Annotated in this window: 86 protein-coding genes, 2 tRNA genes and 1 pseudogene (2 of these 89 running past the window's edge); 63 read left to right on the forward strand and 26 right to left on the reverse strand. The window is 48.8% G+C overall.

All coding sequences use genetic code 11. The annotated features are described in order from the left end of the window. The 3 genes from J0A67_RS01705 to J0A67_RS01715 all read left to right on the forward strand — a co-directional run. Window positions 1-64, forward strand: the end of a protein-coding gene (locus tag J0A67_RS01705; protein ID WP_206567543.1) for a tetratricopeptide repeat-containing sensor histidine kinase. The gene continues 2,003 nt to the left of window position 1, outside the view; 64 of the gene's 2,067 nt are visible here — the last part of the coding sequence; its start codon lies off the left edge, out of view; the stop codon is at window positions 62-64. Further along, complete coding sequence (locus tag J0A67_RS01710) at window positions 61-810, forward strand: LytR/AlgR family response regulator transcription factor (protein WP_206567544.1); 750 nt, start codon at window positions 61-63, stop codon at window positions 808-810. The genes J0A67_RS01705 and J0A67_RS01710 overlap by 4 nt, the downstream gene beginning before the upstream one ends. A gap of 177 nt (window positions 811-987) precedes the next feature. Further along, window positions 988-2,133: a PepSY-associated TM helix domain-containing protein gene (locus tag J0A67_RS01715; protein WP_241265034.1), complete on the forward strand. Its 1,146-nt coding sequence runs from the start codon at window positions 988-990 to the stop codon at window positions 2,131-2,133. 185 nt (window positions 2,134-2,318) lie between these two features. Here the strand turns inward: J0A67_RS01715 and J0A67_RS01720 are convergent, their stop codons facing one another. Continuing rightward, window positions 2,319-3,794, reverse strand: a complete 1,476-nt coding sequence (locus J0A67_RS01720) for a sulfatase family protein (RefSeq protein WP_206567546.1) — start codon at window positions 3,792-3,794, stop codon at window positions 2,319-2,321. 216 nt (window positions 3,795-4,010) lie between these two features. Here J0A67_RS01720 and J0A67_RS01725 point away from each other — a divergent pair, with 216 nt between their 5' ends. Together J0A67_RS01725 and J0A67_RS01730 are read left to right on the forward strand one after the other, a co-directional pair. Beyond that, a complete protein-coding gene (locus J0A67_RS01725; RefSeq protein ID WP_241265092.1) occupies window positions 4,011-5,654 on the forward strand; it encodes a sulfatase family protein in 1,644 nt (547 codons plus the stop codon). A gap of 410 nt (window positions 5,655-6,064) precedes the next feature. Next, the gene (locus tag J0A67_RS01730; RefSeq protein WP_206567548.1) at window positions 6,065-6,394 is read left to right on the forward strand and encodes a DUF6686 family protein; all 330 of its coding nucleotides are present in this window, start codon (window positions 6,065-6,067) and stop codon (window positions 6,392-6,394) included. A gap of 39 nt (window positions 6,395-6,433) precedes the next feature. Here J0A67_RS01730 and J0A67_RS01735 read toward each other — a convergent pair whose 3' ends face one another. Next, window positions 6,434-7,306, reverse strand: a complete 873-nt coding sequence (locus tag J0A67_RS01735; RefSeq protein ID WP_206567549.1) for a PIG-L deacetylase family protein — start codon at window positions 7,304-7,306, stop codon at window positions 6,434-6,436. 193 nt (window positions 7,307-7,499) lie between these two features. On the opposite strand from J0A67_RS01735, the gene J0A67_RS01740 reads away from it, so the two are divergent. The 5 genes from J0A67_RS01740 (at window position 7,500) to can (ending at window position 14,579) form a co-directional block, all read left to right on the forward strand. Continuing rightward, complete coding sequence (locus tag J0A67_RS01740; RefSeq protein WP_206567550.1) at window positions 7,500-8,369, forward strand: alpha/beta hydrolase; 870 nt, start codon at window positions 7,500-7,502, stop codon at window positions 8,367-8,369. 64 nt (window positions 8,370-8,433) lie between these two features. After that, a complete protein-coding gene (locus tag J0A67_RS01745) occupies window positions 8,434-11,706 on the forward strand; it encodes a glycosyl hydrolase (RefSeq protein WP_206567551.1) in 3,273 nt (1,090 codons plus the stop codon). A 272-nt stretch (window positions 11,707-11,978) separates the two neighbouring features. Continuing rightward, on the forward strand, window positions 11,979-12,275 hold the full coding sequence (locus J0A67_RS01750) for a hypothetical protein (RefSeq protein ID WP_206567552.1): 297 nt from the start codon (window positions 11,979-11,981) through the stop codon (window positions 12,273-12,275). A 54-nt stretch (window positions 12,276-12,329) separates the two neighbouring features. After that, complete coding sequence (locus J0A67_RS01755) at window positions 12,330-13,925, forward strand: SulP family inorganic anion transporter (protein ID WP_206567553.1); 1,596 nt, start codon at window positions 12,330-12,332, stop codon at window positions 13,923-13,925. Between the two features lie 12 nt (window positions 13,926-13,937). Continuing rightward, window positions 13,938-14,579 (forward strand): carbonate dehydratase, encoded by a 642-nt coding sequence (gene can / locus J0A67_RS01760; protein ID WP_206567554.1) that lies wholly within the window; start codon window positions 13,938-13,940, stop codon window positions 14,577-14,579. 87 nt (window positions 14,580-14,666) lie between these two features. On the opposite strand, the gene J0A67_RS01765 is transcribed toward can, so the two are convergent. Next, a complete protein-coding gene (locus J0A67_RS01765) occupies window positions 14,667-15,584 on the reverse strand; it encodes an AraC family transcriptional regulator (RefSeq protein WP_206567555.1) in 918 nt (305 codons plus the stop codon). A gap of 168 nt (window positions 15,585-15,752) precedes the next feature. Here J0A67_RS01765 and J0A67_RS01770 point away from each other — a divergent pair, with 168 nt between their 5' ends. The 4 genes from J0A67_RS01770 to J0A67_RS01785 all read left to right on the forward strand — a co-directional run bounded on the left by J0A67_RS01770 (window position 15,753) and on the right by J0A67_RS01785 (window position 22,794). Further along, a complete protein-coding gene (locus tag J0A67_RS01770; RefSeq protein ID WP_241265035.1) occupies window positions 15,753-17,354 on the forward strand; it encodes a fucose isomerase in 1,602 nt (533 codons plus the stop codon). A 211-nt stretch (window positions 17,355-17,565) separates the two neighbouring features. Beyond that, window positions 17,566-19,527 carry an FG-GAP repeat domain-containing protein gene (locus J0A67_RS01775; RefSeq protein ID WP_206567557.1) on the forward strand — a complete coding sequence of 654 codons (1,962 nt, stop codon included), beginning with the start codon at window positions 17,566-17,568 and terminating at the stop codon, window positions 19,525-19,527. 38 nt (window positions 19,528-19,565) lie between these two features. Further along, window positions 19,566-21,086 (forward strand): DUF3748 domain-containing protein, encoded by a 1,521-nt coding sequence (locus tag J0A67_RS01780; RefSeq protein ID WP_206567558.1) that lies wholly within the window; start codon window positions 19,566-19,568, stop codon window positions 21,084-21,086. Window positions 21,087-21,117: 31 nt separating this feature from the next. Then, entirely contained in the window at window positions 21,118-22,794 is a 1,677-nt protein-coding gene (locus J0A67_RS01785) for a ribulokinase (protein ID WP_206567559.1), read from the forward strand. Window positions 22,795-22,926: 132 nt separating this feature from the next. Here J0A67_RS01785 and J0A67_RS01790 read toward each other — a convergent pair whose 3' ends face one another. From J0A67_RS01790 to J0A67_RS01800, 3 genes are all read right to left on the reverse strand, one after another. Further along, window positions 22,927-23,145, reverse strand: coding sequence for a hypothetical protein (locus J0A67_RS01790; RefSeq protein WP_206567560.1), 219 nt, complete (start codon window positions 23,143-23,145; stop codon window positions 22,927-22,929). A 40-nt stretch (window positions 23,146-23,185) separates the two neighbouring features. Further along, a complete protein-coding gene (locus tag J0A67_RS01795; RefSeq protein WP_206567561.1) occupies window positions 23,186-23,533 on the reverse strand; it encodes a hypothetical protein in 348 nt (115 codons plus the stop codon). A 443-nt stretch (window positions 23,534-23,976) separates the two neighbouring features. Beyond that, complete coding sequence (locus J0A67_RS01800; RefSeq protein ID WP_206567562.1) at window positions 23,977-25,320, reverse strand: Gfo/Idh/MocA family protein; 1,344 nt, start codon at window positions 25,318-25,320, stop codon at window positions 23,977-23,979. A 524-nt stretch (window positions 25,321-25,844) separates the two neighbouring features. Between J0A67_RS01800 and J0A67_RS01805 the strand changes: the two genes are divergently transcribed. Continuing rightward, window positions 25,845-26,309, forward strand: a complete 465-nt coding sequence (locus J0A67_RS01805; RefSeq protein WP_206567563.1) for a GNAT family N-acetyltransferase — start codon at window positions 25,845-25,847, stop codon at window positions 26,307-26,309. A gap of 311 nt (window positions 26,310-26,620) precedes the next feature. Here the strand turns inward: J0A67_RS01805 and nagB are convergent, their stop codons facing one another. Continuing rightward, window positions 26,621-27,451 (reverse strand): glucosamine-6-phosphate deaminase, encoded by an 831-nt coding sequence (gene nagB, locus J0A67_RS01810; protein WP_206567564.1) that lies wholly within the window; start codon window positions 27,449-27,451, stop codon window positions 26,621-26,623. Window positions 27,452-27,708: 257 nt separating this feature from the next. Here nagB and J0A67_RS01815 point away from each other — a divergent pair, with 257 nt between their 5' ends. Continuing rightward, complete coding sequence (locus J0A67_RS01815) at window positions 27,709-30,984, forward strand: amidohydrolase family protein (RefSeq protein ID WP_206567565.1); 3,276 nt, start codon at window positions 27,709-27,711, stop codon at window positions 30,982-30,984. Between the two features lie 123 nt (window positions 30,985-31,107). Here the strand turns inward: J0A67_RS01815 and J0A67_RS01820 are convergent, their stop codons facing one another. Next, window positions 31,108-32,445, reverse strand: coding sequence for an ammonium transporter (locus J0A67_RS01820; protein WP_206567566.1), 1,338 nt, complete (start codon window positions 32,443-32,445; stop codon window positions 31,108-31,110). A 225-nt stretch (window positions 32,446-32,670) separates the two neighbouring features. On the opposite strand from J0A67_RS01820, the gene J0A67_RS01825 reads away from it, so the two are divergent. From J0A67_RS01825 to J0A67_RS01855, 7 genes are all read left to right on the forward strand, one after another. After that, window positions 32,671-33,543, forward strand: a complete 873-nt coding sequence (locus J0A67_RS01825; RefSeq protein ID WP_206567567.1) for a hypothetical protein — start codon at window positions 32,671-32,673, stop codon at window positions 33,541-33,543. 45 nt (window positions 33,544-33,588) lie between these two features. Next, complete coding sequence (locus J0A67_RS01830) at window positions 33,589-33,951, forward strand: hypothetical protein (RefSeq protein ID WP_206567568.1); 363 nt, start codon at window positions 33,589-33,591, stop codon at window positions 33,949-33,951. Between the two features lie 410 nt (window positions 33,952-34,361). After that, window positions 34,362-36,875: a metallophosphoesterase family protein gene (locus tag J0A67_RS01835; protein ID WP_206567569.1), complete on the forward strand. Its 2,514-nt coding sequence runs from the start codon at window positions 34,362-34,364 to the stop codon at window positions 36,873-36,875. A gap of 80 nt (window positions 36,876-36,955) precedes the next feature. Beyond that, window positions 36,956-40,519: a DUF6603 domain-containing protein gene (locus tag J0A67_RS01840; RefSeq protein ID WP_206567570.1), complete on the forward strand. Its 3,564-nt coding sequence runs from the start codon at window positions 36,956-36,958 to the stop codon at window positions 40,517-40,519. A gap of 19 nt (window positions 40,520-40,538) precedes the next feature. Next, window positions 40,539-43,694 (forward strand): hypothetical protein, encoded by a 3,156-nt coding sequence (locus J0A67_RS01845; protein ID WP_206567571.1) that lies wholly within the window; start codon window positions 40,539-40,541, stop codon window positions 43,692-43,694. Window positions 43,695-43,723: 29 nt separating this feature from the next. Further along, window positions 43,724-48,592: a hypothetical protein gene (locus tag J0A67_RS01850; RefSeq protein WP_206567572.1), complete on the forward strand. Its 4,869-nt coding sequence runs from the start codon at window positions 43,724-43,726 to the stop codon at window positions 48,590-48,592. Between the two features lie 6 nt (window positions 48,593-48,598). After that, complete coding sequence (locus J0A67_RS01855) at window positions 48,599-50,368, forward strand: hypothetical protein (RefSeq protein WP_206567573.1); 1,770 nt, start codon at window positions 48,599-48,601, stop codon at window positions 50,366-50,368. A 9-nt stretch (window positions 50,369-50,377) separates the two neighbouring features. Here J0A67_RS01855 and J0A67_RS01860 read toward each other — a convergent pair whose 3' ends face one another. The 3 genes from J0A67_RS01860 to J0A67_RS01870 all read right to left on the reverse strand — a co-directional run bounded on the left by J0A67_RS01860 (window position 50,378) and on the right by J0A67_RS01870 (window position 51,760). After that, complete coding sequence (locus J0A67_RS01860; protein WP_206567574.1) at window positions 50,378-50,800, reverse strand: hypothetical protein; 423 nt, start codon at window positions 50,798-50,800, stop codon at window positions 50,378-50,380. Beyond that, the gene (locus J0A67_RS01865) at window positions 50,797-51,351 is read right to left on the reverse strand and encodes a hypothetical protein (RefSeq protein ID WP_206567575.1); all 555 of its coding nucleotides are present in this window, start codon (window positions 51,349-51,351) and stop codon (window positions 50,797-50,799) included. The genes J0A67_RS01860 and J0A67_RS01865 overlap by 4 nt, the downstream gene beginning before the upstream one ends. 335 nt (window positions 51,352-51,686) lie before the next feature. Then, window positions 51,687-51,760, reverse strand: a tRNA-Asn gene (locus J0A67_RS01870). 487 nt (window positions 51,761-52,247) lie between these two features. On the opposite strand from J0A67_RS01870, the gene J0A67_RS01875 reads away from it, so the two are divergent. From J0A67_RS01875 to J0A67_RS01895, 5 genes are all read left to right on the forward strand, one after another. Continuing rightward, window positions 52,248-52,706 carry a (2Fe-2S)-binding protein gene (locus J0A67_RS01875; RefSeq protein WP_206567576.1) on the forward strand — a complete coding sequence of 153 codons (459 nt, stop codon included), beginning with the start codon at window positions 52,248-52,250 and terminating at the stop codon, window positions 52,704-52,706. Window positions 52,707-52,726: 20 nt separating this feature from the next. Further along, entirely contained in the window at window positions 52,727-55,003 is a 2,277-nt protein-coding gene (locus J0A67_RS01880; protein WP_206567577.1) for a xanthine dehydrogenase family protein molybdopterin-binding subunit, read from the forward strand. A gap of 105 nt (window positions 55,004-55,108) precedes the next feature. Next, window positions 55,109-55,993: a hypothetical protein gene (locus J0A67_RS01885; protein ID WP_206567578.1), complete on the forward strand. Its 885-nt coding sequence runs from the start codon at window positions 55,109-55,111 to the stop codon at window positions 55,991-55,993. 3 nt (window positions 55,994-55,996) lie between these two features. Further along, window positions 55,997-56,929 (forward strand): citrulline utilization hydrolase CtlX, encoded by a 933-nt coding sequence (gene ctlX / locus J0A67_RS01890; protein ID WP_241265036.1) that lies wholly within the window; start codon window positions 55,997-55,999, stop codon window positions 56,927-56,929. A 240-nt stretch (window positions 56,930-57,169) separates the two neighbouring features. Continuing rightward, window positions 57,170-57,697 (forward strand): transposase, encoded by a 528-nt coding sequence (locus J0A67_RS01895; RefSeq protein WP_206567579.1) that lies wholly within the window; start codon window positions 57,170-57,172, stop codon window positions 57,695-57,697. 415 nt (window positions 57,698-58,112) lie between these two features. Here the strand turns inward: J0A67_RS01895 and purB are convergent, their stop codons facing one another. Then, window positions 58,113-59,456, reverse strand: a complete 1,344-nt coding sequence (gene purB / locus J0A67_RS01900; protein WP_206567580.1) for an adenylosuccinate lyase — start codon at window positions 59,454-59,456, stop codon at window positions 58,113-58,115. 215 nt (window positions 59,457-59,671) lie between these two features. On the opposite strand from purB, the gene J0A67_RS01905 reads away from it, so the two are divergent. Both J0A67_RS01905 and J0A67_RS01910 read left to right on the forward strand, forming a co-directional pair. After that, a complete protein-coding gene (locus J0A67_RS01905; protein ID WP_206567581.1) occupies window positions 59,672-60,775 on the forward strand; it encodes a ferredoxin--NADP reductase in 1,104 nt (367 codons plus the stop codon). 11 nt (window positions 60,776-60,786) lie between these two features. Next, complete coding sequence (locus J0A67_RS01910; protein ID WP_206567582.1) at window positions 60,787-61,275, forward strand: hypothetical protein; 489 nt, start codon at window positions 60,787-60,789, stop codon at window positions 61,273-61,275. Window positions 61,276-61,337: 62 nt separating this feature from the next. Here the strand turns inward: J0A67_RS01910 and J0A67_RS01915 are convergent, their stop codons facing one another. The 7 genes from J0A67_RS01915 to polX form a co-directional block, all read right to left on the reverse strand. Then, window positions 61,338-62,264 carry a DUF4097 family beta strand repeat-containing protein gene (locus J0A67_RS01915; RefSeq protein WP_206567583.1) on the reverse strand — a complete coding sequence of 309 codons (927 nt, stop codon included), beginning with the start codon at window positions 62,262-62,264 and terminating at the stop codon, window positions 61,338-61,340. 21 nt (window positions 62,265-62,285) lie between these two features. Then, entirely contained in the window at window positions 62,286-63,104 is an 819-nt protein-coding gene (locus tag J0A67_RS01920; RefSeq protein WP_206567584.1) for an outer membrane beta-barrel protein, read from the reverse strand. Window positions 63,105-63,159: 55 nt separating this feature from the next. Further along, window positions 63,160-64,206 carry an outer membrane beta-barrel protein gene (locus tag J0A67_RS01925; protein WP_206567585.1) on the reverse strand — a complete coding sequence of 349 codons (1,047 nt, stop codon included), beginning with the start codon at window positions 64,204-64,206 and terminating at the stop codon, window positions 63,160-63,162. Window positions 64,207-64,247: 41 nt separating this feature from the next. Beyond that, window positions 64,248-65,057 carry a hypothetical protein gene (locus tag J0A67_RS01930; RefSeq protein WP_206567586.1) on the reverse strand — a complete coding sequence of 270 codons (810 nt, stop codon included), beginning with the start codon at window positions 65,055-65,057 and terminating at the stop codon, window positions 64,248-64,250. After that, window positions 65,050-65,619, reverse strand: coding sequence for an RNA polymerase sigma factor (locus J0A67_RS01935; RefSeq protein WP_206567587.1), 570 nt, complete (start codon window positions 65,617-65,619; stop codon window positions 65,050-65,052). Before J0A67_RS01935 ends, J0A67_RS01930 begins: the two co-directional genes overlap by 8 nt. A 339-nt stretch (window positions 65,620-65,958) precedes the next feature. Next, entirely contained in the window at window positions 65,959-66,246 is a 288-nt protein-coding gene (locus J0A67_RS01940) for a hypothetical protein (RefSeq protein WP_206567588.1), read from the reverse strand. 101 nt (window positions 66,247-66,347) lie between these two features. Further along, window positions 66,348-68,063, reverse strand: a complete 1,716-nt coding sequence (polX, locus tag J0A67_RS01945; RefSeq protein ID WP_206567589.1) for a DNA polymerase/3'-5' exonuclease PolX — start codon at window positions 68,061-68,063, stop codon at window positions 66,348-66,350. A 180-nt stretch (window positions 68,064-68,243) separates the two neighbouring features. Here polX and J0A67_RS01950 point away from each other — a divergent pair, with 180 nt between their 5' ends. From J0A67_RS01950 to J0A67_RS01985, 8 genes are all read left to right on the forward strand, one after another. After that, the gene (locus J0A67_RS01950) at window positions 68,244-68,642 is read left to right on the forward strand and encodes an EVE domain-containing protein (RefSeq protein ID WP_206567590.1); all 399 of its coding nucleotides are present in this window, start codon (window positions 68,244-68,246) and stop codon (window positions 68,640-68,642) included. Then, a complete protein-coding gene (locus tag J0A67_RS01955; protein ID WP_206567591.1) occupies window positions 68,639-70,261 on the forward strand; it encodes a transcriptional regulator in 1,623 nt (540 codons plus the stop codon). Before J0A67_RS01950 ends, J0A67_RS01955 begins: the two co-directional genes overlap by 4 nt. 34 nt (window positions 70,262-70,295) lie before the next feature. Then, window positions 70,296-70,844: a bifunctional pyr operon transcriptional regulator/uracil phosphoribosyltransferase PyrR gene (gene pyrR / locus J0A67_RS01960; RefSeq protein WP_206567592.1), complete on the forward strand. Its 549-nt coding sequence runs from the start codon at window positions 70,296-70,298 to the stop codon at window positions 70,842-70,844. A gap of 2 nt (window positions 70,845-70,846) precedes the next feature. Then, a complete protein-coding gene (locus tag J0A67_RS01965; RefSeq protein ID WP_206567593.1) occupies window positions 70,847-71,773 on the forward strand; it encodes an aspartate carbamoyltransferase catalytic subunit in 927 nt (308 codons plus the stop codon). Window positions 71,774-72,266: 493 nt separating this feature from the next. Beyond that, window positions 72,267-72,983 carry an ABC transporter ATP-binding protein gene (locus J0A67_RS01970; RefSeq protein WP_206567594.1) on the forward strand — a complete coding sequence of 239 codons (717 nt, stop codon included), beginning with the start codon at window positions 72,267-72,269 and terminating at the stop codon, window positions 72,981-72,983. After that, window positions 72,976-74,613 carry a putative ABC exporter domain-containing protein gene (locus tag J0A67_RS01975; RefSeq protein ID WP_206567595.1) on the forward strand — a complete coding sequence of 546 codons (1,638 nt, stop codon included), beginning with the start codon at window positions 72,976-72,978 and terminating at the stop codon, window positions 74,611-74,613. The genes J0A67_RS01970 and J0A67_RS01975 overlap by 8 nt, the downstream gene beginning before the upstream one ends. A 410-nt stretch (window positions 74,614-75,023) precedes the next feature. Then, window positions 75,024-76,391, forward strand: coding sequence for a cystathionine beta-synthase (locus tag J0A67_RS01980; RefSeq protein ID WP_206567596.1), 1,368 nt, complete (start codon window positions 75,024-75,026; stop codon window positions 76,389-76,391). Window positions 76,392-76,617: 226 nt separating this feature from the next. Next, complete coding sequence (locus J0A67_RS01985; RefSeq protein WP_206567597.1) at window positions 76,618-77,274, forward strand: DUF2189 domain-containing protein; 657 nt, start codon at window positions 76,618-76,620, stop codon at window positions 77,272-77,274. Here the strand turns inward: J0A67_RS01985 and J0A67_RS01990 are convergent. Further along, window positions 77,252-77,980 (reverse strand): lysophospholipid acyltransferase family protein, encoded by a 729-nt coding sequence (locus J0A67_RS01990; RefSeq protein WP_241265037.1) that lies wholly within the window; start codon window positions 77,978-77,980, stop codon window positions 77,252-77,254. The two genes, J0A67_RS01985 and J0A67_RS01990, sit on opposite strands and share 23 nt — an antisense overlap. A gap of 121 nt (window positions 77,981-78,101) precedes the next feature. Further along, entirely contained in the window at window positions 78,102-79,898 is a 1,797-nt protein-coding gene (locus J0A67_RS01995; protein ID WP_206567598.1) for a family 43 glycosylhydrolase, read from the reverse strand. A gap of 364 nt (window positions 79,899-80,262) precedes the next feature. Here J0A67_RS01995 and rpsA point away from each other — a divergent pair, with 364 nt between their 5' ends. The 3 genes from rpsA to J0A67_RS02010 all read left to right on the forward strand — a co-directional run bounded on the left by rpsA (window position 80,263) and on the right by J0A67_RS02010 (window position 83,441). Continuing rightward, the gene (gene rpsA / locus J0A67_RS02000; RefSeq protein ID WP_206567599.1) at window positions 80,263-82,038 is read left to right on the forward strand and encodes a 30S ribosomal protein S1; all 1,776 of its coding nucleotides are present in this window, start codon (window positions 80,263-80,265) and stop codon (window positions 82,036-82,038) included. Window positions 82,039-82,380: 342 nt separating this feature from the next. Then, window positions 82,381-82,971 (forward strand): hypothetical protein, encoded by a 591-nt coding sequence (locus J0A67_RS02005; protein ID WP_206567600.1) that lies wholly within the window; start codon window positions 82,381-82,383, stop codon window positions 82,969-82,971. A 68-nt stretch (window positions 82,972-83,039) separates the two neighbouring features. Beyond that, window positions 83,040-83,441 carry a hypothetical protein gene (locus tag J0A67_RS02010; protein WP_206567601.1) on the forward strand — a complete coding sequence of 134 codons (402 nt, stop codon included), beginning with the start codon at window positions 83,040-83,042 and terminating at the stop codon, window positions 83,439-83,441. A 10-nt stretch (window positions 83,442-83,451) separates the two neighbouring features. On the opposite strand, the gene J0A67_RS02015 is transcribed toward J0A67_RS02010, so the two are convergent. The 3 genes from J0A67_RS02015 to J0A67_RS02025 all read right to left on the reverse strand — a co-directional run bounded on the left by J0A67_RS02015 (window position 83,452) and on the right by J0A67_RS02025 (window position 86,394). Further along, window positions 83,452-85,692 (reverse strand): xanthine dehydrogenase family protein molybdopterin-binding subunit, encoded by a 2,241-nt coding sequence (locus J0A67_RS02015; protein ID WP_206567602.1) that lies wholly within the window; start codon window positions 85,690-85,692, stop codon window positions 83,452-83,454. Further along, window positions 85,689-86,165, reverse strand: coding sequence for a (2Fe-2S)-binding protein (locus tag J0A67_RS02020; RefSeq protein WP_206567603.1), 477 nt, complete (start codon window positions 86,163-86,165; stop codon window positions 85,689-85,691). The genes J0A67_RS02015 and J0A67_RS02020 overlap by 4 nt, the downstream gene beginning before the upstream one ends. Before the next feature lie 155 nt (window positions 86,166-86,320). Next, window positions 86,321-86,394, reverse strand: a tRNA-Cys gene (locus J0A67_RS02025). Between the two features lie 367 nt (window positions 86,395-86,761). Here J0A67_RS02025 and J0A67_RS02030 point away from each other — a divergent pair. The 20 genes from J0A67_RS02030 (at window position 86,762) to ispG (ending at window position 113,369) form a co-directional block, all read left to right on the forward strand. Then, complete coding sequence (locus J0A67_RS02030) at window positions 86,762-88,021, forward strand: c-type cytochrome (protein WP_206567604.1); 1,260 nt, start codon at window positions 86,762-86,764, stop codon at window positions 88,019-88,021. A 39-nt stretch (window positions 88,022-88,060) separates the two neighbouring features. Then, window positions 88,061-91,144 carry a TAT-variant-translocated molybdopterin oxidoreductase gene (locus tag J0A67_RS02035; RefSeq protein ID WP_206567605.1) on the forward strand — a complete coding sequence of 1,028 codons (3,084 nt, stop codon included), beginning with the start codon at window positions 88,061-88,063 and terminating at the stop codon, window positions 91,142-91,144. Window positions 91,145-91,161: 17 nt separating this feature from the next. After that, window positions 91,162-92,526: an NrfD/PsrC family molybdoenzyme membrane anchor subunit gene (nrfD, locus tag J0A67_RS02040; RefSeq protein ID WP_206567606.1), complete on the forward strand. Its 1,365-nt coding sequence runs from the start codon at window positions 91,162-91,164 to the stop codon at window positions 92,524-92,526. A 2-nt stretch (window positions 92,527-92,528) separates the two neighbouring features. Then, window positions 92,529-93,059 carry a DUF3341 domain-containing protein gene (locus J0A67_RS02045; protein WP_206567607.1) on the forward strand — a complete coding sequence of 177 codons (531 nt, stop codon included), beginning with the start codon at window positions 92,529-92,531 and terminating at the stop codon, window positions 93,057-93,059. Window positions 93,060-93,072: 13 nt separating this feature from the next. After that, the gene (locus J0A67_RS02050) at window positions 93,073-93,765 is read left to right on the forward strand and encodes a c-type cytochrome (protein WP_206567608.1); all 693 of its coding nucleotides are present in this window, start codon (window positions 93,073-93,075) and stop codon (window positions 93,763-93,765) included. A 2-nt stretch (window positions 93,766-93,767) separates the two neighbouring features. Next, a complete protein-coding gene (locus tag J0A67_RS02055; RefSeq protein ID WP_206567609.1) occupies window positions 93,768-95,066 on the forward strand; it encodes a quinol:cytochrome C oxidoreductase in 1,299 nt (432 codons plus the stop codon). A gap of 24 nt (window positions 95,067-95,090) precedes the next feature. Continuing rightward, window positions 95,091-96,128 carry a cytochrome c oxidase subunit II gene (locus J0A67_RS02060; RefSeq protein ID WP_206567610.1) on the forward strand — a complete coding sequence of 346 codons (1,038 nt, stop codon included), beginning with the start codon at window positions 95,091-95,093 and terminating at the stop codon, window positions 96,126-96,128. An 11-nt stretch (window positions 96,129-96,139) separates the two neighbouring features. Beyond that, complete coding sequence (locus tag J0A67_RS02065) at window positions 96,140-98,023, forward strand: cytochrome c oxidase subunit I (RefSeq protein ID WP_206567611.1); 1,884 nt, start codon at window positions 96,140-96,142, stop codon at window positions 98,021-98,023. After that, window positions 98,007-99,083 carry a COX15/CtaA family protein gene (locus J0A67_RS02070; RefSeq protein WP_206567612.1) on the forward strand — a complete coding sequence of 359 codons (1,077 nt, stop codon included), beginning with the start codon at window positions 98,007-98,009 and terminating at the stop codon, window positions 99,081-99,083. Before J0A67_RS02065 ends, J0A67_RS02070 begins: the two co-directional genes overlap by 17 nt. 2 nt (window positions 99,084-99,085) lie before the next feature. After that, window positions 99,086-99,991, forward strand: a complete 906-nt coding sequence (gene cyoE, locus J0A67_RS02075) for a heme o synthase (protein WP_206567613.1) — start codon at window positions 99,086-99,088, stop codon at window positions 99,989-99,991. A 3-nt stretch (window positions 99,992-99,994) separates the two neighbouring features. Further along, a complete protein-coding gene (locus J0A67_RS02080; protein ID WP_206567614.1) occupies window positions 99,995-100,576 on the forward strand; it encodes a cytochrome c oxidase subunit 3 in 582 nt (193 codons plus the stop codon). Window positions 100,577-100,604: 28 nt separating this feature from the next. Then, window positions 100,605-101,381: a cytochrome c oxidase subunit 3 gene (locus J0A67_RS02085; protein WP_206567615.1), complete on the forward strand. Its 777-nt coding sequence runs from the start codon at window positions 100,605-100,607 to the stop codon at window positions 101,379-101,381. A 20-nt stretch (window positions 101,382-101,401) separates the two neighbouring features. Beyond that, window positions 101,402-101,731 carry a cytochrome C oxidase subunit IV family protein gene (locus J0A67_RS02090; RefSeq protein ID WP_206567616.1) on the forward strand — a complete coding sequence of 110 codons (330 nt, stop codon included), beginning with the start codon at window positions 101,402-101,404 and terminating at the stop codon, window positions 101,729-101,731. 69 nt (window positions 101,732-101,800) lie between these two features. Beyond that, entirely contained in the window at window positions 101,801-102,469 is a 669-nt protein-coding gene (locus tag J0A67_RS02095; RefSeq protein ID WP_206567617.1) for an SCO family protein, read from the forward strand. Next, window positions 102,456-103,010 carry a DUF420 domain-containing protein gene (locus J0A67_RS02100; protein WP_206567618.1) on the forward strand — a complete coding sequence of 185 codons (555 nt, stop codon included), beginning with the start codon at window positions 102,456-102,458 and terminating at the stop codon, window positions 103,008-103,010. Before J0A67_RS02095 ends, J0A67_RS02100 begins: the two co-directional genes overlap by 14 nt. Window positions 103,011-103,080: 70 nt before the next feature. Then, window positions 103,081-103,326 (forward strand): hypothetical protein, encoded by a 246-nt coding sequence (locus J0A67_RS02105; RefSeq protein WP_206567619.1) that lies wholly within the window; start codon window positions 103,081-103,083, stop codon window positions 103,324-103,326. A 55-nt stretch (window positions 103,327-103,381) separates the two neighbouring features. Then, the gene (locus tag J0A67_RS02110; protein ID WP_206567620.1) at window positions 103,382-107,086 is read left to right on the forward strand and encodes an ATP-binding protein; all 3,705 of its coding nucleotides are present in this window, start codon (window positions 103,382-103,384) and stop codon (window positions 107,084-107,086) included. 43 nt (window positions 107,087-107,129) lie between these two features. Continuing rightward, window positions 107,130-110,594, forward strand: coding sequence for a DUF8818 domain-containing protein (locus J0A67_RS02115; RefSeq protein ID WP_206567621.1), 3,465 nt, complete (start codon window positions 107,130-107,132; stop codon window positions 110,592-110,594). Between the two features lie 63 nt (window positions 110,595-110,657). Continuing rightward, window positions 110,658-111,362: an SDR family NAD(P)-dependent oxidoreductase gene (locus J0A67_RS02120; protein ID WP_206567622.1), complete on the forward strand. Its 705-nt coding sequence runs from the start codon at window positions 110,658-110,660 to the stop codon at window positions 111,360-111,362. Between the two features lie 3 nt (window positions 111,363-111,365). Further along, entirely contained in the window at window positions 111,366-113,369 is a 2,004-nt protein-coding gene (gene ispG, locus J0A67_RS02125) for a (E)-4-hydroxy-3-methylbut-2-enyl-diphosphate synthase (protein ID WP_206567623.1), read from the forward strand. 41 nt (window positions 113,370-113,410) lie between these two features. On the opposite strand, the pseudogene J0A67_RS02130 reads toward ispG, so the two are convergent. Beyond that, a pseudogene (locus tag J0A67_RS02130) lies at window positions 113,411-113,773 on the reverse strand (hotdog family protein); the annotation flags it as partial. 241 nt (window positions 113,774-114,014) lie between these two features. Here J0A67_RS02130 and J0A67_RS02135 point away from each other — a divergent pair. Then, window positions 114,015-114,209 carry a DUF6728 family protein gene (locus J0A67_RS02135; protein WP_206567624.1) on the forward strand — a complete coding sequence of 65 codons (195 nt, stop codon included), beginning with the start codon at window positions 114,015-114,017 and terminating at the stop codon, window positions 114,207-114,209. A 32-nt stretch (window positions 114,210-114,241) separates the two neighbouring features. On the opposite strand, the gene J0A67_RS02140 is transcribed toward J0A67_RS02135, so the two are convergent. Beyond that, window positions 114,242-115,147 carry a sterol desaturase family protein gene (locus tag J0A67_RS02140; RefSeq protein ID WP_206568605.1) on the reverse strand — a complete coding sequence of 302 codons (906 nt, stop codon included), beginning with the start codon at window positions 115,145-115,147 and terminating at the stop codon, window positions 114,242-114,244. Window positions 115,148-115,197: 50 nt separating this feature from the next. Between J0A67_RS02140 and J0A67_RS02145 the strand changes: the two genes are divergently transcribed. Then, on the forward strand, window positions 115,198-115,343 hold the beginning of the coding sequence (locus tag J0A67_RS02145; protein ID WP_206567625.1) for an amidohydrolase family protein. Its footprint extends 940 nt past the window's final position; 146 of the gene's 1,086 nt are visible here — the first part of the coding sequence; its start codon is at window positions 115,198-115,200; its stop codon lies beyond the right edge, outside the window.

Below are 115,343 nucleotides of genomic sequence, written 5' to 3' on the forward strand. Positions count from 1 at the left end.
TTTGGCATCCGGATTTGAAGTTAGACTGACCTTCACACCCCGAGAAAAACTAAGCACGATATGATTCAAAGCGTCATCATTGAAGATGAGCCCACAAGCGCGGAGCGCTTGCGTCTGCTATTGGAAAAATATCATCGGGATGAAATTCGTGTCTTACGATGGATTCAGACCGGGGAAGCTGCTGAAGAATTCCTCGCTCACAATCCCGTCGATCTGGTCTTTTTTGACGTGGAAATCGGCAAGATGACGGCTTTCGAGATTTTGGCCAAACTTTCCAAGCCGGCTTTTTCCATCATTTTCACGACGGCCCACGAAGAATATGCCCTACAGGCGATCAAGCATTCTGCGCTGGACTATCTGCTAAAGCCAGTCGATGCAGATGAGTTGGATCTGGCAATTTCCAAAGTCAAAAATCCCGGCCGACAGGTTCCCTCCGAGCAGCTTCGCCAGTTGTTGGACTATGTCAATTCCGCCCGTAGGCATCACCGGATTCCCATTCCGATGCAGGCAGGGATCGAATACCTGGAAATCGCAGAAATCATCCGCTGTCAGGCCGACGTGAACTATACCCACCTTTTTTTAAAAGGCGGAAGGAAGATAACCGTGGCCAAGACACTCAAGGATTTTGAGGAGATGTTGGCTGGATCGGGATTTTTTCGTATTCACAATTCGCATTTGGTGAATCTCGGTGAGGTCAGGATGTATCATCGGGGAAAAGGTGGATATCTTATACTCCGCGACGGATCCGAGATAGAGGTAGCTTCCAGAAGGAAAGAAGAATTGATCAAAGCGCTCGACAGATTTAACTAGTGCCCAATTTGGAACTGATCTTTTTTAAAATAATTTGTTTAGAATTAGTCTAAGTAATAATTTCGCGTCATCAGGAAAGGTTTCTAAGTCTTCATGTCCTTAGCATAGGACGGCTTGCTTAGAGACTTCAGATGTTTAACTCATTGACGCCGGCTGCTTGTGAATCTTAAGAAATTTTTGGGAAAACTTCATTTATGGCTTGGGCTCAGTTCTGGGCTGGTGGTATTTATTGTGGCAGTCACGGGTTGTATCTATGCATTTCAGGCTGAAATACAGGATTTGACGCAGTCTCATCGCTTTGTTGAGCCAAAGGCGCAAGCGATTTTACCCCCAAGCAAAATCAGTGAGATAGCACACCAGGTATTTCCGGAGGGGCATCTCCATGCGGTGCTTTATCCGAAGCCAGACCGATCGGCGCAGGCTATTTTCTTCAGCTATGGCGAGGGACATGACCACTACAAAATAGCCTATGTCAATCCCTACTCCGGGGAGGTGCTGAAGGTGAAGGACGAAAACAAGGGATTTTTCCCCTTTATCTTGGACGGTCACTTTTACCTTTGGCTGCCGGATGCCATCGGTCAAAAGGTCGTCGGTATATTCACGCTGATTTTTCTTTTTATGATTATCTCCGGCTTGGTGCTATGGTGGCCAAAGGGCAAAAACCTGAAGCAAAGCCTTACTGTCAAATGGAACGCCCGCTGGAGAAGGAAAAACTACGATCTCCACCAGGTGTTGGGCTTTTACGTGATGGTGTTCGCTTTGGTCTTTGTGGTCACGGGCTTGGTCTGGAGCTTTTTCTGGTTTAGAGATGGATACTATTCACTTTTGACGGGAAAAGAACAGTTTGTAGAATATTACGATCCGATCTCGGATTCCACGCAGATTTGGACGGAAGCGACTCCGGCCTTGGACAAGGTCTGGCTGAAGATGCGTGAAGAATACCCCAACGCGGACTACATCGAAGTCCATCCTCCGGAGCTGCCCCATGCCGCCATCGCGGCCAATGCTAATCCGGATGGGGATACCTATTGGCAGATCGACTACCGTTACTTTGACCAGTACACACTCGAAGAGCTGCCAGTTGAGCACATGTGGGGAAGAATAGACGAGGCCTCGACGGGTGAAAAACTCTTCCGAATGAACTACGATATCCACGTCGGTGCTATCGGAGGGTTTCCAGGCAAGCTTTTGGCCTTCTTCCTCAGCGCAATCATCGCCTCTCTTCCAGTCACGGGATTTTTGGTTTGGTGGGGGAGAAGGAACAAAGTGAAAAAGAATTTGCCAAAAAAAGAGGTTACCAGTTCGGAATTGGCGAGGATTTAAGCTAAGGACCAGCGCTGGACTCGGACCGATTTCCAGCTAGGCTGGAATTTGCAGTAGCCTGACGTCAATCAAAAACCTTGAATAAAGTTAGTAGGATATTAGAGCCAAAAAGCCGGAGGGACATTCCCTCCGGCTTTTTTATGCGGCTTATGGTCCTGCATCGCTTGGCTATCTCTAAGTGCCGGTCAGTCAACCCCAAAATACCTTTTCAGGACATATTCAGGCTGCCACTGATCAGGTTTTCTCTTAGGATTAAGGGTGTCGGGATCGTACAGCATGGGTTTGATCGATGGCGCAGTCAGGGTGGTGGTGTCACCAAATTCGGCTTGCCATTTTTTCATCAGACCGAATAGCTCTTCTTTTTTGGTAGCCATTTCAGGCTTTTCGGCAAGGTTGTTCAACTCCAGCGGATCGTGTGCAAGGTCGAATAGCTGGGTGTAGTCGCGCTCGGGATAGCGGACAAGTTTGTACTGCCCATCCCTGACTGCACGAACGGTATTTCGATAGGAGGTGAAAAGGCTACTTCGAACAGCTTCCTGATTTCCTGAGAGCACGGGGACTAGACTCAGGCCGTCCAGTTTTTCGGATTTTGGCAATCCTGCGAGTTGTGCCAAAGTCGGGTAGATGTCATGGATGTATGCGAAGGCATCGAGCTCCTGTCCCTCAGGCACGCCAGGCCCTTTGATAATCAAAGGCACTTTCGTGCTGTGCTCGTAGAGACTCTGCTTGCCGAGCAAGCCATGGCTTCCCGCCGCCAAGCCATTATCGGCCGCATAGACGATGATGGTATTTTCATACTGTCCAGTCTCCTTCAGCGCTGCAACGATCTTCCCGATCTGTTGGTCCAAGTGAGTCACGAGGGAATAATAGTCCGAGAGTATCATCTGGATTACTTCGGGTTTGCGGGGCCATCCGGTCAGGTTTTCGTCCCTGACGGTCAGCTGGTCAAACTCGAAGGGATGGAAAGGCATATAATTTCCCGGTAATGGAAGAGAGCCATCGGGGTAGAAGTCGATAAAACTGGCCTCGGGGGAGTAGGGGTCGTGAGGTACCGTGAAAGCCACATAGCAGAAGAAGGGTCTTCCGTCCTTTGTGGCAGCCTGCTGTTTGATAAAGTCGATGGCAGTCTGCGCAAAGACTTCCGTGGAATACGACTTTTTGGTGGGTTCACCCAGTTTTCCATCCGGACCGTAGTCTCGGAGCGGGATGCTGTAGTGGTTGGCCATGCCGCCCAGATAGACGTTTTTGGCTTGTTGGAAGCTGGCTTCAAAGGCCTCCTTTTCATTGTGCCACTTGCCTGTACCGAAGGTGGTGTAGCCCGCAACTGCAAATGCCATGGGCATCGTATGAACGTCCTTGAGCTTGTCATAGACGCGAAAGAGGTTTTGCCCGCTCATAAGCATCGCCCGACTTGCCATGCACACAGCGCCGTGGTTTCCGCCCATGACGTAGGCATTGGTGAAACGGCTGCCTTCCTGGGCGAGTTGGTCTAGGTTTGGTGTACGGATGTACGGATTTCCAGAAGCTCCCAGAGCATCTGCGCGTTGGTCGTCTGCGAAGAGAAATAGGACATTGGGTTTGTTCGGTATATTCTGGGCCTCGGCGAATGCCGCAAGCTTTAAAACAAGTAGGATTGGGAATAAAAAGGACTTGTATTGCATTTTAGGATAATTTGGTGTCGAAAGATAGCCCTTAATGAAGGCAAATCTGAAACTGGAAATGAAAAAATAGGACAGGTGTCCAAATATGTAAAATCTCGGCCCTTCAAGCGGAATAGATTTCCAGACCATTGATTTTGTCTTATCCTTGTAATTCCAATAATCCCAATCGCTATGTTCTTCAAAGTCAAACCTCTCATTCCGGTACTTCTCGGCGCAATGCTTTTTTCCTGCGGAACGAAGCAGGAAGAGGAAGTCAAGCGTCCGAATATCGTGTTTATCATGTCGGATGACCACGCGTATCAGGCGATTTCGGCCTATAGCGACAAGCTCATCGAAACGCCAAATATCGACCGAATCGCCAAGATGGGCATGCTCTTCACCAATGCCACGGTGACCAACTCCATTTGCGCGCCTTCCCGGGCGACCATTCTGACTGGCAAACACTCGCATATCAACGGCAAGGTGGACAACCATTTTCCATTCGATACAACCAATGTGACTTTTCCCCAACTCTTCCAAGACGCGGGTTATCAGACAGCGATGTTTGGCAAACTCCACTTCGGCAATAGTCCCAAGGGATTTGACCAGTTTAAGATCCTTCCCGGTCAGGGGAAATACTACAACCCGGATTTTATCACCAAAGATGAGGGCAATATCACTGTGGAGGGCTATGTGACGGACATCATCACGGATATGACTCTGGATTGGTTGGAAAATGGAAGGAAAAAAGACGATCCTTTCCTGCTTTTTTACCTGCACAAGGCTCCGCATCGGGAGTGGTTACCCGCAGAGCGCCACATCGCCGAGTTTACCCAAAGGACCTTTCCGGAACCTGCGACGCTTTTTGACGACTACTCTGGCAGAGGCCGTGCGGCACATGAAGCTGAAATGAATCTGCTGAAAGACATGCACTGGGCCGGAGACTCCAAGATCTATCCCGAAGTCATGGACGAGCTGGGCATCCAGCCAACTTCCTCTTGGGACAAAGCAGCTTTCGAGGGGGAAGTGGGTCGACTCAACGCCTCCCAACGTGCCAACTGGGATGCTGCCTATGGCAAGGTCAACGAGGATTTCAAAAAGGCCTATCCGACCATGAGCGAGGAAGACAAGATGAGATGGCGATACCAGCGCTATATGCAGGATTACCTCGGCACGATCAAAGCTGTGGACGAAAACGTGGGACGCGTTCTGGACTATTTGGAAGCAAATGGCCTGATGGAAAATACCATCATCGTCTATACGTCAGATCAGGGATTCTATCTGGGAGAGCACGGTTGGTTTGATAAGCGCTTTGTCTACGACGAGTCCTTCAAGACACCGCTCTTGGTGGCTTGGCCGGGCAAGGTAGCCGCAGGATCTAAGTCCGACGAAATGGTGCAAAACCTCGATTTTGCCCAGACTTTCCTTCAGGCTGCAGGCATAGAAGCGCCATCAGACATGCAGGGTGAAAGTCTTTTGCCTCTCCTCACCGGCAAATCGGATCAATGGACCAGAGACGCTGTTTACTATCACTACTATGAATATCCTTCGGTCCACATGGTGAAGCGACACTATGCGATCGTGACCAAGGAATACAAGCTGGTGCACTACTACTTTGACACGGACGAGTGGGAACTGATAGATCGGATCAAAGATCCCCAAGAGCTGAAAAATGTCTACGACGACCCCGCCTATGCGGAAATCAGGGCAGAACTGCACCAAAAACTCGATGGGCTGAGGAAAAAGTATGGCGACAATTCGGAGATTTCCCAAAAGTACCTGAACGAGTATTTGGACTACCTCGAAGGAAACAACTCGCGCGCTGGCGCCAAGGACACTGCTTTGTTTAACAAGATTTTTAGGGATAGGGCCAAACAGTAATTTGCCCTGATTAAAAGGTGCTAACCATCAGAGATAAAGAAGTCCGGCTCCAGAGAGTCGGACTTTTTGCTTTTTTTAAGAGCTGGGGGAGAAGATTGCCACTCGCTAACTCGTTTGAGTTTTAAGTCCATCGCTTGAATGCCGCAAGAGGCCAAAAAAAAGACGAAAAACTTTTCAAAAAATCGATAAAAGCCTTTGTCAGCTTAGGCGTAAGGGTTAGATTTGTTTAATTTAAAATCAATCTAAATAAGAATAAGCGGGATTGTAATATTGACCTTGCTACTACTTCCAGCACAGGCTATGATCCGATACGAAAACATTTAAGTCCTGGGAGAATTGCGAATTTGGAAACTAAACCTACTACGCGTCATATCCCAGGCACCAATTGACCCATCCAAAGCCATCTACCTATGTCTGCCTGCCAAACTGAGATCATCTACCAAAACGACGGCTTTGCTTTCACCCGATGCCAGGTCTGCGAACGTATGGGCTTGATGTACCAGCAGGCCATGATCGCCTTTGACGAGCCGAACTTTGACGCATTTCGGAGGTATCTGCTCCGTTTGGATTTTGAGCAGGAGAAGTATCCTTTCTTTGACGGACTAGATAGAGTAGTCATCGAGACCTATCATCCGGACGTGCAGTTTACGCTGCTGGAGGAGGAATTTTATAGACTCAAAGCCTGTGTGATCGAGGCAAACACGCAACTTCGGCTCCTCGACATGATCAGAAAGTTGTGAGTTTGGGGGACATGCTTTCAAACTTCAAGCAAAGACTGTCTACTGTTTGAGCATCGGGAAAAGTCGCTTCAATTCTTCCTGGTCGGGTTGGGTTCCATACTCACAGATTTCAAAAGCCTCCGCAAACCGCACCTTGGAGGCTTTGTCCTTGCCATACCATTTTTCCAAGGTTTGTTTCACGGCTGGGCTTGGAGCCGAAGTGCGCTTGGTTTTGAGCCAGGCTTTGCGCTCTTCCCTTCCCTCCGGAATCACATCGGGGTCATTGGCGATCCATGGAAGCCACTCATAAAACTGTGAAACGTGTGCATCCAACGAGTCAAATTTCTTGTCGATCACGGACGTGATATCCACGGCGATGTCCGGTTCAAATGGATTGGGTTTTTGGAAATTGTCTTGATAGTAAAGGAAGACAGGATTCTTTCGTAAGGGTGGAGTGTCGGCAGCAATGTTTGGTACGCCAACCATGAAAGCAGCGTCCTGCACTAGAATCCCGGTATAGCGATGGTCGGGATGGTAGTCATTGCTGCGGTGGGAAATGACCACGTCCGCATCCCACTCTCTGATTTTCCGGATCACATCCAGACGGATCTCCAAGGTAGGCAGGAGCTCCCCATCATGATTGTCCAGGACATCGTAGCTGATGCCCAGTCTTTTGGCCACTTCCTGGGTTTCGTCGTACCGGCGCTTTGCAAGCATCCCTCCGCCCATTTCCATATGACCCGCATCCCCATTGGTGACTGAGAGAAATTTGACCTGATGCCCCATCGCGACAAATAGTGCAGCTGTTCCACCCGCCTTGATATCGCAATCATCGGGATGCGCTCCGATCATCATGATTTTGAGCGGCTTGCTTTGGGCGAAAGCAAAGAGTGTAGCTAGAAATAAAAGTGTGCTGAGGGAAAGTGTTTTCATCGTCTTGAAAATTAAAGCCTAGAAATTAGGGACTTCATTTGGAAATATATATGGGATTGCAGAATAAATGGGTTTAAAGGGATTGGCAATTGCTTGTTTATTTTGAGAATCGCCGGTATAGATTTATTGTCTCATTTTGTTACATTGAAAAAATGATGCTGGTGAGCTGCGTAAAAACCTAAGGGACGATCCCATGAAATTCATAGCCTTTCTTCTGCTGTTATCCTTTTCGACGATCAGTTTGGCCCAAGAAGTCATCAAACTCTATCCAGGCAAAGCTCCGGGTTCGGAGTCTTGGGATTGGACTGAAAAGATAACCAGCCCTTTTCCGAACAATAGAATCCTGTACAATGTCACTGAACCAGTTTTACTGTACTATCCCGCGCCTGTGGACAAGGCAAATGGCACTTCCATCATTGTCGCGCCGGGTGGAGCGTTTCACATTCTGTCCATAGACAATGAGGGGATCCGGGTGGCGGAGTGGCTGAATTCCCTGGGGATTTCTGCCTTTGTCCTGAAGTATAGGCTGGTGAAAATCGAAACCGACAATCCTTTTGAAGCGCTGATGCCTCTGATGAGCGATATGGACAAGTTGGACTCCATCAATGCCCCCGTGGTCGAGTTGGCTAAGAACGATGGGATAGAAGCCATGAAATATGTGCGAACCCATGCACCAAAACTGGGGCTTCAACCGAGTAAGATCGGGTTTATGGGCTTCTCTGCAGGAGGCACAGTGACCATTTCAGTGATGCTCAGTGCAGAGGATCAATGGAAGCCGGACTTCATCGCGCCAATTTATCTCTACAAAAAGGCGGTTTTGGGAAAGGATATGCCCATAAAGGAAACCCCGATTTTCATTGCTGTGGCAAGTGACGATGGTTTGGGCTTTGTGCCGCACAGCATAGAACTCTACCAAGAATGGCTTGCCGCAGGACAGCCAGCCGAACTCCATGCCTATGAAAAGGGGGATCATGGCTTTGGCTTTGCCCCAAAGGGGACCACTTCGGACATGTGGAAACAAAACTTCGAAAACTGGTTAGCCAAACGAAAACTTATCCCCTAAACCTCCAACAGGGCAGGATAGACAAGAAAACAAAAGGGGCTAACTCCCAGTAAAATCCGATCTTATGAAAAAGTCAATCCTTCTGATTCTAGCGTTGCTGGCTGCCTACTCAGCCCATTCGCAGCAAGATCCTCTTTTTACGAAATTCCAGACGCCTCCTAACGAAGCCAAACCACGCGTGTGGTGGCATTGGATGAATGGCAACATCACCCAAGAGGGCATACGCAAGGATCTGGAATGGATGGAAAAGACCGGAATCGGAGGTCTCCAAAACTTTGACGCCAACCTGTTTACTCCAGTGGTCGTTCCGGAAAAGTTGGTCTTTATGACACCAGCTTGGAAGGAAGCCTTCAGATTTGCCACCGATCTCGCAGGTCAAAAAGGACTTGAGATGGCGATTGCGGGTTCGCCGGGATGGAGTGTGACTGGAGGCCCCTGGGTCAAGCCAGAGGATGCCATGAAGAAATATGTTTGGTCCGAAACGGAGATCGTAGGCGGAAAAACCTATCAGGGTAGACTTCCACAGCCCTCCGACCAGACCGGAAAATACCAGGATGCTCATTTGGAAGGCGGGGGTATCAGCGGGGGATTTATCGGTGAGGTGCCGAGCTTTTATCGCGACGCGCTGGTCGTTGCTTACAAGATCCCAGATTCAGAAATAAACCTCAAAACACTGAACCCAACCATCACAAAAAGTGGAGGGGAATTTGACCACCAACTACTTCTGGATGGTAGCATAGGCGCAGCGGGTTTTCTTCCGCCCATGGAAATAGGGGAGGATATGTGGGTCCAGTATGCTTTTGAACAACCGCAGACTTTCAGGGCTTTCAGCATCTCGGGAGCGATGAATGGGCCTTTGGCAGAATTCAACGGAGGCCCCGAAAACCGCCGACTCAAAGTATCCGACGACGGGGTCAACTTCCGAGCGATAGCCACGGTGTCGGGCAGCACGGTTCCTTTCAATACGGTAGCGATACCGCCCACAACGGCGAAGTACTGGAGAATCACCTACGAGACGCTGCCGCCCCAACCAAATATTTTTGCCGCCATGGCAGGAATGCCGACAGAAAGCAAACCAGATGGCGTAAACGTATCCGAGTTTCAACTCTATACCACTTCTCGAATAGATCAAGTGGAAGACAAGGCTGGTTTTTCGCCTTGGACTGAGGACAGTCGTCTAGCTACCGGTCTAGAGACATTCGGGATGGAAGGGGTCATTTCCTCGGAAGAGGTCGTAGATCTCACGTCAAAGATGCAGGCAGACGGAAGCCTGAGTTGGGAAGCGCCCGTTGGAGAGTGGAAAGTCATTCGTCTTGGCTATTCGCTCACGGGAAGGCAAAATCATCCAGCTTCGCCGGAAGCCACAGGCCTGGAAGTAGACAAACTGGATGCGGAAGCCGTCAGAAGATATATTAACCATTACTTGGATCTGTACCAAAATGCAACTGGCGGAAAGTTAGGCCCGGGAGGCTTGGAATACATGATTTTGGACAGCTATGAGGCTGGTCACATGAACTGGAGCATGACTTTTCCGGAGGAGTTTCAAAAGCGGAGAGGCTATAGTTTGATTCCATTTTTACCGGCGCTTACCGGCCACGTGGTCAATAGTTTGGAGGAAAGCGAGAAGTTTCTCTGGGATTTTCGCAAGACAATCGGCGAGCTTATCTCGGACAACCACTACGACGTGATTGGAGAAGAGCTTCACAAGCGCGGCATGAAGCGTTATACCGAATCCCACGAAAACAAGCGGATTTATCTCGCCGACGGCATGGATGTGAAGCGGCATGCCGATATCCCCATGTCGGCCATGTGGACACCAGGAAGTTTGGCAGGAGGAGCAGATGAGGAGGTACGCAGCGAGGCCGATATCAGGGAGTCTGCCTCGGTTGCCAATATCTATGGGAAGCCCTTCGTGGCAGCCGAGTCTATGACCTCGGTCGGTCGGCCTTTTCAGGAATACCCCGAACGTCTCAAGCGAACGGCTGATCTGGAGCTGGCCTCGGGGCTCAACCGTTTTGTGATCCACACCTCGGTTCATCAGCCTTTGGACGACAAGAAGCCCGGCTTTTCACTGGGTCCATTTGGACAATATTTCACCCGACAGGAGTCCTGGGCGGATATGGCCAAACCTTGGGTGGACTACTTGGGCCGAAGCTCCTACCTGCTTCAGCAGGGGCGAAATGTCGCCGACATCTTGTATCTCTATGGAGAGAACACCAACATCACTTGGGTCGCCCGTGAGAAACTACCGGCAATCCCCAAAGGTTATGAGTTTGACTTTGTGAATTCGACTGCTTTGAGGGAAGCGATATCTGCTGGGGAGGGAAAGCTCAAAGCAAAAAGCGGCAATTCCTATGAGGTCTTGATGCTGGATGAAAGCACCAGCTTGATGACTTTGTCGCTCTTGAAAAAAATAAAGAACCTGGCTGACGCGGGTGTGAAAATCATCGGCAAGCGCCCGGTAAAGTCTCCGAGTTTGGGCGATTCCGACACGGAGTTTCAACAGCTTGCGGATCAGATTTGGGCAAAAGAAAATGTGGGAGGCGATTTGAAAATACCAGTTCCCGAAGATGTCATGATCACCGGGACGGCCCATAATATACTCTTCCGACATCGCAAGACTTTAGACGGGGACATCTACTGGCTCAACAACAGGAACGTCGCACCGACCTCGGCTTCGGTGAGTTTCCGCGTCACCGGCAAAAAGCCGATGCTCTGGAATCCGATCGATGGAAGCATACGGGAGCTTTCTTACGAAATCAAGAATGGGCGCACCCAGATACCCTTGGTCTTTGAGTCTTGGGATGCCTTTTTTGTCGTTTTCCTAGAGCCGACTGATCAAGCTTCGCTTACCCTTCCGGTGAAGAGAGAGCTTGTTGCTGTCGACATTCAAGGAACTTGGAAGGTTTATTTCGGAGGCAAGGAGGCGGATTTTGTTTCGCTTATTTCCTGGTCAGAGCAGGCAGACACCGATGTCAAATATTTCTCGGGTACGGCTAGGTATTCCAAATCCTTTGCGCTTCCAGCAAAAGACAATTCCGCCACTTATCAATTGGATCTCGGAGAGGTTAAAAATCTGGCAGAGGTCATAGTCAATGGCCAAAGCCTGGGGATTGTTTGGAAGATGCCTTTCCGAGTCGATATCAGCAAGGCGCTCAAGTCTGGAGAAAACCAACTCGAAATCCGGGTGGCAAACACTTGGGTCAATAGACTGATAGGCGATGCGCAGCCCGATGCCGAAAAGACCACTTTTACCACCATGCCGTTTTATAGGGCCGATTCGCCTTTGGTTCCATCGGGTTTACTAGGTCCTGTAAAAGTGATCAAACTGGAATGAGAAATACGGAAACCGAATGAAGAGAGGGAACCTGCTCTGACAAAAAGAGCAGGTTACTTTCTTTCTCCAAGCCAGTTTTTGGTCTCTAGGAATTTTCGGGAAGGGGTATGGCAAATCGATCAAATCCATCAAAAACTGAAGAGAATTTTCGTGCGGGTTTTTCGCTAGCGAAAAGTTTTTTTTACAATTGCGATCCAATAAAGTGATATTCACGTGAGACATCCCTCGAAAATGGCGTTCTTGCGACTTGAAAATGCCCAAAGCGTTATCCCTTGAAAAAACTCCTCATCCTGTTCAGCTTTTTGATGGCCCTGCATTTGGTGGCATGCACCTACTATGGCTGCATCCAACTGACTGCTGAGGACCTCGTCGAAAACAACCCCATCCAGGAGTTTTTGGAGAAAGAGGTGAAGATGCTTCATGACTACATGATTCCCTCATTCTCCTTGGAACATCCTTTTCTGAAGGCTGACAGTACTTTTTATTTCGCGAAAAACTCAAACGGATTTTCCAGCTACGTGCAGGAAATCCATGTACCCCCTCCCAACTTTTTCCAGGTTATTTCCTGATTGCCAGCTCCAGAAGTCCAATCTGGGGTATTATTCTCATTTAACATTTAATGTATGACATCTATATTTAAGCATGTCGGCAAGGATTTGTCGGCAAGCATAGTTGTGTTTTTCGTCGCGCTTCCCCTTTGCTTGGGCATTGCCCTGGCTAGTGGCGCGCCGCTGTTTTCAGGTCTGATTGCCGGAATCATCGGCGGGATAGTCGTGGGCAGTATCAGCGGGTCTGCACTGGGAGTGAGCGGCCCGGCGGCTGGACTCGCGGTAATCGTTCTTACTGCCATAGGAACTCTAGGCAGTTTCGAGGATTTTCTTCTTGCTGTGATTCTTGCCGGAGTGCTGCAGTTGATCTTTGGAGTGCTCAAGGCTGGAGTGATTGGCTATTATTTTCCAAGTGCAGTGATTAAGGGTATGCTTGCTGCGATTGGGATTATCATCGTGCTGAAGCAGATTCCCCATGCATTTGGTCATGATGCCGACTTCGAGGGAGACGAAAACTTCGTGCAGGCGGACGGGGAGACGACGTTTTCCGCGCTTTCCGCGATGCTGGACTCACTGACTCCCGGGGCCATAGTGCTTTCCGTCATTTCTTTGCTGATCTTGATCCTTTGGGACAAAGTGCTGACCAAAAAGCACCAGATTTTCAAGCTAGTTCCCGGCCCCTTGGTGGCGGTGGTCGTTGGAATAATCTTCCAAAGCTTGGTGCCAGAGGGATCGTTTCTCTTTATCGGAGCGACTCACCTGGTCAATGTACCTATTCCGGAAAACGTCGACATGTTTTTGGGACAATTCACCCTGCCCAATTTCGGTGCGATTACCAAAGTAGAGGTTTGGACTGTGGCCTTGACGCTTGCCATCGTGGCCAGCTTGGAGACCTTGCTCTCCGTGGAGGCCGCTGACAAGATCGATCCGGAAAAGCGCATCACGCCGACCAACAGAGAGCTGCTTGCCCAGGGAACAGGAAACATTCTCTCCGGCCTGATCGGTGGACTTCCTCTGACGCAGGTGATCGTCCGCTCGTCCGCCAACGTGATGTCTGGAGGCAAAACCAAGCTCTCCACCATCATTCACGGTCTATTTCTGCTACTGGCTGTGATCCTAATCCCTCGATTGCTCAACAAGATTCCGCTCGCCGTGCTTGCAGCGGTATTGTTGATGGTGGGCTTCAAGCTGGCAAATCCCAGCCTCTTCCGATCCATGTTCCGCTTGGGCAAATCCCAGTTTCTGCCTTTTATCGTGACCGTGTTGGGTGTAGTGTTCACGGATATCCTCGTGGGAATTTCTCTGGGTATGGCCGTATCAGTGCTGATTATTTTGATAGAAAACTATAAGAACTCCCACTTCCTGCATATCACGAAGGGAGTCGAGGGCGAAAATCATATACGAATGACCTTGGCTGAAGAGCTCTCATTCCTCAATAAAGGAGCGATTTTGAGAGAGCTTAGCAATCTTCCCGAAGATACTCTGCTAGAGATAGACGTGCGGAAGACGATCCACATGAATTACGATGTTATAGAAATTTTGGACGATTTTACCTCCAAAGCCAAAGAGCGAAAGATCAACATCAAACTTATCACTTCAAAGGGGACCATTGAGAACCCTGAAAGTTACCTAGCACTCTTCGGTGCGGGTGCCCCTGTTTCATCACATTAAACTTCAATTACTATGAGCAATTCCTTTTATAAAAGCCTACTTGACAACAACAAAAAATGGGTGGAGTCCAAGCTAGAGTTGGATCCTGAATTCTTCCATAAGCTAGCCAATGGACAAAAACCGCCTTTGCTATGGATAGGCTGTGCGGACAGCCGCGTTCCGGCCAATGAGATTATCGGTGCCCAGCCCGGCGAAGTTTTCGTACACAGAAACATCGCCAACATGGTCATCCACTCGGACATGAATATGCTGAGCGTGCTCGACTATGCGGTCAATGTCCTTAAAGTGCAGCACATCATCGTCTGCGGACACTACGGCTGTGGAGGCGTAAAAGCCGCAATGGGCTCTGACGCCATCGGCTTGATCGACAACTGGATCAGGCATATCAAGGACGTGTACCGTTTTCACCACCAGGAGTTGGATACCATCGCTGACGAAGACGAGCGATTCAATCGCTTTGTGGAGCTTAACGTCATCGAGCAGGTGCATGACCTGGCCAAGACATCGATCGTGCAAGGGGCTTGGAGAAGCAAGCAAGAGCTGACTATCCACGGCTGGGTATATGGTGTGGGATCTGGGGTGGTGAAGGACCTCGGCGTGAACATCGAATCCAACGAAAGTCTGGATCAGGTGTACCAGTTGAATATCAAATAAACCTAGCGAGTATCACGCAGATTGGCTCAATAGGGGCTGCTGCTGATTGGAATCGGTGACTCCGGAAATGCAAGTTTCCGGAGTTTTTTATGACTGAAATATTAGGGGAGAGGTAGTCCTTGGAGAATCGGAACGAATGCGCCCAGTGTTTTTTTTGTAGGCGCTAGGAGTCATGCCAGTGACGTTTTTGAAGTGTCTATAGAAATTGCTCGCATTTTGGAAACCACATTCCGAAGAGATGATTTCGAGGGGTAGCCTGTCCTCCAGGATACGCTTGCAGACATTCGAGATTCGGACTTCGATCAAAAAACCGAAGAAGGACTTGTTGGTCATCTTCTTGAAATACCTGCAAAAACTGGTGACGCTTAGATTGGACAGGGAAGCCATTTCTTCTAGGCTGATGTTTTTTGGATAGTTCTCCATCACGTGGGAGTAGATCTTTTCCAAGCGTGCCATCTCGGAGACGTTGTGGAGGTGGCTAAAGGAATAGCCCGGTGAAATGGCTTCTACTTCCTTGCTTTCCGCCAAAATGTTGAGGATCTGGAGCAAAAGGATCAATCGGTCTAGTTGGGATGCTGCGAGCAGCGCATGCAGAAGTTGGGCGACCTGATCTTTGGTTTTTCCGCTTACTTTCAAGCCCTTTTTTGCCTTTTCAAACAACAGGGGGATAAGCTGGGCTTCTGGGAGCTCCAGGAAGTCTTTTCCCAAACAGGTGGGGGAAAAATGGAGAACAAGCGCCTCGGCCACAAGGCTTGGATCACCCCGGAAATATTCTTGGCTACAACGCCAGGAGTGGGGTAGATTTTCTCCCAGCAGGATTAAGTCTCCGTCGGAAAAGCTGCTGACGGTCTCGCCGATGTATTGAATGCCCTCGCCCTTGATGATGAAATGAAGCTCCAGCTCAGGATGGTAGTGCCAGAGTGTTCCAAAATTGGCCTTTCGATCATGCCGAATTCCAAATGACTGGGTCAAACCTATGGGAACTTTATGGTAGTGGGGCTTCATCGCGCTGACTAGTTTCGTGGAATACTGTCAGTTGTGACCTTTCGGACTACCTTTGGCGGGAATATTAGGATAAGATCCTACAGTATTTTGGCAAAAAATGGGAGATCCCCGCTTCCGTTTTTCTCCATCTTTGACAGATTCAACAAGATATCCCAAATCGCTGTGGCATTGCATAGAAAAATTCAGTTGGTAGCTAGTGGGGACCTACGCCTCTCTGCCAATCGTGTAGGATGGAAATTTCAGTCCGAGATGGAGTCCAAACTTGAAGCCGTTCTTAGCGGCCTTGGTTTTGACGTCGTCAGAGGCCATGCCTATGATCCGGTGAAAAAACACGGCTTCATCGACTCTCAGAAGATGGGACTAGAGGTATTCCGACAGCTGGATCCGGAGATGCCGATCATCGTCGTGGAGAGCGTCTGGCAGTATTCCCACCATGTCTTGCCGGGCCTGACCACGCACCTCGGGCCTATTCTGACGCTGGCCAATTTTGATGGAGCCTCGTCCGGTTTGGTTGGTTTGTTGAATCTCAACGGCTCCCTGACCAAGGCAGGAGTTGCGTATAGCACCCTTTGGAGTGTCAATTTTGACGATGGGTTTTTCTTGGGAAAGCTAAAGGAATGGTTGGAGACAGGCTGGGTGAAGCACGACGAGTCCCATGTTTTGCCTTTGGAGCAAATTTCCGTAGAAGCTGAATTGCAGCAGGAAGCAAGGCTTTTTGCAAGAGAGTTTCGGCGAAGAAAAGCCATCATGGGAGTCTTTGATGAGGGCTGCATGGGGATGTTCAACGCCATCGTACCGGACAATCTGCTAAATGCCCTGGGTATTTTCAAAGAGCGACTGAGCCAGTCAGCCCTCTATGCCGAGATGCTAAAGGTGAGCGAAACGGAGGCGGAGGAGATACTCGACTGGCTGATTGAAAAGGGCATGAAATTTAACTGGGGGAGCGATTCCGCCCTGGAGCTAACTTGGAGCCAAAGCCTGGAGCAATGCAAAATGTACATCGCAGCACTTCGCATGGCGGATGAATATGGATGCGACACCATCGGAATTCAATATCAACAGGGACTGAAGGATCTGGTCGCGTCTAGCGATCTAGTCGAGGGTCTGCTGAACAACGTGAATCGTCCGCCCGCTTTTACGGCCGAGGGACGGGAGCTATTCCCCGGCAAATCTATGCCTCATTTCAATGAGGTGGACGAGTGCGCGGGCATCGATGCGCTGATCACCACGCAACTTTGGGAGAAGCTCGGACTGGCGCCGGAGAACACACTCCACGATATCCGCTGGGGTGAATCCTATCATCTCGACGGCAAGGAGGAATTTGTTTGGGTCTTTTTGATTTCTGGAGCGGCACCGCCGGAGCATTTTATCGGAGGCTATGCCGGAGCCAAAAGCGAACGCCAGCCGCCTATGTATTTCCAAAAGGGAGGAGGAAGCCTCAAAGGAGTCTCTAAGCCCGGACCTATAGTTTGGAGTCGGGTCTACATCGAGGACGACCAGCTCTGCTGTGACCTTGGGGTGGGAAAGGCCGTGTATCTGCCAGAGGGGGAAACGCAGCGAAGATGGGAAGCCACCACTCCGGCTTGGCCGATCATGCACGCGGTACTACCGGGCATCTCGCGAGACCAGATGATGGGGCGGCATAAAGCCAACCATATTCAAGTGGCCTATGCCAGGGACCATGCCTCGGCCATTCATGCCGCCAAGCTGAAGGCAGAGGTTTTTGCCGCCTTGGGCATGCGCGTGAGTTGGTGTGGGGAGCTTGGATGACGGCAAGAGTTGGGAGGGATGATCCAGACCAAGGACGGAAAAGGGAAAAAAACAGAGTATAAATCGCAAGGAAACGCGCCGCAATTCAAAAATCATCTAGCGTGAACTAGCCTTTTTTCTACCCCGAAACAGTTATCTGGCAAAGGGCTGCTTGCCCGCTTCGAGCTATTCTTTATTTTGCCAGTAGGCAAAGCCCAAAAAACCTGTTCCGATGAAAAACCCAAAATCTCCCAGCGTTTTACTGGGAATGCTTTTTTTGATCTTCCATCTAGGAATTGTAAATCTCTTTTCTCAGGAGATCGGGGAGTTCAAGATCGTCAAATACAATAATCCGGAGGCGACTTCCTTCATGGGGGTAGGGCTTTGGGCCTGGCCACTGCCCATGGATTACGATGGGGACGGAGACATGGATTTGTTGGTGTCCTGCCCGGACAAGCCCTTTAATGGACTTTATTTTTTTGAAAACAAATCAGGAAATAGCTTTCCCGATTTTGAACCGCCAGTCCGACTAGGACCGGCAATTTCGCAGATTCAGGTTTCACATACTTCTTCTGGTCCAAGGTTTTTGATTCCCGGAACTGAGTTGAAAAATTTTGTGACCAAGCTAGACCAGCAACCAGAGCCGCTCTTTCCGAAGGAGCAAATCCTAAAAGACTTCCAGAAAAACCCCCGCTTTAACCAGTGGAAGATGGTCGACTACGATGGAGATGGGGACGAGGATATCCTAGTGGGTATAGACGACTGGAGCGACTACGGCTGGGACAACGCCTTCAATTCCGAAGGGAATTGGACAAACGGTTCTCTTCACGGCTATGTGTACTTGCTTGAAAATGAGGGCGGGGGCTATGAAAGCCGCGGCCGATTGCAGGTGGATGGCCGGGATTTGGACGTGTATGGCGCCCCTTCACCCAATATGGCGGACTTCGATCGGGATGGAGATCTGGACTTGATCACCGGAGAGTTTTTGGACAAAATGACCTACTTCGAGAATATCGGCACGCGCACGAACCCTGAATTTTCCGAAGGCAAACTACTCCAAAGTGACAGGAGCATCATCAAGATGGATCTGGAGATGATCATCCCGGTGGCGGTGGATTGGGATCATGACGGGTGGATCGACTTGGTGGTAGGTGACGAAGATGGCCGAGTTGCCTTGGTCAGAAATATCGGCAAAACTCAGGCGGGAAGGCCGCTTTTTGAGTCTCCTCGATATTTTCGTCAAAGGGCAGACAACCTGAAATTTGGTGCCTTGGTGACTCCGGTCTCCTACGATTGGGACAGTGACGGCGACTTGGATATCGTTGCGGGGAACTCCGCAGGCCATCTTTGTTGGATAGAAAACCTTGAGGACGGCGTCGCACCGAAATGGGCCGAGCCCGTACTCCTTAAAGTGCAGGGAACTCCTTTTCGGGTGCAGGCGGGAGACAAGGGCTCCATCCAAGGGCCAGCCGAGGCTAAGTGGGGGTATACCACCCTTTCGGTAGCAGACTGGGATGGAGACGGCGTTGGCGACCTGATCATCAATTCGATCTGGGGAAAAGTACAGTGGCTGAAAAACATGGGGAAAGGAGACTTACTCCCACCCCAAGCGGTCGAGGTGGCATGGGGAAACCTGCCCGTGCCCTCTCCGGCTTGGAATTGGTGGAAGCCTGCTCCCACGGAGCTGGCGACGCAGTGGAGGACCACCCCCGTGGCGGTGGATTGGAATCGCGACGGCTTGATGGATCTGGTGATGCTGGACCATGAGGGCTACCTGGCTTTTTTTGAGCGAAAAATGACAGCTGGGAAGCTCATGCTGACACCTGGACAGCGAATCTTCTATGGCGAAAATGCCTCTGTCTTCGGCAACAAGAATGAAGTAGTGGATCCGACTCCGGGGCTCTTGAGGCTGAACAACCGGGAAGCTGGGGGGAGCGGCAGGCGAAAGCTGAGTTTTTTCGACTGGGATCAGGATGGAGACTTGGACCTTTTAGTCAACAGCATCAACGTCTCGCTTTTTGAACAGCTGAAAACCGAGGACGGCAAGGTGTATTTTCGCTCCCGCGGACAACTAGCCCCAACAGTCCTGGCTGGTCATACCACCAGTCCGACCTTTGTCGACTGGAACAAAAACGGTATTTGGGATGTACTCGTCGGTGCTGAAGATGGACACTTTTATCATTTGTCGCGTTGATCCGTATGGAGAGAAATATTTGGAAAATTTCCCTTTCTATGAATCCCCCAGCCCGATTTGGGAAAGGGGGAGTTTGCCACACGGACGTCCAGTGGAATTCTCCGCTCAAAAAACATAAGGCTTTCAACTTGCCTGTCTTAGCGAGCACGCAGGTTGTGCTCGCCTTTTTTGTACTTATCCTAAATTCCTGTTCCCAACCTTCAAACCAAACCGCCGTGACTTTGACTCCCAATCCAAACGCAGAAGAAAGACAATTGACCCAAGGTCTTCAGGGACACTTCCTTAACCATCGCCAGGCCTTTTCCCCGGACGACCAGTGGGTGGCTTTTGACGGTAGGGGCGAGGATCCCAAGATGGGTGAAAACGACCTGATCGGCATGGTGAATCTTCAAAGCGGAGAGATCAGGGAATTGTATCGGGTACCGGGTCAGCAGCCCTATGGCCCGGGATCGGGTGCCGTGAGCTTCAATCCCCAAGGTGGGGAGGTGGCTTTTATCCGAGGCCTGCTTTCCGCAGATGAAAACCATCCCTACGACCTGAGCCGGAGATCTTGTATAGGTTTGGATCTTTCACGCTTGGATGATATCCAGGTGAAGAACCAGGACGCGCGGGATATCACTCCGCCCTACACGCCGGGTGCCTTGCGGGGAGGGAGCCACGCCTACCTCTACTCCGCGGACGGGGAGTGGATCAGTTTCACCTACAACGATGCCGTGCTGGCAAAAACCGCCCAGAATGACACAAATGTAAAAGATATCCGCACAGTGGCTTTTTTGGTGAGAGGAAAGAATGTGGAGGTCGAGACTGAGCTGCCGGGACAAGAGTTTTCCGGGGCGGGATTTACGGTAATTGCTGCCGAGGTGTTGCCATTTCCAAAGCCGGGGACGGACGAGATTCAAAAAGCCTGTGAGGAAACCTGGGTGGGAACTGAGGGTTTTATTCGATCCAATGGCGAAAAAGTTTATCGAGCCTTGGCCTATCTCGGAGATGTTGTGACCGCAGAGGGGAACGTGGTGACGGAGGTATTTGTGACCGAAATCCCGGAAGACTGGGAGCAAAGCTTGGCGGAGACTGATCTGGTGGGATCGGAAACCCGGATGCCCGAGATGCCGAAAGCCTTCCGTCAAAGAAGGCTGACCTTTACTGCTGATAGAAAGTTTCCGGGTGTGGAGGGGCCGAGGCATTGGCTCCGGACCACCAAAAGCGGGGACAGGATTTTCTTCTATGCCAAGTCGGATGACGGAGTGGTACAACTGTTTTCCGTGTCACCTGAGGGAGGCGAACCAGCACAGATCACACACAACGACTTTTCTCCTGACACCGGCTTCAGCCTCAGTCCGGATGAACGCTGGATTGTTTTTGGTCATCAAAACCGGATTTTTCTCACGGATTTGCACTCTGGCAAAACCGTGCGCGTAGGCCCGGAGCCAAAGCCCAATGAAAGCCAAATGTGGAACTTCAACTGGTCTTATTCTGGACGGACACTGGTCTACAACAAGCGGGTAGAGGAAGAAGGTGGCTCCTTTTTCCAGATTTTTACCCTGAATCCTTTCCAATAAAAAGCAGCAAGTCAATCGCAAAGCAAAAAGTATGGATAGCAACTATGTGGTAGGAGTGGACTTTGGCTCAGATTCCGTCAGGTCGATTTTGGTAGACACGAAAGACGGTAGGGTTTTGGCTACCTCGGTTTTTTCCTATCCCCGCTGGAAAAAGGGGGATTTTTGCGATCCCTCGAGAAGCCGCTATCGGCAGCATCCCTCAGATCATCTGGAAGGATTAGAAAAGACCATTTCCTCTGTCCTCCAGCAGTCTGGTGTAGATCCCCAAAAGGTCAAGGGCATCGGTGTCGACGCTACCGGCTCTTCTCCATTGCCGGTGGATGAAGCGGGCGTTCCTTTGGCTTTTTCGGAAGAGTTTTCAGAAGATCCTGATGCGATGATGATTCTTTGGAAGGACCACTCCGCAATTGCCGAAGCGGAGGAAATCACCAGTCTCGCCAAACTCTGGGGAGGTGTCGACTACACCCGATATTCAGGCGGAACATACAGCTCGGAGTGGTTTTGGGCCAAAATCCTCTTTGTGTCCAAAAACAATCCGGCAGTGCTGGCAGCGCAACCCAACTGGCTGGAGCATTGTGACTACCTAGTCGGGGAATTGACCGGAAAACTGAAGCCCGAGCAAGTTCTGCGAAGCCGCTGTGCCGCTGGGCATAAGGCGATGTGGCATGCGACATGGGGAGGTTTTCCTTCCCAGGAGTTTTTGGGAAGGCTGCATCCCGAGCTCGCCCTTCTTTCCCAGAAAATGAAAAGTCAAACGCTGACATCGGATGAGTCGGCGGGATATCTTTCACGGAAATGGGCTGAAAAACTTGGCCTCTCTTCCCAGACGCTTGTCGCGGTCGGGACTATCGACGCCCACGCAGGGGCCGTGGGTGCGGGGGTGAAGTCGGGGACACTCGTGAAGGTGATGGGTACGTCCACCTGCGACATGCTCGTGGCAAACAATAATGAAGTCGCTTCGGAACCCCTGCAAGGGATAAGCGGTCAAGTGGACGGTTCCATCCTTTCCGGCCTTGTTGGGTTCGAAGCTGGACAGGCTGGATTTGGGGATTTTCTGGCGTGGTATAAGCGCTTGGTTACTGAGCCAGCCATGGAGCTGATCCGAAGCAGCGATTTGCTGGATCCCCAGTTGAGGGAAAAGATGGCCTCGGAACTTTCGGACAAAATGATGGGCTACCTCAATAAGCAGGCTGCCAAGGTGCCCTTGGAATCAGGGACGCTTGCTGTGGACTGGATCAATGGGAGAAGGTCGCCCGGGCTGAACGAAACTCTCAAGAGTGCGCTGCTAGGCCTCGATATGGGTACTGGAGGAGGAACAGTTTTTAAAGCCCTTGTCGAAGCCCTTTGTTTTGGTTCCAAGCGGATTATCGAATGGTTTCGGCAAAATGGAATTCAGATAGAACAGGTGATAGGAATAGGAGGTATCGCGCAGAAATCCCCTTTTTTGGTACAAACTATGGCTGATGTGCTGAATATGCCGATTGCTGTCGCAGCATCGGCGCAGACACCGGCATTGGGTGCAGCCATCTACGCTGCGGTGGCTTCGGGGATATACCCAAGCCTCGAATCAGCGGCAAAAGCCATTGCCAGTCCTATTGCAAAGGAATATTATCCAATTGCAGCGAATGCGGCCTACTATCAGCAGAAATATCAGCAATACCTAGCTTTGGGTGAGTTTGTGGAATTTGGCAGGATTGGCAAAGTCTGATGTTTCCTTCAGAGTATTTGAAAAGCTTGGAAAAGCAAAAGCCTGCCAGGAACTTGTTCCGGCAGGCTGCCCGGAGTAGCTTTAGCTCCGGTGTCACCCCAAAAAATTTCTTTGAGTAAGCTAGGTTCCTTGTTATTGACCTACGCTTCTCTTTTTCTTTTGATTCTTCTCGTGGATCTCATCAAAGTCCTCCTCTCTCGGCGGTCTGGCTCCTTCTGGATTCCAGGGACTTTTGCGGTTCGTCCCCTTATCTACGTCCTCTCGTTTCTTGGTCATATCCAGTCGCGGAATGATGTATTGAACTAGGGTAGTTTGCATGTTGGTTTTTGGTTGGTGGTTGGCAGTGATCATGGTATTGGTGGTTTTTTGGTTGTTCTTAAGTCGGTCTATTCTAGCGTTGCCACTCGTCCAACTCTTTCATTTCATCCACAGGCACACGCTTGATGAACTCATTGTAGAATTGGTTGTCTTCGTCCGAGTAGGTTCCGTAGGCATTCAGGATAAATCCCTTTTCTCCTGATTCACTGTGCAGCAAGTAGATCACCGCCATGTCGGAAGGGTCTGAATCTCCCTCAAATCGGTAGGTTTTGACAATCTTGAGTTGCTCCGGCTGTAATAGCTCCGATCCCTCGTCAAACTTTGCCCCAGCTCTGGTGATATTCAACTCTTTGCCGTAGCCTTTTTCAGGAAGCTTGTTCAGCACCTGAGAGTAGGTAGTCATTTCTTTGGATGTACTCATGATTTCCGGGGTTTAAAATTCATAAAACCTGAATTCGTACTTGTTTAGTGCAAGTCTGGTTCCAAGCTCTAATTAATCGGCGGGAGGTCAAGCTTAACATCGTGAAAATGGCTAATGGGGATCTTGGGACCACTTTTTATAATTGTGCCTTTTTCAAGAAGTCGTTTTGCGTCCAATGGATCAAGGGGAATAAATACCCCGAAGTGGGGCATGCGGATGTGGTTCACACCTTCCGACCCAAGATTTTTGCTCTTAACTCCATGCCAGGGATTTCTTGGGATATAACACCCGAGTAGCTAGGCTGTTGGTGATTTTGGGGAAGCATGACTTTGGATCTTTTTGAAAATATTACCCGGGATTTTGTGTCCTGTTAGAAAGGCATCTAACAAAAGAAACCTGACAGGATCGCTTCCGCCAGGTTTCTTTTCAAAATCAATTATGTCTTAGACTACATCCGGCACCTCAAATCCTTTTCTGTAATCACGGGTCAGCATCTTGTCTGCCTCTGGATCGTTGACGAAGGTCTCTGTTTTTGGGTCGAATTCCAGCACTCGATCCAGTCTGTAGGCGATATTTCCCAAGTGCGCCAAGGCGGAGGAAAGGTGGGCTGTCTCTACAGGACCGTTCAGGATGGAGCTGTCGCGGGCGCGCACTGCCTTGATGAAGTTTTCGAAGTGGCCATCTGTACCGCCAAGGCCTCTGTCTACCCCGTCGGCTACAGGCCCACCGTCGGATTTTGACATTCCAGGCTTGTTGTCTTTGCCGAGAAAAGACGTGTATTTGTCATAACCATCGACGACGATATAGCCTTTGTCACCATAGAAGATATTGCCCACAGTGGCTCCCCCTTCGTTGTTGGTCAGCCAAGGACGTACCTCAAACTGGATGATTTTTTCCTGCTCGGGATAGTGATAGATCGAGGTCAGCAGTTCAGGAGTCTCCTTGCTGTCTTTCCATAGAAACTTGCCGCCCATGGAGGTGATCTTGGTAGGCAGGCCTACGTCCAAGCCCCACTGGCAGAGGTCGGTTTCGTGTATTCCCTGGTTTCCCACGTCACCATTTCCATAATCCCAGTGCCAGTGCCAGTTATAGTGTACCAGGTTTTCGGTAAAAGGCTCCATCTGAGCCGGACCAGTCCAGAGGTCATAGTCCAGTCCTTCTGGTACAGGAGAAAGTCCTTTGTCGCCGATATCTCCTCTCATTCGGAATACGAGCCCGCGAGCCATGTAAACCTTACCGATATAGCCGTCCCGCATCAGTTGGACGGCTTCCTGCACGGCCGGAGAGCTTCTCAGCTGCACCCCGTGCTGGACGATGCGCTTGTACTTGTGCGCGGCTTCGATCATCTTGCGTCCCTCGGCGATGTTGTGGGAGCCGGGCTTTTCCACATAGACGTCCTTGCCTGCCTGGCAAGCCCATATGGTCGCCAGAGAGTGCCAGTGGTTGGGCATCGCGATGCTGACCACGTCGATATCCTTGTTTGCAAAGACTTTGCGCAGGTCCTGCTCGATGGCCACATCTGCATTGTACTTTTCCTTGAAAGCGGCCTGGCCTTTTTTGAGCAATCGCATGTCCGGATCACAGAGCGTGGTCACTTGGAGATCCTTTTGGGCCATAAAGCTGGAAATGTGACTTTGTCCTCTTCCGTTGATGCCCAAGACGGCGGCGTTGATTCTGTCATTCGCGCCGAATGCCGAGGAAGGGATGAAGGTCGGGATCGCAACCGCCGCCGCACCGGCAAGGGCGGTTTTCTTCATGAAGGTTCTTCGGGATGGATTTTTTGCCATAGTATTCGTTGTTAGGTTATTGTTTTTAGTTTGAAGTTTGTTCCTCAACACCTGCTTGGCATTTTCGGAGAAAACCGGGAGCGGTGTACCAAAATGGGTTATTGTCCAATCGATTGAAGTTAAATTTTAATTCTCTAAACATCCCCAACAAAGTGCTCAGTGGCAGAAGTTTTCACTCAATCGATTTCGGAACAACTTTTCCCCGAAACAGAAGCAATTGGCACAAATCCGTCTGATCTTAATTGGCTGAAAAGGTTTTATTTGCCTAGAAGATTGGGTCTGCAACGCGATATTCTTTCTTTTCTAAAACTTGCATCTTAGCCAAAAAGACTAGTCCAAATCCCACTTTTTGGCGTACCCAAAAGAACTTTGGGAAATCTAAACCTTTGTGTTCTCGGGTCTATGTCAAAAGTTTACTGAAGTGGGGATTTGTTCATTTATCCATGTAGTGACGACTTCGTGCGGAATCGGCGGATTGCATAAATTCGTGCCATGCCGTATGGCGTCAAGGAAAAAGAAACTACATGAAAAACGCTGAGCATAGATTTGGGGAATTTTTGATCAGTACTGACCGGAGTAAGTTGGATCTGGTGGCCATTCACGATTTTCTCTCCAAATACTCCGGCTGGAGTGATGGCATTCCTTTCGAAAGGGTGAAGACATCTGTCGAAAACTCGCTTAATTTTGGACTCTTTCACGGCGAACAGCAGATCGGATTTGCCCGGGTGATTTCCGACTTTTCGACCATAGCCTACCTCGGCGATATATATGTACTCGAAAAATATCGTGGGCAGGGGCTTTCCAAAAAACTGATGGATGCGGTGATCAGTCATCCCGGATTGCAGGGGCTGAGGCGTTGGATTTTACTGACATCGACGGCGGATTGGCTGTATGAAAAATACGGGTTCAAGAAACTGCCCATCCCAGCGATCTACATGGAGCGCTACGATCCCGATGTGTACAGGCATATTACTCCAGAAAATAAGTAAAGATATCCAGTTCCTCTGGGTAGAAGGCAGAAAGGGAAAGAAGGTTTATCAAGACCCTTTTCTTGTCCGACCGAACGGTGACGTTGGAGTTTTGAGTTGTCAAAAAACTAGAACTGCAACCCGGTGGAAAAGAGGCTGTCTCAAAAGGCCTGATTGTGTCAGCCTGAGCTCTGGAGCTACGGGAGTAGCGTATATCGAAGGCCATTTACAGTGAATGCAGCCGCATTTCGACTTCGCTCAATGTGACAAACATCAGTTATGAGACAGCCTCGTTTCTTCGCCGCGCCCAGAATCACTTACTGGCGCATGGATTAAAACAAATATTCCTCGCCTTCTTTGCCTAGACTCGGGCCGATGTTGTCTTTCTCGATATCCTTGAAATATTTGTAGGTGCTGACTTTCAGTTCGTCAGTCGCAGGTTCGTCACAGACGATCATCGACTTATTGTGCAGCTGCAGGGCACTCAGCGTCCACATATGGGAGACGCCACCTTCTACCGCCTTGTGAAGCGCGCGGGATTTCTGATGCCCGCTGACGATAATCACGACTTCCCGTGCATCCATGACCGTGCCCACGCCTACCGTCAATGCCAGCTTGGGAACTTGGTTTATGTCGTTGTCGAAAAATCGGGAATTGACCATGCGCGTCTCCGTGTTCAGCGTTTTGACGCGGGTGCGGGAGTTGAGGGAAGACCCGGGTTCGTTGAAGGCGATGTGCCCGTCTATACCGATGCCGCCGAGGAAGAGATCAATGCCCCCAACCGCTTTGATTTTTTCCTCATACTGGAGGCATTCCGCTTCCAGGTCGGGTGCGTTTCCATCCAGGATGTTGATGTTTTCCGAGGGAATGTCGATATGGTCAAAAAGATTGCTGTACATAAAGGAATGATAGCTCTCGGGGTGGGATTCCGGTAACGCCACGTATTCGTCCATGTTGAAAGTGATGACGTTTTTAAAGGAGACCTTGCCGTTTTTGTTCAGTTTGACCAGTTCCCTGTAAGTTCCGAGAGGAGAGGAGCCTGTAGGAAGTCCAAGCACAAAGGGTTTCGTGCTTTTTCCCTGATGGGCTTTGATCTTGCCGACAATGTAGTTTGCCACCCATTTGGAAAGCAAATCGTAGTGTTCGTGAATGAGAAGTCTCATCGAGTGAAAGGTTTGATTTGATAGTTGGCCAGCAATTTCAGAAAAAGTCCAGACCGCACGGCAGCAAAACCACTTTCTTTTACTTGGACAGCCATAAGCAATACCTCGGGTTGCCCCAATAGTACTAGCTGAGCCTTGGTCCATTTCAATATTTAGATGTGCGCATTTCCTGCCGCTCATCACTCCCTAGAGAATCGTGTGGATGACTTTGGAAGTATTTTTTTTACTTAGCGGCTTCAAATGAAGACTCAAAAGCCATGAGATTAAAATCATTAGTGGTGATTGCCCTCCTGATGCAGGGAGTGGCTCCTCTTTTTGCCCAAGAAAAATGGGACGTAAGCAAAGGTGGAAAAGGCGATGCGCACCAGACTGTCGATCTGCAGACCGACGAAGGAACCTGGATGTCGCTGGACATAAGCCCGGACGGCAAAACTCTGGTCTTTGACTTACTCGGCGATATTTACACCATGCCGGCTTCTGGAGGCAAAGCCACTGCCCTGCGCTCAGGCTTGGCCAATGACCTACAGCCAAGATTCAGCCCGGACGGGAAGAAGGTTCTTTTCACGAGTGATGCCGGAGGTGGAGACAACATTTGGATGATGAACGCCGATGGATCGGAAGCCCAGCAGATCACCAAAGAGTCCTTTCGCCTGCTGAACAATGGAGTTTGGACGCCTGACGGCCAATACATCATCGCCAGAAAGCACTTCTCGTCGGGCCGCTCTCTCGGGGCGGGGGAGATGTGGATGTACCACATCACCGGAGGCGCCGGCTATCAGCTCACCAAGCGCAAAAACGACCAGCAGGACGTAAATGAGCCTTCGATTTCACCCGATGGGAAATATGTGTACTACTCCGAGGATGTCTACCCGGGAGGGTATTTTCAGTACAACAAAGACCCAAACAACCAAATCTATGTGGTCAAGCGCTACGATAGAGAGAAAGGTGAATCCGAAACCGTTGCTGGCGGCCCTGGAAGTGCCTCTCGTCCGGTAGTTTCCAGAGATGGCAAGAAACTGGCGATGATACGTCGCGTGCGTACCAAGACGGTTCTTTTTGTCAAAGATCTTGATTCCGGCGTGGAGCTTCCTGTGTACGACCAGCTCAACAAGGATCAGCAGGAGGCTTGGGCGATCTTTGGCACCTATCCCAATTTTACCTGGCATCCGGACAATAGCAACATACTGGTATGGGCGGGTGGCAAAATCAAAAAGGTCAACACACAGACTTATGCAGTCTCAGAAATCCCTTTTGAAGTCAGCAACCAAATCCAGGTAGCCGAGGCTGTGAGATTCGAGAATCCCGCGTTTGAGGAAGAGTTTACCGCAAAGGCGGTCCGGCAGGCGGTGACTTCCCCAGATGGAAAATGGCTTGTTTTTAACGCTGCTGGACATCTTTGGAAAAAAGCTTTGCCAAATGGTACGCCAGAGCGCTTGACTCAGCTTGTAGACTTGGAGTTTGAGCCGGCGTTTTCAGCGGACGGTAGCCAAGTCGCTTTCGTGACCTGGAATGATGAGCAAAAGGGAGCGATCTATCTATACAATTGGAATGCGAAAAATGCCGTGCCGAAGAAAGTGTCTGCCAGCAAGGGGATTTTTCGCACCCCGTCGTTCAGCCCAGACGGTAGCAAGCTGGTCTTCAAACGAGACGGAGGGAATGGGCTGCAGGGCTCGACCTACACGGGAGAGCGTGGGATCTACTGGATGCCAAGTCAGGGAGGAGCCGAGACGCTAATCACCGAGAGTGGGGACTTTCCTATGTTCAATCAAGCCGGTGACCGCATCTTTGTCCAGTCTGGAGGCTATTTCTTTGGCTCGAATACCAAAACCCTCAAGAGTATGGACCTCAGCGGCAGCGACGAACGGGTGCTGGTGTCCTCTAACTATGGCAACAGGATTTTACCGAGCCCAGACGAAAACTGGATCGCTTTCATCAACTTGCACAAGGTGTATTTGGCACCTTTTCCAAAAACCGGACAAACCGTGGAACTCGCACCGAATGGCTCCTCGGTTCCCGTTACACAACTCACGCGCGACGCAGGCATTAACATCCACTGGTCAGCAGACTCCAAAAGGATCCACTGGACGCTTGGAGAGGAGTACTTTACCAACGAGGTGGCAAAACGGTTCACCTTCCTTCCAAATTCTCCAGATAGCCTTCCGGCTATGGATACCACCGGGATCAAAATCAACTTGAAGATCCAATCGGACGTGCCCACCGGAAAGATCGCCCTCACCGGAGCTCGCATCATCACCATGAAGGGCGATGAGGTGATCGAAAACGGAACCATCCTGATTGAGGGAAATAGAATCCAAGCAGTTGGAAGCAATTTGGAGATCCCATCCGATGCCAAGGTCATTGACGTCGAGGGTAAGACCATTATGCCTGGACTCATCGATGCCCATGCGCACGTAGCGCAATCTTATTCGGGCCTCAGCGCCCAGAAGCACTGGCAATATTACACCAACCTGGCCTTTGGAGTGACCACGACCCACGACCCTTCCAGCAACAGCGAATTTGTCTTTAGTCAGGCGGAAATGGTGAAGGCAGGATACATGGTTGGACCCCGTATTTTCTCTACAGGAATCATCCTCTATGGAGCTGATGGCGACTTCAAGGCAGTCATCAACAGTCTGGAAGATGCCCGAGCGGCCATACGCAGAACGAAGGCTTTTGGCGCTTTTTCTGTAAAAAGCTACAACCAGCCCAGAAGAGACCAGCGTCAGCAGGTGATCCAGGCAGCACGTGAAAATGGAATCATGGTGGTGCCGGAGGGCGGATCTAACTATTTCCACAACATGTCCATGATCATGGATGGTCATACAACGATTGAGCACAATATTCCGGTTGCACCGCTTTACAAAGACGTTCAGACACTCTGGAGTAACAGCAAGACGGCTTATACGCCAACGCTGATAGTGAATTTTGGAGGACTCTCCGGGGAGTATTTTTGGTACCAAAAGGACAACGTTTGGGAAAACGAGCACCTGCTGAAATACACCCCAAGATCCATCATCGACAGCCGCTCCCGCCATCGAATCATGGCGCCGATGGAGGAATATGAAAACGGACATGTCCTTGTCTCCAAATCGGCTAAGAAGCTCTCTGACCTGGGAGTCTTAGTCAATGCGGGAGCGCATGGGCAGATCCAAGGCCTTGGTATGCACTGGGAAACCTGGATGATGCATCAGGGCGGCATGAGCAACTTGGAATCCTTGCGGGCGGCGACGCTAAACGGTGCCAAATCCCTCGGTTTGGATCAACAAATCGGTAGCCTCGAAATAGGGAAATTGGCTGACTTGATCGTGATAGACGGCAATCCGCTGGAGGATATTTATCAGTCCCAAAATGTCCAATACACCATGATCAACGGACGTCTCTACGACACCGCCACGATGAACGAGGTAGGTAATCATGAACATGTCCGAACGGCTTTTTGGTGGGAATTGGCTCCGTACAACGATACCTTCAACTGGCATGAGGAAGGCGAGGCTTTTGGTCTGACCGTGCCGCACTGCAGCTGCGGAAGATGAGTTTGCAGTCGCAGTGGCCAGTAGGCAGGACTAGCCGGCTACAAAAAAGGGTCGCTTCAAGCAAATTGAAGCGACCCTTTCTATTCAGGCTTGCGGCGGACTTTTGACTTTCGCCTGTCGACATTATTGTCCTAAAGACTCCCCATGCTGGGAGAGGTCAAGGCCGATTTCCTCGTATTCTTCCCTTACCCTTAGCGTTACAAATTTGTTGAGCACAAAGAAGATCAGATAAGACATCACAAAGGAAAACACGACCACACCTACCAACACGACCATGTGCGAAGCAAAGATCGTCCAGCCGCCGTGCATCAGGCTGGAGCCCTCTTTTCCGGCAAAAATTGCGGTGAGGATCATGCCCATGATCCCGCCGATGCCATGGCAGGCGAGCACGTCCAGCGTGTCGTCGGCTTTCTTGAGAAACTTGGCATGCATCGCCAGATTGGAGGCAATAGCCCCTATCGCTCCGAAGAAGAAGCTTTGGGGTACAGTGATGAATCCTGCGGCTGGGGTGATGACGACTAGTCCGACCACTGCACCAATACAGGCCTGGAGGGCGGAGATTTTTCTGCCCTGAATCCTATCAAAAAGCACCCAGGTCATCATCGCCGTGGCTGAGCAGATTGTGGTAGTAGCAAAGGCTAGTGCAGCGGTGCCGTTTGCAGCGAGGGATGAACCTGCGTTGAAGCCAAACCAGCCAAACCAAAGCATTCCCGTGCCGAGAATGACATAGGTGATATTGGAGGGAGCGTGGTTGGGATTTTTTCTTTTTCCCAAGAAAAGCGCTCCTGCTAGCGAAGCCAAGCCAGCGCTGATATGTACCACTGTGCCGCCTGCAAAGTCAAGTACTCCAAAATAGGAGCCGATCAGGCCGCTCGGATGCCATACCATATGGCAAAGCGGGGCATAAACGAACACACAGAAGATCCCGATGAAAAACAGGTAGCCGATGAATCGCACACGCTCGGCGAAGGAGCCGGTGATGATCGCCGGAGTGATCACGGCAAATTTCATCTGAAAAAGTGCGAAAAGTATGAACGGCAGTGTAGAGCCCAGCGTGTGATGGGGGAGCGTGCCCACTTGGTCAAAGAACATATATTGGAAGGGGTTGCCGATAATGCCGTATTTGGTGCCGGCGATAGTGATCCCGATCAGCGGGTCGCCAAAGGCCAGGCTAAAGCCCACCACCACCCAGAGCATGGTCACCACACCCAGAGAGATGAAGCTTTGGAGCATGGTCGAGATGAGATTTTTCTTGCCCACCATTCCTCCATAGAAAAGCGAAAGACCCGGGGTCATCAGCAGCACGAGACAGGAGGCCGTCAAAAGCCAGGCAATGTCCGCGAAGACCAATTGGTCATCGCTGCCAAAGTTTTCTGCGATTGGAGGACTTTGTGTCCAAAAAAGACCCAGTACTGGCGCGGCAATAGTAATCAGGAAGGCGACTTTCCACTTAAATTTCATTCCGTTTTTTTCCATGTGGCAAAAGTAAAATAATAAATGTTTTATTCTGTTTGTGTCAGAAAATACAGAATGAAAAATCATCTCCTCTGGTAAAGAGGATCAAAAAAACGGTGTAACCTCTTTGGAGGTGGGTTTTGCAAAGTCTTCTTCGTATCTTTTTTGCAGCTTCGCCAAGCCACTGAGCAACAGTATTTTTCCGCTTCGAATTTTTAATCCCATCTGTCAATGAAAGCATATCGCTTGAGTCCAAAATGCAGCCAAGTCATTTTTCTTATTGGCTTGTCCTCCGCACTGGTCGCCTGTGTCAATCTCAAAACCGTCAGCGATTTTTCCGCGACCTCTCTCAAGGGTATCCAAAACTTCGAGCAGCTGGATTACACCTTTCAGGATCACTGCGTGGACCGATGCGAGCATGAGGCGGTCCAGAGGTTTGAGTTTAGCCGCAGCTTGGATTGCGACTGTGGCTTGTACTTAAAAGCGGACAGCGTCATGCTGGCGATGTATCAGACGATCGGCGGCTACTTCGAAGCCTTGGGCAAGCTTTCCCAAAATGAACTGACCGAATATAGTACGGATGCCATGGTCACCTCCCTGACGGCTGAGCAGCTTGGCCCCCTGACCATTGACTCAAATCTCGCGACTGCTTATTCGACGATCTCCAACCTGATGCTGAGGGCTACGACGGATTTTTATCGACGTAGGAAGATCGCAGCCTACATCGAAGAGGCAAATGAACCGATTCAGGTTCTACTTGACGCCTTTCAGAAGACAACCCGCACCAATCTGAAGGGAGAGTTGAGGTTCAAAAAGGAACGCTTGTATGCCTACTACATGGACATGAAGATGAATAATACACTGCAGTCCGACTATGAAAAAGGAAAGGCGGCGACCGACTACTATCAAGCAATGGAGGAAATCCAGAAAAAAGAATTGCGGATGGACCTTTTTGCGGATGCCCTGCTCGAGATAGCGGAGGGACACCAAGAACTTTACGATAGGCGGGATAAACTTGTCGCCAAAGATCTTGCTCTTGCCATGCTGGGCTATTCTGGTCAGGTCAAGATCCTGGTATCCGAATTCAACAAACTTAACCAATAGGGGCTATGGGCAAATTGACATCAGAACAAGCTAACCGTCTTTCCGATGATTTCTTTTATTATGGGAATGGCTATCGGGGATTTCCGATACCAAAATTGGGAGAAATTGAGCTTCGAGGAAAACAAGGAACTCAGCGATATGCAGGCCGCTGTGCTGCGTTGCGGGGAAGATATCCTGGCCTATTCTACCACACTGGTCATGGATGAGGTGGCTGACTCCTTGGCCAAGATCAGCTCGGTTTCCAAGGAGATACGGGATACAATCAAAAATCTGGAATCGATTCAAAAGGGACTCGACACCGCAGCGGCGATATTGGTATTGGGTGCGGCAATACTGAACAGAGATCCGATGGGGATAGGCAATTCGATCAAGGACTTATTTGTCGTGTGGAAGGGGCCTTTAGGTTAATGGGTTAAGACATGATTTTTTTGCAGAAAAGCTTTTCCCATTTTTCACGCAGTAAAAAACGGGAGACATGTGGCATTTTGAGAAAATAATTTGCAAAAATTACTAAAATCCCTTAGCTTAGTTCAGCTTACAACTCGCAATTTTTGATTTAAACCGTAGTCCTTCTTTGATTTCGAATTTGGACTTTTGATTTGGTACTGGAGACTCCCCTCATTGTTGGAATTCCTAGTTTGTGATCGAGTGGAGGTATTGTTCAGTTTCTCTTTGTTTCGCATATCGCCGGTATTGGCACTGTCCGTCTTTCATGCCTTTTTGATTGGCGAACCCTAGCTTCAGGCTTTTAGGATTTTTGCTTTAAGGATTTTTCTATGCCATTTCAGAAGATGATTTGTGGCCCAATTCTCCGTCGAGTGGAGAAAAACAAGGTTTCGGTCTGGGCTGCGTTCATGGCCAACAACCACATTACCCTTAAGATTTGGGAGGGTGACAACATTGAGCATTCCAGCGGGACACTTTTCAGCAATAGCAATACACCACTGGCGGAGGGTGAGAGCCATACCCTTCAGTTTGGAGCAAACCTTTGGATTACGCTGGTGACAGTCGACATTCCGAGTCCCGGCCTTGACCCTACCAAAGTGTACAGCTATAACATGGTGTACCATGAGATCGATGATCCTCAGGAATCCGATTTCTTAAAGGACAAATTTCTGGAAGATGGGAAGACGGAAGGTGAGCGGCCCCAGCTTGCGCTGGGCTATAAGAAAAACGTATTGCCCTCTTTTTGTCTGCCGGGGGAGACTCCCGAAAAGTTAAACATCGTACACGGAAGTTGCCGAAAGATGCACGGCCACGGGCAGGATGCCCTGGCACTATTGGACAAAAAAATCAAAGAAAATGTAGGAGACCCCCTCAAGCGTCCCCAGGCTCTATTCCTGACAGGTGACCAAATTTATGCGGATGAGGTCCCAGGCTTCTTTCTCAGGAGCTTAGGAGCGATGGACGGCAGCTCGATTTTTGGTCCCAACATCGAAAAAATGAAGATCAGCGCCGATGGAGGAGCAGCTCAGGAGCATGAGGCTGACGTGGTGAACTATCCGCCCTTTTTTCGTCAGCGCCTAGTTAACAAGTTCGCTGGGTTCTCCAGCCAGGCTGCGGCCAACCACTTGTTGAGTTTCGAGGAATATGCGGGGACCTACTTGAAATACTGGAATATCCGGTCTTGGAGCGGCGATATGGTTTCGGAGATCAAAAAGATTGCCGACGCCAGTCCGGAGCAGCTTTCCGCGAAACTGGATGAAGTAATCACCAAGTTTGTCGACGACCCCAGTCCAGCGGCCGATACCAATCTGGTCAACCTGATCCGGGCTACACGTCCAACGGACGCATTTGTTTTTGACGAGGATTCGATCACCAGGGCCCAATTCAGCGACCCCAACTCTGATAAATACAAGAAATGGCTCAAGGAGACCAAGTTTACCTTGAAGCATGAATTGAAGGATATGGCGGCGTTTATGAAAAAGCTTCCGGAAGTTAGCCGGGTGCTGGCCAATGTCCCGACTTATATGATCATGGATGACCACGAGGTAACCGACGATTGGGCAATTACCAAACGATGGAACAACCAGGTCCTTTCCAAACCTTTTGGGCGTGATATCATTCGCAATGCGATGATGGCCTATGCGGTATTCCAAGATTGGGGAAACAGTCCCGAGGATTACAAGGAGGCAATCTCCAAGATCTTCGACGAGATGACACCCAGTATGCACAAGAAGGCCCAGTTTCTTATGTACGCTGGGGAGTATGCCTTCAGATATGCCAATAACAGCAATCTCAACACACTTCGTACCGATGTGATCGAAAAGATGGAAAACCTGCTTGGGATGGGCAGCCAACCAAGTTCTCTGAGTTGGAATTACGGTGTGAAACTGGGCACTTCCCAAGCTCTTGTACTGGATACCCGTACGCAGCGACACTACGAAAGCCTCAATACCGTTCCCGAGCTGATTTCCGAAAGCTCACTTTCTACCCAAACTCCAGATACGCTGACCGACAATCCCCCCTTTGTTTTCGTCGTTTCTCCCTGCCCGGTCTTGGGCTTGCCCAATTTTGAGGAGCTGGTACAGCCCGCGGCGACTGCGGTGATCGCATTGAAGGGAAAGAGTGAAGCCAACCCCGGAATCATCGGTGGCAATCTTGGTTTTGACTTCGAAGCCTGGGGATTTAGCATACCGGGATTTGAAAGGTTGATGGCGAGGCTGGACAGCTACAAAAATGTGGTTTTGCTCTCGGGGGATGTACACTATGGTTGTACCACGGTGATGGACTACTGGAAAGGCAATGCCGCCGTACCCACCAGCCGAATTGTTCAGCTCACATCCAGCGCGCTGAAAAACGAATGGCTTCCCAATGTTCTTATCCTTAAAAGCGCAGTCGTACAAAAGATCTTGACCAGCTTCTCGGACGGACTCTCAAAGTTTGGATGGAAGGACAAGCTCGTGTCGACCAGCGGCGATGTGACCGCCCGCAACAGACAAAGACTGAGAAAGACCACCGCGACCATTCCAATCGAGGGATGGACCCCCGGCGCTACAGTGAATCCGGCTCCGGACTGGAGGTGGAAAGTGCAGGTGCTGAAAGACAAAAAAGGCTTGGAGGAAGACCCCGTAGGCACAACAGATCTGGTAATCGGTGATGCGGCAAAAATGAAAGAAGGGTATTTCAATGTGGTGTCCCGGCACCAAAAGGCATATGTGGATGGGAAATCGCCGAGGATAGCCTGGAACAGCAATATTGGCGTGGTTACCTTTTCAGCAGATGGAGACAGCTGGAAATTAAAGCATGAACTGTTGGGAGCGAAGATGGAATATGAAGTACCACTCAAGACTCCTGCGACTGAACAGGCAAAACCAGAATTGCCGACCTAGCAGGTTCACACTCGGGAGGTGAAGTCAATTTCGAATAAAGCAGAGTTTGAAAAAAGAAATCGCATGTAAACTAAAACAAGATGGCAGAAGACGATAGCCAGGATTTTTTCCAGAAAGTACTCAAGCTCTTTTATGAGATCATCAAGCCAGGTCTGGATATTTTTTCGGATGATCAGGCTAGGAATGAGCTTTTGGGTTCCTTGGGGCTTCCTCCCTCGGGCTCTGCTCCCAATATACCCATAGGCACCAGTCTGGAGGAGTACGTCAACAAGGCTGATGACGAAGTGCAGCCTTTCAAGCTCGCCGGGGCGATTGCCGATATGACGGCCATCGTAGTTGCGATCGAGGGAATCGTACAGGCGGCGATTGCTGCCAGCGGTGGGGATGAAAAACGGACAGCGAATGAAATCGTAACCGCAATCTTGAATCTGCTAACGCTGGAATATCTGAGGCGACGCATGCCGGCTGTCCACTCGGTGATCAGTCTGCTCAATGCCCTTGATACCAAGATGGCAGCTGCGGGAGGTTCATCCAATTTCATCGTCGATGATATTGGGGGCTTTTTGAAAAGTTTGGGGAAAGGGCTGGAGGACGAGGATTCAGCCGATGCGCTATCCGATTCGTTGTTCATGGGGATAGCAGGCGGGCTCTTTTTGCTGGATCATTTTCTGAGAAAAGGCGGGGTAGAAGATCTTACCATTGGCTCCAACTACGGATATGAAGGAGTTGAGTCCAGCACCACTCCTATTGCCGACCGGATTTCCAACCGGACTTTTACCTACGGCGTGGATGCGACGATCGCGGGGGAAGTTCCATTGAAGCTTTACAACACCTTGCTTTTTGCCCCTAAGTCCCATGGGGGAGTAGCCTTTGTCACCAAGCTCTTGGGTAGAAGTGCCCGGACTTTTAATATTGGAGAAGGAGACAGACATTCGGTAGGCTATGACGTCACCGGGGATGCCCTGTTTAGGATCGGAACGCTGCCGGAAGCGAAAGGCGGCCCGGCCAACAAATTCATCGTTTTCTATAGCTACAATACCCCCAATCCCACCAAGATTGCGCTGCTTGACAAGCCGGTGATCAAATTTGCCTTTGGCACGGTCAAGTTGGGGGTGATGGTACAGCCTGACGACTTGCTTGTCAAGGGCATTCTGAATATACATTATGAAGTTGGAAAGGGGGGGCTGACAGGGTTTCCCTTCAGCCTTATTCCAGACTTGAATGACAAGTTTCCCCTGGGAATAGGCTATTCGCTGAAGCACGGATTTATCGTCGATGGGAATGGAAACATCGGCATAGACGAAAAGAAAAAATCGGATTCCGGGTCGGGTGGTGATTCGGCAGCGGCATCTACCCCTGCTGGAGATTCTTCGTCTACGCCAGCGGCCTCTGGCGGAGACGCTGAGCCATTGGCTAAAATCCTTACTACCCTGCTCAATGCGCTCAACATGCGCCTTCCAATTCACAAAAACCTCGGGGATATAGTAGGTTTGGAAGTCCTCACGATCAAGGTAAACGTTAGCGAGGACATGAATACGATCGAGCTGGAAGTTTCATTGGACTTCTGGCTCAAGTTCGGCCCGCCTGTCACCCTGACTATCAATCGGCTTGGCCTCAACCTGCAGGCTAAAAAACTGGAGGGGAATGGTGGCGTATTTGGCTACGATCTTGTACCCGCGATCAAATGGCCGACGGGAGCTGGAATCAGAATCAATGCCGGCGTGGTGACCGGTGGTGGCTTCCTCTATCTGGATCCTGACAAGGGAGAATATTTCGGTGCACTGGAGCTTTCCTTCAAAAATCTTTTTGATCTCAAGGCGGTAGGTATAATCAATACGAAAATGCCGGACGGCACGGAGGGCTTTTCTCTGCTAATTATCATTACCGCGGAGTTTTCCCCTGTCCAGCTAGGTTTTGGTTTTACGCTGATTGGCGTTGGTGGCTTGCTGGGAATTAACCGAAGAGCTGAGGTCGAAGCGCTTCGCGTAGGCCTGAAAACCAATGCGCTGAAAAGCATACTTTTCCCTGAAGATGTGGTGGGCAATATCTCCCGAATCATCAGTGACATCAAACAGATTTTTCCCATCAAGGAGGACTCCTTCTTGATTGGTTTGATGGGCAAGATCGGCTGGGGCACGCCGACTCTGATTTCTGTGGAAATCGGGATTATTCTCGAACTGCCAGAGCCCAAGATCATCATTATCGGGGTAGTCAAGATGGCCCTGCCTACCGAAGAGACCGCTTTGGTGAAAATCCAAGTCAATTTCCTTGGCGTAATCGATTTCCAAAATGGCTTCGTGTATTTCGAGGCCAGGCTGTTCGATTCCAAACTGGTCGGCTTTCCTCTGACCGGAAGTCTCGCTTTGGTCGTCGCTTGGGGCGGGAGCGATGCCTTCGGGTTGAGTATAGGTGGATTCCACCCCGACTTCAAGGACTATCCGACAGTTCCGACTCTTCCGGGAGCATTTAGGGATATGGACCGAATCAGTCTGCAGCTGCTGAGCGGGGACAATCCAAGACTAAGTGTGGAGTGTTATCTGGCGGTGACCTCCAATTCGGTTCAGTTTGGTGCCAAAATCGAACTGCTGGTTGAGGGACCGATGAGTTTCAACTTGTATGGTGCACTGGCGCTGGATGTACTGTTCATCTTTGACCCCTTTAGCTTCATTGTCCGTCTCGAAGCCACGCTGGCGATACGTCAGGGTACCAGCGTACTTTTTGGAATCCATTTCATTGGAAGGCTTTCCGGGCCAACGCCTTGGAATATTTCGGGGGAAGTCTCTTTCGGTTTGCTCTTCATCACGATCACGATCAGCTTTGACGAAACTTGGGGCGACCCTAAGCCGGACGTGGAAATAGAGACGGAAGATCTTCGCGCTCTGCTAACCGCAGAACTTCAGAAGTCCGCCAACTGGCGACCGATCATTCCCGAAAACAACCATCTCCATGTCAGTCTTCGGGCAATACCTGAGGACCAGCAAGTGGACCTGTTGATCCAGCCCTTTGGATCGATCACATTTAGCCAGCGTACCCTTCCGCTGAATATGGATATCAAAAAGTATGGAAACAGAAAGCCGCTCAAAGCTGACGAGGCCAACTTCAAAATATCGCGTGTGAATATTGGAGAGTCGGCTCCCGACTTTGCGCCAGCCAAAGAGCTTTTTGCGATCGGCAACTATCAGCCTCTCTCTGAGGACGAGAAGCTATCGAGGAAGTCCTTTGAGCAACTCGAAAGTGGCATCACGATCAATGATACCGGAGAACTCCGATTGGCCAAGGACGAGTTGGATTCCGTGACTCTAGATTATGAGTTGGACTATACTTATGATGACGATTTGGTTCCTCCTCGACGATTTATGAAAATACCTCTGGGTGGATTCAAGCATCTAGCAAGGGGAGCAGGTGTAGCATCGAGTAAGCTCGCATGGAAAAATGAGGCATCCAAAAACCTTAACGCTCCAGAAAAAGTGGTCTTGAGAACTACAGGTTTTACCATCGCCTCAACCGACGATCTTAAGGAGCTGAACCCTTCCTTTCGTGCCGAAAGCTATGCCGAGGCGCTGGAAACACTGCAAAAGGAATCAGAGAAAAATAAGACAATTAAGGCTAATTATCAGATAGTGGGCATGCACGAGTTGGTTTAGAACTAAAAAACGGAATGTTATGGATTTTGGGCAGTATAATTTCTTCTCTTGGTCTAGGCGGGGAATCTCGGCGAACGTAGCGGAAAAGGACACCCTGGGCGTGTCACCGGGTACGGCGACCGAGCGGGCTTCCATCCCTGTGGATATAGTCCTCAATGGTGGCATTTCTGTTCCTACGATGAATTTTACGCTGCAGGGCCCTGGCGATATCACCGGGATCAATGCGGACATGGTGGTGCGAACCGAGCCCCGGGATGGGATTTCCAATTTTGAGCCCAATTATTTGGCTTACATCGAGTTTTATGACGAGGATTTTCCCTGGCGCTATACTCCCGCCTCGGCCACCGATGACGAGAGAAAACTGCGGCCATGGGTGAGCCTGATTGTGCTCAAAGAAACAGAGTTTGAGGATACCAAAAGACAGAAACCCCTTCGATCTATCAAGGTTTTGGACGCGGCAGCATTGCAGCCTCACGACGAAATCCATCTCTGGGCACACATGCACGCCAACCTTCCCAAAACAGGAAATGTCTTTGAAAACAACATCGCCGCATTCCGGCAGGGAGTGAAAACCGATCCTGACGGAGTTTATAGCCGGGTGATGTGTCCTAGAAAACTGGATCCGAATGTGATGTACCATGCATTCTTGGTGCCTAGCTTCGAGACCGGGCGCTTGTCGGGGCTGGAGCGTGAGCCTGTTGGGGTGATGGCCCAGCAGTCTTCCTGGGGCATGGGTTCCGATCTTGAATTCCCCGTATACTATCGTTGGCATTTTCGCACGGGAGCCAACTTTGATTTCGAGTCTTTGGTAAAGTTGATCGAGCCGCGCGTGATGGACGAGCGTGTTGGATCACGTCCCATGGATTGTTCCGCCCCAGGTTATTTTCGTGCAGATTCAACAGAGGAGCTTCCGGCGCCAAATCCCAAAACTGTTTTGCTCGAAGGAGCCGTGATGGCACCGACCGCCGTGTCTACCACGATTATTTCCAATGAATTCCAGACTGAAATAGGCAAGCTGATTAACTTGAATCGAGGCCAGGAGGAAAGTGAAGAGGACCCGATCGTAACGATGCCTTTCTACGGGATGTACCACGCAATGCGCAAAGATCTGAGTAAACCGGGGGAAAAAGTGATTCCCGTATTTGACCCGACATCTGATATTTGGTACAATGACCTGAACAAGGATCCGAGGACAAGAGTGCCTGCTGGCTTTGGAGTACAGGCGGTGCAGGATGACCAGGAAAACTTCATGGATCAAGCCTGGAAGCAGCTCAACGACGTGCTAGAAGCAAATCGAAAGATGCAAATGGCCCAACTTATGGCCCAAACCTTGGAGCGGGGCTACGTCAAAAACGTCCTGCCCCAGCCAAAGGAGAACGTCCTTTCCTTCAGCCGCAACCTGTCTTCGAAAATTGTCTCTGGAGGACTGACGGTAAAGAAAACTATACATCAGGGTAAGATTCCCGATGCGGTAATGATGCCGGGCTTTCAGAAGATCATCAGGCCCAACACATCAATAGTGCGCGCCATACAAAAGCAGGCTGCTGTTCCTTCTTATTCCCTTTTGCTCCAAAACACTAACAAAGTCGGGGGCCTCACGGCTGCATCGATCGATAAGTTCACTGGACTTACCTCCCTCAGCAATATCACGGTGGTGACAGCGCCTCCAAAGCTCGAAAATGTGCAGGTTTGGAGCCTGCAGTCCAACTTGGACAAGAATGCAATTTTTTATCAGAAAAACTTTGAAGGCGGACTTCCGGAAGTCGCTGCATGGGATAAACTTCTCAACAAGGATCTTGTCAAAGCGGTGAGTGTACCAAAAGCAACAGTGCCGATTGCCGCGCCGGTAGCTCTCAAAAAGACCACTCCTGCGTCTCGAATCCGACTGGATTCCATCGTTCTGAAAGTTGACGCGGTGTCGGCAATCAAGCCCATCAACGTGGTAAAAGACACTGGATTTGTAGCTAATACGGCATACAAAGCGGCTTTTGAAGACTATGGGATACGGTATACATTCCGTGACGTGCCAGCCACGCCTCCGAGTGTCGATACCAACAAGTTGGCTGTAGATAGCCTGCAGACATTCAAACCTTTGAATGCCTACAAGAAACTTTTGAATTCAAGGATTGTCTGGAGCGCCGGCACGAAAAAACCGAGCGTGGATCCCGATTTTCTTCCGGCTATGGCCTATCCCGATTTCCCGGCACCTTCCTACAAGTTTTTGGTGGATCGCGACAAGGAGCTGCTGCTTCCCAACCTTCACCTGATCCAGCCCAATACTTTTTCGCTCCTGCGAACCAACCAGAAATTCATAGAATCCTATCTAGTAGGCTTGAACTTCGAGATGGGCAGAGAGCTGCTATGGAGAGAATATCCTACCGATATGCGGGGCAGCTATTTCCGGCAGTTCTGGGATGTAAAAGGATTTGTCACTCCCGACAGTACGCCGACGGATGCCGAGTCACTTAAGGACATCGCGCCTATACATAAATGGCCGAAGGAATCTCCCCTTGGGAAAAACAACGCCCGGGACAAAGAGGGAGACTCCGAGCAGTTGGTGTTTGTGATCCGGGGCGAACTGCTCAAGAAGTTTCCCAACACGGTCGTCTACGCCCAAAAAGCTTTCAAAAAGGATGGAAAGTGGGTGATCACCCAGGAATTGGACGAGAGCAAGTTTAAGAAGGAGGTGCGCTTCCCGATCTACCAGGCCGAGTTACCACCTGACATCAAGCTCTTGGGATTTGATCTTACGATAGATGAGGCAGCGGGAAATGATCCTGTGACCGATTTTCCAGGCAACAAGGAGGGCTGGTTCTTTATCATCGCAGAAGTCCCCGGGGAACCCCGCTTTGGGATGGATATCAGTTTTGACCCAGTGAATCCGACAACGTTCACTTGGAATGATTTGTCTTGGGAGAATTTTGGGACAGAATCCATCCCGTTTGCTAGCGCTAGCTTACAACCCAACAAAAAAGATCCCACGGCTACAAAAGGAGTATGGGGCAGAAGCTCCGCCGATATGGCTTCCATCCTGATCCAACGTCCCGTGATGGTCGCCGTGCATGCCACGGAAATGCTGGACAAGGAGATCAGTGATACAAAAGTAGGCCCAAGGGGTAGCACCAGCTTGATGAAGCACTATGGTGTCTACAAAGCTGATTTTTGGAAAAAATAGGATTGTCTAACCGGTAAAAACTTTTCGATATGCCAACTTTTCAGGAGCAGATACAGAAAATCAAGCAACTGCGCGAGTCCTACAGCTCCGCCGAAAAAACCAGCTACGAAAGCAAGCTGGGGGTAGCGGCCAAGGCCAAGAAAAACATTCCCCTGAGCACAGACAGGTCTTTCAAGCAGAAGGAATTGCTGTTTAGGCAAACGGAGGTTTCCCTGAACAGCGCCATCGCCGGACTCCAACTGATCAACCACCGGACACTTACCAAGGAGTTGAATGGCAATCTGCCGATTGTGATGTTGCCTGTTAGGATCGAGACTCGGTTTATCACTCCAGCAGGGGGAGGGCCTGAGCTTTGGATCAGGATTTTTCCAGATGACATCCACACGGATACCCATGAACCTTTGCTTGCAGAAAAAGAAGTCGCCGCAGGTGAGGAGTATTGGACAAAAAGAGCCGGATTGCACAGTCTCCCCCCAGGTGAGAAAGCAGAGTCTGAAAAAAAACTGGCTTGGGAAAAGCTGAAAGCTTTTTCTATTAGCCCACAGCGAGCGATTTGGATTGCCAAGGCGACTAGACCTCAGAATTGGGCTAAGACGGATTCTACGCCGCCGCCAAACTTGGATTTTCCGAAACATGCCGTGTTCAAGGAAAGTACTTGGACCAGGGCGGCGAGAACCCAGGCATTGCCGGACCGGTTTGTGGTAACATTTTTTGCCCATGGCAAAGCCGTTCATGAGCAGGTAGGAGCGGTGATTCCCGATACGGTTTTTCTCGGGCCAGATCCCTTGGCCACAGAGCAGCCCTTCATGAAGGCCGAGGATGAGATTGTTTTTCAGGAGGAGATAGCCTGGCTGAGAAACTTTGACAAAGCGGTCGCAAACGGACTCGGGATGAAGGTGAAACTCAATCAGAACATGCGGCTTTCTGACGGTTCCATCGAGAGGATTACTGTGTTGGGACTTTTGCATTCCGCTGATCCCGTATCTGGGAAGAAAATCATCGAGGACCTTTTTGACAACCACCACTATTCCTCCAAAGGGCTTTCTTTTTTGCCTCAAGGCACGGCCACCAACAATACTGAAACCGAGACCTCGGGCTATTCCCGAAACGAAGACCACCTTGCGAAGGGATACTATGAGGAAAGTACGCCGGCGGTGAATTCCCAATCGGATCTGGACCTGTTTGCACAGGCTTTTGGAGTAGACAGAAATGTCCTGAAGGACCTGAGTCAAGCTGGCCAGATGGACCATTTCAACAATCTGATGATGAATCGGGCACTCTATGCTGCCACACTTTCCTACTACTTTGAAGAGCTGATGGAGCCAGCGATCAAAAGTGCCGATGCGGCCCAGATTCGCAGCTTTTTCAACTCCTTCGTGTCTGCCAGAGGTCCGCTTTCGGCCATTCGGGTGGGAGATCAGCCCTATGGGGTCCTCCTGACCAGCGACTTGACCCGGTGGAATGAAGCTTCCTCTGGGAAGTTTTTTGTGGGATTGGCTGAGGTGCTGAAGCGATTGCAGACTGTCTGGGATCAGCTAGCGCTCAAGGTTCCCAGAGTGGGGATGCCGGGGGATAGTTGGGAAATCCTGCTGAAGATTCTAGGACTGCAGCCCGGCTCTGTGGCTTTTCGCCAACGCCTGGGTAATCTCCCGGACTATAGTCTGGCCTCACCGGCGGTTAACCAGTCGTTTTTCAATGTAGAGATCAAAAACCTCAATCAGCGTATCGTCGAATTCCTTACCAGCCTCGGCTTCAACCCTCTGGCAAAGGGGAATTTTTATCCGTTGATATCGAATATGGTCTTTTATCAATGGACTAATCCCATCGGCTCCGACAAGCTGATCCTACCCAATGTCGTCGCTTCGGATTCCGAGTACCTTCCAAAAATGCGCTCCTCTGGACTCAATTATGCCGAATACATGGGGACCAAGTGCACCCTTGGCGATCTGGAGACGCTCAACTTTGGAGGAGAAAAGCCGCCTAGATCCCTCCTGTCCCTGCTCATGCGCCATTCCCTGCTGACCGAGCTAAAGCAGGTCGGGACGAAGGCTTTCCAGGAAAACAAAATCACCGTCAAGTCGGCCATGTTTGAGAAGAGCTTCTTCAACATGGACAAAAACAACCAGGACCTCACTAGTTTTGAATTGCTCAAGGGCGATCCCAAGAAGATCAATTCCACCGCTTTTGCCAATGTCAACACCAGTCTTGGCGACTACCTATTGAATCCAAAAATCCATCTGACATGGAATCCGAACATAGGCCCCATGAGAAGTGCGATGAACTACCTTGGAGGACTTTCGACGAAAACGCTGGAGCGGAACTTGGCGGATTTTGTGGACCTGTGCTCGTACAGACTGGATGCTTGGCAAATGGGCTTATTTACAAGACGGCTACAGCAAAACAGGGCAAAGGCACCTACCGGCGTGTATATAGCTTCCTATGGTTGGGTGGAAAACCTGAAGCCAGAGCCCAAAAAACTGTTGGACAAGCGAAATGTGCCAGAGGAATTATGGCCGAAGGATGGGACTGCGCCGATGAAGCTCAAGCAAAACGCCGGATTTTCCCATGTACCTTCCCTCAACCACGCAACGGTCATTGGCCTTCTTTTGGCAGGCTATAGGAACCACTCCAGTCCCGCCAATCCAAGCCTCTTTGCCATGAACCTTTCCAGCGACCGGGCCAGGCGGGCGATGGGCCTCTTTGAAGGCATCAGGAATGGCCAAAGGCTTGAAGTTCTGCTTGGCTACCAGTTTGAGCGGGGACTGCATGATGCTACAACCAATAACCCGGCAAACAACCTCAACCGGTATATCCTGGATTTTAGAAACAAGTATGAGATAGAAAATCTGTCGATACCTCAGCAAGGCACCACCGAAGCCCAAGAAACCATCGACAGCTACCCAGTGGTAAATGGGCTGAAGATACTCAAGGCCAGTGATGCGGAAGTAGGCAATCTGGTGTCATCCTCAGACAGAGCCATGGTCTTGGCATTAAAAAAAGAACTGGCAAACACGCTCGACGCTTGCAATGACTTGCTAGTGACTGAGGCTGCTTTTCAGATCACCCAGGGAAACCGGGATAGGACTGCGGGAGTATTAAATGCTGCACTTTTTGCGGACGTTCCGCCTGAAATCCAAGTGCTAGATACGCCCCGGTCAAGCTTGTTTACCTACACACATCGAATTGCTGTGCATCTGGAAACCAAGAATTTTTCTTCTCCGGGAAGAGGATGGCCTTCCTCGGCCTCGCCCCGCGCGAATTTTGAACCGGGTTTGAATCAATGGATTGCCGGCTTGGTAGGGGATCCCCGCAAAATCATGTGCAGAGTCACCTCCGTTGCCGAAGAAGGTGAGAATTCAAAAACGGAGCTTGTTTCCCTGGCAGATTTGGAGCTTCAGCCCATAGATCTGATCTATCTTTTGTCGGAGGACTTATCGGCGGGAGCGACGGAGTTGGAAAGCAGAATTGCCTTTTATTTCAGAAAGTCCAAGAGCCTTCTTGCATCCGTGCAGGTGAAAATTGAATTCTCGCCAGAATTAAAGAGCCCCGACAAGACGTTGGCGTCCGCGTTTCCTCTGCTTCGGTGCATCAAGATGACGCTGGGGCAGACTCGAGTGGCTGACGCAAGGGACTTCGCCAGCAAGACAAAGACGGTCGTCAACTCCCAAGGATTGACAGGGGTCGACTTCGAAGATCTGCAACAGCGGATCTCTGTAGCGTTGGACTCCCTCCGTGCTGTAGCCAATTCATTCGGTAATCTCGTGCCGGGCCCTGTCGAACCCAAGGACGAAATGAACCCTGCGACCTTGGCGGACTTGTTCGATCTAGCGGGTTCCAGTCCAGATCCGTCCCCCTTGTTTCATGGAGTTGTTCTTTCCGAATCTACCCTGCTGGGGATTGTTGGATTTCAGGAGGTGTCCACTCTATTTGGCGTTCAGTTGGCCTATCCGCAGAGCCCGGGGCCGGAGATGCTGGAAAGCCAAGAAGATATGCTTTCCAGAACGGCAAGCCTGTGGAGAATCATGAAGTCAAAAATCACCGCTGGAGGGGAAAGACTTTCAAAAGCAGAAGACGAAGCAGAGTTGAACCCGAGACTTAAACTGTTATCCGATGCTGCAAAAGCTGTGTTGGGAGATGATTTTCTGCCAATTCCCCGATTTTCCTATTCCAATGGCGATGTGTTGAAAAAATCCTTTGAAGAAGAAGCGCAACTTCTGAAGCACATCAATTCCCTGAGTGGCCTGAGCGGAGCTGTGAACAAAGAGTCATGGCTTCAGTCGGTGGCACGTGTGAGGCCTGCAGTAGGCCGTTTTGAGACCTTGCGTTTTATGAGTGAAGCATTGGAAAATGATCCCTTGGATCTGTCGGTCAGCCAGGTGCCGTTTCGTCCCGAGGACAGCTGGCTGGGGTTTGAGTTTCCCAAGGAGTATGACGGAAAGCCCTTTAATATCATGGAAGATACAGTTTCTCTCGCCTACTGTGGGGAGCAGGCGAAGCGTACGGAAGATTTGCAGTCAGTGCTGATCGTGGATGAATGGACGGAAAAGATCCCGCTTGACGAGGAGATCACCGGCGTGACCTATCACTACAATCAGCCCAATGCCACAGCGCCGCAGGCGGTACTGCTAGCTGTGGAACCCACCAACAGCGGCAAGTGGGATTGGGATGTGCTGCAGGGTGTCCTAAATGATACCATCCGAAGAACTCGGTCTAGGGCGGTAGAGCCGGACCAGATCATGGAGCATGACGTACTCAAGATCCTGCTTCCGATGACTATCGCTTCATTTGATGTCAAGGAGGCCAATGTGTCCCTAGATTACCTTGTGTTGAATGACAAGTTTATGAAGGTCGCCAAAGCCTCGAATATGCAACTGTACACCAAGTGGGAAAAAAGCTAAAACGAAATGCCAACTCTAAGTGAATTTTCAAAGCTAAAGGCGAATGCCAACTTGGCAACTACGGCCTTGGACAAGCGTTTTTTTGAACCCTTCATCTCTAATAGAAACCGGCTTGAGGGCTTGCCTCGCCAAGCAGAGTTTGAAAAAAGCCTAAGGGCGGAGACCGCCGATCCGATGTGGATGTTGACTCGGCAATGGCAGCTGGGGGAATTTCAGGGTGAGGATGCCGGGACAGCCTGTCAGGCCAAGATTCTCACAGAGGAGCAGGCTCCAAGGGTATTGATTTTTGGCAAGCAAGGCTCAAAGGCATACGATGCATTCGCCAGCCCGCTAGAGCCAGAAGTGGAGAGTGAGGCGGTGGAGGTGAACCTGCATCTTCAAGTGCAAATGGGCCGACAATTTTTGAGGATTCTTGCGGAAAATGGGCAGTCGTCGCTGAAGGAGGTTTTTCTCGGAAAATATCCGCTAGATACAAGTCCCAAGGCGGAAGACCGAGAGGGCCTGCTGTTTGCGCAGACGGTTAATGGGAGGTTTCCAGATGGGCATGCGATTCTAAGGGACATACAAAGCGGAGCTTATGCCGATTGGGTAAATAGTGATGCTGAATTCGACGATTCGGATCGTCTTGTATTGACCAAAGCGGTTCCATCTTTGTTTGAGACTTGGTTTAAGAAGCTTTACCATCAGATCGAATCTGGACAGAATGCTTGGATTCCCGATCGTATGGAGTACAACTTTAGCCTTGAAATGCCGCAAGCCGAAGGAGGGAAGACAGTCGTCCTCGAAGCTGACCAGTATGCCTCAGGCAAGCTTGAATGGAGCAGTTTTGATGAAAACTTAAGGAGCTCATCCGCTGGGGTCGAGCAGCCGGACCAGTTGAAAGTGGGCGTTCAGACGTTTATTCCCGCACCGCTTCAATATTCAGGAATTCCGAATCCCCGGTTTTGGCAGATGGAGGATGGACAGATTGACTTTGCGAAGATTCAGGTCGGCACGACCGGTTTGCTGTCCATGTTACTTACCGAATACGGAATCACCTATTCCAACGACTGGTTTGTACTTCCCTATCCGATGAAAATCAATTCCTACTGCGAAGTGAAAAACATTCTCGTCACGGATGTTTTTGGCCAGCATATCCTCATCGAACCGACTTTCACAGACCCCGAAGTGGCCTGGCATGAGTTCGCGGTATTCCGGCACACCGAGAGACAGAATTTACAGTCGCCCAGAAACCGGTTTTACTTGGCCCCCTCCATTCTCAAACTTCAGCAAAGTGAGCCTTTGGAAAAAGTAAATTTTATGCGTGATGAAATGACCAACATGGTTTGGGCAATCGAAAATACGGTACCTTCTAACGCAGGCGGGGGCAGAGAAGTAAAGCTGAACAGGCCCCGGTTTGACCCTCTCGAGGCTCCCGACAATCCGGAATCAAAAATCCGCTATCTAGCTGGTACCACAGTGCCCGAAAACTGGATACCGTTTATTCCAGTGCATAAGAGTGGCAGCGAAAAAGAAATCCGCCTCCAGCGCGCCAAGATTCCGAATGCTCCGGCTCCGCAAAGTCTTTTGTTAAAAGAGCATCAGCCTGTCCATTTCATAGAGGAAGAGGAAGTGCCAAGAGCGGGGGTGATTGTCAAGCGAACCTTCAAACGGACACGCTGGATTGACGGGAAAACCATTCTTTGGGTAGGAAGGACCAAGACTACCGGAAGGGGTGAAGGCTGGAGCGGATTGATGTTTGATCGCCTGCTTCCGATAGAAAAAAAGAGTGAATGAGCGGCTTACTTACTTCTCCGATCGGCTAAGTGCTCTCCTTAGCCTATATCGAGTTCTTTTGGCAAATTTCCTCCAGGTGACAGCCGTCAACACAGCGATGCAGGCCGAGATTCCCAGCGCTCCCCCAAAGCCTTCAAAAAAATGGCTAGATCGGGTGAAGATAACTCCAAAGATGAGTGAGGCCAGCAGGACTGTTTCTAGGCCTTTCATGGTCTTTTTAGTGCTCATCCCAATGAAGGAGCCACCAATCGCGGCGTAGGGAATCTGCTCGACCCATTCTTGGGAATGGCCAAGCGATGACACGCCCAAGGCAAAAGCCAAAGTGACAAGAGAAGACGCCATCACGGGATTGACCCGGAAACGGGTATGAATCCAGTAAGTGCTCCATGCGGCGGTTACTCCAGTGCTTATCCAGACGAGTTCTTGGATCATATTAGGTCGACGCTCTGTTGGACAAAATAGGCGAATACAACCCCGATGAAGGCCATGGTGCCCAGCCTGCCTCCTATGCCTTGGAGGATGGATTTGCTGGCAAAAAATAGAAGGCAAGTAAAGACTGATGCAAGCAAAATGAAACCAGGGTCGTTAGTGAGGTTGGTCATCGATATGAATGCACCACAATAGATCGCGGAAGGAACCTGTCTGAAGTTGCTGTTAGACTTAAAGGCTGTCTGCAGCAGAGCGCCAAATAAGCCGACCAAGGCTGTTGCCAATACGGTCTCTACTCCGAATTGCCTTAGTCCGAAAGTTGCGAAAGACCCGAAAAACACCCAAATCGCCACGCTCCACCGATCAAATTCAAAGCGAAGTTTCATGCATACGTAGGTTTGGAAGTGGGAAGCCAGTATAAGGACAAAAATCAAAGTGAATGTCCCCACTTCCAGATAGTTTGCCCGCTCAAAGATGATCGTGCCGACAAACATGCACTGGATTGATGCAAAGAGTAGCAGGAGTGAGGGGAGTATGTTTTTGCGTTCTTTCATTTTTTTGGAAGTGCAAAAATAGCCGTCCCCTTGTTTTTTTCTTGGTTAAATAGAGGGAAAAGCCTGATCCAGTGTACTGTAAACAGGATGGTGTGCGGAATCCACTGAGGTTTGATACTGTTATTTTCGGCCGTGTTTTCCAGTTTTGAGATTGAAATTTCAAGATTTGGTTGAATTTGACTCTGTAAATGCCAGCCATTCATCCCAACCAAGTGTTTTTTGGTTAAAAAAAATACCGAAAGAATTATTGGGAAAATATCACTTTGGAAAGCATGAAAATTGGGTATTCCCAAAAACAAAAAAGCCCTCAAAAGTGAATCTGAAGGCTTTTGCTGCTCCCCCTCTAGGGCTTGAACCTAGGACCCCATGATTAACAGTCATGTGCTCTAACCAACTGAGCTAAGGAGGAATTTTTTTTGTATTTCGTGATCCCTTTCGGAAAACGTGTTGCAAATGTAGAGGCATATCCCATTTTTTCCAAATCGCTTTCTGAAAAAAACTTGGGATTCTAGGCAATTGGGTTTTTTCTGATTCTGTTTCAGGTACTTATTTTTCTGAAAGAAAACTCCTTTTTTTAAGTTTCCTCACAAGATTAGGATTTATTGCTGTGCCTTGAGCGTATTCAGACAGAGAGCTCTATTTTACTTTTTTTGATTAAACCTCCGTCATTTTCTTTTCCAAGACGATCGATTCAATCGTGTGAAAAATAGAATCATATGTTTGAGAAATTTTATTACAAGTAGCGGTTTTCTGTTTTTTTGCTTGTTGGATAATTCAATTCCCAATTTATTTTCAAGCCCAAATTATTAAGACTTATTCTAGGTTAACACATTGAAAATGAAAAAATTGGTTTTGTCGTAAAATGGGGTGAATTTATTGACTGAATTGAATAGACTATGGAAAAATATGTGATCAACGTAAATGGTAAAGATCGTGAGGTAAGCGCCTTGCAGGATATGCCGTTGCTGTGGGTTCTCCGTGATCTTCTGGATATGAAGGGGACCAAGTTTGGCTGCGGTCAGGCTCTTTGTGGAGCGTGTACCGTTCATTTGGATGGCGAGGCGGTGAGGTCTTGCAGCTTGCCTGTGTCTGAGGTCGGCACCGGGAAAATCACAACGATTGAAGGTCTCTCTGAAGACGGGAGCCACCCGCTTCAGAAAGCTTGGGTAGAACACATCGTGCCTCAATGTGGCTACTGTCAGTCAGGCCAGATCATGAATGCTGCTGCCTTGCTTTCGAGAAATCCCAGCCCGTCAGAGTCGGAAATTGAAGCGGCTATGGAGGGTAACCTCTGCCGCTGTGGCACCTACAATCGTATCAAAGATGCCATTGTCACCGCTTCCAAATCCCTTTAACCCTCCAAAACAGCAAAAATATGATGCCTAATCTTCCGTTTTTGAAAAAGAAGCAGCCTGAAGACCGCAGTGAGATCTTTAGGGCTTCGAGAAGGGATTTCCTGAAAATCGGTTCCCTAGCCGCCGGAGGCTTGGTATTGGGAGTGAACTTCCAGTGCAGTGGACCGAAAGGAGAATTAGTGACTTTTGCCCCAAATGTCTTTGTGAGCATAGGTTCTGACAACTTGGTGACTATCCTTGCGCACCGTTCCGAAATGGGCACGGGCATACGCACCTCACTACCGATGATCGTTGCGGACGAACTCGGCGCTGACTGGAGCAAAGTGAAGATCGTCCAAGCCGAAGGCGATGAGAGCAAATATGGAAACCAAAATACGGATGGGTCTTTTTCAGTCCGGATGTTTTACGAGCCAATGAAGAAGGCCGGTGCCACCGCCCGCCACATGCTCATGCAGGCGGCTGCCAAGGAATGGGGTGTGGACGTCGCAGAATGCGACACCGAAAATAGTCATGTGGTTTTAAAGGGAGGCAGTAAAAAGATTCCATTTGGCGACTTGGTAGCTCAAATACAGACTATGGAACTGCCAAAGGCTGAGGATGTGCCTATGAAGGATTTTTCCAGCTATAAGCTTGTGGGAAAAGATATCCCCATCTATGACGTAAAGGATATAGCGACGGGCAATGCGGTATTTGGTGCGGATGTGAACCTTCCAAATATGCTGATTGCGGTGGTTCAGCGTAGTCCCGTGGTCGGCGCCAAGGTGGTTTCCTATAACGATGAGAAAGCCTTGGCTATTCCCGGTGTAAAGAAAGTGGTGAAAATCGAAGGGCCAGGTCTTCCTGCAGGTTTGGATAAACCACTGGAAGGGGTTGCCGTATTGGCGGAAAATACCTGGGCAGCTATCAAAGGAAGCCGGGAGTTGGAAATCGAATGGGACCTTGGCCCAAATCAATCTTATGATTCAGCTGTTCAGCTAGAGGAGATGGTGAAGAGTACGACAAGCAACGGAACGGCAAAGCGTGAGCGCGGCAATTTCAGCCAAGCAAAATCTTCCTCTGGAAAAGTAATCGAAAAGACTTATCTGGCCCCATTCTACGCCCATTCCACGATCGAGCCTCCTGCGGCCATTGCTGACGTGAAGGCTGACGGTTCTGTCGAGGTATGGGCTCCAAGCCAGCATCCGCAGTGGGCAAGAGACGCCGTGTCAGCTGCTTTGGGAATTGATGTGTCCAAGGTAAAGATGAATGTCACCCTTTTGGGAGGTGGGTTTGGGCGAAAGTCCAAGCCTGATTTTGTTGCAGAGGCGGCCTTGCTGTCCAAGGCTGCAGGCGTGCCCGTGCGAGTCCAATGGACTCGGGAATGTGACCTGCACCACGACTACTACCATTCCCATAGTGCACAGCGGATCGTGGCCACTTTGGACGGATCTGGCAACCTGACCGGTTGGAATCACCATACGGTTTTCCCAGCCATTGGTTCGGGGCTTGATGCCGCGCCTCCTTCTGATGGCGAACTGGATTTGGGCTGTCGGGATTTTCCCTACGAGGTGCCCAACATCCGGATTGAATCCCACGAAACCACGGCGCATACCCGCATCGGCTGGCTGCGTTCTGTAAGTAACATTCACCACGCATTTGCCATTTGCACCATGCTGGATGAGATTGCCGAAACAAAAGGCGTCGACCCCGTGGATCAGGCACTTCAGCTTTTGGGTGAAGACAAGAACCTTACTTTTGCAGGCGAGATGGTAGGAGATTATGGCAACTACGGAGAGAAAATTGAAGACTTTCCCTGGAGTACCGCCCGGATGAAAAAAGTGATCGAAACAGTCGCTGAAAAGTCAAACTGGAAATCCAATCTTGCCGCCGGAAAAGCAGTGGGTTTTGCAGCGCACAAAAGCTTCCTGACCTATGTGGCATGTGTGGTGATGGTGGAGAAGGACGCAAACGGAAACCTGGTTATTCCAGAGGTTCATTATGCGGTGGATTGCGGAATCCCGGTGAACACAGACCGCGTTCGTTCCCAGTTTGAGGGAGGCGCGCAATTCGCCACCAGCTTGGCCACGACCTCGGCGATTACCTTGGAAAACGGACGGGTGAAGCAAAACAATTTCGACACCTATCAGATCATCCGCATGTCACAGGCACCCAAGAAAATTCATGTGCACATCATCCCGAGTATGGAGAAGCCTACCGGAGTCGGCGAGCCGCCGGTTCCGCCTTTTATTCCAGCCTTGGCCAATGCGGTGTATAAATTAACCGGGAAGAGAAACTACCAACTGCCATTTCAGGTCTAGCTATCCCCGCGAAAATTAATTTTGACAAGCAAAGCCGTCCGAAATTCTGGACGGCTTTTTTTGTGATTTTTGGCCGTTCGACGGCTCACCTTCGTATTTTTAGCCATGCGATTTTTCCGATCTCTTCCTTGCGGCTTGGCTTTTGGCCTATTGCTCAGCTTGCCTTCCTTTTCCCAATCCAATTCAGACACGGAAGCGGCTGTCCATGCCGCAACGCCAATCCGTACCATTGAAAACCCCGTTTTGCAGGAGATGAGCGGGCTGGTTTTTTCAAAAAAACATTCTGACAGATTCTATACCCATACCGATAGTGAAGGGGAAGCGGCTGTGTATATCTTAGATTCAGCCGGAAATGAGCTGGGAAAAATCCGGCTAGAGGGTGTGGAAAATCGCGATTGGGAAGATATTGCAGTTGGGCCAGGCCCCGAAGGGGAGTCCTACGTCTATGTTGCCGAGATTGGCGACAATTTAGCTATTCATGAGACGGTTCAGATTTATAGGTTCCCGGAACCTGAAAGGCTGTCTGAAGGAGCGTCTGTTGCGCCCGAGATTTTGACGTTTACGTATCCGGATGGCCCTATGGATGCGGAGAGTTTTATGGTAGATCCAATTTCGGGGGATCTTTTCATCGTGTCCAAGCGGGATAAGCTAAACACCCTTTTTCGCTTAAAACAGTCTGATTTTGGGAAAAGTGGAGTATTGGCGGAAGAGTTGCTAAAGCTGCCTTTTACCAGTGCCGTGGCTGCCGACATTAGTCAGGATGGTTCTCAAGTGCTGATTAAGAATTATTTTAAAGTTTATCACTGGAATCGAAACCTTGGAGAGTCGGTTGCGGAGGCTTTGACGAGGAAACCCAAAGAACTTCCGTATGTGCCTGAGCCGCAGGGTGAGGCAATTGGATTTCAGCCAGATGGCAAGGCATATTATACGATCAGCGAAAAGAGATTTAACATCCTGCCTGTTTTATATCGTTATGCATTAGAAAACTAAGTCATGCAAACCAGCGAACACATCTTGATGGTCCGTCCTGCAAATTTCGGATTTAATACCGAGACGGCGGAAAACAACTTTTACCAAAAGAAAGATGGACGATCGGCATCCGAGATTCGGGAGCTGGCTCAGCGGGAATTTGATGTTTTCGTGGCTTTGCTCAGGGACCAAAGAGTAAATGTCATCGAAGTGCAGGATACGGCAAGTCCTTCAAAGCCAGACGCGGTTTTCCCCAACAACTGGTTTAGCACACATGGAGACGGAAAGCTGATCCTCTATCCGATGTATGCTGAAGTAAGGAGGCTGGAGCGTAGAAAGGACGTTGTGGAGCTTTTGATCCATTCGGGCTTTGAGGTGAACGAGATCATAGATTTGAGTTTTTTTGAAGAAAGCGGGCAGTTTTTGGAGGGGACGGGCAGCATGGTGATGGACCATGGTGCGAAGGTGATCTATGCCTGCTATTCCCCCCGCACGCATCCGGTTCCCTTGGACTATGTCGCGAAGCTTCTCGGCTATCAAGTGGTAGGATTTGATGCGGTGCAGGAGGTCGATGGGGCCGTCAGTCCGATCTACCATACCAACGTGATGATGCATGTAGGCACGGACTTGGCTGTGGTTTGCCTCGAGAGTATCGCGAAGGCTTCCGAGAGGCGTATGGTTCAGGAGTCCTTGACTAAATCAGGGAAAAAGCTGATCCCAATCACCCTGAAGCAAAAGTTCAATTTTGCCGGCAATATGCTGGAAGTAACAAACGATGGCTGGGAGCGATTTACCGTGATGTCCCAAGCCGCTTTTGATTCACTTGGAGTTGGACAGATTCAGCAAATCGAAAAGCACACGACGATCATCAGTCCGTCCATCCCAACCATCGAAAAACTAGGTGGAGGCAGCGCAAGGTGTATGATGGCGGAGATTTTTTTGGGGAAGAGTTTTTAAGTGTGCGGGAAAAAGTCGGTCGCCCAAGCGAGTGTCGCCACTCGCTTGATGAGTTACTCAGACCTTTTCCAAATCAGTGATAGATCGGCTTAAGCTGATTTAGGCGATAGGGTAGAAAGCCTTGAGCGGAGATACTCAAGGGGCTTAGGCTTGCCCCTGAGACGAGTATTTCCATTGTTATGAAAGAGCGCCAAGCGGATTAATTTCTCTCGGTGTTTTTAGCTAAATTCTCAAATGACTATGGAGTTGAATAAAGTCTATTTTTTCACAGCGACCATCCATCATTGGATTCCAATTTTCGAGCAAGAAGGATACAAGGAGGTCTTGTTGTCCAGTTTAAGATTTTTGACAGGAAAAGGCCTTTTAAAAGTCTATGGTTTTGTCATTATGCCCAATCATATACATCTGATTTGGGAGTTACTCGAAATGAATGGAAAAGAGTTGCCACATGCCAGCTTCATGAAGTTTACCAGTCACGAATTTCTTAAGAAAATGCGATCAGGAAATACTGAGTTGCTTAGACATTTTGTCGTCGATCAGGGTATCAGGGCCCATTTGTTTTGGCAGCGAGACTCGCTTCCCATCGAAGTTCATTCTCCCAAAGTCGTTTTTCAAAAACTCGACTATATCCATCGAAATCCATGCAAGGGAAAATGGATGCTTGCGGAAAATCCATTGTTGTATCCTTACTCTTCATATGAGTTTTACGAGACTGGAGAGGATCGATTTGGATTTTTAACACATGTCGGAATTGCGAGGAGATTATAGCTATTGCTGGCAGTTTACTTTTATCCAGTGAGCCCTCAAAATGAAAAGTTTATGGTTTTGGATAGAAATCTCTAAGCTCTAGTTTTCATATTTTTATGACACATTTTCAATAGCTTATGATATGTGTAAATTGAAAGAGATTATGGAAAGAAGAAATAGAATACTGCTACAGATTTTAATAGTAATCTCTGTAATCGTCAGTTTTTTGGTGTTTTTGGCCGTTTTTGGATTAGGTGAGAAACTGGGTAGATTCTTGGCTGGGTAGAGAGTAGGCGATTTGAACGAATGTGTTCAAAAAAATAGTCAGCCGGACGGCTGACTATTGGGGTGTAAAGTTAAGTTGTTTGCCAAGCCACTAGTATGTTGGCTTTTTGACAAACAATTAATGTCAAATGATATTGTTTTGAATCTGCAATCAAATCCCTGTATAGTTAAACGGCGTGATTGCTTTCAACTCGGCCTTCAGTTCCCCCGAGATCGGCAATCCGTCCACAAATACGGAGATGGATTCTTGGGTGATTTTGGTATTGGTTCGAGTTAGGTCACGGAGAGCTTCGTAAGGTTTTGGGAAACCCTCTCTTCTCAAAATAGTCTGGATCGCCTCAGCAACTACCGCCCAGTTTTCCTCAAGATCTGCGTCGATGGCTGCGCGGTTGAGTTCCAGTTTGCCAAGGCCTTTTTGAAGGGATTCCAAGGAAATGAGCATGTGCGCCAAAGGAACGCCGATCACGCGCAGCACGGTGCTGTCAGTGAGGTCGCGCTGGAGTCTGGAAATGGGGAGCTTTGCGGCAAGGTGTTCCAAAAGCGCATTGGCGATACCGAGGTTCCCTTCAGCATTTTCGAAGTCGATCGGGTTGACCTTGTGAGGCATGGCGGAGGAACCTACCTCGCCGGCTTTGATTTTTTGCTTGAAATAGTTCATCGCCACGTACTGCCATACGTCCTTGGATAGGTCCAGCAAAATGGTGTTGATTCGCTTCAGCCCATCGAAAATCGCCGCCAAGTTGTCGTAGTGTTCGATCTGGGTAGTCGGGTATGAGCGCTCTAGTCCTAGGAAGTTTTCCACGAAGGTAAAGGCAAACTCATTCCAATCTATCTCTGGATAAGCTACTTGGTGGGCGTTCATGTTGCCTGTCGCTCCGCCAAACTTCGCAGAGTAGGGAACCTGTTCCAGCAGTTCGAGTTGTTTTTTCAGACGAACGACAAAAACGTCGATCTCCTTTCCCAATCGGGTAGGGGAGGCTGGCTGGCCGTGGGTTTTGGCTAGCATCGGGATTTCGCTCCATTCGTCTGCCAGGTCATCGAGTCGTTCGATCACTTCGTCCAAAAGCGGGAGGACTATCTCTTGGATGCCGTTTTTCAGCATCAGCGGCGTGGCGGTATTGTTGATGTCCTGGGAGGTGAGACCAAAGTGGATAAACTCCTTATAGGCATCCAGTCCCAGTTGGTCAAACTTGTCTTTGAGGAAATATTCCACGGCCTTGACATCGTGGTTGGTTGTTTTTTCGGTGTTTTTGATCCACTCCGCATCGGCCATAGTAAAGTTTTTGACTAAGTCGCGGAGCTTTGGGAAAAATGCATGGTCAAAATCCGCAAGTTGTGGCAAGGGGATTTGGGCGAGGGCCACGAAGTATTCCACTTCCACGTGTACCCGGTACTTGATCAGGGCGAATTCAGAGAAAAAAGCGCGTAAAGGGGCCGTTTTGCCGGCATAGCGTCCATCCACTGAGGAGACGGCTGTCAAGGCATTTAATTCCATTCTGGTTTGATTTGTCAGGACAAAGTAATCTTGGGTCCGATTTTCGGAAGGCGCAAAGTTAAGCTATTGCCCTCAAAGTCGGGGTCTGGGGGCAACAATTATCCTGTCGAGGCAAACTAGTTTTTCGCTTTTGGGGTTAGAAAGGGAAAATCGGAGGGCGATGCCGGTTTTCCCAGTTTTGGGCTTAATTTTGCAGCCAATTCACCACAAGTCAGATGTTCAATTTCTTCAAGAAAAAGAAAGAAGAGGTAAAAGTCAATCCGTATTTGCCACTTAAAGTAAGGGAAGTAGTCAGGGAAACAGCCGATACGGTTACCCTGTTTTTTGAACAGCCTGAGCCATTTTTGGACTATAAGCCCGGCCAGTTTTTGACCTTGGTGATGGATTTCGAAGGGAAGGAACAGCGTCGGTCTTACTCGCTTTGCACCTCGCCTTTCGTGGACCCATTTCCCGGTATTTCGATCAAGAGAGTGCCTGATGGCCTTTTTTCCAATTTTCTCAACGAAAAGATATTTCCGGGGAAGACAATCAACGTGCTGAAACCTCTCGGGCATTTTACCACAGATTTTCATTCAAAAAACAAGCGTCACTTCTTCCTCTTAGCGGCTGGTAGTGGGATCACACCCCTGATGGGGATACTTAAGTCTGTGTTGGTCAATGAGCCAGATTCCATCGTGACGCTAATCTATTGCAGCAGAAATGAGGAGCAGATTATCTTCAAAAACCAACTCGGCCTGCTCGAGAAGGCAAACCCAGATCGGCTAAAAGTAATCCATAATCTGAGCCAGCCTTCAGCATCCTGGACTGGGTTGAAGGGCAGACTCTCCGCGGGCGTCTTACGGGAGCTCTTTGCTAAAGCGGAATATGAACAGCGATACGAAGAAGTTTACTTCATGTGTGGACCGGAGGAAATCATGAACATGGCCAAGGGAATTCTGAGTGACTTGGGCGTGGACAAAGAACGAATTCACCAGGAAAGCTTTTATTCAGCGGCGGCGCACATCGCGCATGATGAGGCACTGGCAGGGATCAGTCATGGGATCCTTTCCCGAGACGTGACGATCATACTCGATGGAGAAGAGGAGCTGGTGACTGTCGATCCTTCCAAAACGGTTTTGGAAGCCGGTTTGGCAGCGGGCTTGAATATGCCCTATAGCTGCCAGAGCGGACTCTGCACGGCATGTCGTGGTAGGCTCTTGAGTGGGCAGGTGAAAATGGATGAGGACGCGGGACTGAGTGAAAAAGAACTTGCGGCAGGCTACGTCCTTTGCTGCGTTTCCAGACCTTTGACCGACGACATCAAGATCACCATCGAATAAACAGCAAGCTTTTGGAACTCCAGCAAATCCGACAAATCTACCGTAGTACCGAAAGGCTTACCGTTCTTCTTTTGGTGCTTGCCCTGCCTGTTTTTGGGCTGGTATACCTTTACCAAACCTCTGGGACGTTGGATTGGAATCTACCGGAACTGCCAGCGTTTGGGCTGTGGATTTTGGTGGGTGTTTCGTCTGCGATTTTGATAGCACAGTACGTGGTTTTTCACAATAAGATCAAGTTGACTTTTGCTGAGTCCGCCCTTGTGGGTAAAGTGAAAATCTACTGCGATGCAACGAAGAACCGATTTTTGTATCTTTTTGGGGTTTCGATTTTGACTTCAATTGGACTGCTATTGACCCAAAATCCTCTTTTTACCTTGATCTTTGCGGTGACGATGGTGTTCTTTTCCTTGGCAAAACCCAGTCCTGACCGAATGGCTCGTCTGATGAAGCTCAAAAAGGAAGACCGGGAGCTTATCAGAGAAGCGTCCCGGCCTGAATAGGTTTGAGGTTGAAAATTGGGGTTTGAAATCAAGCTAAAACTCGAATTTCAAATCCGCGATTTTTAGTTCTCTATGGTGATGTTTCCCGAGGAGATATTGCCACGGATCCAGCTAGAAGAGCCATTGTCTATCTCCAGCGTTTTCCCGGTGTTGATGCTACCAACTTTCAGATTTCCTGAGGAAGCTTTTAGCGAGAAGTTGTAGGCTTTTAAGTCAGAGTTGGTTTGCACTCGGAAGTTGCCGGACGTACCGCTGAATTTGGTGTTGGGACCAAGTCCAACATTGGAGGCGCGTACATTCCCCGAAGTAAACTGGAGCATTCCCAAAGTGCCAGAGTTGTTGATCTTGGCATTTCCAGAGGTGAGTTTGACGTTGATTTCTCCTTCTACCCCGTCTGCGTCCAAGGAACCACTTGTCGATTGGTAGTCGAGATTCCCCTTGATTCTGTAGAAGTTGCCGTTGCCGGAGGTGACCCCTGCCGACACATGTCCCGTCACGCCGTCAGCAGTCAAATTTCCGGAAGTTGCCCCGATGGATAGATCTCCATTAATGTTGGTCGCGGTGACATTGCCAGAACTGACACGCAAGGAGGTTTTGTCACTGGAAATTTTGTCGATGACGACATTTCCCGAGCTTCCTCGCACATCCAATGCGATACCTTCAGGGCCCGTAATATTGAGGTAACCTTTGTTTTTGGTATTCCAGTTGTAATTGTTTTGCTTGCGGGTATGGCTGATTTTCAGCACGTCACCTACGGTGACAAAGACGATATCCTGTTCTGTGTTATTTGACTCCAGGTAGGCTTCTACATGCACATCGCTGCTGGTGCCACCTTTGTAGTTCACGTTGAGCCAGCCACTTTCGATTTCTATCCTTTTTATTCCTGGGTAGGACTTTTTGGAATCTACCAATACGTTTTGGGCAAATGCTGCGATGCTTAGAAGCATCAGGGTTAGCGCGAGGCTTGATTTTTTCAGTAAAGTGTTCATAGAGAAATGAGTTGGGGATTTTTAATCTACTCTGATTCCAAAGCTCATGGCTTGGAGTTCTGGACCTAATCCGGCTTGGAAGAGGTCGTTTAGGTCATAGTTGAAGAAGAGGGTGACATCACCGATGCCGATCTCGGAGCGCAGGCCGTAGCGGAAGTTTTCGACGTACATGTTGGACTTGGTAAAGTCTTTTACCTTGTCGCCGTCGGAATCATAGACAAACTTGCCGCGGCCGCCCAATCGATAGCCAGCGTAGCCCCCCGCTCCAAAGCGCATTTTTCCGTTGCTAGTTCGAACTGTCGGGATGACGGTGAGTGTGGCATAGGAGGCGGAGATCTTGGACTTGATCGGATCCGCATTGGGGTCGTCGATCACTTCGGTATAATCCACAAACTCCAATCCGTCAGGAGTCTTGAGCGCATAGATGTTTTCGTCCTCAAATTTGAAATTGTACCAGCTAACGCCAAGCGTGGATCGGAGATGGAAATTTTTGCTGGGCTTCCAGGTGCCGACCGATTGCAGGGAGACAAACCAGCTGCCCCAGGGCTTCACTTCGGGAGCGGCATCGTCCTCTGGCCATATGTTGATCCCAACCTCTGATTCGAGGAAATTGTAGACGAATTTGGAGGATTTTTCAGAGTGGTAGTTGTAGTATTCTTCCTCGTCGATTTCCCATTCGTAGGCTTTGGAGCCGTCTTCGTACTTGGTCACCTTCCAGGATTTTCCCATGATGGTGTACTGTTTTTCCTTGGAGACGGTCTTGGTGCTGTCTGTATTTTGGGCAAAAAGTCCCAAAGAAAAGAGCATCAAAAAAACGGCAGTAAGGTTGAGTTTTTTCATAGTTGGTTTGCTTTAAAAATGTGGGAAGGGGGAGAGAAACCTCCCCCGTTGGCAATTAGAAAACTATTCCGAAAGTAATGGGATTGAGCTCGGGGCCTTTTCCTTCTTGGAAAAGCTCGTTGAGGTCATAGGTGGTGAAGAACTTCACCCTTCCGAAACCGATCTCGCCGCGGATACCGTAGCGGAGATTTTCCAAATAGAGGCCGGTGTCTTGCTTGTCTTTGTGTCTGCCCGAGCCTTCGAGTTCGCGATAGACATACTTGGACTGGCCTCCCAGGCGATAGCCTACATAAGGCCCCGCGGCGACCCGCAGCCCGCGTCGGCCCTGGTCATTCATCTTCCCAAAATCCAGCTCCAACATGGTCGTGGCCGTCAGGTAGGAGGAGGAGATTTTGCTCTTAAATCCGTCTACGTCTGATCTTTGGATAAACTCGATCTCGTCTTCACCGCGCACGGCTTGGTAGTCCCTGTTTTCAAACTTGAAGTTGTAGAAATGGAATCCGATGCCGAAGTCCCAGTAGAAGCCTTTGGAGATTCTTTGGGCTGCCATCCAGTTGAGGCCGACCATCCAGCTTCCCCAACCTTTGACCGCGTAGGGTTTGTCGGATGTGGGGAAGCTTCCACTTTCATCCAGGTAGTTGTTTACACCCAGATCAAGGTTGAAATAGGATCTAAATGGCGGATCCGAGTTTTTTCGGGTGCCGGTCTCAAATTTCACCCGGGTGTTGTCACCGGATTCATCTACGTAGACCCGCATGCCGGCGACGTTCACTTCCGTCTGTCCAGAGTCTTCGTAGACCTTGACGACCTCCTTGATCGTGCCGTCCTTTTTGCGGATTTCCACGATGGTGAGCTCTCCAGTCTCTTCATTTTTCTCAAGGTCTAGTTCGCTGATGATCTGGTTGATGTTCATTAGCTTGAGCTTGTCAAAGTCTTCTTTGGAGTCCACGATGATGACAACTTTTCCGGACTTTCCAAATTCGATCACGACGCTGTCTTGCATCACGGTGCGCTCGGTATGGATGGGGAAATCTTTCAGGTTATTGGCAAATGCCACCTGAACCAATGCCATCAGGCAAAATAAAAGCAGGTATTTTTTCATGTGTAGATGCGTGAAAATAAGTGGTGTTGGTTTCGTTTTTTTTATCGCTCGGCTCGGTCTTTTTTGATGGAAATACCTCCGGCAAATAGGTTGTCTTTTCTGTCCTGGAGTTCGGCAAAGCCTTCATCCACCTTGCCCAGCAAGCCTTCAACCTGTCCGACGGTCTTGCCCAGCTCGGTGATCAGATTCTTGTCCGCGGGTTCGCCTTTTTTTATCCCGTTGGAATAGATGCTGACTCGGTAGAGGGGTTCGTCTTCGTTACTGGTGTTGGCCTCAGCCACCGTCCGCTCGATCTGGGGAGCCTTGAGTTCGGGAATCGCTACCTCTAGCTCCTCGGTCTGGAGTGGGGGAAGCGGTGCTGTGATCGGGGACTTGGTGTTTTCGGGCTCTGTGGTTTTGTTTTCTGCCTCTGCGATCAGGTTTTGTGGAATCTGAGTTTGGGCAGGAGTGGGAGTTGGTTTAGTTTTCTGGGCAGGCTCTTGATCTTGCTCAGGTTGTGTCGCGGTATTGTTTTTTTCTATTGAAGCTGCCTTTTCTTCCCCCTTAATAGTTTCAGCAAATGCTTTCGTTACCTCGGAGCTATCCTCGTTTGGATTTTCGGTGGTGATCGCTGTTTGATCCGCCAAAAACTCTCCTTCTGAAACCGGCTCTCCGCTAGGCCAAAACGCATAGCCGGCCACGAGCAAGGCGGTCACCGAGGCGGCTACGGCCCACCAGATTCCCAGTCTTGGTTTGGAACGCTGGGGCAACTGGCTTTCGAGTCTTTCCCAAGCAAGTGCGCTTGGTTTTTCCCGATGTCCATCGAGCTTTTCTCTGAAATGCTGGTCGAATTGTTCGTTTGTCTTAGCCATGGTTCGTCTTGGTTTTGGGTTGCAGACTGGCAATTTTTTCTTTGAGGGCTGTTCGGGCCCGGTTCAGCTGGGACTTGGACGTACTCTCAGTGATTCCCAGCAGATCGGCGATCTCCTGATGAGCATAACCTTCGATAGCGTACAGGTTGAATACCGTTCGGTAGCCGACTGGCAGTCCCTGTACCAGTTCCATCAGTTCGGCTGCCTCCAAGTGGGTCAACTCGTAGTGGTGGTCACTGTATTCGTATTCGTGTTCCAGATTAACTTCCATCATCAGGTGACGGTTGCTGCGCAGCGTCATCAAAGCCTGAGTGACTACGATCCGCTTCATCCAGCCTTCGAAGCTTCCCTTGTACTGAAACTGGGAGAGTTTTTCGAAGATCTTCATGAAGCTTTCGATCATCACGTCCTCGGCATGTTCGCGGTCTTTGAGGTACCGCATGCAGATGGCCAGGAATTTCCCCGAATAGGAATCGTACAAGTGGCGCTGGGCGGACCGATCACCCTTGAGGCATCCCTTGATTATTCCTTCTTCGGTAGAAAAATTGGATCTGTTAAACATTCCGGTTGGCTTTCATAATTCTAGATGCGAGGCTGCAAAAAATGGTTGCTCAGCACTATGAAAAAAAGTTAATTTTTTTATTCCATAAAAATAAAAAAGCTGGAAATGAGTTGGTTTGGCTGCTGGACGTCGGGCCTTCGATGATCGATGAGACGAAAGACCGGGGACGGAAGTCTGGAAGAATGAAGTTTGGAGGCGTCCCGTATTGTGATTGGGATCAGAGGGTGTATATCGAAAATGGGAAAGCGTAAAGTTGTAGCCCGTATCGACTGCGCCTAAATCGAAAACAGAAATGGCGAGTGGATCTATCTACTTGCTTCTAGCTATTAGTCAACGATCTCAAAGCGAAAATAGAAAGAATAGAAGCGCTACGGTCTGGATTAGAATCAGCATTTGTGCTTTTTCCTTGTGCTCTTTTTCGACCTTCCTTTTTCTCAACACGAGTATAGCTGTGCCCAAAGCAGCCAGTTGCAGGAGAAAACTGACTCCATTCAGCGGGCCCATGGGAGCTTGCACCAAATGCCAGGTGGAATTGAAAATAGACAAGGTGCCCAAGACAATCCCTGTGATTCCGAAGAGAAAGGAGCGTTGGAGTAGGACGGGTTCGGGAAGTTCAGACCATTTCATGGAGGTGGTATTGGGAATTTAATTTGTGGTTTTTGGACGTAGCGTCACGGTTTCGAGGAGGCACTTCCAGATACCAAATACCACATACGGATTGGTTGATTTCAAATGCCTTTCACTTCGATCTCGGCTTTTCTCCCCGCAAAGTAAGCAGCAATTTCCTCCGCGCTGAGGGTATTGAGGGTCATTTCTTTCGTAAGCCCGCCTTTTCTGCCCACGAGTACGCCATATTTCATGTCGCCGTAGCCTTCCATCTCGTGAGCATCTGGATTGATGGATAGCTTCACTCCCTGCTCCATAGCGTAGCGAATCCATCTCCAGTCGAGGTCAAGGCGCCAGGGGTTGGCGTTGATCTCAATGACTACATGGTGAGTTGCGCAGGCATCGATGATGGTCTTGTGGTCTATGGGATAGCCTTCTCTTCTTAGCAAAAGTCTCCCTGTGGGATGTCCCAGGATAGTGGTGTAGGGATTTTCGATGGCCCTTAGCAACCTGTCAGTGGCCCTCTTGATATCCATGTTGAGGATGGAGTGGATCGAGGAGACGATGAAGTCAAAGCTAGCGAGCACGTCGTTGCTATAGTCAAGGCTGCCGTCCCCGAGAATGTCGCTTTCTATGCCTTTGAAGATTTTGAAAGGTGACATTTCCTTGTTCAAGAGGTCTATTTCGGCATGTTGCTTCAGGATTTTTTCGACATCCAAACCTCCCGCATAGATCGCGGTTTGGCTGTGATCGGAAATACCGAGATACTCATATCCCATTGCCCGACAGTGTTCGGCCATCTGCCGAAGGCTGTGTTTTCCATCGCTGTAGGTGGAGTGATTGTGCAGGATGCCTCTGAGGTCCGATTCTTTAAGCAGATCGGGGATTTTGTTTTCCCGAGCCTGCTCCAGTTCCCCATATCCCTCTCTCATCTCCGAGGGAATAAATTGAAGTTGGTTTTGTGAGAAAAAGGCCTCTTCGGAATCGTAGTCTTTCTTGATGAGTTTTTCGGCGACAGTCTCGGTCTCAGTGATCAAACTCAGCAAATGCGCTTTGGACGCCGTGAGTGTAAGTTTTTTCCACGTAAAATCAAGAGCACTGCAAAAATGGAGGATGACATTCAACTCAAGCTCCTTGAGCTTCCCCTTCCAGGTGTTTGGTCCGGATAGTTTCCAGTTCCACTCGATTGGTTCAAATACTTTTAACCCTGTCTTGACGTCGGGCAGCGCATCTGAGCCAATCAGGAATTCCGCTGTAGCGACGATTTCCATATTCCTTGCAAAATCCCCCACTATGGCCAATTGCGCGTCTCCAGCGTTATTTTGTAGGGAAGTTGCGAGGCCATTGATTACCGCCTCGATGTCCGCATAAAGCCATTTTCCGGTATTGGAGGCTTTGAATTCAAGGTTTTGGATGATGGTCTCCTGGGTTTTCTGGCCAAATCCCTTGATCTGGGCGACTTTTCCCGACTGGCAGGCTTCCATCAGCTCGTGGGTCGAGGTGATCCCGAGTTCCTCCCAGAGTGTCTTGACTTTTTTCGGGCCGAGCCCTTTGATCTGCAGGACTTCGAGTATCCCTGTCGGTGTTTTTTCCAAAAGCTGCACGAGCAAGGGAAAGGTTTCGGAAGTCTTTAGGCTTTGGATCACTTCGACGACGCTTTTCCCGACCCCGTTGAGTTTGGAGAGCTCCTCGTCGCTGAGCTCCATAAGGTCCTGATCTATACGCTCGAGCGATATGAGCGCACTTTGGTAACCGCGGATTTTGAATGGATTCTCATCGTGAAGCTCCATCAACTGGATTCCGAGCTTTAGCTTTTTTAAAATTGTTTTATGATCCAAAACAGTTAGTTTTTCGTGTCAGAAGTTAGACAAATGTCTTCAATTATTGTTTCAATTTAAAGTTTGAAGGGGTAACTTATGTTCAGTCGCAGTGATCAATGGCCAGTCGCAGTGCGTAGTGATCGGTCGAAGCGTGGAACTATCGACTCAACAACTAACTCAATAACCAAGTAAGCAACGATGAACTACTGGATGGTCAAGACGGAACCGGAATCTTATTCCTGGGAGGATTTTGTAGAAAAGGGAGAGGATGTCTGGGATGGTGTAAGAAACTATCAGGCGCGGAATTTTCTAAGGGAAATGCGAACGGGTGATCCGGTGCTGTTCTACCACAGTGGCAAGGAAAAGGCAGTGGTGGGAGTGGCTGAAGTGTCCAGGGAGGCTTTCCCGGATCCAAAGGACGAAGCCTGGGTCGCAGTGAGCCTAAAAGAGAAACTGCCTCTTGCCAATCCTGTGAGCCTCGAATCCATCAAATCCGACGACCGCCTGACCGGGATGCTGATGCTGCGCCAGTCCCGACTTTCCGTGATGGCCGTTTCCAAAGAAGAATTTAACGTAATAATAGCCCTGGGGAAATGAAAAGTCTGCTGATACTAATTCTGTTTCTTGCTGGAAGCATCTCTCCGCTCCTTGCCCAAGTGAAGTTTATAGAGCGCTTTGAGGTTCTGGAGGAGCCCAACGATCCCACCTTTGAGATGATGCGGATAGAAGATGGCTTGGTGTCTTTTCGGACTTATCAGGGAAAGGGTTTTTCCGCCAAAAAAGTCTTTCAGTTTTTTGTCTCTGACCTGGACCTCAAGAGCAAAGGGCTGATCGAGCTGGAGATGCGGCCCGGCTACGAGATGGTTGGGTATGACACAGATGGGAACAATTTGTTTGTTCTCATGGCGAAAGGGTATGCCAGTACTTCCGACAAATACATCTTGCAAGTGAATCTGGAATCCAACCAGGGCTTCGAATTTCCTGCCGAAAACCTACTTTCCATTGAACTGGTCGAGTTTCTGGTGCAGAATAGAAAAGCCGTTTTCATGGGCAGTTCGGAGGGTAGGCCAGTTCTGCAGATTTTTGACCTAGACACGAAGAGCATCCATACCGTGCAAGGAGTATACGGAAACAATACGCAAGTTCTCCAAATCCGCGAAATGCCGGAATTGGAGGCCTTGGAAGTGGTAATCAGTCGCCGGGGACAATACAAGGACCGCGAAACTTCCATCTTGACCTTTGACATGCTCGGAAATCTGGTGCGGGAGATCAAGGTGGATAAGTTTGGGACACAGGACCAGGAGATCCTCGACGGGATGCTATTGGCTGACCAAAATTACCAGCAGGTAATGATCGGCTCCTATGGTTTGAATGGACGCGCCGCTTACCAGGGGATGTATATTATGGAGATCAATGAGTTTGGGGAATATGATTTCAAGCTCTACACCCTGGAGGATTTTCCCAACTTTTTCAACTATCTCTCAGAAAAACAAAAAAGCAAAAGGGATGAGGTTGTAGTCAAAGAACTTGAAAAGTCCAAGATTCCACTGATTCGAAACACCTATGCCGTCCGCGATGTTCGACAGCAAGGGGATGCCTATTATATTTATTTTGACCAAGTGAATATTGTGAGCAATGGAGGAAGGCGTCCCAACGGCTGGACTTCCACTAGCAACTATCGCTATGACCGGATCAACAGGATGGGTTATGCCCCCTATTACATGGATCCTTTCCTCTCGCCCAGCACCAACCCCATGCAGACATTCACTGCGGTCAATGAGTACCAATACGAGTCAGCGCATTTCCTGAAGGTTTCCAAAGAGGGTAATGTGCTTTGGGACAACGCAGCGACCTATGGGGGTTTTATCACCACCTACCCTGAGCCTTTCGGAGAGATCGCAATCGTGGGTGATGACCTGTACCACCTCTACGCAGAAAACGATCTGATCAAGGCCAGTTTTTTCAGAAATGGGGAAAAGGTGTTTGAAAACCTGGATTTTGAGCTGGAATTGCCGAACGAAAACGAGCGCATCGACTACACGGATTTTGAAACACTGCGCTTGGTCCATTGGTATGACCGATACTTTATCCTCACGGGCCAACAGACGGTCAGGGGACTCAACCCCCAAAACCAGACCCAGGAAAGAAGAGTGTTCTTTATGAGCAAAATTTTGGTGGATGGGGATTTGTACCAGTCTGAGGAGGCCGGAGACTAGTTTTATTTTTTATATTTACGCCCAAATCCACTCCATGCAAAAGCGGCTTGTACTCGATCAGCAGCAGATCGCCATCACTCTGAAGCGGTTTTGCTACCAACTCATCGAAAATCACGACGATTTCGAAAATACCGTTCTCCTTGGACTTCAGCCACGAGGTACCATACTTTTGGACAAGGTCGTCGCATTATTGAAGGAAATCTCAGGGGTCGAGGTGCCCTCAGGTTACTTGGATGCGACCTTTCACCGGGATGATTTTCGCCGAAGGGACTTTCCGCTCAAGGCCAACGAGACCAAGATCGATTTTTTGGTAGAAGGGAAGAAAGTCATTCTTATCGACGACGTACTGTACAAAGGCCGGTCTGTGCGTGCGGCTATGGATGCGATGATCGCCTTCGGTAGACCGCAGAAGGTAGAACTCATGGTGCTGGTAGATCGCAGGCTGACGCGCGACTACCCCATCATGCCGGACTATTTTGGGACAAAAGTCAATACCCTGGACAGCCAGCATGTGGTAGTGGAATGGGCCGATCAGGACCATGCCGAAGATGCAATTTGGATCACAGAGAAAGTTAAAAGTTAAACATGTCGCAACTCAGCACCAAACACCTGCTTGGAATCAAAGACATCACCGAGACAGATATTCGCCTGATTCTCGAGACAGCGGCCAATTTCAAGGAAGTGATCAACCGGCCGATCAAGAAAGTACCTTCCCTCCGCGACATTACCATTGCCAATATTTTCTTCGAAAACTCCACCCGTACCCGTCTATCCTTTGAGCTGGCGGAGAAGCGTCTCAGCGCCGATGTGGTCAACTTCTCCTCGGCCAACAGCTCTGTGAAAAAAGGGGAGACGCTCGTGGATACGGTCAACAACATCCTGGCGATGAAGGTGGACATGGTCGTCATGCGCCATGCCAGCCCAGGCGCGCCGCACTTTCTCTCCAGAAATATCTCTGCCAACATCGTCAATGCCGGAGACGGGACGCATGAGCATCCGACCCAGGCATTGCTAGATGCCTTCTCCATGACGGAAAAGCTTGGTGATCTTACGGGGAAAAAGATCGCCATCATTGGCGATATCCTACACTCCAGGGTTGCGCTTTCCAATATTTTTTGCCTGCAAAAGCTCGGTGCTGAGGTGATGGTCTGCGGGCCGATCACCCTCCTGCCTAAATACATCTCCAGCTTGGGCGTAAAAGTGGAACTGGATGTACGCAAAGCCCTTGAATGGTGTGACGTCGCCAATGTGCTCCGCATTCAGCTGGAACGCCAGCAGATCAAATATTTTCCCAGCCTGAGGGAATATTCTCTCTACTATGGCATCAACAAGAAAATGCTCCAAGCTCTTAATAAGGAGATCGTGATCATGCACCCCGGACCGATCAACCGAGGCGTGGAATTGAGCTCAGATGCAGCCGACTCCGAGCACTCCATCATCCTCAACCAAGTGGAAAATGGCGTTGCCGTTAGAATGGCGGTATTGTACTTGCTGGCTGGGGTGAAAGGATAAGTCAGGGATAAGATTTTCATGAATAGCCCTCGGTAGGTGAGGACGGATGGTGAGCTTGTGGAACCATGTTGAACCTACCAAAAGCTATTTATTTTTAGTTTATTCCAGTGGTAGGAACGTGTTCGGCATTAATAGAAGCTGGCGATTTTCTTGCGAATGAGAAATTCAAACGGAGAAAGGGGTGTCGTTTCGAGACGGGCCTTCTAGGATGTGACACTATCCAGAAAAGTGTGTAAATAGATTTCAGGACTAGTTAACCTTGCCATCCGATTTTTCAATTTTCAAATCCCCCCAACCCCCTTTAGACCGAGTTTTACATTCCAAACAGCATTAGAAACCAAAGGGGGAGTTGGCCGTCCGTTTTCCGTTTCCGGTCTTCCGACTCGTCCGACATCCAACATCGAACACCTTACATCCGACATCCTCTCCATATTTCTCTCCGTTTCCTTGCAGGGTGCCTATATTATGCTGAAAATCGCAAAAGGAATTTTTCATGCTCACAGTTACCAATCTGATCAAAAAATACGGCAAGCAAAACGCAGTCGACGACATCAGCTTTCACTTGGATGGGGGAGAAGTGGTCGGTTTGCTTGGCCCAAATGGCGCCGGGAAAAGCACGACGATGAAGTGCATCGTTGGATTGCTTCGCAAAACCTCGGGAGAGATCACCATCGGCGGAAATGACCATCTCAGCGTGGAGGCCAAGCGTTTTTTCAGCTACATCCCCGAGACTCCTTACGTGTATGACCTACTTACCGTGAAGGAACACCTGCAGTTCATCGCCCAAGCCTATGGAGTAAGAGACTGGCAGGGCAAGGCAAAGGAACTTCTGGAGCTGTTTGAATTGGATGATAAGGCAAACAAACTAGGCAGAGACCTGTCAAAGGGCATGCGCCAAAAGGTCTCCATCTGTTGTGCGCTTTTGCCGGATCCTCAACTCTTGTTCTTTGACGAGCCGATGATAGGACTGGATCCAAAGGCGATCAAAAACACCAAGAAAATCTTCAAAACACTCAAAGAGTCCGGCAAGACCATCTTGGTCAGTACCCACTTGATCGACAGTGTGGAAGCGATCGCGGATCGCATCATGATCCTAAAGGATGGCCGGATCATCGGCAACGACACCATCGCCAACCTTAAGCAGCAAGCTGAGCAGGCCGAAGGAGCCTCGCTCGAAGACCTGTTTCTAGAGATGACCAAAGATGTTTGAGATCCAGCTTCTGCTCAAAAAAGATCTTCGGATTTTGGTCAACAACATCAAGCTTATAATCCGAAATCCCCTTCGTTTGATTCCCTATGCGGTGATGGTGGGATATATTGTCTTTGTCTACTCCAAGAGGACCAGTGTCAAAAGTTCGGAAGGGCTGCAGCAGCTCCAGAACATCGGGGCGGGCGAACTTCCTGAGACCAATTTTACGATGCAGAACGTCGTGGGAGCCGTGACCATCCTAGCGTTGGGATTTTTGGTGTTTCAGTTGTATCGGGCGACCAAAAACAACGTGAGCTTTTTCAAGATGGCGGATGTCAATCTGCTCTTTACGGCGCCGGTCAAGCCGCAAAACTTGCTATTGTACTACATGGCTCGCTCCATTCTTCCAGCACTTGGGGGATCTATTCTCTTTGTGCTGTATGGCACGGGTCAGTTGACCGACCAGTTTCAACTGACTCTGGGAAATTCGGTGTTTATCGTCTTGGGTTTCGCGTTGTTTTTTTTCATGGTTTTTCCTATTCGCTTCCTGATCTATACGCTTCACACGAAGTATGGTATCATGGACTACATCAGGGGAGGGGTGGTTGGCTTGGGGGTCGCTCTGGCACTGATGATTCTGATTCCGGGGATCCTTGCCGATAAGTTCTGGCAGGGCATGTTTGCTTGGGTGGCCTCACCGTGGTTTGACCTTTTTCCGCTGGTCGGTTGGAGCCGAGGCATTGTGGGCTTTGCCTCACATGGCAACCTACTTTTGGCGCTGGCCTATATAGCCCTCTATGGCTTGGCTTACTATACCGTGGTGAAGCTGGTTATCCAGTTTTCGGGCTACTACTACGAAGACGTGCTGGAGGCGACCAAGACTAACGAAGACAAACTCGAAAAGGCAAAAGGCAAGCAGGAGATCGGTGAGGATACCTACAGCCTCAACGCAAAAAAGCAGCTGGCCTTGCCGGACTTCGGAGTAGGTGCCAAAGCCCTGTATTGGAGAAACTATGTGCATAGCAGTCGTCAAGATTTTCATCCGCTTTTCGGGATTTACTCGATGGGGATGGCGGTGATCGGGATAGTCTTGGCGGGCCTTTCCAACTTTGACTGGTTTTCACACAAGGTTTTCTATTTCTACCTGTTGTTCTTACTTTTCTTCTACTTCATGGCGGGAATTGGCCGCGCAAACATCGGGGATTTGAAAAAGCCTTTCTTCATCCTGATACCAGCCTCATGGACTTCCAAGTTTTGGAACATGATCAAGCTGGATCTTGTCCAAACTCTTTTGTTCGCAGGGATCTTGATCGTGCCGTCGGTTTTTTTGGCTCACGTCAGCGTGGGATTGATTCCGCTGTTTTTGGCGGGAATGGTGGTATGCTACCTGATAGGCTTTGCAATCAATCTGATTCCACAGGTAAGTTTGGATGAAGGCTGGGACCGTAAGTTGATCAAGCCCTTTATGATCGGGGGAATTTTTCTTTTCGGCATCATACCCACCATTATTCTGAGTGTGATTGTGTTTGTGATCACTTCGCAGTTTGTATGGACGCTGATGACCGCTGTGGTGGGACTGTCTTTTGTAGCGGCCGTGTTACTCCATGTGACTCTGGATGTGCTGCAGCGGATAGAGTTCAAGGAAGTGTAGCGTGCTGCCATTGGCCGACGGTCCACAGTCGACCGCAGAATTGAATTGGTCGAAGTTTTTTGGAAAACATCGACGACGAATGCCAATTGAAAGCCATTGAAAGTGAGATTACACGATGGGATGTCTTAGACGAGTGCAAAGTCTAAATCGGATAGGCGCGGGGGAGGATTTGCCATCGGGCCGGCGTTCGGCCCTGTGCGATTGGAGCTTTGGCAAATCTTGATTTTTTCGTTCTTTTTTATCAAGAAGAAAGAACAAAGCAGAAAAGCCGCGAAAGATACTCTGAGGTTTCGTTTGTTAGCGTGACTGAACGACAGAGAGCCTGCGAAATATAATTTGGCTTAAGTCGGTCAGGTACAAGGCGGGCTGAAAAAATCCTTTAATTTTGGTCTATCCAAATATAACTGACCATGATCTACAATTCCATCATCGATACCATCGGTAATACACCGATGATCCGACTCAATAAACTTGCACAAGACATCCCCGGTCAGATCTTGGTAAAAGTGGAATACTTCAATCCGGGCAACTCCATGAAAGACCGGATGGCCATCAAGATGGTGGAGGATGCTGAGAAGGCAGGGATTCTACAGCCAGGAGGCACCATTATCGAGGGTACGAGTGGAAATACCGGGATGGGCCTGGCCTTGGCTGCAGTGGCCAAGGGCTATCGGTGTATCTTCACCATGGCAGACAAGCAGTCCAAGGAGAAGATCGACATTTTGAAAGCTGTCGGTGCTGAAGTAGTAGTCTGTCCGACGAATGTCACCCCGGACGATCCAAGATCATATTACTCTGTGGCGCGTAAGCTCAATCGTGACATTCCCAATTCATTTTACCCAAACCAGTACGACAACCTGTCCAATTCCTTGGCGCACTACGAGACTACCGGTCCCGAAATCTGGAAGGATACCGAGGGGAAAATCACCCATTATGCCGCAGGCGTAGGCACAGGCGGTTCCATGTGCGGGACGGCCAAGTACCTGAAAGAGCAAAACCCGGCTGTAGTGACCGTGGGAATCGACACCTATGGTTCGGTGTTCAAAAAATATAAGGAAACAGGCATATTCGACGAAAAGGAAATCTATCCCTATCTGACTGAAGGTATCGGCGAGGATATTCTACCTAAAAACGTGGATTTTAGCCTGATTGACCATATCATCAAGGTGACCGATAAAGACGCAGCCGTGATGACTCGTAGGCTTGCCCGAGAGGAAGGCCTTTTTGTGGGATGGTCTTGCGGATCGGCAGTACATGGTGCGTTGGAGTGGGCCAAGGGAAACCTGAAAGAAGGCGATGTGTTGGTCATCATCCTGCCTGATCACGGCACGCGCTACCTCGGTAAGGTGTACAATGACGAGTGGATGCGCAACCACGGCTTTCTCGAAGACAAAACCTTCTCCACCGCAAGGGATATCATTGCGCTTCGAAATGGAAACTATCATCTTCTGTCTGTCAACAAAAATGACTCCGTGAAAGAAGCCATCGCTCTGATGAACGAACGCAGCATCTCCCAAATCCCGGTAATGGAAGGAGATGAAGTAGTCGGATCGCTGACAGACAACAAGCTCCTTTCCAAGATCATCGAGAATCCCACTTTGAAAGACGGCGCGGTGTCGGAAGTAATGGAAAATTCCATGAAGTTTGTCGCGCTGGACTCCACTCTGGATGTGCTTTCATCCATGGTGGAAAAGGAAAAGGCCGTGCTTGTGAGGGATAATCTTGATAATATCCACATCATCACCAAGCACGATATTTTGGAGGCGTTTACGAAGTGAGGGCGCTGGGAAGTTGGATGTGGGAACGTCTGAGTTTGGCCGTTAATCGCCCTGAGCGGAGTCGAAGGGTGGTTGTTCGAAATCCCAATAGAGAAAGCTTCGACTTCGCCCAGCCTGACGCAGGTCTTTCCAGTCATGAGACTCCCGGCCTGCCTGATGCAGCTAGATTCTTATGTTCCAGTAAATCCGCTACTGACTAAATTGCGGATGATTTTATTAGAGAATAATGACCCCTATACAGATTCAAAAACTGTTTCAGCAATTCCCCGAGTTTAGTATCCAAGACAGTATCCAAAAAGGCTGGGAATATTTCAAGGCCCAGCCGCTCAATTCCCTTGCTTTTACGATGCTGATTTTCAGTATTCAGGCTGTTTCGACATTCTACCTAGATGATTTTAGTCTATTGATTAGCATCATTGTTTCTCCACCCCTTACCGCAGGATTTTTTCTGATTGCGAACAGGATCAGCAGGGGAGTGGAGGTGCAGTTCTCCCACTTTTTTGAAGGCTTTTCCTATTGGGGGATCTTGATAGTAACATCCCTTGTTTCGGGGATTTTGACCTTTCTAGGAATTTTGGCACTGGTAATACCGGGAATCTATTTAGCAGTGGCATTTACCTTCGCAGTACCCTTTGCGCTATACTCGGGGACTGATTTCTGGACTTCGCTTGAATTGAGCCGTAAGTTAATCACGATGAATTGGTGGAAGTTTTTTGGCTTCATGATTGTGTTGGCAATTTTCAATATTGTGGGTTTGCTGTGCTTTTTGGTAGGAATTCTGGTGACGATTCCAGTAAGCTACTATGCGATCTATGCGGTTTTTGAAGAATTGACTCGAGATGCCCTGACCGAAGCAGATGTCACTCATGCGCCACAATCATAGCCTCCAGACGATTTCTGCTTTTTTCCAACAAATCGTTGACTGCGGTCTCTGACGGAGTGGGAGGGCTGATCGGACTGGAAAAATAGACCCTGACTTTTCCCGGACGCAACAACAGAGATCCCCGCGCCATGACCTTGTCCGCTCCGAGGATCGCCATGGGCAGGATGGGAACCCCGGTGTCTACGGAAAGGCGAAAGGCTCCTTTCTGAAAGGGGAGGAGGATTTCTCGGGAATCGTTTCGGGTGCCCTCGGGAGCGACCACCACCGACTTTCCTTGGTTTAGGAAGCAGATCAGTTTTTCCAAACTCACCCGTCTCGATTCCGCATCGCCGCGATCAACCCAGACGGCTAATCGACCGATGACCGTACCGAACACGGGGATTTTCGAAAGTTCTTTCTTTCCAATTGCTCTAATTTCTTGGGGGATTACCATAGGAATGACTGGGGCATCTACGAATGAGCGATGGTTGAAGATGTAGATGTAAGGTTTGCCAGGGAGAATGTTTTCCCGCCCATGCACCTCATAGCGTATTCCGGACAGAAATGACCAAATACTTGCCCAAGAGCGTAGGAAGAAAAAGGCGACCTTGTCCCCCCTTTCGCTAACCAATAAAGGGACCAAAACGGGAAGGGCAAAGGTCAGCATGAGAGCGATGAAGAGAAATGCTGAATAAAGGGTATAAATCCACTGGAAGAACTTGATCATCCGGAATATTCGTTATTTTTGGGTTCGTAATTATCCTTTAACTCTTTGCTTGCAGGTCCCGCTTTGGCGGGACTTTTTAATTTCTGCCAAGCCAGGGCTCTCGAAAAGGAGCGTGGTAGATTTAGTCAACCCGAATTGGTTTCGTTTTTTCGGATATTCCGTTTTCACTGAATGATTCGATGGTAAAATAATAGGGTGTATCGCGGTCGAAGTTTCTCATAAAAAGGGAGCTTTCTCCATAGATCTGCCAAGAATGGTAAAGCTTGTCCGGGGCAATTCCCCAGCGGATATTGTAGCCTTGGGCACCGTCTACTGGCTTCCATTTGAGCGAAGCGTCTCGGCGATCAGTCTGCCTTTCAACTTCAAATCCTTTGACCAATTCTGGCTTTTTCCCCATGCCAAGTCCGAAGACCCGAATCTCAGACAAGGCCAGGTTAGCGCCGGGAACATTCACATTGCTGTAGCGGACATACTTAGCGGTCACGGGTTTTGCTAGAGTCAAGTAGGCGTTGGGTGCATCTTTGTAGCTGTTGGTGCGATCTACTATGGTTTGCCAGTTTTGACCATCCATAGAAGCTTCCAAAGCAAAACGATGGCGCAATCCCTCAACTCGGGTATAGATTCCACTTTCTTGGTCATGGAAGTTTAGCTGGATTGCGTAGATCTTTCCGGGAGCAAGCATCTCTATTTCCACCCATTGTGCATCGTCATTGGCTTCGGCTACCCAGAATGACTTCGGGCTTTCATCCGTCAGGACCTTAGAGGTGATTTGCCCCGCGTCGTTTTTCACGAGGGGCATTTCCGTGATCTCAAACTGGTCATCGGTCGTCGTGCTTTTCCGAACCTGCATTTTGGAAGTAGACACGGTGGTTTTACCCAGGTAGGAAAGCAGCATCCAGCCGGTATGTTGACCTGCCTTGTCAGGGTGGCTTGGCGCGAAGCGGGGATAATCGCCATAATGGGTGTCGGTGTACATCAAGCCATCTTCGTCAAAGTAGGCTGGAAACATGCAGAGGCGCCGTTCCCAGTGGGAATTTGAAGCCAAGGCCATGGTCGCAAAATGCCAGTATTGTCCATTCGTCTGCTTCACAGTCATGCCGTGGCCAGCCCCCGTACTGAATCCGCCAGGTTTGAAGGACATGGGGTTGTTTTTCATATAGGTAAATGGCCCGAGTGGCGTTTCTCCGACATAAACTCCATCTCCATAGACATTGAATTGGGTGCCGGGAGCAGCATACTGGAGGTAATATTTACCGTTGTGCTTGATCATGGCAGCGCCCTCCATGTAGCCTTCCTTCAGGGTAGGGTGGAAGTTGTTTTCCCCAAAACGTTCCCAACCGTGGAGTTCTTCGTCTAGATTGATAAGCTCGGCTTTCACGCCGGTTTCCAGCATGCGATCGTCTCTATTCAGTTCTTTTACCTGAATGGGGTAGACGTTGGAGGATCCCCAATAGAGATAGGTTTTTCCATCGTCGTCGATGAAGAGGTCGGAATCCTGGATATTGTTGGTGATGGAGGCTGTGGGAGTCCATTTGCCACTTTTGGGATCATCGGTATAAAGGATGCTGCCATAGCCTGCCGGATCCCCCGCGAAGTAGACCAAAGAGTCTTTGTAATTGAAGGCGGTCGGCGCATTGCTCCCTTCAAAAAACCATTGCTGGGGTTTGATGAAAGTCCAGTCCACCAAATCTTTGGAGTGCCAATAGCCAAAAGACCGAGTGACGAAGAGGTGGTATTCGCCCCGGAACTCCACCACCGCAGGATCTGCACCCGAGCGATAGGAGATGTTTCGGGCGGAGTTGTACACCATATAGGTATAGTCTATGTCCAGGGGATTGACGTAGGTTTTTGGGACGATTTCTTGGGCACTCAAAGAAGCGCTCGCCAGAAAAAAGAGGATTATCGCCTTAAGTTTCATGGGTTCTAATTGGGTTTATGCGACTTCGGAAAGATCCGATCAATCTGAGGCGTCTTTCTCGGATTAAATAAGGATGCAAATTTAAAGATCTAAGGTTTGGGATGCGGGAAATTTTGAAGGTTTGAATCTCCGTTGGAAAAGAATCGTCACTTAATGTTCCTTTTTGGAGGATATTCAATCGTGAACGTGCCTTAGGGTGAAGGAGAAAGCTTTGAATATTTTCTCGCGTAGTCGGATAAAATTCCTACCTTTGCAGTCCGTTCGGGTGAGCGGCGTACTTTGGAGTGTCCAAGGTGCTGATTTCTAACCACAAAACTTCAGTCCAATGACTCTAGGACTGAGGCTAATCAGAGTCAAAACAACTATGTCTAGTACAAAAGAATTCGACTGGGACGCGTTCGACACCAAAGGTTTCGGCGAAGGTTACTCCAAAGACCAAAGAGCTCAAATGGAGGCCATGTATGCCGGTACCTTGAACGAAATCACTGAAAAAGAGGTGATCAAAGGTGTGGTAGTAGGAGTAAACGACAAGGATGTAATCATCAACATCGGCTTCAAGTCAGACGGTCTCGTGCCTCTTTCTGAATTCCGTGACGTAGCAGGTATCAAGCCAGGCGACGAAGTTGAGGTATTCATCGAAGAGCAGGAAAATGCTTTGGGTCAGTTGATCCTTTCCCGCAAAAAAGCCAAGATCGTTCGCGCTTGGCAGGACATTGAGAGCGCTCTTGAAAATGACAGCGTAATCGAAGGTCTTGTGAAGAGAAGAACTAAAGGTGGTCTGATCGTGGATATCTACGGTGTAGAAGCCTTCTTGCCAGGTTCTCAAATCGACGTGAAGCCTATCAGGGATTTCGACATCTATGTAGGTAAGAAGATGGAAGTGAAAGTGGTGAAGATCAACCACGCTAACGATAACGTAGTAGTTTCTCACAAAGTCCTCATCGAGAAGGATTTGGAGAAGCAAAAAGCAGAGATCCTCAACAACCTGGAAAAAGGCCAAGTACTGGAGGGTGTGATCAAGAACATGACCAACTTCGGTGTATTCATCGACTTGGGTGGTGTAGACGGTCTCCTTCACATTACAGATATCTCTTGGGGTCGTATCAACCATCCAGAAGAGGTATTGCAGCTTGACCAGAAAGTTCAGATCGTTGTTCTTGACTTCGATGACGATAAGAGAAGAATTTCTTTGGGTATGAAGCAGTTGACTGCCCATCCTTGGGATTCTTTGGCTTCTAGCCTTGAAATCGGCTCAAGAGTACAAGGCAAGATCGTAAACGTAGCAGACTACGGTGCGTTCCTTGAATTGGCTCCTGGAGTAGAAGGTTTGATCCACGTATCCGAAATGAGCTGGTCTCAGCACTTGAGAAACCCAGCTGACTTCGTGAAAGTAGGTGATGAAATCGAAGCAGTAGTATTGACTTTGGACAAGGATGATCGTAAGATGTCTTTGGGAATCAAGCAATTGACTGAAGACCCTTGGACTAAGCAAGACATGGTGACCAAGTACGCGGTAGGCACCAAGCACAAAGGTGTGGTAAGAAACCTGACCAACTTCGGTCTTTTCCTTGAATTGGAAGAGGGTATCGACGGATTGGTTCACGTATCTGACCTTTCTTGGACTAAGAAAATCAAGCATCCATCTGAATTTGTAAAAGTTGGAGATGAGCTTGACGTAGCGGTACTTGAACTGGATGTGGACAACAGGAGACTTGCTTTGGGCCACAAGCAGCTGGAAGAAAACCCTTGGGATACTTTCGAGACTGTGTTCCCAGTAGGATCTATCCACAAGTGTACTGTCAACTCCAAGAATGACAAAGGTGCTGTTCTTGAGCTTCCTTACGGTCTGGAAGGTTTTGCTACCTCCAAAAACTTGGAGAAAGAAGACGGTTCCCAAGTAGAAGTAGGCGAAGCTTTGGACTTCAAAGTGACCGAATTCTCCAAGGATGACAAGAGAATTGTTCTTTCTCACACTGCTACTTTCAGAGAAGAAGCAAAAGCTCCTAAGAAAGCTGCTGCTGCTCCAGGTGGTAAGAAGAAAGAAGATGCAGTAGAGATGCCTGCTCAAGCTGAGAAATCAACTTTGGGTGACATCGACGCTCTTGCTGAATTGAAAGAGAAAATGGAAGGCAAGAAGTAAGAAGCTAGATTTGAGATACAAGAATCTAGACTAATTACTCTTATTGATATGGAAAACGCCGGCTGCAAAGTCGGCGTTTTTTTTACGCGAACTCTCCAAGGGCTTTTCACCCATTAGACAGTTTTTAAAATAGGAATTCTAATTGAAGATTGCTTCACGGCGTTCTCAATGAGGTTTGCATCGGAATCTGTGTCGGTCCGAGCGGAGTCGAGGACTCTTCCGGCTATCCCTTTCTTCAAATAGCTTGATTTTATGAAAGCTGCATAGCTATCAAAAGGCATTGTAGCATTTTCCCTTTGTATTTCGTTCAGGCATATATATTTTACCAACTAAAGCTTAGTTATGAAAACAGGTGTTTTGTTAGTTTTTCTTTTGCTGTGCGGAGTGTCAGTTTTTGCCCAGAGCGGCCTGGAGGTGAGAGGATATTTTGGGGTTTCAAGTACCCTTTTAGGGCCAAAAGCTGGTGTGGTGGGAGCAGGCTCTTCGGAAATGGATGGATTCAGGGAATTTGGCGTGATGCTTTCCAAAGGGATCGGTAGAAAGTTTCGAGTAAATGGAGGGTTAAGTTACTCTTACGGTAAGGTGGAATTCCAGTGCGATTTATGCAACCTGCCAGATTTACCCTATCCTTACAATCAGGATTTCCGAATGCTTTCCATTCCATTATATGCAGAATATGAGTTGACTAAATTCCTTTTTGTTGCAGGTGGTCCTCTCTTGGATTTTCAACATTCAGAAAGCAATAATTTTGACGACCAAAGTGGCGTAGGCTACTTAGTTGGCTTAGGCGGTAAAGTACGTGCGGAGAAGTTTACTTTTTCACTGTTTCCCAATTACAAGCGGCACGGAGTCATTCCTTTTGAGAACAATGGAGAGGCAAAAGATATTCTACAGGAGTTAGGAGTTCAAGCTGGGGTGGGATATCGGTTTTAGGAATTAATCAGTCTCAGTCTGCGGTTAAAAGGGGATACGGCCTATTCTTTCAATCAGAACCTCTTCCTATGAAATACATTTGGATTCTAGTATTGGTTATTTTTTCTTCATGCAATAGAGAAGATGATCAACCTTTTGAGCTGACTGCCGAGGGACTAATTGGAACTTGGGAGCACTATCAGTCTCAGGGCAACACTGGCGGGGGTGACTATTGGACGCCCTACGAGGCTTCCGGCCGGACGATTACCTTTTTCCCAGACGGAAAGTTTAGCGCTGTCGACTATTTCGGTTGTACTGAAGGTGAGTTCACTGTCGCGGATAAAAGTGTTACTTTTTTCTTTGATTGTGAAGAGGAAATGCCTGACCTGACTTACGCTTTGGGGACAAAAGAAAGCGACCTGGTTCTATCTCCAATCGCACCCTACATTTGTATTGAAGGGTGTTCATATATTTTCAAAAAGATTGAATAAGCGGCTTTGACTAGCTGATTGCGTCCCAATCAATCTTTTCGGCCTTCAGCGGCAAATGTCTGATCCTACTGCCGGTTGCGTCAAAGATGGCGTTGGCGATGGCTGCGGCAACAGGCCCCATCGCGGCTTCTCCGGCTCCCATGGGTGAAGTGTCCGGTCGATCGATAAGGTGAACTTCAACTTCCGGGGCGTCTAGCATGCGAATGATGGGGAAGCTTGTCCAGTCTTTGCTGACAATTCCACCCTGATCGTATACCACCTCTTCCATCATCGACCAACTCGCAGATTGGATCATGCCTCCTTCCGTTTGGTTTTTGAGTCCATCGGGATTGATGACCAAGCCGGAATCGATTACCCCTGTGAGTTTTTTGAGTTTGTAGGCTTTGGCGCCTTTGTCGATTTCCACCTCGGCCAAAACAGCAAAGTAAGAAGTTGAATTTTTGTATCGGGAGTAGGCAATTCCAAATCCATTACTTGTGGACTTTTGCCTGGTTTTCCATCCGGACTTTTCAGCGAGAGTTTCCACCACAGTCTTTGCTCTTGGGTCTTCCAGGTTTTTCAAGCGGAACTCGACAGGGTCTTTTTCTGCCTTGTTGATCAATTCATCTAGGAAGGACTCCATCGCAAAGGTGTTGCCATAGGCTCCCAAGCCACGGAGGGAGGAAGTTCGCAGTGGGCCAGAATAGTTGTAAAGCAAAAGTTGTTTTGCTGGAATGCTGTACTCGGGAATTCCGTTGCGATAGGAGCCTCCGGAAAAACCTCCTTTTCGGAATTCTACAGGTGGCTCGAGGTGACGAGCGGAGACGAAACTTCCTGCTCGGCCATTTGGGCGGGTGCTGTGGGAGTCTGACCAGATCTTGGTTTCCCACGCGAGGAGATTTCCGTCTGCGTCCATTCCCGCTGAAAGCTGGAAAGCCATAGCCGTCCCGTAGGGTTCCCATTGATGCTCGGATTCCCGCATCCATTGCAGGCGAATAGGTTTGCCGGGGAACTCTTTGGCGATTAGTGCCGCTTCGCCGGAAACGTCATCGGCTCCGTTGTGCCCATAGCAGCCCGATCCCGGCACTCCGATGCAGCGAATTTTGTCTTCGTCCAATGAAAAAAGATCTGCAAGTGTAGCCCTCATCGGGTAGACTCCCTGCGTAGCAGTCCACACCGTCAGCAGGTTTTCTTCCCAAAGTGCCACAGAGCATGATGGCCCCATGGACGCATGCATATGATAGGGGCGAAAGTATTCAGCTTGGTGCTTGAGGGGAGCCTTTTCGATCTTCTCAATGATTCCTTCGGACATTTGGACCTCTTCAGGAGTTCCTGAAGTGTTTTTCATCGAGTCCATCAGTTGGCCGGGTAGCGTTTCGATAGGTGATTTTTTCCAGGTAGCCAAGGATTTCATCGCTTCCCAGGCTTTCACTGCCTGATATTCACGCTCTGCCACGACGGCTAGGAAGCTCCCATTGCGGATTACTTTAATTATCCCCGGCATGGATTCAACCTGATTGGAATTCAGGGAATCCAATCTCGCGGAGTAGGAGGGCGGATGAAGCACTCTGGCATGAAGCATCCCGGGTAATCGCAGATCATGGATGAAGTGAGATTCGCCTTTTGCCATCTTCTCGATATCATCCCGCTTCAGCGCTTGTCCGACGTATTGGTAGTTTTGGAAGTTCTTGGGTATAGCTTCTCCCGTGACGGCACCTTCGATGATTTTTCCTTCCAGAAGTTTCCAATAGCTGATCTCGTCTCCGGATGGGGATCTGATTATGCCATCTTTGACCGAAAGCGAATTTGGCTCGGTACCCCACCGTTCGGCTGCCATCTTCAGCAGGCGAAGCCTTGCCTCGGCCGCTGCGTTTCGGATGGCTTTTCCGCTTCCTTCAACTGAGTTGCTTCCGGCTGTAAATCCCTCGTTGGCCGTCTGCCCGGTGTCGGAGTTGATAATACGACAACGATCCGGCGATATGTCCAACTCCTCCGCTGCAATCTGGATCAGGGCGATTTTGATTCCCTGTCCCAGTTCCTGCTTGCCGGACAGCACAGTCAGATACCCCTCGGCATCCAGCCGGATCCAGGAATCAATGAGCTTGTTGTCAATATGTGGACGAACCGGGATGCCGGGGTATCGAGGGGACTCCTGTTGGGCTCCTTTTGTCTGGCAAAACGCAAGAGGCAACAGGTTAAAACCTATCATCAGATGCCCGGCGGTTTTCAGGAAAGACCTACGTCCTGTATCTGTGAGATGTTGCTCTTTCATTTTGTCGAGTTTAGCTTTTCTGAAGCAAGCTTGACGGCCTGGATAAACCTCGAATGGGTACCGCATCGGCAAATCACGGGATTGAGGGCTTCTTTGATTTCGATTTCTGAAGGATTGTTGTTGGCGGTCAAAAGAGCGACTGCGGAAATGACCATTCCATTGAGGCAATAGCCGCACTGCGCAGCTTGGGTTTCGATAAATGCTTCCTGAACAGGGTGGAGTCGGCCGTTTCTTGCTAGGCCTTCCAACGTGGTGATTTCTGTGTCTTCGAAGCTCACGCACGGCCTTAGACAGGTAGCTTCGGCCTTCGAGTCGGCGAGTACCATGCATGCTCCGCACTGATGGAGTCCGCACCCATATTTTGCGCCGTTGACCGCAAACTCTTCTCTCAGGATGTAGAGAAGGGGTTCCTCAGGGTCTGCCGAAATGGTTTGTTTTTGACCGTTGACTCGCAAGCTTATACTTTGGGTCATGATATTCAGTGGTTTGAAAATCAAACTAAGGAATGTCGGCCTGAAATGCAATTGGGTTTATACCAAAGGCAGGCTATCGGATCTGCCGGACTAGAAAATTCGGCTTGGTCTTGGGTAGAAATAAAAAAAAAAGCACCCTTTTCGGGGTGCTTATTTGGAGGTCGCGAGCGGATTCGAACCGCTGTACGAGGTTTTGCAGACCTCTGCCTAGCCACTCGGCCACGCGACCATTCGCTTTTCGGAATGCAAATGTAGGATTAATATTTGCCAGACCAAACAGCGCTTTTAGAAAATTCATCCAGTCCTCAAATAAAATTTGCTTTCTACGGGATAATTTTCATGGGGTTTAGGCAGGGAAATGCTGATAATCAGCATGGTGCGAAAATGGGGCAAAAAACCATTTATTTATAACGATTCTAAATTGAAAATTCTTCATTTTGATCTCTATAAATAAAAGAAAGTCAGCTAGTTAAATGTTTAAAAATCGGATAGCGAGGCAATTTTCCACTCCTATATTCATATTTGAAAAATTGGGTTCCGATAGTACCTTTGCAGGGGTTAAAGAGAACCTTAAAAACTATTTAATTAGCTATAATATGTTATCCAAACGCTCGTTAGTAGGGATTCGATTGAGTTTCCAGACGCTGGCAGTGCTGCTTTTCATGCTGATTGGGGTTTCGGCTTATGCCGCAGATCCGGCGGTGGCAAGCAGCGAAGAAGCGATTGCGGCAGGTAAGACTGTCTTCAATGCCAATTGTAAGCAGTGCCACAAACTCGATGCAAAAAGTGTCGGTCCTGCTCTGAGAGGTGCCACAGACAGACAGCCGCTTGACAAAGTGAAGAGCTTCATTAAAAATTCACAGGCACTCATCGGTTCTGGAGATGCGTACTTCTCGGCGCTTTTCAAGGAGTACAGCAACACCGTCATGCCTGCTCACGAATTTTTGTCGGATGACGATCTGAACAACTTGCTAGCCTATATCGAGCATGGGGACAAAGTGGACCCGGCAGCCGCGGCGGCTACAGCAGGTGGTGAAGCGGGTCCCGCAGCAGGTGGAGGTATCCCGAGCGAATACCTCTCTATTATTTTGGGAGTTTTGGTTGTCGTGTTGCTGCTGATTTTGGTGGTTTTGGGATTGATTATTTCAGTTCTTACCAAATATATCAACAAGCAAGACCTTCCTGAGGATGACAAGGAGTTCGTTTCCCAAAAGACTGACTTTGCCAAGATTTTTAAGAGTGACGCCTTTATTATAGTGGTGACCGCTCTGGTGGTTGCACTGGTTGCCAAAACTGCGATTGACGGATTGTACTCAGTCGGTGTTCAGCAAGGTTATGCGCCTACACAGCCTATCGCTTACTCCCACAAGCTTCACGCGGGCGATCTTGAAATTGCCTGCCAATATTGCCATACCGGTGCGGAGATTGGCCGGTCTGCAAACATTCCTTCTCCCAATATTTGTATGAACTGCCATACCCACGTTCAGAACGTGCAGGGCAAGGAGGGCATTTCTCCGGAAATCGCCAAGATCTATGCAGCGGTGGAAAACAACCAGCCGATTGAGTGGGTAAGGGTACACAACCTGCCTGACTTGGCCTATTTCAACCACTCCCAGCACGTAGCGGTAGGCGGCATCGAATGCCAGACGTGTCACGGTCCGATCCAGGAGATGGAAGTGGTGGGACAACACAGTGCATTGACCATGGGCTGGTGTATCGATTGTCACAGACAAACTGAGATTGCTACCGAAGGCAATGCTTACTACGATAAGTTGGTTCAACTTCACTCTGACTCCAAGGATGCCCTTAAGGTGAAAGACATCGGTGGTCTGGAGTGTGCGAAGTGCCACTATTAATTCCTTATCCTTTTAGCTAATTCATTCCTAGAAATAAAAATGAAGGAAAATAAAAAAACCTACTGGAAGGGGCTCGAACAACTCAGCAACGATGCGGGGTTTGTAAAGCATGCCGACAAGGAGTTTGCGGAACTTCCGACAACACTCAGCGAAGATGGCAATTCCTCCCGAAGAGATTTTCTCAAAGTGATGGGTTTCAGCTTGGCAGCAGCTACTTTGGCAGCTTGCGAAGCTCCGGTGAGAAAGGCTATTCCATATGTGAACAAGCCGGTTGACATCAACCCTTCCATCCCCAACTATTACGCTTCTACTTTTGCCTCAGGTGGGGACTATGCCTCCATCGTGGTAAAAACAAGAGAAGGACGTCCTATCAAGATCGACGGCAATGAACTATCTCCTATTAGCAAAGGTGGTTCCAATGCGATCGTGCAGGCGGCTGTCCTTTCCCTATATGACAAGCAAAGACTGGCGGCTCCTATGGTAGGTGGCGCCAAGTCTGATTGGAAAACAGTAGACGAGCAGGTGAAATCCAAACTCGCCTCTGCGGGAGCGATCAAGATCGTGACCAACTCACTTTTCTCCCCAACTACAGAGAAAGCAATCCAGGAATTTGCCGCAGCTTTTGGAAACGTGGAAGTAGTAACCTACGACCCTCGGTCCAACTACGGTATCGCAAAAGCTGCCGAGGCCACTTACGGCCAAGCAATGGTTCCTGACTATAGATTTGACAATGCTAAAGTGATCGTTTCCTTTGGGGCAGACTTCTTGGGAACTTGGATTTCTCCAATCGAATTCTCTCAAGCCTATACTTCGAATAGAAAAGTAACCAAGGAGAAGCCTGAAATGTCCCGTCACTATCAGTTTGAGTCGAATTTGTCTCTTGCTGGTGCCAACGCCGATTACAGAACTCCAATCAAAGCTTCCCAAAGCGGACTCGCAGTGCTTGCCCTTTACAACGCACTTGCCAAGAAGGCTGGTGTTGCTGCAGTTTCTGCTCCTGCAGTAGAAGTTGCTCACTTGGAGCAAGCTGCCAATGACCTTTGGGCTGCAAAAGAACTAGGTTTGGTGATCTCCGGATCAAACGATCCAAACGTTCAGATCGTGATCAATGCAATCAACGATCTTTTGGGTGCAAACGGTTCAACCGTTGACTTCTCAAATCCAGTGAACTACAGAAAAGGTGACGATGCCAAAATGGCTCAGTTCGTCGCTGATTTGGGAGCTGGAGGAGTAGGAGGAGTGATCTTCTACAACTGTAACCCAGTATACGACCATCCTCAAGGAGCTGAGATTGCTGCTGGAATCGCTAAAGCGAAGGTCAGCATCGCTACCAACGGAACTTTGGATGAAACTGCTTCCTTGGTGCAGATCGTCGCTCCAGACCATCACTTCTTGGAATCTTGGAATGACTACAATCCTAAGAAAGGATTGTACTCTTTGGCTCAGCCAACCATTTCCCCACTATTCGCTACTAGACAAGCTCAGGATTCCTTCCTGACTTGGTCAGGAAATACAACTTCTTATTACGATTACCTTCAGGCAAACTGGACGCAGGCTTTCTTCCCTGCTTACGGTGCAGATGCCGCTTCATTCCAAGAGTTCTGGGATAGAGCACTTTACAATGGTGTCGTAGGTAGTACTGCTGCTTCTGTTGCAGTCGCTGCTGTAGCCGATACTTCTGCTTCCGCTGCCGCGGTAACAAAAAGCTATGCCGCTGACAATGCTGGTGCCGAATTGGTAGTTTATACCAAAGTCGGTATGGGAGACGGTACCTACGCCAACAATCCTTGGCTTCAAGAAATGTCCGATCCTATTACCAAGGCTACTTGGGATAACTACCTGACCGTCTCCCAGCGATGGGCAAACGAAAATGGCGTAAGCATGGTGGAGGAAAACACCAAAAAGGCTCAACTGACCGTAAACGGAAAGTCATTGATCGTTCCGATCTTGATCCAGCCAGGTCAGGCTTATGGAACTTTCGGTTTGGCTATCGGATACGGTAGAACTGCAGCTGGCAGAGCCGGAAATGGAGTAGGGGTTAACGCCTATAACCTGCTTGATCTTTCAAAAGGCTTTGTTCAAACTGACATTACCGCTGGAGTAGAAGTAGCTGTGACTGGTGAGTCTTATAAGATTGCCCGTACTCAGACTCACCAGACCTTCATGGGACGTGAAAACGTGATCCAAGAGACTACACTGGGAGAGTACAAGCAAGATGCTTCTGCTGGCCGATACAAGCCAGAAATCTATAAAGACGGTGAGTTTGTAAAACCGTCCAAGATTTCTCTTTGGAGTGGTCACAAATACAGCCAGCACCATTGGGGCTTGGCGATTGACATGTCTTCCTGTACAGGTTGCGGTGCTTGTACCGTTGCTTGCCAAGTAGAAAACAACGTCGCTGTAGTAGGTAAGCAGGAAGTATTGAACAGAAGAGAGATGGCTTGGATCAGAATTGACCGCTATTATTCTTCTGATGCTCCAGCAGACGATCTTTCAGGAATGGAAGTAGCTGCCGAGAATCCTGAGGTAACCTTCCAGCCGATGATGTGCCAGCAGTGTAACAACGCTCCTTGTGAGACTGTTTGTCCTGTGGCTGCGACAACCCACTCTTCTGAGGGGCTTAACCAAATGACTTATAACAGATGTATCGGTACGAGATATTGTGCCAACAACTGTCCGTATAAAGTACGTCGATTCAACTGGTTCAAATACCACGACAACAAAGACTTCGCTGTAGCTAACATGGCTCAGAACGATGATTTGGGTAAAATGGTACTGAACCCAGACGTGACTGTACGTGCTAGAGGTGTGATGGAAAAGTGCTCCATGTGCGTGCAAAGAATTCAGGCCGGTAAGTTGGAAGCCAAGCGTGAGAAGCGCAAGGTGAAAGACGGCGACATCAATGTGGCTTGTGCTCAGGCATGTCCAGGTGGCGGTTTGGTCTTCGGTGATTTGAACGATCCGGAAAGCCGTATTTCCAAGCTTTTGAAGATCGAAGAATCTGATGCGGCTCACAAGGAAGTGGGTGAAGAAAGAGCTTACCACGTATTGGAAGAGATCAACGTGAGTCCTAACGTTTGGTACTTTACCAAAATCAGAAATAAAGAGAAAAACGAAGCGTAATCATAATTTTATAAACTATGCAGGTTACTTCATCCGTACGTGAGCCGTTAGTTACCGGAGGGAAATCCTACCATGACGTAACACACGATGTGTCGCGCCATGTGGAAGCAAAACCAAATATCAAGTGGTTTCTGGCTTTTCTTACCTCAGCCGGTGTATTGGCACTTGGATTTATAGCCGTTGCCGCGACCGTATGGGAGGGCATCGGAATGTGGGGATTGAACAAAACAGTGGGCTGGGCTTGGGATATCACCAACTTCGTATGGTGGGTAGGTATCGGTCACGCCGGTACACTGATCTCCGCAGTATTGCTTTTGTTCAGACAGAAATGGAGAACGTCAATCAACAGAGCGGCGGAAGCGATGACCATCTTCGCGGTAATCTGTGCGGCGATGTTCCCGGTACTCCACATGGGACGACCTTGGCTGGGAGCTTATTGGGCTCTTCCCTTGCCAAACACTTTTGGTTCCCTTTGGGTAAACTTTAACTCTCCGCTTCTTTGGGACGTATTCGCGATCTCTACTTATTTCTCGGTTTCATTGGTATTCTGGTACATCGGTTTGATTCCTGATTTTGCCACCATCCGTGACAGAGCTACGGGTTTGAGAAAGACCATTTACGGAGCGCTTTCTTTTGGATGGGATGGAGCTGCAAAAAGCTGGATGCGCTACGAGTCAGTTTCTTTGATTCTTGCAGGTTTGGCTACTCCACTCGTACTTTCAGTTCACACGATCGTATCGTTTGACTTTGCTACCTCGGTAATTCCAGGATGGCACACTACGATCTTCCCTCCATACTTCGTTGCCGGTGCGATCTTCTCCGGATTTGCGATGGTGTTGACCTTGATGATTATCACCAGAAAGGTTTACAACTTGGAAGACTACATCACCATCGGTCACATCGAATTGATGAACATCGTAATCATCATTACCGGATCGATCGTAGGTATCGCGTACATTACCGAGTTTTTCATCGCTTGGTATTCTGGTGTAGAAGCTGAACAGTACGCCTTCATCAACCGTGCTACCGGACCTTACTGGTGGGCTTACTGGTCAATGATGACTTGTAATGTAATCTCTCCACAACTCTTCTGGTTCAAGAAAATCAGAACCTCAATAGTCGCTACTTTCCTACTTTCTTTGGTAGTGAATATCGGGATGTGGTTTGAGCGATTTGTGATCATCGTGACTTCCCTTCATAGGGATTACCTTCCGTCTTCTTGGGCAATGTTCTACCCAACTTGGGCTGATGTGGGAGTTTACATGTTCACCTTTGGCTTGTTCTTCACACTGTTCTTCTTGTTTGCCAAGTTCTTCCCGGTGATCAATATGGCGGAAGTGAAATCCGTACTCAAGTCTTCATCCGAAAAAGTGCATAAATAATCATGGAAAAGGATACACATTTTATTCTGGGAGTCTACGACGATGAGGACGTATTGCTCCATGCAGTAGAGAAAGTAAGAGGCACAGGTGTGAAAATCCACGAAGTATATTCTCCCTATCCTGTTCACGGGTTGGAGCATGTCTTGGGGTACAAGAGAAGTCGCCTTCCTATCGCCGCTTTCCTTTTCGGGATGCTGGGAACGACCCTCGCGCTGACTATGCAGTTTTACATGATGAGATTCGACTGGCCGATGATCATTGGTGGTAAAGACTACGCTGCTTTCCCTGATTTTATTCCGGTATCGTTCGAGTTGACGGTGCTTTTGGCATCCTTCGGTATGGTGGCGGTGTTTATGATCGTTTCCAATCTCAAGCCTTGGGCCCAGCCTAGAATCTTCGACCTGAGATCTACAGATGACAAGCATGTCATGGCAATCGACATTGCAAACAACAGTGCAGTCCAAGTGGAAGAGATTAAGGAAATCCTGAGATCCTCCGGCGCAACTGAGGTAAATAACAAAAGTTTTGAATAGAAAATCCGGATATATGAAAATTGCAAAAGCATTGATTTTCGGAGGTTCTGCACTGGCCATTTCTCTTCTGGCCGGATGTAAGGCCGGTGGCGACAACCAAGGTCTTGAGTATGCACCTCAGATGTATCATTCCGTAGCCTATGAGCCTTTGACGCAAATCAAGGACGAGTCGATGGGCAGTTGGCTTTCCAACCGCGAGGATGGCAAGGGGGAGTTTTTCAACTCCAACGTTTACAACCCGCATGGCATGAACATGAGAGAGCCAGTGGCTAATACTGTTCCAAGAAACAAGCAAGGCTACCTGCCTTACAGACTCAAGGCGTTTGAACTTGAGCAAGCCGCCCTGATCAAGAATCCTGTGGAATCTTCTGAGGAAGTCCTAAAACGTGGAGAAGTGCTCTTTACACAATATTGCAGCGCATGCCACGGAAAGACTGGACAGGGCGATGGAAAAGCCGGTGAGATCATCGGTGGTGTCGCCAACTTGACAGGAGGTGCCTATGTCAACCTTCCTGAAGGCCACATCTTCCACGTGATTACCAAAGGAAAAGGCCGAATGGGGGCTCACGGTTCCCAGATTCCTGAGGAAAGCAGATGGAAAATTGTTCACTATGTAAAACAAGTTATCCAAGGTCAGGCTGCAGCCGCTACTCCGGCTCCTGCTGCAGATTCCACCGCGGTAGCACAAGTAACCCCAGCTAACTAATCATGGCGCATCACGGCGAACAACACTATAATCTGGAGCAGCGATTCGACTTTACTGCTGCTACCAAAAAATCCATCATGACCGTTTTGGTTATTGGTGCGATCCTCTTGGGTATAGGCATCATCCTGGCAATGACAGGTGGTGGACACCATGAGGAAGCTGGGGAAGCAGGAGGGCATGCCTTCCACTGGTACGAGCGTCTTTATGCCAACCTTTGGATCAACAACGTATTCTTCACCGGTATCGCTCTGGTGGGGGTATTCTTCTTTGCGATCCAGTTTGCTGCGCAGGCAGGGTGGTCAACTCCAATCCTTAGGATCATGCTTTCCTTGGGTAATTGGTTGCCAATCGCTGGTGTATTGATGATTGCTACGTTCTTCATCGCAAATCACGACCTCTTCCACTGGACTCACGCTTATCTGTTTGATAAAAATGACCCCCAATATGACAGCATCATCGACGGAAAAGGGGCATTCTTTTACTGGCCTATGGAAAAGGGATCTTTCCCGATTTTCTACATCGCGAGAATGATCATCTTCTTCGTATTCTGGGTGTTTTTCTTCAATAAGTTTAAGCAGATCTCCGAGCAAGAAGACCAATTGGGAGGTACCTCCCACTGGTTTAAGATGAGAAGCTGGTCAGCCTATTTCTTGGTATTCTTTGCGGTATCTTCTTCCATTTCTGCGTGGGATTGGGTAATGTCCATCGATACCCACTGGTTCTCAACCCTGTTTGGATGGTATGTATTTGCATCTTGGTTGGTATCAGGCCTTTCAGCAATCACGCTTTTGACCATCTTCCTCAAGGGAAGAGGCTATCTGGAGATGGTTAACCAAAACCATATCCACGACTTGGGCAAGTTTGTATTTGGCTTCTCTATCTTCTGGACCTATCTGTGGTTTTCACAGTTCCTCTTGATCTACTACGCCAATATTCCTGAAGAATCAGTTTACTTCATTGAGCGACTTTCCAGTGATGTATTCGGACCTTATATTTTTGTCAACTTGGGCTTAAACTTCTTCCTGCCTTTCTTGGTTTTGATGACCAGAGATGCAAAAAGACATGGCATCTTCCTAAAGGTGGTATGTAGCATCCTTTTGGTCGGACATTGGGTGGATTTCTTCCTGATGGTTCAACCGGGTACATTGGGACACAATGGAGGCATTGGATTCATCGAAGTAGGGATGTTCCTGGTTTACGGCTCTGCGGCGACATTAGTGGTGTTGGGAGGCTTGGCCAAGAAAAACCTGGTTGCCAAAAATCATCCAATGCTTGAGGAAAGCTATCATCATCACATTTAATTAATTATCCGAAAAGACTAAGATATGTACGGATTTCTGATTGGAGTAGGGGTTCTTCTGGTGCTGTCCATAGTTTGGATGGTGTACAGAATTCAGACCTTGGTTTCTGTAGTAAAGGGTTCAGATAAGAAGATTGCTTCTGGAAGCAATAAGGTAAATGCCATTCTCTTTATCCTGTTTTTGTTGGGTACCGGCATCTTGATGTTTTGGTATTCCATCAAGGAATTTGACAATTATCAGCTTCCTATTGCGTCCGAGCACGGTGTCATCACCGACAGTTTGTTCTGGATTACGATGGCGGTCACTGGCGTGGTGTTTTTGATCACCCACATCCTGCTTTTCATCTTCCCTTACAAATACCAATACAAGGAAGATCGCAAGGCGACTTTTTATCCCGACAACAACAAGCTTGAGATTATCTGGACTGCCGTTCCTGCGGTAGTGTTGGCGGGATTGGTGATATCTGGATGGGTAGCTTGGTCTGATATCACAGCTCCAGCTCCTGAAAAGGCACACGTGGTCGAGATCATGGGCTACCAGTTTGCGTGGGAGATCAGATACCCCGGCAAAGACAATGTGTTGGGCGACTACGACTATCGCCTGATCACCGCGTCAAATTCCCATGGGGTTGACTTCACTGACAAGAATGCCTTGGACGATTTCCCCTCCCCAAAAGTGGTGATACCAAAAGGCGAGCCAGTTCTCTTCAAAATCAGAGCTCGTGACGTGTTGCACTCAGTATTCGCACCGCACATGAGATTGAAGATGGATGCGGTACCAGGTATGCCGACTCGCTTCTGGTTTGTCCCTACCAAGACTACCGAGGAAATGCGTGCAGAATTGAACGATCCTGAATTTGAATATGAAATCGCTTGTACCGAGATCTGCGGACGCGGACACTTCGGTATGAGAAGGGTAATCGAAGTAGTAGAGCCGGAGGCTTATCAAAAGTGGTATGCTGAGCAGAAGACCTTCATTCAGCAAAACCCTGCTTTGGCAGAGGGCCTGTCTACTGAGGTGAAAGAGCTGGCGGAAATTCAATTAAGAGAAAGTAATAAATAAAATTATAGGTTATGGCTACAGCATCTGCGGCACATCATGACACGGCCCACGATCACCACGATCATGAGCATCATGATAATTTTATAACGAAATATATCTTCTCCCAGGATCACAAGATGATCGGTAAGCAATTTTTGGTTACCGGGATTTTCTGGGCGTTGATCGGGGGGTTTTTATCCGTCCTTTTCAGATTGCAGCTTGGTTTTCCTGATTTGAGCTTGGAGTTCCTGCGCCCTTTGCTGGGTGGCTGGATCGACGAGGCGGGAAAGCTTGATCCGACGTTTTACCTTGCGCTCGTCACGATGCACGGTACCATCATGGTATTCTTTGTGTTGACCGCTGGCTTGAGCGGGACTTTCTCCAATTTTCTGATCCCTTTGCAAATCGGTGCCCGTGATATGGCATCTGGTTTTATGAACATGCTTTCTTACTGGTTCTTCTTTATCTCCGGTGTGATCATGTTTATCTCCCTGTTTATCAAAACTGGCCCTGCAGGTGGTGGTTGGGTAATTTATCCTCCATTGTCCGCATTGGAGCAAGCGATTCCGGGATCTGGTTTGGGTATGACCTTGTGGTTGGTGGCAATGGTATTCTTCATCGCTTCTTCATTGATGGGCGGCATCAACTACATCACCACGATCATTAACCTCAGAACAAAAGGGATGTCTTTCTCAAGACTTCCTTTGACTATATGGGCTTTCTTCCTTACTGCTGTGATTGGACTTTTGTCTTTCCCTGTACTGTTTGGAGCAGCTTTGTTGCTGGTATTTGACCGAAGCTTCGGTACTTCTTTCTACCTATCTGACATCTATGTGGCAGGTGAAGCTCTTCCAAATACTGGAGGTAGCCCAGTGTTGTTCCAGCACTTGTTCTGGTTCTTGGGACACCCTGAGGTTTACATTGTGTTGTTACCAGCTTTGGGTATCACATCCGAGGTGATCGCGACCAACTCAAGAAAGCCGATCTTTGGCTACAAGGCGATGATCATTTCCATGCTGGGAATCACCATCCTGTCCTTCATCGTATGGGCTCACCACATGTTCGTGTCCGGTATGAATCCATTCTTGGGCTCTATCTTCATGTTCTTGACCCTGATCATTGCGGTGCCTTCTGCAGTGAAGGTATTCAACTACCTGACTACGCTTTGGAGAGGTAACTTGGTATTCACGCCTGCGATGCTGTTTTCGATCGGACTGGTATCGTTCTTCATCTCTGGTGGTTTGACTGGTATTTTCCTCGGTAATTCTGCAATCGATATTCAGTTGCACGATACCTATTTCGTCGTGGCTCACTTCCACTTGGTAATGGGTTCTGCTTCCTTCTTCGGAATGGTGGCTGGTGTCTACCACTGGTTCCCCAAGATGTTCGGACGTATGATGGATGCCAAATTGGGCTACGTGCATTTCTGGTTAACTTTCACCGGTGTGTACTTGGTGTTCTTCCCAATGCACTACATCGGTATCGCTGGATTCCCAAGAAGATATTATTCATGGACCAACTTCAGCTTTACAGATCTTTATACTGATTTGAATATGTTCGTGTCTGCGGCCGCAATCATCACCTTTGCAGCCCAATTCATCTTCTTGTTCAACTTCTTCTACAGCATGTTTAGAGGAAGAAAGGCTACACTGAATCCTTGGAGATCCAATACCTTGGAGTGGACTACACCACTCGAGCCTGGTCACGGCAACTGGCCTGGAGAGATTCCAGCAGTTTATAGATGGCCTTACGATTATTCCAAGCCAGGTGCTGCTGAAGATTTCATTCCTCAGACTGTGCCGCTTTCACAGACTCCAGAATCCAATCTGCCACACGAGCAAGAGATGGTCAAGCTTGAGCTTGAGATTATGAAGGAGGAGGCTGAGGTTTTGGTAGCAAATGAATCAAAGCACTGATAATGCAATAAACAGCTTTCGCCGCTTTTCCTTTTGGACGGTGATCGCTGTTTATTTTCTGATCTTGGTCGGTGGAATAGTACGTAGTACTGGCTCAGGAATGGGCTGCCCCGATTGGCCGAGATGTTTCGGGAATGTGATCCCTCCCACAAATGTAGAGCAGCTTCCTGCCAATTACCAGGAAATCTATCTACAGATAAGATTGGCTAAAAACGAACGGTTTGTAGCTACGCTTGAAAGGCTAGGCTTTGACAAAAAAGCCCATGAGATTGCCAATGACAAATCCATCCTCGTCGAGGAAGAGTTCAATGCGACCAAAACCTGGATAGAATACATAAACCGTCTGGTGGGGGTGTTTATTGGGATTCTGATCATTATCACGGTTTGGAAGTCATTCAAGCTTTGGAAATTGAACAGGCAGATCACAATCTATTCGCTGATCGCCTTGATATTGGTTCTGTTCACGGGATGGATAGGCTCCATTGTGGTTTCCACGAATTTGCTGCCTTGGATGATTACCTTCCACATGCTGCTTGCTTTGGCACTAGTCGCCGTCCTGCTGTATGTAAACTATCTTTCCGAGCGTCAGCAACCTGGACACGGAGTAAGGTTGACCGTTCCTCGCAGGGTAAGGGCTGTGCTTACAGTAGGAATGGTATTGACGGTAATACAAGTCGTCTTGGGAACCGAAGTTCGGGAGCAAATTGATCGGATCTCCTTTTCTCTTGGAGATCTGCTGAGAGACGAGTGGGTAGGCAGGTTGGGACTGGATTTCATTGTCCACCGTTCCTTTTCCCTGGTCCTTCTTGTAGTGCATTTGCTTTACTTCTACTGGGCATTTCGATATTCGGCGCGGCGTTCAAAAGTCAATCTCCTCTCGCAAGTTTTGATGCTTGTTCTACTTTTGGAGATTGCATCGGGGATGGGAATGGCGTACTTCGGTATTCCGGCATTTCTTCAACCAGTACACTTATTACTTGGCTCATTAGTCTTAGGGATCCAGTTTACGCTATTCCTGCAGCTAAAAAACCAAGTGCAGTTTAAGTTAAATACAAATTGACAATGAGGACAGTTGACGTAACTGACCATTCGATTTCCACTTTGATCCTCGCGAGGATCAAGGCCTATTCTGACCTGATCAAGCTTAGGCTATCTGCATTGGTCACATTTTCGGCAGTTTTCGGCTATATCCTAGGCGATACAGGGCTGAGCTTTGGCTGGTCTGGATTTATTGGTCTTGCTTTAGGCGGGTTTATGATTTCTGGTGCATCCGGTGCAGCCAATGAGATCATGGAGCGGGATCTGGACAAGCTCATGAAGCGTACCCAAAACCGCCCGCTTCCGCTGCAGATAATTTCCCTACAGGAAGCTTATTGGTTTACTTCTCTTGTGGCCATAGGGGGGATTTCACTCTTGTGGATCTTTACCAATCCCTTGACGACATGGCTCGGCATCCTGAGTATGGTGCTGTATGTTTTCGCATATACTCCGCTAAAAAGGGTAGGGCCGATCGCGGTCTTTGTGGGAGCTATTCCCGGAGCCATGCCTCCGCTCTTGGGCTGGACAGCGGCTACTGGAGCTATCACCTACGAGGCATTGATTATCTTCGGAATACAGTTTATCTGGCAGTTTCCCCACTTCTGGGCTATCGCGTGGGTCAGTGATGAAGACTACAAGAGGGCAGGATTCAAACTGTTGCCGAGTGGGGGAGGTCAAGATTTGAACACAGCAATTCAAATCATGATCTATACGCTTTTCCTGTTGCCTTTGGGCTTGTTGCCTAGCTATTTTGGATTGACTGGGCTTAATTCAGGAATTGTAGCTACCGTTTGCGGAGTCCTGTTTCTTGCACAGACTTTCTCTCTTATGAGGGATTGTTCTCGCAAATCAGCCTTGAAAATCATGTTTGGTTCATTTCTATACTTACCCATCGTACAGATTGCCTATCTGCTCGATAAATTACCCTAAGCCATGGAAAGAGAATTGAAATACATCGATATGGTGGAGCAACCCATCTCCATGCACCCAAAGAAATTCGCGCTTTGGTTGTTCATGGTGACAGTGGTGATGATTTTTGCCGGATTGACGAGTGCCTACATCGTAAGACAGTCAGAAGGAAACTGGCTTGATTACGACTTGCCAAACATATTTTGGCTGACCACTGCGATTGCAGTGGCAAGTAGTCTTACTCTTCATTGGGCCTATTACTCTGCCAAAAAAGACAATTTTGTCAATTTGCGAGTGGGTATGATATTGACCGTTTTGTTGGGAGTAGCCTTTTTGGTAGGACAGTGGTATAGCTGGGTAGCAATGGTGGATAGGCAGGTGTTCTTCGTGGGGAATCCCTCCGGATCGTTCCTGTATGTTTTCACTGGATTGCATGCTGCCCACCTGATCTCTGGTGTGATATTTCTGATTATTGTGTTAATTTCGACCTTCCGACTGAAGGTCCATTCCCGGGCGATGGTTACCATGGAAATGGCCACTACTTACTGGCATTTTCTTGGGGGCTTGTGGATCTATCTGTTTATGTTTTTGCTTCTGAATCATTAAAATAAAACCTGGTACAAATCAATAAATTATGTCTGCGCATTCTACTGCTATTGGAATAAGCTCGAAAAGAGGCGTTTGGGGTGGAGGTAATGAACCCCTAAAGGCCAGCTATGGAAAACTCATGATGTGGTTTTTCCTTCTTTCCGACATCTTCACTTTTGCGGCTTTCTTGATTACTTACATTTCCATTCGGGTGAGCTACCCGGCTTATGCAGGACCCGCAGATACATTCGTCGGTTCTAATGAGTACTGGCCTGTACCAGAGATGGTATTTGAAGCGCTCCCTTTCATGCACGGTGTACATGCACCTTTGATTTTCGTAGGGATCATGACCTTTATCTTGATTGCCAGCTCTGTTACCATGGTATTGGCAGTGGAAGCAGGGCATAGAAACGACCGCAACGATGTTGTGAAGTGGATGCTCTGGACCTTGGTCGGAGGAGTAACTTTCTTGAGCTGCCAGGCTTGGGAGTGGAATCACTTCATTCATGGCACTGATGGCGGAAGCGTATTGACTTATGTGAATTCCTTGGGTAAGGTAGTTCAAGAGACGGTCTTCGGCGCTAACCTCCATGTGAACGAATACGGTCCTGCCGGCTTTGCCCAATTGTTTTTCTTTATCACAGGTTTCCACGGATTCCACGTGACTGTAGGTGTTTTCCTACTTTTCCTTTGCTTCTACCAAGCAGCGGTCGGAGTTTACGATAGAAGAGGCCACTATGAAATGGTGGAAAAAATCGGACTCTACTGGCACTTTGTAGACTTGGTTTGGGTATTTGTATTCACCTTGTTCTATCTGATCTAAGCATCTAAAATCTTTGAAATATGGAAATTCAAGAAAACAAATCAACGCTGGTAGTTGAGGCTCGCAACGATGAAAAGATCAAGAAGATCTGGAAAACTGCCGGGATACTCCTTGCGATTACGGTTGTGGAGTTTATCATGGCCTTTACAATGGGCCGTGGTATCCTGTTATACGGTGCTTTCATGGCATTGACCGTTTGGAAGGCAAAATATATCATGATGGAGTTCATGCACTTGGGTGACGAGGTGAAGCCTTTGTTTTACTCGATCATCGTGCCGTTGATCTTCTTGGTATGGTTGATTATTGTGCTTGTCAAAGAAGGTTCTGAGATCTTCTTGATGCGTTGGTAATAAATGTAATTCGATGGAAAAGAAGGTTGAGGTGAATCACTTCAACCTTCTTTTTTGTCAACAAATAGGATGAAAGGATTGAGAATATTGCAGGGTTTGGTGTTGGTGTGCATCTTGTTGATCCCTGTTTTGGTTTTTATGTTTTTGAGAGGCTTTGGGAAAAACGAGTATGATCTTCCCATCTATTTTCAAAACGGCGTGGACAATCCCTTCTTGGAGTGTCCGGTGAAGGATTCCACCCAACATCATATTCCGGAGTTTTCTTTTACTGACCAAAATGGCCAGTCCGTAGGTCGGGCCCAGATGCAGGGGAAGATTACCATCGTGGATTTCTTTTTCACGTCCTGTCCGAGCATCTGTCCGGTGATGTCCAAAGAAATGGAGCGGGTAGACGATATGTTTCGGGAAGAGCCAATGGTTCAGATTATGTCCATCAGCATAGATCCAGAGTACGATACTCCGGAGATCCTGAAGGCTTATGCAGAAGAGCACAACGCAACCTCAGGCAAATGGCATTTCCTCTCCGGTCCTAAAGAAGAGACCTATCGCCTGGCCAAATGTGGCTTCATCATTCCAACCGTGGACGGCAATGGGGTGCCAGATGACTTCGTACACACCGATAAGTTTATGCTCATTGATGAGCTGGGGAGAATTCGCGGGTACTACAGCGGAACCAACCGGGAAGAAGTGGACTTGTTAATGCTAGAGACTAAAGTATTGTTACATGGGACAAAGTAAATCATCCTTGCTTCAGCAGGAGGCAAAAGTAAAAAATTGGATCATCGCAATCTCTGTTGTGATTCCATTGGCTGTAGCGGTGCTGCTCTTCATGCCCGCCAAAATCACATCCATGGGTGAATGGGTTTATTTCCTTCCCCATTTGAACGCAGTCATTAATACGGCTGCCTCTTTGGCCTTGATTCTTGGCTTGGTTTTCATCAAAAACAAAAAATACAGCTATCACGGCGCAACGATGACCGTGGCGTTCGTGCTGGGGGCACTTTTCCTTGTTTCTTACGTGGTTTATCACGGGGCGGCGGAGAGCACCAGCTTTGGGGGAGAGGGAGCAATTCGGACACTCTACTACGTTTTGTTGATCAGCCATATTGTGTTAGCAGCAGTCGCTTTGTTTCCGATCCTGTTCGCATACTACTATGGCTATACCGACCAGCGGGAAAAACACCGAAAAGTGGTTAAATTTGCCTATCCTATTTGGCTGTATGTTTCGGTTAGCGGCGTGATCGTTTATCTATTGATCAGCCCATACTATACACACTAGTTCCTTGCGAGGGATTTTCGCCCTAAGTCCCCTTTGGGATGAAATATCGATTACCAAAAAAGATTATCCTATGAAACTCAGACTTTCCCTTTTGGCATTCTTGATTTTTGGACTGCAGCTCAGTGGCTGGGCTCAGTGTGCCATGTGCAGGGCTTCTGTGGAAAACAACGTCAGTAACGGCGAAACGACAATCGGGGCAGGCTTGAACTCGGGGATACTTTACCTCTTTGTCATGCCGTACCTGTTGGCAGCTGTGATTGGGGTGTTGTGGTATAGGGCTGCCAAAAAACGAAAAGCCAAACTTTCGATCCGATAAGAGAATAGAAAAGCAAAGTTTGATACGAGACTTTGCTTTTTTATTTTTAGGCTGCATGAACTTCCAAACCCGCAGGCTGGTCATATTGGTCAGCATAGTCTTCCTTCTGATAGTTCTGATCTTGAATTTTTTCGTTTTCCAGAAAAGCGAGGAAGAGAAGTACTTTGAAGCCATACAGCACAAGATCCAACGTGTTGACGCGCAGTTTGACGAGGATTTCATCAGGGTTTTGATGGAAGTCAGACCTGAGGATTCGCTTTCCTTTGAGCGGATAAGTAGCCCTGATCACCAGCACCCTTTCTTCCTTCTCGAAAACGCTGGACGATTGTTGTTTTGGTCGGACTTCACGCTCACGCTGGATTTTTCCCAATTGGATCTCAGTAAAGAATACCAGCTGCTGGAGGATCCTTTTGGGACATTTTTTGTAAAGATCCGAAAGGTCAAAAGGAACAGCTCGGATTATTATCTTGTCCATGCGCTGCGCCTAGTCTGGCCTGGTTCCATTGAGAATGATTACCTCAGGACTGGACCAAATCCTGATTTCTTTGGCAACGACAGATTTCAGCTGTTCGCTGAGCCTAGTGACGGGGCTTTTCAGGTGAGCTCCAAGGCAGGAAAACCCCTCTTTGGAATCAGCTTCCAACTAGGATACGAGCCCGTCGGTAGAATCGCCAATACCGCATTGCTTGTATTCATCTGCTCGGTTTTTTTGCTGTATTTTCTGCTGAGCTTTGACTTCCTAAGGACCAAATGGCGAAAAGGATATCCCTGGCAGGCCATTGGATACGGGATTTTGGTTCTGGCAGCGATTCGGGCCTTGATGTTATACTTCAATTTCCCCGGAGATTTTTTCGAGTTTTCCCTCTTTGATCCTGTGAACTACGCGTCGTCTTGGCTCAATCCTAGCCTCGGGGATCTCCTGCTCAACACTTTTTGCCTGAGTTTGATTTTGGGATTGATTGTCTCTCAGCTTTATTCCAGAAGCGCTTTTCAAAGGGCTCAAAATCTCGGAAAGAAAAGGGATTTTAAAGCGGCCTTAGTAGCGACTATCTTGGTGAGCACGGTGTTTTTTATACTGATTTGGTATTTGCCGCGCAACTTGATCTTCAACTCCCAGTGGGTGCTGGACATACGTTCGATTCCGACTTTCGACTGGTTTAAGGGACTTAGCTTTCTCATTCTGTTCTTGTTTGGATCTTTTTACGTATTGATTTCCCTTACCCTCTTTGGTCTGTTGCTCAGCGTGAGGAGTGACAAGCGAATCTATTATAACTGCATCCTTGTCATAGGCCTGCCTATTTTGGGGATTGCCCTATACTTCAGTATCTGGGTCGGTTTGGTCTGGTCCATTCACCTGCTTTTTCTCTTTAGCATCGTCCGTTTCCAACTATTCCAAAATATCTTCCGATTGGGATTGAATACCTTTTTGACGTTTTTCTATGCCTGTCTTGTCTCGGCTATCGTGATGGGGATAAGTACGCTGAAATCCGAGCGAGAGAGACTAATCGTCTCCAAGACCAGATTTGCCAATCAGAACCTCATAGAAAATGACGTGATGACGGAGTTTTTCCTTGGCGACATTTTTGGCAGGGTAAAAGAAGACCTGTTCATCCAAAATCGAATGGCAGATCCGCTATTGTCCAAGGAGCCGATCGAAACCAAGATTCGAAGGATTTACCTTGACAACTACTTCGACCAGTTTGAAGTGGTGATCCGGATTTTCAGCGCCTCGGGACAGCAGATCCACGGGCCGGCCGAGGGAACGGAATTGAAGGACTTGCAGCAGCAGTTTGTGAAAAGCGACTATGCCACAGGCGTGAGGGACCTCTATTTTGTCCGTGGGAAGGAAACTACAGCCAGTAATAAGTTCGTGGCATTTATTCCGGTTTTGCGGGAGGATAATCTACTTGGAACTTTGTATCTCGAGCTGAACCAACTCCGGATTCAGCCGGGAAGTGTTTATCCAAAGCTTTTGTTGGATCGGAAGTATGCGGACAAACTGGATCCGCTGAACTATGACTATGCAGTCTATAGAGATGGAGAACTGCTCCGTAGCTCAGGCACCTTCAATTTCAACCAAAGCGAATTTGTCGAGCTTCTGGGGCGAGAGCAGTTGTTTGTGGATGGGGTCCATTTCCAGAGATATCATCATTTCGGTTTGAGAAATGGGGAAGAGGTGATTGTTCTTTCCTCGCCGACCATACCTGTATCCCAGTTTTTTGGCAATATCTCCCTCTTTTTTGTCGCCTTTGTTTTTCTGACTTTCTTGGCTATTTCGCTCAATGCCCTTTTCAAAGGCTATCGAGACTTCGAGTTCAACTACTCTACAAAACTCCAGCTGTACCTGAATTTTGCTTTTTTCTTCCCGATTATCATCATTTCCATCATCACGATAGGCCTGCTAGGCGGCAGCTATCGCGACGATCTCAATAGACAGTATATTGAAAAGGCAAGCCTGATTCGAAGCAACCTCGGGGTGTTTTTTAACAACCAAAATCCCGCAAGCGTCGACCGAGACCTTCTCAACGAAGAAATCAACTCCCTGGCCAATACCATCGCCAGTGACATCCATCTCTATACTCCGACCGGCTACCTGGAGTCTACCAATCGCCCGAATATCTTCGACAAGAAAATCCTCGCCCCCTGGATCAACCCCGCCGCAATGGCTGGGGTGATGGAGAAAAACCAGATCCAACTCCTGCTGGATGAGAAGATCGGCAAACTCCGGTATCAGACCGTCTACCTGGCTGTCCCTTCCCAAGTAGACCAATCTAACATCGGGATTCTTGCGGTGCCGTTTTTCGAATCCGAGACCGAGCTCAATTCACTTATATCTGATGTCTTGAGCAACATCTTCAATGCCTTTGTGGTCATATTTATTCTTTTCTTGATCGTCTCGTCCTTCGTCTCCAGGAATCTTACACTGCCGTTTAAGCTGCTCACGCAAAAGCTGAAAACGACCAATCTGGAAAACAACGAGCCTATGTACTGGGCATCCAAGGATGAAATCGGGCTCTTGGTCAACGAATACAACAACATGCTCTACAAGCTCGAGGCGAGTAAAAAAGTGTTGGCTTCCACGGAAAAGGAATCTGCCTGGAGGGAGATGGCGAAGCAAGTGGCTCATGAGATCAAAAATCCATTGACCCCCATGAAGCTGACATTGCAGCACCTTCTACGCTTGGAGCAGGAGGGTAAGCTGGAAGATCAGGATAAGCTCCGAAAATCACTGGAAACACTGATCCATCAGGTCGATGCATTGAGTGGGATCGCTTCGTCCTTTTCCACTTTTGCCAAGATGCCCTTGCCCAAAAATGAGCCGATGAATTTCAAAGCGGTGGTAACCAAGGTGCTTGACCTCTTCAAAAATGACCAACGGCTGCAGCTGGATTTTCAGGATGACTCCTTTACCGAAAACATTCCAATCATGGGAGACGACAAGCTTTTCGGTCGTGTTATCTCCAATCTGATCATCAATGGTATTCAGGCAGCTAAAGCCGATCAGACTCCACAGATCCGTGTTTGGCTTTGGCTGACAGAGCAGGCGGTATTTCTGGAAATCACCGACAACGGAAAAGGAATTCCTCCCGAACTCAAGGATAAAATCTTCATACCCAACTTTAGCACCAAAACTACCGGCTCCGGCCTCGGATTGGCTATTGCAAAAAGCGGGGTGGAAACCGCCGGCGGCAAGATCTGGTTTGAAACTGAGGTTGGAAGAGGCACGACCTTTTACCTTACCTTCCCATTGATTCAATAAAGGGGCTTTTTGCTACCTTCGGAAAAATAGGCAACTGCTCTCCATGCGTTTTTGGATCATTTCCTGGATTTTGTATTTAGGCATCACTTGGTCTGTCCAGGCTCAAGAGCAATGTCGTTGGTACCCGGTCGCCCACTTTGAATCAGATCGGGAGCTTGATTCCCTGTCTGTTTTACAGGAGAGCATCCGGGTGACCGACCAGGCCGGAAAGGCCTATTCCTTTACTTTTGATTTCTCAAAGCGCACGCTGAGATTGGATTTGGCACAGTCAGAAAAACCGGATTCCGTTCAGGTATGCTACCGGACGCTGGCAGTGAGGCTGGATCAAAGCTTTAGCAAGAGGACGCTTTCGGCAGACTACGATTCCACGGCGATGTTCAGGGATAATCGAGTGCAGGTCGAGCCAGGTTTGGATATCCGCGAGGAGCTCTTTCCCAGCAGCAATCTCTACAAGACCGGGAGCTTGACCCGTGGTGTTTCTTTTGGAAACACCCAAAATGTCTTCGTCAACTCGGCACTTAACCTTCAATTGGAGGGGGATATCGGAGAAAACCTGAAAATCCGGGCGAGCATCACCGACCAAAATGTCCCCTTTCAGCCCGAAGGAAACACTCAGCAAATCCAGGACTTTGACAACGTATTGATTGAGCTGTACAACGAAAACTTCAGCCTCGCTGCCGGGGATGTGGTTCTTCAACAAAGACAGTCGGAGTTTTTGCGCTACTACAAAAACGTGCAAGGGCTCCAATTCACGTCAAAGTATAAGCTGAAAGACAACTGGGAGGCGAGCTCCCAAGGCTTCGTGTCGGTGGCAAAAGGAAAATTTGCCTCGATTCAGCTCCCGATTTTGGAGGGCGTGCTGGGGCCCTATCGAATCAACGGGCCTAACAATGAGCGATACGTCATCATCATGGCCAATTCGGAGCGCGTATTCCTAGACGGGAAACAGCTTCAGCGCGGCTTCAACGCGGACTATGTGATCGACTACAACCAAGCTGAAATCACCTTTACCCCCAAAGTCCTCATCACCCAATATTCTCGGGTGAGGGTTGACTTTGAATACGCAGAGCGAAACTATTCCCGATCGATCCTAGGAGCAAACCACCTTCAGACCAACGGAAAGGTCGATTTCTATGTCAACTACTATCAGGAAAAGGACAATCGAAACAGGCCGCTTTTCACAGAAATGACACAAGGAGAGCAAGTTCTTTTAGCCGCCGTCGGGGATTCGGTAGATCGGGCGGTGATCCCGAGGATTGATTCGGTGGCCTTCGATCCGACAAGGATTCTCTACGAGCGGCTGGTGGAAGTGGATGAAGCTGGCAACTCCTTGACTTACTATCGCTATTCGACCGATCCGGAGCTCGCGCATTATGCCCTTTCCTTTTCCCAAGTCGGCATGGGCCGGGGAGACTACCGCCGGGTCAATCAGCTGGCAAACGGAACAGTTTACGAATACGTACCTCCCTTGAATGGACAGCGCCAAGGCGAATATTCCATTTTGACTCAAATCCCGGCGCCGGATAGCAAGCGGATGACCACCGCCGGCACCAGAGTCAAGCTGGGAGAGCACGAAAAAGTATATACGGAGGTGGCGCTCTCCTCTGTGGACAAAAATCTTTTTTCGTCCCTGGACGATGAGGATAACCAAGGCTTAGGGTTGAAAGTAGGCCTGCATTCTGAAAACCGTGAACTGGGGCTTTTCAAAGGCTATCGTTTTCAGGGGCTCACGGAGTTTGAGTACAATTCGACCAATTTCAACTTCATCGACCGCTTTCGATATATCGAGTTTGACCGGGACTGGGGACTCACGCCCGAAATGTTGGAGAGGGCCGCCGCAGAGCGTTTTTTTCTTGCTCAGATCGGATTGGAAAAAGATGCACTGAACGCCTTCAACTACAAACTATACCTTCGAAATCGGGAAAACATACTCAACGGCTCGCAACATACGGCGTATTGGAATACAGAACTTGGCCAACGATTCCGGCTTAGACAGGAATTTTTCAGGCTGCAGAGCGATCAGGATACACTCGCTACGGACTGGACTCGCTATCTGGGCAACCTAAATTTCCAGTCAAAGGTACTGGTGCCGGGCTATCAGTTTTCGCTTGACAGGAATGCGATGAAATACGCGGAAACGGATTCAGTGATCAGCACCGCGATGAACTATCAGGAGCATTTGCTTTATCTTAAAAGCAATGATTCTCTGAGTTATGCCTTTTCTGCGGATGCGGCTTGGCGTCAAGATCGATTGCCGGTTGCCGGAAAGCTAATGGACGACACCCATGCTTTCACCTCCAACTTTACCTTTCGAAAGCAATGGACAAAACACAGCCTGAGCAGCACCTTCACTTATAGGGAGCTGGAATACCTCAATCGCGACCTGCCTACAGAATTGACTCTTTTGGGAAAAGTCGATTACTCCGGCAGTCTGGGTAAAAACCTGATCCGAAACGAGATCAGCTACGCCATCGGCAACGGTCGGGAACTCCAACGAGAATTTGTCTATTTGCCGGCTCCAAATGGAGACGGAACGCACACTTGGCGTGATGATAATGGAGACGGTATCCAGCAACTGAATGAGTTTTATATCGCGATCAATCCCGAGGAAAAACAGTACATCAAGATCTTTGTGCCGACGGATACCTATGTGCAAGCGTATACCAGTTTGCTCAATTACCGTATCCAGGCAAAGTTTCCGGATACTTGGAAGGAGTCGACCGGATTCCGGCAGTTCCTGTATCGTTTTTCCAATACTTCCAGTCTAAGTGTGGAAAAAAAGGTGACATCGGAGGACTTTTGGGATCGGATAAATCCCTTCATAGGTTCGGTCGATAGGGATCAGATTCTTTCGCTTCGGCAGATTATCCGTACCAGCTTCTTTTTCAACCGGGCTTCGGCAAAGTATGGCTTCGATCTCTCGCTGTTTGATTCGCAACTGAAACAATTGCTTTCCGGAGGTTTTGAAGATCATGTGCAGCAGGACTGGAAGCTGAACACCCGCTACAATTTCAATTCCTTCATGACTCTGCGGGTTTTGGGAAGCGTGGGGGAGCGAATTTCAGCCTCGGATTTTTTGGAAAACAGAAACTACAAGGTCGAGCAAGCCACGATCGGGCCTGAGCTGGCTTGGCAGCCGACTCCATTTTTCCGGACTACGGGATCTTACTCTTTTACGGGAAAAGAAAATGCCCAAAACCTGGAGTATTTGGAAAACGCCCAAGTACACCAGCTGGGCTTGAATCTGCGCTTTGCGAAAGCCATCAAGACCACGTTGACCGGCAATCTAAATTTTATCCAGATCGACTATAACGGGGAGGTGAACTCGCCGGTGGGCTATGAGATGCTGCAAGCTCTGACGCCGGGCACAAACGTCACTTGGTCGCTCAGCTGGCTGCAGCGAATAGGAGAGGGCTTGCAGCTCAATTTAGTCTATGAGGGAAGAAACTCCGAGGGGCTGGATCGGGTCGTCCATCTGGGGCGTATGCAAGTCTCCGCACTGTTTTGATAAAAAAATGTAACTTTGCTCGCTGTAGATAGTTGTCATACTAACTATTAAACTACTAATCAAATGAGTAAAAGTATCCTCGTCACGGGAGGCACAAAAGGGATAGGTTGGGCGATCGTTGAGCGCTTTGCCAAGGAGGGTTTCGATATCTTCACCTGTGCCCGAAGCGAACAGGATCTTAAATCGCTACAAGGACATTTGGAGGAGCGGCATCCTGGAATAAAAGTGCTGGCAATGGCGGCGGACCTTTCGAAAAAGGAGGAAGTGTTCCGGTTTTCCGAAGCTGTCAAATCAGAATCTATCCCCGATGTGCTGGTGAACAATACCGGGATTTTCCTCCCTGGATCCCTGCATGACGAACCCGATGGTAATTTCGAGTTTATCATGCATACCAATCTCTTTTCGGCGTATCATCTGACTCGTGCTTTTGCCAAAGAGATGATTCAGCGCAGGTCGGGGCATATCTTCAGCATGGGATCGATCGCGGGATTGACGGCCTATCCCAATGGTGGTAGCTATGCGGTATCCAAGTGGGCCATGCTCGGAATGACCAAATCTTTCCGCGAAGAGCTGAAACCCCACGGGATCAAAGTAACCTCGATTCTTGCCGGTGCTACGTTCACGGACAGTTGGGCCGGAGCGGGTATTCCGGAGGAAAGATTCATGAAATCCACCGATGTGGCCGAAAGCGTGTGGGGCGCTTACAACCTTTCCCCTCAAACTGTTGTTGAAGAACTAATCGTACGCCCCCAACTTGGAGATATATAAGCTATGGAGTCACTGATCAAATCCCTCGATTCCCTTTACTGCGATAGTCTGACTGGCTATTCCCGAAGGAAAACCATTCCCGTAAGAGTAGGTGATGTGCTCATCGGAGGGGAAAACCCCATTGTGGTTCAGTCCATGACGACTGTGGACACCATGGATACAATGGGTTCGGTGGAGCAAAGCATCCGCATGATTGAGTCTGGATGCGAGCTTGTCCGTATCACTGCTCCAAGTATCAAGGAGGCTGAAAATCTAAGAAACATCAAGGCGGAACTGCGCAAAAGAGGCTATAAGGCTCCTTTGGTTGCAGACATCCATTTTACCCCAAATGCTGCCGAACTTGCAGCAAGGATCGTTGAAAAAGTCCGAATCAATCCAGGCAATTACGCTGACAAAAAGAAATTTGAAGTCATAGACTATACCGACGCCAGCTACGCCGAAGAGCTGGATCGCATCCGCGAGCGTTTCTTGCCGCTGGTGAAAATCTGCAAGGAAAATGGCACTGCGATGCGCATCGGAACCAACCATGGTTCGCTGTCCGACCGAATCATGAGCCGCTACGGCGACACTCCTCTGGGAATGGTGGAGTCGGCCTTGGAGTTTTTGAGGATTTGCGAAGACGAAAACTTCTTTGACATCGTCATCTCCATGAAGTCTTCGAACACCCAAGTGATGGTACAGGCTTATCGTCTTTTGGTGCAAAAGCTGAACGAAGGCGGATTCAAACCTTATCCGCTTCATCTCGGAGTGACTGAAGCTGGGGAGGCCGAAGATGGCCGTATCAAGTCGGCAGTGGGTATTGGAACGCTGCTCGAAGATGGCTTGGGAGATACTGTCAGAGTATCTTTGACAGAAGATCCTGAGTTCGAGGCTCCTGTGGCAAAGGCACTTATCGATCGCTACACCGGACGCGAAAATCATGCGGCGATTCCAGAGATCCTGCATTACCCAATCACTCCTTTCGAACACAACAAGCGCCATGTGACCGAGATCTACAATTTCGGAGGACACAATGTGCCGCGAGTGATCACCGATATTTCGAAAATCGACAAAGTCTCGGATCGTGAGATGAAGGCTGTAGGACATTTCTATTTGCCTGAGCTGGACAAGTGGAAGATGAACGACCAAGGCTGCGACTTCGTCTATTCCGGCTCCAATCCTATTCCTTTTATGCTGCCAAATGGCATGAAGGAAATCCAAGATTTTCCGGTTTGGATTTTGGCACCTGATCAGGTCAACAAGTTTCCGCTTTTCAAGCTGGAGGAATATAGAGGCTCCGAGCGATTCCACGCCGAGCTGAATTTCCTGGAGATTTCCGACATGGAGGTGGAGCCGGCTTTACCCCTACTTTCTGGTAGAAAAGACACTGTATTGATCTTAAAGACAGCCAACACGCATTCGATGCCAGCATTGCGTCGGGCGTTTGTAAGCCTATTGGAAGCAAGGTGCGAGATTCCTGTAGTAGTGAAAGTGAGCTATCCAGACCAGTCTGCGGACATGACCATGCTCTACGCCGCGACCGATGTGGGAGGATTGCTGATTGACGGCTTGGGCGATGGTATCCTGATTTCATTGGAGAAAGAAGCCGAACATAGCCGTGCGGAAGTGCTGGAGCAGATCAAGTTGCACAATACTGTGAGCTTTGGGGTACTTCAAGCCGCTCGAACAAGAATGTCGAAAACGGAATATATTTCCTGTCCTTCCTGCGGCAGAACGCTCTTTGATCTTCAGGAGACTACGGCTATGATCCGCAAGCGAACCGACCACCTCAAAGGTGTAAAGATCGGAATCATGGGCTGTATCGTCAACGGTCCGGGTGAAATGGCCGATGCAGACTATGGATATGTGGGTTCGGGAAAAGGGAAAATCACCCTCTACAAAGGCAAGGAAGTGATGAAGAAATCCGTTCCTTCTGAAAAGGCCGTGGACGAGTTGATCAATATCATTAAGGAAGACGGCATGTGGAACGAGCCGGAGACGATTTTATTTCCGGATTCAAGAGTTTAGGCAGAAAAATCAAGTTCTGATGTGGATAAGGCGGGGAGAAATTACCTCACTTTTACACTCATCCATGAGGCTTCCATCAGTTTAGATTCACCCATCATGGCTGTGCCTGATTGCTTGATAATGCTGCTGCTGATCCTCCGGTTTTTGATCAAATACTTTATCTGTTTTCCATAAAGACCTCCTGCAAAAAACTGGACATGTTCAATACTTGTCAAAGCAAATATTCCTTCGGCAATGCCGAGAAGTTTGATGCCTGCACCACCACATTGTGCCATGGATTCGACCAGTATCATTCCAGGTATAAATCCTGATTCAGGAAAACTGCCTTTTAACCACTCGTCTTTTTTTGAGAAAATCTTTGTTCCAATAATTTCCTCCTCGGTTGATGACAAGATCTTGTCAACGAATAGAAATGGATCTCAATGGGGCAGTAATTCGGAAATTTCAGCTTGTTGAATACTCATAGACCAATTCAAATAATTTAATGGAGATACATCTGAATATAGCATATTTAGCCTTTATCTCAAGAAAACAAATTCACGAGCTAATGCTCAAAATTTTGTAAAGAGTGTACCCTGACTCTAGTGTTTTTTCTTGAACCAAGTCAAACCTCAACCAGTTGAAATACTATCAAAACAAGCAATCATGTCAGAGAAAAATAAAGTACAGGAGTTCTTCAAACTGGGAGAATTTGGAAACTACTTCACCAGGGTGTTTCAGAAGCCGGACCCCAACAAGCCCAGCAACTTCAACCTGCGTATGATGCATGGGATCAACAAGATCTCCATTGTGATGTTCTTGATTGCGATCATCGTGTGGATCATCAAGCGGGTAATTTGAATGGAGCTTCCGGCCTAATCGTCGAATGGAAATCACTTTTTAGGCTGAAGGTCGTGTTTCTTGCCAAAAATCCGATGAAAGGGTTCTGTGTTTTGTCTGATAAAATCCTCCGGAAAATGCTCTTCATCCGGTAGTCCAACTGGAAGGTTTTCGTCATCGGAAGGCCAGTAATGCGTGCGGAAAATGAAATCCCAAAGACTAAGCGAAATCCCGTAGTTAAATCCATTGGGGTGGCTGTCAGGAAGATGGCGAGCATGGTGCCAAAGGTGCATCTGCGGTCCGTTGAGGACGTATTTGAAAGGCCCCAGAGGGATTTTTAAGTTTGCGTGACCTAGCTGCCCCAATACCAATGTGAAAATATGGACGATGAAAAAGTCGGTGAGCCCAACGCCGATCATCGCCAGGGGTAAGTATTCCAGCGTCCGGTAGATCACGTTTTCCATCCAGTGAAATCGCAGCAGCGCCGCAAATCCCATCTGCCGCGTGCTGTGGTGTACCTTGTGGAATTCCCACATCCAGCCCACATGGTGGTACATTCGGTGGATATTCCATTGCATGAAGTCCCGCACCAGGAATATCATTAGCAGCTTTGCCCAAAAGGGCCAGGTTTCTATTTCAATTGCTACAAGATTCGTGATCCCAAACAGTCCCAAAAAGTCGTTGAAGAGTTCGACAGCGACCATGGATAATGCGTTGTATGCGATCAGCGCAAAAAGGAAATAATTCCAAAAGAGGTAGAATAGATCCAGCCAGAAGTCTTGTCGGATCGCCGGTTGGTCCTTTCTCCAGGGAAACAGCAGTTCCAAGATCCAGATCACTAGAGACGCTCCGACTAGCCAGTAGAAGTAGTTGTGCCACCTGGGATGTAGGATTTCGTCCAGCAAATAATTGGCGTAGCCATAGTAGCCATCCCAGATTATCCTGAAGTATTTTTCCATAGCCCAAAGATGAAAAATCATTGTATCTTATTTTTAAAAAAATCAGGTCCATGATCTCTTCAATACTTCCATTTTTCATTGTCGCACTGGCTTTTTTGGTACGTGAGGAGAATGAAGCGTTCTATTCCTTAGAGGATTTTTTCAAGGTGAAGAAAATCGATACCCACACGCATCACAACTCCGAAAACACCGCCTT

Origin of the sequence: Algoriphagus aestuariicola (assembly GCF_017254835.1) — a bacterium.
GTDB lineage: Bacteria > Bacteroidota > Bacteroidia > Cytophagales > Cyclobacteriaceae > Algoriphagus > Algoriphagus aestuariicola.

Excerpts from the sequence above, each read along its gene's own strand:
- J0A67_RS01710 (WP_206567544.1), top strand. The coding sequence starts at position 61 with ATGATTCAAAGCGTCATCATTGAAGATGAGCCCACAAGCGCGGAGCGC.
- J0A67_RS01720 (WP_206567546.1), bottom strand. The coding sequence starts at position 3,794 with ATGCAATACAAGTCCTTTTTATTCCCAATCCTACTTGTTTTAAAGCTT.
- J0A67_RS01725 (WP_241265092.1), top strand. The coding sequence starts at position 4,011 with ATGCTTTTTTCCTGCGGAACGAAGCAGGAAGAGGAAGTCAAGCGTCCG.
- J0A67_RS01730 (WP_206567548.1), top strand. The coding sequence starts at position 6,065 with ATGTCTGCCTGCCAAACTGAGATCATCTACCAAAACGACGGCTTTGCT.
- J0A67_RS01735 (WP_206567549.1), bottom strand. The coding sequence starts at position 7,306 with ATGAAAACACTTTCCCTCAGCACACTTTTATTTCTAGCTACACTCTTT.
- J0A67_RS01740 (WP_206567550.1), top strand. The coding sequence starts at position 7,500 with ATGAAATTCATAGCCTTTCTTCTGCTGTTATCCTTTTCGACGATCAGT.
- J0A67_RS01745 (WP_206567551.1), top strand. The coding sequence starts at position 8,434 with ATGAAAAAGTCAATCCTTCTGATTCTAGCGTTGCTGGCTGCCTACTCA.
- J0A67_RS01755 (WP_206567553.1), top strand. The coding sequence starts at position 12,330 with ATGACATCTATATTTAAGCATGTCGGCAAGGATTTGTCGGCAAGCATA.
- can (WP_206567554.1), top strand. The coding sequence starts at position 13,938 with ATGAGCAATTCCTTTTATAAAAGCCTACTTGACAACAACAAAAAATGG.
- J0A67_RS01765 (WP_206567555.1), bottom strand. The coding sequence starts at position 15,584 with ATGAAGCCCCACTACCATAAAGTTCCCATAGGTTTGACCCAGTCATTT.
- J0A67_RS01775 (WP_206567557.1), top strand. The coding sequence starts at position 17,566 with ATGAAAAACCCAAAATCTCCCAGCGTTTTACTGGGAATGCTTTTTTTG.
- J0A67_RS01780 (WP_206567558.1), top strand. The coding sequence starts at position 19,566 with ATGAATCCCCCAGCCCGATTTGGGAAAGGGGGAGTTTGCCACACGGAC.
- J0A67_RS01785 (WP_206567559.1), top strand. The coding sequence starts at position 21,118 with ATGGATAGCAACTATGTGGTAGGAGTGGACTTTGGCTCAGATTCCGTC.
- J0A67_RS01790 (WP_206567560.1), bottom strand. The coding sequence starts at position 23,145 with ATGATCACTGCCAACCACCAACCAAAAACCAACATGCAAACTACCCTA.
- J0A67_RS01795 (WP_206567561.1), bottom strand. The coding sequence starts at position 23,533 with ATGAGTACATCCAAAGAAATGACTACCTACTCTCAGGTGCTGAACAAG.
- J0A67_RS01800 (WP_206567562.1), bottom strand. The coding sequence starts at position 25,320 with ATGGCAAAAAATCCATCCCGAAGAACCTTCATGAAGAAAACCGCCCTT.
- J0A67_RS01805 (WP_206567563.1), top strand. The coding sequence starts at position 25,845 with ATGAAAAACGCTGAGCATAGATTTGGGGAATTTTTGATCAGTACTGAC.
- nagB (WP_206567564.1), bottom strand. The coding sequence starts at position 27,451 with ATGAGACTTCTCATTCACGAACACTACGATTTGCTTTCCAAATGGGTG.
- J0A67_RS01815 (WP_206567565.1), top strand. The coding sequence starts at position 27,709 with ATGAGATTAAAATCATTAGTGGTGATTGCCCTCCTGATGCAGGGAGTG.
- J0A67_RS01820 (WP_206567566.1), bottom strand. The coding sequence starts at position 32,445 with ATGAAATTTAAGTGGAAAGTCGCCTTCCTGATTACTATTGCCGCGCCA.
- J0A67_RS01825 (WP_206567567.1), top strand. The coding sequence starts at position 32,671 with ATGAAAGCATATCGCTTGAGTCCAAAATGCAGCCAAGTCATTTTTCTT.
- J0A67_RS01830 (WP_206567568.1), top strand. The coding sequence starts at position 33,589 with ATGATTTCTTTTATTATGGGAATGGCTATCGGGGATTTCCGATACCAA.
- J0A67_RS01840 (WP_206567570.1), top strand. The coding sequence starts at position 36,956 with ATGGCAGAAGACGATAGCCAGGATTTTTTCCAGAAAGTACTCAAGCTC.
- J0A67_RS01845 (WP_206567571.1), top strand. The coding sequence starts at position 40,539 with ATGGATTTTGGGCAGTATAATTTCTTCTCTTGGTCTAGGCGGGGAATC.
- J0A67_RS01850 (WP_206567572.1), top strand. The coding sequence starts at position 43,724 with ATGCCAACTTTTCAGGAGCAGATACAGAAAATCAAGCAACTGCGCGAG.
- J0A67_RS01855 (WP_206567573.1), top strand. The coding sequence starts at position 48,599 with ATGCCAACTCTAAGTGAATTTTCAAAGCTAAAGGCGAATGCCAACTTG.
- J0A67_RS01860 (WP_206567574.1), bottom strand. The coding sequence starts at position 50,800 with ATGATCCAAGAACTCGTCTGGATAAGCACTGGAGTAACCGCCGCATGG.
- J0A67_RS01865 (WP_206567575.1), bottom strand. The coding sequence starts at position 51,351 with ATGAAAGAACGCAAAAACATACTCCCCTCACTCCTGCTACTCTTTGCA.
- J0A67_RS01875 (WP_206567576.1), top strand. The coding sequence starts at position 52,248 with ATGGAAAAATATGTGATCAACGTAAATGGTAAAGATCGTGAGGTAAGC.
- J0A67_RS01880 (WP_206567577.1), top strand. The coding sequence starts at position 52,727 with ATGATGCCTAATCTTCCGTTTTTGAAAAAGAAGCAGCCTGAAGACCGC.
- J0A67_RS01885 (WP_206567578.1), top strand. The coding sequence starts at position 55,109 with ATGCGATTTTTCCGATCTCTTCCTTGCGGCTTGGCTTTTGGCCTATTG.
- ctlX (WP_241265036.1), top strand. The coding sequence starts at position 55,997 with ATGCAAACCAGCGAACACATCTTGATGGTCCGTCCTGCAAATTTCGGA.
- J0A67_RS01895 (WP_206567579.1), top strand. The coding sequence starts at position 57,170 with ATGGAGTTGAATAAAGTCTATTTTTTCACAGCGACCATCCATCATTGG.
- purB (WP_206567580.1), bottom strand. The coding sequence starts at position 59,456 with ATGGAATTAAATGCCTTGACAGCCGTCTCCTCAGTGGATGGACGCTAT.
- J0A67_RS01905 (WP_206567581.1), top strand. The coding sequence starts at position 59,672 with ATGTTCAATTTCTTCAAGAAAAAGAAAGAAGAGGTAAAAGTCAATCCG.
- J0A67_RS01915 (WP_206567583.1), bottom strand. The coding sequence starts at position 62,264 with ATGAACACTTTACTGAAAAAATCAAGCCTCGCGCTAACCCTGATGCTT.
- J0A67_RS01920 (WP_206567584.1), bottom strand. The coding sequence starts at position 63,104 with ATGAAAAAACTCAACCTTACTGCCGTTTTTTTGATGCTCTTTTCTTTG.
- J0A67_RS01925 (WP_206567585.1), bottom strand. The coding sequence starts at position 64,206 with ATGAAAAAATACCTGCTTTTATTTTGCCTGATGGCATTGGTTCAGGTG.
- J0A67_RS01930 (WP_206567586.1), bottom strand. The coding sequence starts at position 65,057 with ATGGCTAAGACAAACGAACAATTCGACCAGCATTTCAGAGAAAAGCTC.
- J0A67_RS01935 (WP_206567587.1), bottom strand. The coding sequence starts at position 65,619 with ATGTTTAACAGATCCAATTTTTCTACCGAAGAAGGAATAATCAAGGGA.
- J0A67_RS01940 (WP_206567588.1), bottom strand. The coding sequence starts at position 66,246 with ATGAAATGGTCTGAACTTCCCGAACCCGTCCTACTCCAACGCTCCTTT.
- J0A67_RS01950 (WP_206567590.1), top strand. The coding sequence starts at position 68,244 with ATGAACTACTGGATGGTCAAGACGGAACCGGAATCTTATTCCTGGGAG.
- J0A67_RS01955 (WP_206567591.1), top strand. The coding sequence starts at position 68,639 with ATGAAAAGTCTGCTGATACTAATTCTGTTTCTTGCTGGAAGCATCTCT.
- pyrR (WP_206567592.1), top strand. The coding sequence starts at position 70,296 with ATGCAAAAGCGGCTTGTACTCGATCAGCAGCAGATCGCCATCACTCTG.
- J0A67_RS01965 (WP_206567593.1), top strand. The coding sequence starts at position 70,847 with ATGTCGCAACTCAGCACCAAACACCTGCTTGGAATCAAAGACATCACC.
- J0A67_RS01970 (WP_206567594.1), top strand. The coding sequence starts at position 72,267 with ATGCTCACAGTTACCAATCTGATCAAAAAATACGGCAAGCAAAACGCA.
- J0A67_RS01975 (WP_206567595.1), top strand. The coding sequence starts at position 72,976 with ATGTTTGAGATCCAGCTTCTGCTCAAAAAAGATCTTCGGATTTTGGTC.
- J0A67_RS01980 (WP_206567596.1), top strand. The coding sequence starts at position 75,024 with ATGATCTACAATTCCATCATCGATACCATCGGTAATACACCGATGATC.
- J0A67_RS01985 (WP_206567597.1), top strand. The coding sequence starts at position 76,618 with ATGACCCCTATACAGATTCAAAAACTGTTTCAGCAATTCCCCGAGTTT.
- J0A67_RS01990 (WP_241265037.1), bottom strand. The coding sequence starts at position 77,980 with ATGATCAAGTTCTTCCAGTGGATTTATACCCTTTATTCAGCATTTCTC.
- J0A67_RS01995 (WP_206567598.1), bottom strand. The coding sequence starts at position 79,898 with ATGAAACTTAAGGCGATAATCCTCTTTTTTCTGGCGAGCGCTTCTTTG.
- rpsA (WP_206567599.1), top strand. The coding sequence starts at position 80,263 with ATGTCTAGTACAAAAGAATTCGACTGGGACGCGTTCGACACCAAAGGT.
- J0A67_RS02005 (WP_206567600.1), top strand. The coding sequence starts at position 82,381 with ATGAAAACAGGTGTTTTGTTAGTTTTTCTTTTGCTGTGCGGAGTGTCA.
- J0A67_RS02010 (WP_206567601.1), top strand. The coding sequence starts at position 83,040 with ATGAAATACATTTGGATTCTAGTATTGGTTATTTTTTCTTCATGCAAT.
- J0A67_RS02015 (WP_206567602.1), bottom strand. The coding sequence starts at position 85,692 with ATGAAAGAGCAACATCTCACAGATACAGGACGTAGGTCTTTCCTGAAA.
- J0A67_RS02020 (WP_206567603.1), bottom strand. The coding sequence starts at position 86,165 with ATGACCCAAAGTATAAGCTTGCGAGTCAACGGTCAAAAACAAACCATT.
- J0A67_RS02030 (WP_206567604.1), top strand. The coding sequence starts at position 86,762 with ATGTTATCCAAACGCTCGTTAGTAGGGATTCGATTGAGTTTCCAGACG.
- J0A67_RS02035 (WP_206567605.1), top strand. The coding sequence starts at position 88,061 with ATGAAGGAAAATAAAAAAACCTACTGGAAGGGGCTCGAACAACTCAGC.
- nrfD (WP_206567606.1), top strand. The coding sequence starts at position 91,162 with ATGCAGGTTACTTCATCCGTACGTGAGCCGTTAGTTACCGGAGGGAAA.
- J0A67_RS02045 (WP_206567607.1), top strand. The coding sequence starts at position 92,529 with ATGGAAAAGGATACACATTTTATTCTGGGAGTCTACGACGATGAGGAC.
- J0A67_RS02050 (WP_206567608.1), top strand. The coding sequence starts at position 93,073 with ATGAAAATTGCAAAAGCATTGATTTTCGGAGGTTCTGCACTGGCCATT.
- J0A67_RS02055 (WP_206567609.1), top strand. The coding sequence starts at position 93,768 with ATGGCGCATCACGGCGAACAACACTATAATCTGGAGCAGCGATTCGAC.
- J0A67_RS02060 (WP_206567610.1), top strand. The coding sequence starts at position 95,091 with ATGTACGGATTTCTGATTGGAGTAGGGGTTCTTCTGGTGCTGTCCATA.
- J0A67_RS02065 (WP_206567611.1), top strand. The coding sequence starts at position 96,140 with ATGGCTACAGCATCTGCGGCACATCATGACACGGCCCACGATCACCAC.
- J0A67_RS02070 (WP_206567612.1), top strand. The coding sequence starts at position 98,007 with ATGAATCAAAGCACTGATAATGCAATAAACAGCTTTCGCCGCTTTTCC.
- cyoE (WP_206567613.1), top strand. The coding sequence starts at position 99,086 with ATGAGGACAGTTGACGTAACTGACCATTCGATTTCCACTTTGATCCTC.
- J0A67_RS02080 (WP_206567614.1), top strand. The coding sequence starts at position 99,995 with ATGGAAAGAGAATTGAAATACATCGATATGGTGGAGCAACCCATCTCC.
- J0A67_RS02085 (WP_206567615.1), top strand. The coding sequence starts at position 100,605 with ATGTCTGCGCATTCTACTGCTATTGGAATAAGCTCGAAAAGAGGCGTT.
- J0A67_RS02090 (WP_206567616.1), top strand. The coding sequence starts at position 101,402 with ATGGAAATTCAAGAAAACAAATCAACGCTGGTAGTTGAGGCTCGCAAC.
- J0A67_RS02095 (WP_206567617.1), top strand. The coding sequence starts at position 101,801 with ATGAAAGGATTGAGAATATTGCAGGGTTTGGTGTTGGTGTGCATCTTG.
- J0A67_RS02100 (WP_206567618.1), top strand. The coding sequence starts at position 102,456 with ATGGGACAAAGTAAATCATCCTTGCTTCAGCAGGAGGCAAAAGTAAAA.
- J0A67_RS02105 (WP_206567619.1), top strand. The coding sequence starts at position 103,081 with ATGAAACTCAGACTTTCCCTTTTGGCATTCTTGATTTTTGGACTGCAG.
- J0A67_RS02110 (WP_206567620.1), top strand. The coding sequence starts at position 103,382 with ATGAACTTCCAAACCCGCAGGCTGGTCATATTGGTCAGCATAGTCTTC.
- J0A67_RS02115 (WP_206567621.1), top strand. The coding sequence starts at position 107,130 with ATGCGTTTTTGGATCATTTCCTGGATTTTGTATTTAGGCATCACTTGG.
- J0A67_RS02120 (WP_206567622.1), top strand. The coding sequence starts at position 110,658 with ATGAGTAAAAGTATCCTCGTCACGGGAGGCACAAAAGGGATAGGTTGG.
- ispG (WP_206567623.1), top strand. The coding sequence starts at position 111,366 with ATGGAGTCACTGATCAAATCCCTCGATTCCCTTTACTGCGATAGTCTG.
- J0A67_RS02135 (WP_206567624.1), top strand. The coding sequence starts at position 114,015 with ATGTCAGAGAAAAATAAAGTACAGGAGTTCTTCAAACTGGGAGAATTT.
- J0A67_RS02140 (WP_206568605.1), bottom strand. The coding sequence starts at position 115,147 with ATGGAAAAATACTTCAGGATAATCTGGGATGGCTACTATGGCTACGCC.